The organism is Bacillus sp. ABA4_010 (assembly GCF_056159105.1).
In genome coordinates this window covers 1-115,343 of record NZ_JBSWUN010000003.1, presented here as the reverse complement: position 1 = coordinate 115,343, position 115,343 = coordinate 1, and the positions used below count along the sequence as shown (strand labels likewise).

The 115,343-nt window shown below is 41.0% G+C and carries 103 protein-coding genes, 23 tRNA genes, 3 rRNA genes, 4 pseudogenes, 2 riboswitches and 2 other annotated features; of the genes and pseudogenes, 35 read left to right on the top strand and 98 right to left on the bottom strand.

Annotation, left to right across the window (positions count from 1 at the left end):
- Positions 1–4: 4 nt before the first annotated feature.
- Positions 5–1,021 carry a signal peptide peptidase SppA gene (sppA, locus tag ACXAEO_RS01780; protein WP_474877227.1) on the bottom strand — a complete coding sequence of 339 codons (1,017 nt, stop codon included), beginning with the start codon at positions 1,019–1,021 and terminating at the stop codon, positions 5–7.
- A 146-nt stretch (positions 1,022–1,167) separates the two neighbouring features.
- Here sppA and ACXAEO_RS01775 point away from each other — a divergent pair, with 146 nt between their 5' ends.
- Positions 1,168–1,968: an NAD kinase gene (locus ACXAEO_RS01775; protein WP_474877224.1), complete on the top strand. Its 801-nt coding sequence runs from the start codon at positions 1,168–1,170 to the stop codon at positions 1,966–1,968.
- 209 nt (positions 1,969–2,177) lie between these two features.
- On the opposite strand, the gene ACXAEO_RS01770 is transcribed toward ACXAEO_RS01775, so the two are convergent.
- The 4 genes from ACXAEO_RS01770 to ezrA form a co-directional block, all read right to left on the bottom strand.
- Positions 2,178–2,381: a small, acid-soluble spore protein, alpha/beta type gene (locus ACXAEO_RS01770; protein WP_474877220.1), complete on the bottom strand. Its 204-nt coding sequence runs from the start codon at positions 2,379–2,381 to the stop codon at positions 2,178–2,180.
- Between the two features lie 80 nt (positions 2,382–2,461).
- The gene (gene thiI, locus ACXAEO_RS01765; protein ID WP_474877216.1) at positions 2,462–3,670 is read right to left on the bottom strand and encodes a tRNA uracil 4-sulfurtransferase ThiI; all 1,209 of its coding nucleotides are present in this window, start codon (positions 3,668–3,670) and stop codon (positions 2,462–2,464) included.
- Positions 3,667–4,818 carry a cysteine desulfurase family protein gene (locus tag ACXAEO_RS01760; RefSeq protein ID WP_474877214.1) on the bottom strand — a complete coding sequence of 384 codons (1,152 nt, stop codon included), beginning with the start codon at positions 4,816–4,818 and terminating at the stop codon, positions 3,667–3,669. The genes thiI and ACXAEO_RS01760 overlap by 4 nt, the downstream gene beginning before the upstream one ends.
- A gap of 156 nt (positions 4,819–4,974) precedes the next feature.
- Positions 4,975–6,663, bottom strand: a complete 1,689-nt coding sequence (gene ezrA, locus ACXAEO_RS01755; protein ID WP_474877211.1) for a septation ring formation regulator EzrA — start codon at positions 6,661–6,663, stop codon at positions 4,975–4,977.
- Between the two features lie 380 nt (positions 6,664–7,043).
- On the opposite strand from ezrA, the gene hisJ reads away from it, so the two are divergent.
- On the top strand, positions 7,044–7,838 hold the full coding sequence (hisJ, locus tag ACXAEO_RS01750) for a histidinol-phosphatase HisJ (protein WP_474877209.1): 795 nt from the start codon (positions 7,044–7,046) through the stop codon (positions 7,836–7,838).
- Here hisJ and refZ read toward each other — a convergent pair.
- Complete coding sequence (gene refZ, locus ACXAEO_RS01745; RefSeq protein ID WP_474877207.1) at positions 7,828–8,463, bottom strand: forespore capture DNA-binding protein RefZ; 636 nt, start codon at positions 8,461–8,463, stop codon at positions 7,828–7,830. The two genes, hisJ and refZ, sit on opposite strands and share 11 nt — an antisense overlap.
- A 297-nt stretch (positions 8,464–8,760) precedes the next feature.
- On the opposite strand from refZ, the gene ACXAEO_RS01740 reads away from it, so the two are divergent.
- Positions 8,761–9,240 carry a GAF domain-containing protein gene (locus tag ACXAEO_RS01740; protein WP_474877204.1) on the top strand — a complete coding sequence of 160 codons (480 nt, stop codon included), beginning with the start codon at positions 8,761–8,763 and terminating at the stop codon, positions 9,238–9,240.
- Between the two features lie 79 nt (positions 9,241–9,319).
- On the opposite strand, the gene ACXAEO_RS01735 is transcribed toward ACXAEO_RS01740, so the two are convergent.
- Positions 9,320–11,197, bottom strand: coding sequence for a sensor domain-containing diguanylate cyclase (locus ACXAEO_RS01735; protein ID WP_474877202.1), 1,878 nt, complete (start codon positions 11,195–11,197; stop codon positions 9,320–9,322).
- A gap of 350 nt (positions 11,198–11,547) precedes the next feature.
- Here ACXAEO_RS01735 and rpsD point away from each other — a divergent pair, with 350 nt between their 5' ends.
- Positions 11,548–12,150: a 30S ribosomal protein S4 gene (gene rpsD / locus ACXAEO_RS01730; protein WP_474877199.1), complete on the top strand. Its 603-nt coding sequence runs from the start codon at positions 11,548–11,550 to the stop codon at positions 12,148–12,150.
- A 209-nt stretch (positions 12,151–12,359) separates the two neighbouring features.
- On the opposite strand, the gene tyrS is transcribed toward rpsD, so the two are convergent.
- Both tyrS and acsA read right to left on the bottom strand, forming a co-directional pair.
- The gene (gene tyrS / locus ACXAEO_RS01725; protein WP_474877196.1) at positions 12,360–13,616 is read right to left on the bottom strand and encodes a tyrosine--tRNA ligase; all 1,257 of its coding nucleotides are present in this window, start codon (positions 13,614–13,616) and stop codon (positions 12,360–12,362) included.
- A gap of 43 nt (positions 13,617–13,659) precedes the next feature.
- Positions 13,660–13,887 (bottom strand) — a binding site (T-box leader).
- A 372-nt stretch (positions 13,888–14,259) separates the two neighbouring features.
- Positions 14,260–15,975: an acetate--CoA ligase gene (acsA, locus tag ACXAEO_RS01720; protein ID WP_474877194.1), complete on the bottom strand. Its 1,716-nt coding sequence runs from the start codon at positions 15,973–15,975 to the stop codon at positions 14,260–14,262.
- A 239-nt stretch (positions 15,976–16,214) separates the two neighbouring features.
- On the opposite strand from acsA, the gene ACXAEO_RS01715 reads away from it, so the two are divergent.
- Genes ACXAEO_RS01715 through ACXAEO_RS01705 form a run of 3 tightly spaced genes read left to right on the top strand, consistent with a single transcriptional unit; the run spans position 16,215 to position 18,694 of the window.
- Positions 16,215–16,847, top strand: coding sequence for a GNAT family N-acetyltransferase (locus ACXAEO_RS01715; RefSeq protein WP_474877190.1), 633 nt, complete (start codon positions 16,215–16,217; stop codon positions 16,845–16,847).
- Between the two features lie 39 nt (positions 16,848–16,886).
- Entirely contained in the window at positions 16,887–17,531 is a 645-nt protein-coding gene (locus ACXAEO_RS01710; protein ID WP_474877187.1) for an acetoin utilization AcuB family protein, read from the top strand.
- On the top strand, positions 17,528–18,694 hold the full coding sequence (locus ACXAEO_RS01705; RefSeq protein WP_474877184.1) for an acetoin utilization protein AcuC: 1,167 nt from the start codon (positions 17,528–17,530) through the stop codon (positions 18,692–18,694). Before ACXAEO_RS01710 ends, ACXAEO_RS01705 begins: the two co-directional genes overlap by 4 nt.
- Before the next feature lie 106 nt (positions 18,695–18,800).
- Here ACXAEO_RS01705 and ccpA read toward each other — a convergent pair whose 3' ends face one another.
- From ccpA to ACXAEO_RS01685, 4 genes are all read right to left on the bottom strand, one after another.
- On the bottom strand, positions 18,801–19,754 hold the full coding sequence (gene ccpA, locus ACXAEO_RS01700) for a catabolite control protein A (RefSeq protein ID WP_474883903.1): 954 nt from the start codon (positions 19,752–19,754) through the stop codon (positions 18,801–18,803).
- A 514-nt stretch (positions 19,755–20,268) separates the two neighbouring features.
- Complete coding sequence (gene ytxJ / locus ACXAEO_RS01695; protein WP_474883900.1) at positions 20,269–20,592, bottom strand: bacillithiol system redox-active protein YtxJ; 324 nt, start codon at positions 20,590–20,592, stop codon at positions 20,269–20,271.
- A 107-nt stretch (positions 20,593–20,699) separates the two neighbouring features.
- Positions 20,700–21,155: a YtxH domain-containing protein gene (locus tag ACXAEO_RS01690; protein WP_474877182.1), complete on the bottom strand. Its 456-nt coding sequence runs from the start codon at positions 21,153–21,155 to the stop codon at positions 20,700–20,702.
- 120 nt (positions 21,156–21,275) lie between these two features.
- Complete coding sequence (locus tag ACXAEO_RS01685; RefSeq protein WP_474877180.1) at positions 21,276–21,755, bottom strand: DUF948 domain-containing protein; 480 nt, start codon at positions 21,753–21,755, stop codon at positions 21,276–21,278.
- Positions 21,756–22,016: 261 nt separating this feature from the next.
- Here ACXAEO_RS01685 and ACXAEO_RS01680 point away from each other — a divergent pair, with 261 nt between their 5' ends.
- Complete coding sequence (locus tag ACXAEO_RS01680; RefSeq protein ID WP_474877178.1) at positions 22,017–23,132, top strand: aminopeptidase; 1,116 nt, start codon at positions 22,017–22,019, stop codon at positions 23,130–23,132.
- 206 nt (positions 23,133–23,338) lie between these two features.
- Here the strand turns inward: ACXAEO_RS01680 and murC are convergent, their stop codons facing one another.
- The 9 genes and pseudogenes from murC to ACXAEO_RS01635 form a co-directional block, all read right to left on the bottom strand.
- Entirely contained in the window at positions 23,339–24,637 is a 1,299-nt protein-coding gene (murC, locus tag ACXAEO_RS01675; RefSeq protein ID WP_474877176.1) for a UDP-N-acetylmuramate--L-alanine ligase, read from the bottom strand.
- A 306-nt stretch (positions 24,638–24,943) separates the two neighbouring features.
- Entirely contained in the window at positions 24,944–26,032 is a 1,089-nt protein-coding gene (locus ACXAEO_RS01670; RefSeq protein ID WP_474877173.1) for a nicotinate phosphoribosyltransferase, read from the bottom strand.
- A gap of 309 nt (positions 26,033–26,341) precedes the next feature.
- Positions 26,342–27,769 (bottom strand): annotated as a pseudogene (locus ACXAEO_RS01665) (DNA translocase FtsK); the annotation flags it as partial.
- 370 nt (positions 27,770–28,139) lie between these two features.
- The gene (locus tag ACXAEO_RS01660; RefSeq protein ID WP_474877172.1) at positions 28,140–29,408 is read right to left on the bottom strand and encodes a hypothetical protein; all 1,269 of its coding nucleotides are present in this window, start codon (positions 29,406–29,408) and stop codon (positions 28,140–28,142) included.
- 400 nt (positions 29,409–29,808) lie between these two features.
- The gene (ytpR, locus tag ACXAEO_RS01655; protein WP_474877169.1) at positions 29,809–30,417 is read right to left on the bottom strand and encodes a YtpR family tRNA-binding protein; all 609 of its coding nucleotides are present in this window, start codon (positions 30,415–30,417) and stop codon (positions 29,809–29,811) included.
- Between the two features lie 17 nt (positions 30,418–30,434).
- A complete protein-coding gene (locus tag ACXAEO_RS01650; RefSeq protein ID WP_474883898.1) occupies positions 30,435–31,229 on the bottom strand; it encodes a DUF1444 domain-containing protein in 795 nt (264 codons plus the stop codon).
- A gap of 26 nt (positions 31,230–31,255) precedes the next feature.
- Positions 31,256–31,573 carry a thioredoxin family protein gene (locus ACXAEO_RS01645; protein WP_474877166.1) on the bottom strand — a complete coding sequence of 106 codons (318 nt, stop codon included), beginning with the start codon at positions 31,571–31,573 and terminating at the stop codon, positions 31,256–31,258.
- Between the two features lie 308 nt (positions 31,574–31,881).
- Positions 31,882–32,397 (bottom strand): DUF84 family protein, encoded by a 516-nt coding sequence (locus ACXAEO_RS01640; protein ID WP_474877163.1) that lies wholly within the window; start codon positions 32,395–32,397, stop codon positions 31,882–31,884.
- Positions 32,398–32,414: 17 nt separating this feature from the next.
- Complete coding sequence (locus tag ACXAEO_RS01635) at positions 32,415–33,488, bottom strand: M42 family metallopeptidase (RefSeq protein WP_474877160.1); 1,074 nt, start codon at positions 33,486–33,488, stop codon at positions 32,415–32,417.
- 243 nt (positions 33,489–33,731) lie between these two features.
- On the opposite strand from ACXAEO_RS01635, the gene ACXAEO_RS01630 reads away from it, so the two are divergent.
- Positions 33,732–34,034, top strand: a complete 303-nt coding sequence (locus ACXAEO_RS01630; protein WP_474877157.1) for a PepSY domain-containing protein — start codon at positions 33,732–33,734, stop codon at positions 34,032–34,034.
- Positions 34,035–34,069: 35 nt separating this feature from the next.
- On the opposite strand, the gene ACXAEO_RS01625 is transcribed toward ACXAEO_RS01630, so the two are convergent.
- Positions 34,070–34,912 carry a YtnP family quorum-quenching lactonase gene (locus ACXAEO_RS01625; RefSeq protein ID WP_474877155.1) on the bottom strand — a complete coding sequence of 281 codons (843 nt, stop codon included), beginning with the start codon at positions 34,910–34,912 and terminating at the stop codon, positions 34,070–34,072.
- Between the two features lie 208 nt (positions 34,913–35,120).
- Positions 35,121–35,765 (bottom strand): tRNA (guanosine(46)-N7)-methyltransferase TrmB, encoded by a 645-nt coding sequence (gene trmB / locus ACXAEO_RS01620; protein WP_474877152.1) that lies wholly within the window; start codon positions 35,763–35,765, stop codon positions 35,121–35,123.
- 142 nt (positions 35,766–35,907) lie between these two features.
- Here trmB and ACXAEO_RS01615 point away from each other — a divergent pair, with 142 nt between their 5' ends.
- The gene (locus ACXAEO_RS01615) at positions 35,908–36,186 is read left to right on the top strand and encodes a YtzH-like family protein (protein ID WP_474877149.1); all 279 of its coding nucleotides are present in this window, start codon (positions 35,908–35,910) and stop codon (positions 36,184–36,186) included.
- A 32-nt stretch (positions 36,187–36,218) separates the two neighbouring features.
- On the opposite strand, the gene ACXAEO_RS01610 is transcribed toward ACXAEO_RS01615, so the two are convergent.
- Positions 36,219–37,007, bottom strand: a complete 789-nt coding sequence (locus tag ACXAEO_RS01610; RefSeq protein WP_474883896.1) for a phosphotransferase family protein — start codon at positions 37,005–37,007, stop codon at positions 36,219–36,221.
- Positions 37,008–37,317: 310 nt separating this feature from the next.
- The gene (gene pulA, locus ACXAEO_RS01605) at positions 37,318–39,474 is read right to left on the bottom strand and encodes a type I pullulanase (RefSeq protein WP_474877147.1); all 2,157 of its coding nucleotides are present in this window, start codon (positions 39,472–39,474) and stop codon (positions 37,318–37,320) included.
- 116 nt (positions 39,475–39,590) lie between these two features.
- Here pulA and ACXAEO_RS01600 point away from each other — a divergent pair, with 116 nt between their 5' ends.
- The gene (locus ACXAEO_RS01600) at positions 39,591–40,646 is read left to right on the top strand and encodes an EAL domain-containing protein (RefSeq protein ID WP_474877145.1); all 1,056 of its coding nucleotides are present in this window, start codon (positions 39,591–39,593) and stop codon (positions 40,644–40,646) included.
- A 68-nt stretch (positions 40,647–40,714) separates the two neighbouring features.
- Here ACXAEO_RS01600 and ACXAEO_RS01595 read toward each other — a convergent pair whose 3' ends face one another.
- The 4 genes from ACXAEO_RS01595 to pepV form a co-directional block, all read right to left on the bottom strand.
- A complete protein-coding gene (locus ACXAEO_RS01595) occupies positions 40,715–41,725 on the bottom strand; it encodes a nuclease-related domain-containing protein (RefSeq protein WP_474877143.1) in 1,011 nt (336 codons plus the stop codon).
- Positions 41,726–41,848: 123 nt separating this feature from the next.
- Entirely contained in the window at positions 41,849–42,451 is a 603-nt protein-coding gene (thpR, locus tag ACXAEO_RS01590; RefSeq protein WP_474877141.1) for an RNA 2',3'-cyclic phosphodiesterase, read from the bottom strand.
- Between the two features lie 115 nt (positions 42,452–42,566).
- Positions 42,567–43,733 (bottom strand): MFS transporter, encoded by a 1,167-nt coding sequence (locus tag ACXAEO_RS01585; protein WP_474877139.1) that lies wholly within the window; start codon positions 43,731–43,733, stop codon positions 42,567–42,569.
- A 105-nt stretch (positions 43,734–43,838) separates the two neighbouring features.
- Complete coding sequence (pepV, locus tag ACXAEO_RS01580) at positions 43,839–45,248, bottom strand: dipeptidase PepV (protein ID WP_474883894.1); 1,410 nt, start codon at positions 45,246–45,248, stop codon at positions 43,839–43,841.
- Positions 45,249–45,706: 458 nt separating this feature from the next.
- On the opposite strand from pepV, the gene ACXAEO_RS01575 reads away from it, so the two are divergent.
- Complete coding sequence (locus tag ACXAEO_RS01575) at positions 45,707–45,928, top strand: DeoR family transcriptional regulator (RefSeq protein ID WP_474877137.1); 222 nt, start codon at positions 45,707–45,709, stop codon at positions 45,926–45,928.
- 119 nt (positions 45,929–46,047) lie between these two features.
- Here the strand turns inward: ACXAEO_RS01575 and ACXAEO_RS01570 are convergent, their stop codons facing one another.
- On the bottom strand, positions 46,048–46,773 hold the full coding sequence (locus ACXAEO_RS01570; protein WP_474877135.1) for a pseudouridine synthase: 726 nt from the start codon (positions 46,771–46,773) through the stop codon (positions 46,048–46,050).
- Between the two features lie 144 nt (positions 46,774–46,917).
- On the opposite strand from ACXAEO_RS01570, the gene ACXAEO_RS01565 reads away from it, so the two are divergent.
- Positions 46,918–47,241 carry a hypothetical protein gene (locus ACXAEO_RS01565; protein ID WP_474877133.1) on the top strand — a complete coding sequence of 108 codons (324 nt, stop codon included), beginning with the start codon at positions 46,918–46,920 and terminating at the stop codon, positions 47,239–47,241.
- Positions 47,242–47,310: 69 nt separating this feature from the next.
- Here the strand turns inward: ACXAEO_RS01565 and ACXAEO_RS01560 are convergent, their stop codons facing one another.
- Entirely contained in the window at positions 47,311–48,948 is a 1,638-nt protein-coding gene (locus ACXAEO_RS01560; RefSeq protein ID WP_474877131.1) for a putative polysaccharide biosynthesis protein, read from the bottom strand.
- Positions 48,949–49,103: 155 nt separating this feature from the next.
- Between ACXAEO_RS01560 and ACXAEO_RS01555 the strand changes: the two genes are divergently transcribed.
- A complete protein-coding gene (locus tag ACXAEO_RS01555) occupies positions 49,104–50,372 on the top strand; it encodes a BaiN/RdsA family NAD(P)/FAD-dependent oxidoreductase (protein ID WP_474883892.1) in 1,269 nt (422 codons plus the stop codon).
- A 133-nt stretch (positions 50,373–50,505) separates the two neighbouring features.
- Here the strand turns inward: ACXAEO_RS01555 and ACXAEO_RS01550 are convergent, their stop codons facing one another.
- The 7 genes from ACXAEO_RS01550 to ACXAEO_RS01520 form a co-directional block, all read right to left on the bottom strand.
- The gene (locus ACXAEO_RS01550) at positions 50,506–50,739 is read right to left on the bottom strand and encodes a DUF2553 family protein (protein WP_474877129.1); all 234 of its coding nucleotides are present in this window, start codon (positions 50,737–50,739) and stop codon (positions 50,506–50,508) included.
- A gap of 290 nt (positions 50,740–51,029) precedes the next feature.
- A complete protein-coding gene (locus tag ACXAEO_RS01545) occupies positions 51,030–51,335 on the bottom strand; it encodes a rhodanese-like domain-containing protein (RefSeq protein WP_474877127.1) in 306 nt (101 codons plus the stop codon).
- Between the two features lie 114 nt (positions 51,336–51,449).
- A complete protein-coding gene (gene leuS, locus ACXAEO_RS01540) occupies positions 51,450–53,864 on the bottom strand; it encodes a leucine--tRNA ligase (RefSeq protein ID WP_474877125.1) in 2,415 nt (804 codons plus the stop codon).
- An 87-nt stretch (positions 53,865–53,951) separates the two neighbouring features.
- Positions 53,952–54,175: a binding site (T-box leader), on the bottom strand.
- 103 nt (positions 54,176–54,278) lie between these two features.
- On the bottom strand, positions 54,279–55,601 hold the full coding sequence (locus ACXAEO_RS01535) for a GntP family permease (RefSeq protein WP_474877124.1): 1,323 nt from the start codon (positions 55,599–55,601) through the stop codon (positions 54,279–54,281).
- A 210-nt stretch (positions 55,602–55,811) separates the two neighbouring features.
- Positions 55,812–57,002: an MDR family MFS transporter gene (locus ACXAEO_RS01530; RefSeq protein WP_474877122.1), complete on the bottom strand. Its 1,191-nt coding sequence runs from the start codon at positions 57,000–57,002 to the stop codon at positions 55,812–55,814.
- A 239-nt stretch (positions 57,003–57,241) separates the two neighbouring features.
- The gene (locus tag ACXAEO_RS01525; RefSeq protein ID WP_474877119.1) at positions 57,242–57,406 is read right to left on the bottom strand and encodes a glycogen biosynthesis protein GlgD; all 165 of its coding nucleotides are present in this window, start codon (positions 57,404–57,406) and stop codon (positions 57,242–57,244) included.
- Between the two features lie 16 nt (positions 57,407–57,422).
- Complete coding sequence (locus tag ACXAEO_RS01520) at positions 57,423–57,686, bottom strand: YtzC family protein (protein ID WP_474877117.1); 264 nt, start codon at positions 57,684–57,686, stop codon at positions 57,423–57,425.
- A 258-nt stretch (positions 57,687–57,944) separates the two neighbouring features.
- Here ACXAEO_RS01520 and mnmL point away from each other — a divergent pair, with 258 nt between their 5' ends.
- Both mnmL and mnmM read left to right on the top strand, forming a co-directional pair.
- Positions 57,945–58,910 (top strand): tRNA modification radical SAM protein MnmL/YtqA, encoded by a 966-nt coding sequence (mnmL, locus tag ACXAEO_RS01515; RefSeq protein ID WP_474877115.1) that lies wholly within the window; start codon positions 57,945–57,947, stop codon positions 58,908–58,910.
- Entirely contained in the window at positions 58,907–59,482 is a 576-nt protein-coding gene (gene mnmM, locus ACXAEO_RS01510; protein ID WP_474877113.1) for a tRNA 5-(aminomethyl)-2-thiouridylate-methyltransferase MnmM, read from the top strand. The genes mnmL and mnmM overlap by 4 nt, the downstream gene beginning before the upstream one ends.
- Positions 59,483–59,592: 110 nt before the next feature.
- On the opposite strand, the gene ACXAEO_RS01505 is transcribed toward mnmM, so the two are convergent.
- Positions 59,593–60,657, bottom strand: a complete 1,065-nt coding sequence (locus ACXAEO_RS01505) for a tetraprenyl-beta-curcumene synthase family protein (protein ID WP_474877111.1) — start codon at positions 60,655–60,657, stop codon at positions 59,593–59,595.
- A gap of 48 nt (positions 60,658–60,705) precedes the next feature.
- Positions 60,706–61,482: a lysophospholipase gene (locus ACXAEO_RS01500; RefSeq protein WP_474877108.1), complete on the bottom strand. Its 777-nt coding sequence runs from the start codon at positions 61,480–61,482 to the stop codon at positions 60,706–60,708.
- A 109-nt stretch (positions 61,483–61,591) separates the two neighbouring features.
- Here ACXAEO_RS01500 and ACXAEO_RS01495 point away from each other — a divergent pair, with 109 nt between their 5' ends.
- The 3 genes from ACXAEO_RS01495 (at position 61,592) to ACXAEO_RS01485 (ending at position 64,138) form a co-directional block, all read left to right on the top strand.
- The gene (locus tag ACXAEO_RS01495; protein WP_474877106.1) at positions 61,592–62,104 is read left to right on the top strand and encodes a gamma carbonic anhydrase; all 513 of its coding nucleotides are present in this window, start codon (positions 61,592–61,594) and stop codon (positions 62,102–62,104) included.
- 308 nt (positions 62,105–62,412) lie between these two features.
- Complete coding sequence (locus ACXAEO_RS01490) at positions 62,413–62,937, top strand: phosphatase PAP2 family protein (RefSeq protein ID WP_474877104.1); 525 nt, start codon at positions 62,413–62,415, stop codon at positions 62,935–62,937.
- Positions 62,938–62,992: 55 nt separating this feature from the next.
- Entirely contained in the window at positions 62,993–64,138 is a 1,146-nt protein-coding gene (locus ACXAEO_RS01485; protein ID WP_474877100.1) for a glycosyltransferase family 4 protein, read from the top strand.
- Positions 64,139–64,191: 53 nt separating this feature from the next.
- Here the strand turns inward: ACXAEO_RS01485 and metK are convergent, their stop codons facing one another.
- Positions 64,192–65,391: a methionine adenosyltransferase gene (gene metK, locus ACXAEO_RS01480; RefSeq protein ID WP_474877098.1), complete on the bottom strand. Its 1,200-nt coding sequence runs from the start codon at positions 65,389–65,391 to the stop codon at positions 64,192–64,194.
- A gap of 145 nt (positions 65,392–65,536) precedes the next feature.
- Positions 65,537–65,660: riboswitch (SAM riboswitch) on the bottom strand.
- 261 nt (positions 65,661–65,921) lie between these two features.
- On the opposite strand from metK, the gene pckA reads away from it, so the two are divergent.
- Entirely contained in the window at positions 65,922–67,508 is a 1,587-nt protein-coding gene (pckA, locus tag ACXAEO_RS01475) for a phosphoenolpyruvate carboxykinase (ATP) (protein ID WP_474877096.1), read from the top strand.
- Positions 67,509–67,581: 73 nt separating this feature from the next.
- Here pckA and ACXAEO_RS01470 read toward each other — a convergent pair whose 3' ends face one another.
- Together ACXAEO_RS01470 and ACXAEO_RS01465 are read right to left on the bottom strand one after the other, a co-directional pair.
- Positions 67,582–67,824 carry a DUF2584 domain-containing protein gene (locus tag ACXAEO_RS01470; protein ID WP_474877094.1) on the bottom strand — a complete coding sequence of 81 codons (243 nt, stop codon included), beginning with the start codon at positions 67,822–67,824 and terminating at the stop codon, positions 67,582–67,584.
- Between the two features lie 159 nt (positions 67,825–67,983).
- Entirely contained in the window at positions 67,984–68,766 is a 783-nt protein-coding gene (locus ACXAEO_RS01465) for an alpha/beta hydrolase family protein (RefSeq protein WP_474877092.1), read from the bottom strand.
- 195 nt (positions 68,767–68,961) lie between these two features.
- Between ACXAEO_RS01465 and ACXAEO_RS01460 the strand changes: the two genes are divergently transcribed.
- From ACXAEO_RS01460 to ACXAEO_RS01450, 3 genes are read left to right on the top strand one after another with little or no spacing between them, the layout of a single operon-like run.
- On the top strand, positions 68,962–69,963 hold the full coding sequence (locus tag ACXAEO_RS01460; RefSeq protein WP_474877090.1) for an ABC transporter substrate-binding protein: 1,002 nt from the start codon (positions 68,962–68,964) through the stop codon (positions 69,961–69,963).
- A 13-nt stretch (positions 69,964–69,976) separates the two neighbouring features.
- Positions 69,977–70,768: an ABC transporter ATP-binding protein gene (locus ACXAEO_RS01455; protein ID WP_474877087.1), complete on the top strand. Its 792-nt coding sequence runs from the start codon at positions 69,977–69,979 to the stop codon at positions 70,766–70,768.
- Positions 70,734–71,537 (top strand): ABC transporter permease, encoded by an 804-nt coding sequence (locus ACXAEO_RS01450; protein WP_474877085.1) that lies wholly within the window; start codon positions 70,734–70,736, stop codon positions 71,535–71,537. Before ACXAEO_RS01455 ends, ACXAEO_RS01450 begins: the two co-directional genes overlap by 35 nt.
- Positions 71,538–71,651: 114 nt before the next feature.
- Here the strand turns inward: ACXAEO_RS01450 and ytkD are convergent, their stop codons facing one another.
- The 3 genes from ytkD to ACXAEO_RS01435 form a co-directional block, all read right to left on the bottom strand.
- On the bottom strand, positions 71,652–72,128 hold the full coding sequence (gene ytkD / locus ACXAEO_RS01445; RefSeq protein WP_474877083.1) for an RNA deprotection pyrophosphohydrolase: 477 nt from the start codon (positions 72,126–72,128) through the stop codon (positions 71,652–71,654).
- Positions 72,129–72,373: 245 nt separating this feature from the next.
- Positions 72,374–72,706, bottom strand: a complete 333-nt coding sequence (locus ACXAEO_RS01440; protein WP_474877081.1) for a hydrolase — start codon at positions 72,704–72,706, stop codon at positions 72,374–72,376.
- A 118-nt stretch (positions 72,707–72,824) separates the two neighbouring features.
- Complete coding sequence (locus ACXAEO_RS01435; RefSeq protein WP_474877078.1) at positions 72,825–73,214, bottom strand: phage holin family protein; 390 nt, start codon at positions 73,212–73,214, stop codon at positions 72,825–72,827.
- 127 nt (positions 73,215–73,341) lie between these two features.
- Here ACXAEO_RS01435 and ACXAEO_RS01430 point away from each other — a divergent pair, with 127 nt between their 5' ends.
- The gene (locus tag ACXAEO_RS01430; RefSeq protein ID WP_474877074.1) at positions 73,342–73,545 is read left to right on the top strand and encodes a DUF6154 family protein; all 204 of its coding nucleotides are present in this window, start codon (positions 73,342–73,344) and stop codon (positions 73,543–73,545) included.
- 90 nt (positions 73,546–73,635) lie between these two features.
- On the opposite strand, the gene ACXAEO_RS01425 is transcribed toward ACXAEO_RS01430, so the two are convergent.
- On the bottom strand, positions 73,636–74,076 hold the full coding sequence (locus ACXAEO_RS01425) for a Dps family protein (protein ID WP_474877072.1): 441 nt from the start codon (positions 74,074–74,076) through the stop codon (positions 73,636–73,638).
- A gap of 103 nt (positions 74,077–74,179) precedes the next feature.
- Here ACXAEO_RS01425 and ytzI point away from each other — a divergent pair, with 103 nt between their 5' ends.
- Positions 74,180–74,356: a YtzI protein gene (gene ytzI / locus ACXAEO_RS01420; RefSeq protein ID WP_474877070.1), complete on the top strand. Its 177-nt coding sequence runs from the start codon at positions 74,180–74,182 to the stop codon at positions 74,354–74,356.
- A 52-nt stretch (positions 74,357–74,408) separates the two neighbouring features.
- On the opposite strand, the gene ACXAEO_RS01415 is transcribed toward ytzI, so the two are convergent.
- Positions 74,409–74,882 carry an S-ribosylhomocysteine lyase gene (locus tag ACXAEO_RS01415; protein ID WP_474877068.1) on the bottom strand — a complete coding sequence of 158 codons (474 nt, stop codon included), beginning with the start codon at positions 74,880–74,882 and terminating at the stop codon, positions 74,409–74,411.
- A 154-nt stretch (positions 74,883–75,036) separates the two neighbouring features.
- On the opposite strand from ACXAEO_RS01415, the gene yidD reads away from it, so the two are divergent.
- Entirely contained in the window at positions 75,037–75,273 is a 237-nt protein-coding gene (gene yidD / locus ACXAEO_RS01410) for a membrane protein insertion efficiency factor YidD (protein WP_474877066.1), read from the top strand.
- Positions 75,274–75,279: 6 nt separating this feature from the next.
- Here yidD and ACXAEO_RS01405 read toward each other — a convergent pair whose 3' ends face one another.
- The gene (locus ACXAEO_RS01405; protein WP_474877064.1) at positions 75,280–75,849 is read right to left on the bottom strand and encodes a beta-class carbonic anhydrase; all 570 of its coding nucleotides are present in this window, start codon (positions 75,847–75,849) and stop codon (positions 75,280–75,282) included.
- A gap of 131 nt (positions 75,850–75,980) precedes the next feature.
- On the opposite strand from ACXAEO_RS01405, the gene ACXAEO_RS01400 reads away from it, so the two are divergent.
- Together ACXAEO_RS01400 and ACXAEO_RS01395 are read left to right on the top strand one after the other, a co-directional pair.
- Positions 75,981–77,165: a GTP-binding protein gene (locus ACXAEO_RS01400; protein WP_474877062.1), complete on the top strand. Its 1,185-nt coding sequence runs from the start codon at positions 75,981–75,983 to the stop codon at positions 77,163–77,165.
- A gap of 82 nt (positions 77,166–77,247) precedes the next feature.
- Complete coding sequence (locus tag ACXAEO_RS01395; protein ID WP_474877060.1) at positions 77,248–78,414, top strand: metal ABC transporter solute-binding protein, Zn/Mn family; 1,167 nt, start codon at positions 77,248–77,250, stop codon at positions 78,412–78,414.
- A 37-nt stretch (positions 78,415–78,451) separates the two neighbouring features.
- On the opposite strand, the gene ACXAEO_RS01390 is transcribed toward ACXAEO_RS01395, so the two are convergent.
- On the bottom strand, positions 78,452–78,697 hold the full coding sequence (locus ACXAEO_RS01390) for a type B 50S ribosomal protein L31 (RefSeq protein ID WP_474877057.1): 246 nt from the start codon (positions 78,695–78,697) through the stop codon (positions 78,452–78,454).
- A 148-nt stretch (positions 78,698–78,845) separates the two neighbouring features.
- Here ACXAEO_RS01390 and ACXAEO_RS01385 point away from each other — a divergent pair, with 148 nt between their 5' ends.
- Both ACXAEO_RS01385 and ACXAEO_RS01380 read left to right on the top strand, forming a co-directional pair.
- A complete protein-coding gene (locus ACXAEO_RS01385; RefSeq protein WP_474877055.1) occupies positions 78,846–80,180 on the top strand; it encodes a cytochrome ubiquinol oxidase subunit I in 1,335 nt (444 codons plus the stop codon).
- Between the two features lie 20 nt (positions 80,181–80,200).
- On the top strand, positions 80,201–81,226 hold the full coding sequence (locus ACXAEO_RS01380; RefSeq protein WP_474883890.1) for a cytochrome d ubiquinol oxidase subunit II: 1,026 nt from the start codon (positions 80,201–80,203) through the stop codon (positions 81,224–81,226).
- Between the two features lie 84 nt (positions 81,227–81,310).
- Here the strand turns inward: ACXAEO_RS01380 and ACXAEO_RS01375 are convergent, their stop codons facing one another.
- The 4 genes from ACXAEO_RS01375 to ACXAEO_RS01360 all read right to left on the bottom strand — a co-directional run bounded on the left by ACXAEO_RS01375 (position 81,311) and on the right by ACXAEO_RS01360 (position 82,965).
- A complete protein-coding gene (locus ACXAEO_RS01375) occupies positions 81,311–81,763 on the bottom strand; it encodes a flavodoxin (protein WP_474877053.1) in 453 nt (150 codons plus the stop codon).
- Between the two features lie 174 nt (positions 81,764–81,937).
- Positions 81,938–82,231, bottom strand: coding sequence for a hypothetical protein (locus ACXAEO_RS01370; protein WP_474877051.1), 294 nt, complete (start codon positions 82,229–82,231; stop codon positions 81,938–81,940).
- A gap of 34 nt (positions 82,232–82,265) precedes the next feature.
- The gene (locus tag ACXAEO_RS01365) at positions 82,266–82,625 is read right to left on the bottom strand and encodes a hypothetical protein (RefSeq protein ID WP_474877049.1); all 360 of its coding nucleotides are present in this window, start codon (positions 82,623–82,625) and stop codon (positions 82,266–82,268) included.
- 58 nt (positions 82,626–82,683) lie between these two features.
- Positions 82,684–82,965, bottom strand: a complete 282-nt coding sequence (locus tag ACXAEO_RS01360) for a DUF2325 domain-containing protein (RefSeq protein ID WP_474877047.1) — start codon at positions 82,963–82,965, stop codon at positions 82,684–82,686.
- A 360-nt stretch (positions 82,966–83,325) separates the two neighbouring features.
- On the opposite strand from ACXAEO_RS01360, the gene ACXAEO_RS01355 reads away from it, so the two are divergent.
- The gene (locus ACXAEO_RS01355) at positions 83,326–83,520 is read left to right on the top strand and encodes a hypothetical protein (RefSeq protein ID WP_474877045.1); all 195 of its coding nucleotides are present in this window, start codon (positions 83,326–83,328) and stop codon (positions 83,518–83,520) included.
- 33 nt (positions 83,521–83,553) lie between these two features.
- On the opposite strand, the gene ACXAEO_RS01350 is transcribed toward ACXAEO_RS01355, so the two are convergent.
- The 12 genes and pseudogenes from ACXAEO_RS01350 to ACXAEO_RS01295 all read right to left on the bottom strand — a co-directional run bounded on the left by ACXAEO_RS01350 (position 83,554) and on the right by ACXAEO_RS01295 (position 96,436).
- Positions 83,554–83,994 (bottom strand): acyl-CoA thioesterase, encoded by a 441-nt coding sequence (locus tag ACXAEO_RS01350; RefSeq protein ID WP_474883887.1) that lies wholly within the window; start codon positions 83,992–83,994, stop codon positions 83,554–83,556.
- 34 nt (positions 83,995–84,028) lie between these two features.
- Positions 84,029–85,075 carry a ribonucleotide-diphosphate reductase subunit beta gene (locus ACXAEO_RS01345; RefSeq protein ID WP_474877043.1) on the bottom strand — a complete coding sequence of 349 codons (1,047 nt, stop codon included), beginning with the start codon at positions 85,073–85,075 and terminating at the stop codon, positions 84,029–84,031.
- An 11-nt stretch (positions 85,076–85,086) separates the two neighbouring features.
- Positions 85,087–85,746 (bottom strand): annotated as a pseudogene (locus ACXAEO_RS01340) (ribonucleoside-diphosphate reductase subunit alpha); the annotation flags it as partial.
- 180 nt (positions 85,747–85,926) lie between these two features.
- Positions 85,927–86,244, bottom strand: a complete 318-nt coding sequence (locus ACXAEO_RS01335) for a hypothetical protein (protein ID WP_474877041.1) — start codon at positions 86,242–86,244, stop codon at positions 85,927–85,929.
- Positions 86,245–86,374: 130 nt separating this feature from the next.
- Positions 86,375–87,157, bottom strand: a pseudogene (locus ACXAEO_RS01330) (ribonucleoside-diphosphate reductase subunit alpha); the annotation flags it as partial.
- Positions 87,158–87,483: 326 nt separating this feature from the next.
- Positions 87,484–88,308: pseudogene (locus ACXAEO_RS01325) on the bottom strand (ribonucleotide reductase N-terminal alpha domain-containing protein); the annotation flags it as partial.
- Between the two features lie 127 nt (positions 88,309–88,435).
- A riboswitch (cobalamin riboswitch) is annotated at positions 88,436–88,619 on the bottom strand.
- A 253-nt stretch (positions 88,620–88,872) separates the two neighbouring features.
- Entirely contained in the window at positions 88,873–89,982 is a 1,110-nt protein-coding gene (gene menC, locus ACXAEO_RS01320) for an o-succinylbenzoate synthase (protein ID WP_474877038.1), read from the bottom strand.
- A complete protein-coding gene (locus tag ACXAEO_RS01315; protein ID WP_474877035.1) occupies positions 89,983–91,473 on the bottom strand; it encodes an o-succinylbenzoate--CoA ligase in 1,491 nt (496 codons plus the stop codon).
- Between the two features lie 116 nt (positions 91,474–91,589).
- On the bottom strand, positions 91,590–92,408 hold the full coding sequence (gene menB / locus ACXAEO_RS01310; protein WP_474877033.1) for a 1,4-dihydroxy-2-naphthoyl-CoA synthase: 819 nt from the start codon (positions 92,406–92,408) through the stop codon (positions 91,590–91,592).
- A gap of 41 nt (positions 92,409–92,449) precedes the next feature.
- On the bottom strand, positions 92,450–93,274 hold the full coding sequence (gene menH, locus ACXAEO_RS01305) for a 2-succinyl-6-hydroxy-2,4-cyclohexadiene-1-carboxylate synthase (RefSeq protein ID WP_474877031.1): 825 nt from the start codon (positions 93,272–93,274) through the stop codon (positions 92,450–92,452).
- Positions 93,271–95,034: a 2-succinyl-5-enolpyruvyl-6-hydroxy-3-cyclohexene-1-carboxylic-acid synthase gene (gene menD / locus ACXAEO_RS01300; RefSeq protein WP_474877028.1), complete on the bottom strand. Its 1,764-nt coding sequence runs from the start codon at positions 95,032–95,034 to the stop codon at positions 93,271–93,273. The genes menH and menD overlap by 4 nt, the downstream gene beginning before the upstream one ends.
- Entirely contained in the window at positions 95,021–96,436 is a 1,416-nt protein-coding gene (locus ACXAEO_RS01295) for an isochorismate synthase (RefSeq protein WP_474877026.1), read from the bottom strand. The genes menD and ACXAEO_RS01295 overlap by 14 nt, the downstream gene beginning before the upstream one ends.
- Positions 96,437–96,938: 502 nt before the next feature.
- Here ACXAEO_RS01295 and ACXAEO_RS01290 point away from each other — a divergent pair.
- The 4 genes from ACXAEO_RS01290 (at position 96,939) to ACXAEO_RS01275 (ending at position 100,053) form a co-directional block, all read left to right on the top strand.
- Positions 96,939–97,688: a TraR/DksA C4-type zinc finger protein gene (locus tag ACXAEO_RS01290; RefSeq protein WP_474877024.1), complete on the top strand. Its 750-nt coding sequence runs from the start codon at positions 96,939–96,941 to the stop codon at positions 97,686–97,688.
- A gap of 113 nt (positions 97,689–97,801) precedes the next feature.
- Positions 97,802–98,266, top strand: a complete 465-nt coding sequence (locus ACXAEO_RS01285; protein WP_474877022.1) for a TspO/MBR family protein — start codon at positions 97,802–97,804, stop codon at positions 98,264–98,266.
- A 59-nt stretch (positions 98,267–98,325) separates the two neighbouring features.
- Positions 98,326–99,117, top strand: a complete 792-nt coding sequence (locus tag ACXAEO_RS01280; RefSeq protein ID WP_474877019.1) for a TIGR00266 family protein — start codon at positions 98,326–98,328, stop codon at positions 99,115–99,117.
- Between the two features lie 207 nt (positions 99,118–99,324).
- Positions 99,325–100,053, top strand: a complete 729-nt coding sequence (locus tag ACXAEO_RS01275; RefSeq protein WP_474877017.1) for a lipase family protein — start codon at positions 99,325–99,327, stop codon at positions 100,051–100,053.
- Positions 100,054–100,130: 77 nt separating this feature from the next.
- On the opposite strand, the gene ACXAEO_RS01270 is transcribed toward ACXAEO_RS01275, so the two are convergent.
- The 31 genes from ACXAEO_RS01270 to ACXAEO_RS01120 form a co-directional block, all read right to left on the bottom strand.
- Positions 100,131–102,545 carry a glycogen/starch/alpha-glucan phosphorylase gene (locus ACXAEO_RS01270; RefSeq protein ID WP_474877015.1) on the bottom strand — a complete coding sequence of 805 codons (2,415 nt, stop codon included), beginning with the start codon at positions 102,543–102,545 and terminating at the stop codon, positions 100,131–100,133.
- 16 nt (positions 102,546–102,561) lie between these two features.
- Entirely contained in the window at positions 102,562–103,986 is a 1,425-nt protein-coding gene (gene glgA, locus ACXAEO_RS01265; protein ID WP_474877013.1) for a glycogen synthase GlgA, read from the bottom strand.
- Positions 103,983–105,005 carry a GlgC family sugar phosphate nucleotidyltransferase gene (locus ACXAEO_RS01260; RefSeq protein WP_474877011.1) on the bottom strand — a complete coding sequence of 341 codons (1,023 nt, stop codon included), beginning with the start codon at positions 105,003–105,005 and terminating at the stop codon, positions 103,983–103,985. The genes glgA and ACXAEO_RS01260 overlap by 4 nt, the downstream gene beginning before the upstream one ends.
- Positions 105,006–105,021: 16 nt before the next feature.
- On the bottom strand, positions 105,022–106,179 hold the full coding sequence (locus ACXAEO_RS01255; RefSeq protein ID WP_474877009.1) for a glucose-1-phosphate adenylyltransferase: 1,158 nt from the start codon (positions 106,177–106,179) through the stop codon (positions 105,022–105,024).
- Positions 106,121–108,067 carry a 1,4-alpha-glucan branching enzyme gene (gene glgB / locus ACXAEO_RS01250; RefSeq protein ID WP_474877007.1) on the bottom strand — a complete coding sequence of 649 codons (1,947 nt, stop codon included), beginning with the start codon at positions 108,065–108,067 and terminating at the stop codon, positions 106,121–106,123. The genes ACXAEO_RS01255 and glgB overlap by 59 nt, the downstream gene beginning before the upstream one ends.
- Positions 108,068–108,300: 233 nt before the next feature.
- A tRNA-Glu gene (locus ACXAEO_RS01245) sits at positions 108,301–108,372 on the bottom strand.
- Positions 108,373–108,379: 7 nt separating this feature from the next.
- Positions 108,380–108,470 (bottom strand) — tRNA-Ser (locus ACXAEO_RS01240).
- Positions 108,471–108,474: 4 nt separating this feature from the next.
- A tRNA-Asn gene (locus ACXAEO_RS01235) sits at positions 108,475–108,549 on the bottom strand.
- Between the two features lie 3 nt (positions 108,550–108,552).
- Positions 108,553–108,629 (bottom strand) — tRNA-Ile (locus ACXAEO_RS01230).
- Between the two features lie 4 nt (positions 108,630–108,633).
- Positions 108,634–108,707: transfer RNA gene (locus ACXAEO_RS01225), tRNA-Gly, on the bottom strand.
- 11 nt (positions 108,708–108,718) lie between these two features.
- A tRNA-His gene (locus ACXAEO_RS01220) sits at positions 108,719–108,794 on the bottom strand.
- Positions 108,795–108,813: 19 nt separating this feature from the next.
- Positions 108,814–108,889, bottom strand: a tRNA-Phe gene (locus tag ACXAEO_RS01215).
- A gap of 11 nt (positions 108,890–108,900) precedes the next feature.
- Positions 108,901–108,976, bottom strand: a tRNA-Asp gene (locus tag ACXAEO_RS01210).
- A gap of 12 nt (positions 108,977–108,988) precedes the next feature.
- Positions 108,989–109,065, bottom strand: a tRNA-Met gene (locus tag ACXAEO_RS01205).
- A 28-nt stretch (positions 109,066–109,093) separates the two neighbouring features.
- Positions 109,094–109,186: transfer RNA gene (locus ACXAEO_RS01200), tRNA-Ser, on the bottom strand.
- A 15-nt stretch (positions 109,187–109,201) separates the two neighbouring features.
- Positions 109,202–109,278 (bottom strand) — tRNA-Ile (locus tag ACXAEO_RS01195).
- 21 nt (positions 109,279–109,299) lie between these two features.
- Positions 109,300–109,373 (bottom strand) — tRNA-Met (locus ACXAEO_RS01190).
- Positions 109,374–109,418: 45 nt separating this feature from the next.
- Positions 109,419–109,494 (bottom strand) — tRNA-Ala (locus ACXAEO_RS01185).
- A gap of 17 nt (positions 109,495–109,511) precedes the next feature.
- Positions 109,512–109,588, bottom strand: a tRNA-Pro gene (locus tag ACXAEO_RS01180).
- Positions 109,589–109,605: 17 nt separating this feature from the next.
- Positions 109,606–109,682: transfer RNA gene (locus ACXAEO_RS01175), tRNA-Arg, on the bottom strand.
- Positions 109,683–109,702: 20 nt separating this feature from the next.
- Positions 109,703–109,791, bottom strand: a tRNA-Leu gene (locus ACXAEO_RS01170).
- Positions 109,792–109,805: 14 nt separating this feature from the next.
- Positions 109,806–109,880, bottom strand: a tRNA-Gly gene (locus tag ACXAEO_RS01165).
- Positions 109,881–109,888: 8 nt separating this feature from the next.
- A tRNA-Leu gene (locus ACXAEO_RS01160) sits at positions 109,889–109,970 on the bottom strand.
- 10 nt (positions 109,971–109,980) lie between these two features.
- A tRNA-Lys gene (locus ACXAEO_RS01155) sits at positions 109,981–110,056 on the bottom strand.
- Between the two features lie 7 nt (positions 110,057–110,063).
- Positions 110,064–110,139: transfer RNA gene (locus ACXAEO_RS01150), tRNA-Thr, on the bottom strand.
- A 6-nt stretch (positions 110,140–110,145) separates the two neighbouring features.
- Positions 110,146–110,221: transfer RNA gene (locus tag ACXAEO_RS01145), tRNA-Val, on the bottom strand.
- Between the two features lie 14 nt (positions 110,222–110,235).
- Positions 110,236–110,351 (bottom strand): 5S ribosomal RNA (rrf, locus tag ACXAEO_RS01140).
- 109 nt (positions 110,352–110,460) lie between these two features.
- A 23S ribosomal RNA gene (locus ACXAEO_RS01135) occupies positions 110,461–113,392 on the bottom strand.
- An 89-nt stretch (positions 113,393–113,481) separates the two neighbouring features.
- Positions 113,482–113,557, bottom strand: a tRNA-Ala gene (locus ACXAEO_RS01130).
- A gap of 15 nt (positions 113,558–113,572) precedes the next feature.
- Positions 113,573–113,649: transfer RNA gene (locus ACXAEO_RS01125), tRNA-Ile, on the bottom strand.
- An 80-nt stretch (positions 113,650–113,729) separates the two neighbouring features.
- Positions 113,730–115,279, bottom strand: a 16S ribosomal RNA gene (locus tag ACXAEO_RS01120).
- Together the 16S, 23S and 5S rRNA genes with 23 tRNA genes alongside form the textbook arrangement of a ribosomal RNA operon.
- Positions 115,280–115,343: the final 64 nt, after the last annotated feature.

Below are 115,343 nucleotides of genomic sequence, written 5' to 3'. Positions count from 1 at the left end.
ACCCCTATTCTGCATATAAGTACATTAATCTGCGGGAATTTGGCTCAGACAACATTTTCATCAAACTAGCCAACTCTGCATCATCAGAAAAAAGCTGTTGTGATGCGGCTGAGAGAAAGAACGGAAGTCCAAAGTTTTGGTCATATTCAACCACTTGAGCATCCTTCAAGGACGCTGTTTTTTTAATATCCGCAATCACATCTTCAATATAGCCAAGTTCATCCACCAATCCAAGTTCCTTTGCTTGCCTTCCATCGTAAATGCGCCCATCTGCCAGTTGGCGGACTTTTTCTTCGGATAAGTTTCGCCCTTGTTTGATAACAGAAACAAACCCGTCATAAGCGTTATTAACAAGTGTTTGCATAATCTCCCGTTCTTCTGCTGTCATCTCTCGCGAAGGAGACATAATGTCTTTGTATGGTCCGCTTTTGATTGTCTCAAACTTTACCCCATACTTCTCTGCCAAACCACTGTAATTAATCCCTTGCATAATGACTCCGAGTGAACCCGTCAGCGTGTCAGGAATGGCGTAAATTTTATCAGCCGCCGTAGAGATATAATAACCGCCCGAAGCTGCCATCGTTCCCATTGAGACATACACAGGCTTCTTCGTTTTCTCTTTAAGGTCTGTTAGTTGTTTATGTATTTCAGCACTTTCCACAACTCCACCACCAGGAGAATTGACTTTTATAATTAGTGCTTTGACACTTTCATCTTTTTCCGCTTGATCAATCATCTCCAAAAAATGATCGTGATGATAACCACCTTGACTCATAAAAGGGGAAGACGCGTCTCCTGTGTCTTGGATAACTCCGTCTAATTCCAAAATAAGCACCTTCCGATTGGGATCTCCCTCTTCAATAACTGTTTCGTTAAATCCCTCACTCATCCCTAGAAAAATGCTAGATACTCCTTCTTCTCCTACATCTGAAAACATAGCATTCGAAGCAAAACTAACTAAATTGGACACGAACAACAAGCCAGCAGCAGCCACTAATGCAATCCATCTTTTTTTATTCATCTAGAGCCTCCCGATTTAATCTTCTAAATTGTTTAATAATTCTTTTAACTATCCTTAAAAGAATGATATAATTATTTTAGCAAACTTTTTCAACTTCTAGAAATGTTTTACATCTTGATTTATCGCATACACAAGGGGGAGACAACATGCCGAATCGTCGTAATGTTTATTTGTTTTACAAGAAAAGCGAAGAACTTTTAGAGAAGATTCAATCGCTTCACCAATTAGCCGAAGAATATCAGTTTAATTTAGTGGACAACGCTCAGGAAGCAAATATTATTGTAGCTGTAGGTGGAGACGGCGCGTTCCTTCAAGCGGTACGCCAATCCGGCTTCCGTGACGATTGCTTATATGCAGGAATTTCAACGTCCAATGCCCCAAGTTTTTATTGTGACTTTCATATTGATGATACCGTGAAAATGGTAGAAGCGATGACAACCGAAAGCATAGAAGTAAGACGTTTTCCTATCATGGATGTAACAGTGAATAACTCCTATTCATTCTATTGCTTAAATGAATGCTCTATACGTTCTACTCTTATTAAAACATTTGAAATGGATGTCTACATTAATGACTTGCATTTTGAAACATTCCGTGGAGATGGAATGATTGTTGCTACACCAACAGGAAGCACCGCTTACAATAAATCGGTTAACGGAGCTGTTGTTGACCCGTTACTGCCGTGTATGCAAGTAAGTGAAATCGCTTCTTTAAATAATAATACGTACCGTACGTTAGGGTCTTCTTTTATCTTAAGCAACGTCCATACACTCAAGTTAAAACTACTAAATGAAGATAATCATTATCCAACCATTGGCATGGATAACGAAGCATCAGGTGTACGCCACGTCGAAGAGCTTTCTATCCGTTTAAGCGATCGCCAAATTAAGACCGTGAAATTGAAAGACAATTCCTTTTGGCGCCGAGTTCAACGTACATTTTTATAAGCATCTCACATTTGAATCATATGTATCAGGATGGTTAAAGCTATCTTTATCGGACACGAAGGCCGTCAGCCCGTGTCCTTTTTTATGTCATTTTCTATAGTTCATTATACAAAAAATGGGTTAATTCGTATCAAAACCCAATATAAGGGTAATATAAAAGAGTGGGGACAAGCCCCACTCTTTGTAGCCATTTTATATTCTGTTGTAAATTAGTAGTCGCTGCCACCAAGTTGTTGCTCAGCCATTTGAACTAAGCGCTTTGTAATCTCACCGCCAACTGAACCGTTAGCGCGAGCTGTTGTGTCTGCACCAAGGTTTACACCAAACTCAGATGCGATTTCATATTTCATTTGGTCAATCGCTTGTTGTACGCCAGGTACTACTAATTGATTGCTGTTATTGTTGTTTGCCATGTGTTTTCACCTCCTTGTGAGTATAGAGTGTGTAAAAACACATGGCTTCATACAGAAAAAACATGGTAGTTTTTTACATTTCAAAATAAATCTTCTTCAACAGAAGCTTTCTCACGTTTTCCTGCTAGTAATTCGATCGTTTCTGTCCCCTCAACCGCTTCTTCAATAAGCGCATCAAAGTCTACAAACTCTTCATAGCGCTGGACTTTATCCAATTTCGGTCTTGTTTTAGGTGCGGCCGGAGTAAAGATTGTACAGCAGTCTTCAAAAGGACGAATGGAAATATCATGGGTGTCAATTTCTTTCGCGATGTCAATAATTTCCGTTTTATCCATCGTAATTAGTGGACGAAGAATTGGTGTAGACGTTACATCATTAATAGCAAACATACTCTCTAACGTTTGACTTGCTACTTGCCCTAAACTTTCCCCTGTAACAATAGCTAATCCTTGATGGCGATGACGCAGACGATCTGTGATTTTCAGCATCATTCTTCTCGTTGACGTCATCGTATAATTTTCCGGTACTTGCTTTTGAATGGCTTGCTGAATGGCTGTGAATGGAACGATGTGCACTTTCACCTTACCACTGTAGTTCGTTAATTTTTGAGCTAAATCAATGACTTTTTGTTTGGAGCGCTCACTTGTAAATGGTGGGCTGTAAAAATGAACAGCTTCAATTTCAAGACCGCGCTTCATCGCTAAATACCCCGCTACAGGGCTATCAATCCCCCCAGACAACATGAGCATTGCTTTACCGCCTGTCCCAACAGGCAGCCCTCCTGCCCCAGGAACATTTAAGCTTGTAATGTATGTGGCATCTTCTCTTACTTCTACCCGTAAATTAATGTGAGGATTACGGACATCTACTGTAAAGTGCGTTGTATTTTTTAAAATATGGCTTCCAACCGCATAGTTAATCTCATTCGTGTCGAGCGCAAATTGTTTATACGCTCTTTTCGCTGTTACTTTAAAAGTCGCCTGTTCTTCATCATGCTCTTTCATAATTTCTAACGCCGCTTTTTTGATTTCTTCGATATCATTGTTCACTTTCACTGCTAAGCTGAAGCTTTGAATACCAAATACTTTTTGAAGCTCTACCATAATGGGCTTATGCGGCTCTCCGTTTAAACGGATATACATACGATCGCGGGTTTGTTCAATTAAAATCTTTGGATAATGACTCAATACGTTCTGAATGTTCCGCTTTAAACGATCGACAAACTTTTTTCTATTTTGACCTTTTGTAGAAATTTCGCCATAGCGAATTAAAATATATTCATACATCATGTGGAATCCCTCATTACTTTTCTCAATTGTTGAATAGATAATAAAATAGACTGAACAATATAGTCCACATCGTCTTTTATGTTCATATACGATAGACTTAAACGAATAGCTGCGTTCGCTTCATCTTCATTTCGTCCGATAGCCAGCAATGTTTTGCTCGGTTGTTTCTTTTTAGAGGAGCAAGCAGATGTCGTGGAAACGAAAATCCCTTTCTCTTCAAGACTGTGAAGAAGCACTTCCGCTTTAATTCCCTTTACCGTGAAGTTCAGAATATGTGGTGCGGCTTGCACCTTAGGTGTGTTAATCATGATTCCGGCTTCTTGTTGCAGCCCTTTTCTTAATGCTTCTTTCATACCGGCCATTGCTTGAATATTTGTTTCATATTGGTCCATTGCCATTCTTAGCGCTTTCGCCATTGAAACGGCTCCTGCTACGTTCTCCGTACCCGACCGAAACTGAAACTCTTGTGCCCCTCCGCTTAAAAGCGGCGAAAGTGTAATGCCTTCTTTTATATAAAGTGCTCCCGTACCTTTTAAACCGTGAAATTTATGTCCAGAAATGGTACATAAATGAACATTAGCCTTTTTTATATTTAACGGGACTTTTCCTGCTCCCTGCACATGATCGACATGGAAAATAATTCTTGGGTATTCTTTTAACATCTTGCCGATTTCTTCAATCGGCTGGATTGAGCCTATTTCATTATTCACATGTATGACGGAAACTAAAACCGTATCCGCTCTAATTGCAGATTGAATAGCTGATGGATCGATAAAACCATTTTCATCAACCGGAACATACGTCACCTCAAAACCAAATTGCTCCAATTGTCGAAACGGCTCATGAACTGCATCATGCTCAATCGTGGTGGTAATTATATGCTTTCCTCTCTGTTGATACTGCAAGGCAGCTCCTTTAATGGCCAGATTATTTCCTTCCGTTCCCCCTGAAGTAAATACCACTTCCTTCGATTGAACGCCCAATAATTCTGCCACCTGCTGCCGAGCTCTCGTTAACAAATTTTCCGCTTCTATTCCAAATTGATGAAGAGAAGAGGGGTTTCCATAATAACGAGCAGACACCTTTGAAAAGGAGTCAATTACCTCTTGATAAGGTGGCGTCGTTGCACTGTTATCCAAGTATATCATTGCCTAAACCTCCTTAGTGCGCACAGCTTGGCAAATATCAACTTATGTTATCACATTTAAGTCATTTTTTAAAACTGGACACACTAGAAAAAAAGCCCCGTTATGTGAACCCTTTGCCATGAAGGATTACGTAACGAGACTTTCTTTCATTTCTTTTTATCCTTTTGCAACAAGCGAACCTAAACGTTCTACCGCTCCTGGTTCTACTTGTTCAATTGCACTAGCAGCCTGCTGCAAGGCCGCATGATAGTCATATTTTCGGAACAGTTCTTCCGCTTCTTGAAGGGATTGTGCTACAAACGGATGACGGCTACGATATCGGTTCCCATATTGAATGACTTGTTCTACAAGGAACGCTTCGTGAAGCATCTCTTCCGTTTCTTTAAAAGTGAGTTGAACCGCCTCAATCGCTTGCTCCAGTAAATTATTAACCTTACTGATATTCAGCGGTTTTTCCTCTAACTTCCCCATTACCGCTTGAAGAGCATGTTTTGCTTCCTCTACACGCTCCTTGTACTCAATCGGTACGCCAGGCAAGTTTCCTTTTTGAATAAGGCGTTTAGCTTCCACTAATTGTTTGCGTAATTCATGAATTTTTTCTTTTGCCGCCAGCTCATCTTTACGTAATGTCTGTAAGATTTCAATATACGACTGCTGTTGGTCGTGCACATGCTGAAGGTGAATGGATACTTCATTCAATTCTTCTTGAATGACCGTATATGCAAGATTGTGCTCAACAATTTTATTAGCCACACTATAATACAGATTAGATAACCGTTTTAATTCTCGGTCTGTTTTATGGTAGGCAGCTAAGTCTTGTTCATTCAACTGATAGCTTTGCTGCACAAAAAGCGTTTCTTCTTTTAATTCTTTATTCTTATCTTGAAGCTGTTTGAGAAGAGACGAAATATGGCCCGATTCTTTATGAATCTCGTGATACGCATAGACTTCTTTTTCAAGAGCATCATAGAGCTGTTCAATCATGTCATTCACTTCTACCAATCGAAACTGTGCCTCTTCCACGTTTAAATCTTCTACTTGTTCAATAATCCATTTCAAGTCATCGGCCAACGTTTCCGCTGTTTCATTCACTTGTAAATGATCCAACACATAGCCTTGTTCACACATTTCCTCATACCCATCGGTCAGTTCCTCTAGTTGTGCTGGTAACGTCGTCTGACAATCTGTTAATATTTTCGGAATGACTTCCAAGTATTCATTAATGGTCGTTAAGTCTTGTTGAATTCCGAGTACAATATCACGCGCTTGAAGATAATTCCCATTGTCTGTTGCTTCTTCAAACACTGTGAATCGCTCTTTAATCTCTGACAAAGCTTGATCTAAATTTTCCTCTGCTTTGCCGTATGTATAACGATGAGCGAGCAATTTCTTTTTCACATCACGGTAAAATTGCTCAAGCGCCTCGCTATCATGACGATTGCTTTGTTCACTGCCAATTAGATTTTGAAGTTCATCCAAAATTTTCTGGATATTCCCCTTAATCTCATCTAGGGATTCTTGAATATGAATCACCAATTGCTTCGCCTTTTTAAAGCGATACTTATCTGCTGCTTCTTCTGTTTCAAACAGAAGCTCATCAATTTTAGGCAGCTCGGCTGTTACAATGTCATCCCATTGCTCTCTCCATCGCTCAAACAACTCTTCTGTTTCCCCTGTCATGTTCAGTTCTTTCACTTTCGAAATCTCTTCTGCGACAGGCATGTGCATCAATTCCATTTTCATCGCTTCTAATCGATCTACGTCTTTATATATTTGCTTTCTGGAATAAAATCCATAAATAATCAATCCAACTACTAAAATAATAAGCGCGATTGTGAGTTCCATAGTAAGCTCCCTTACACTCCCTGTCCCATAAAACTGTTCCGTTTTTTTAGGTGATTCAAAAATTGGAAAAAGCGAGAACTTCGACAGCAGACTGTCTCTTCTTAGGCGAACACGAAAAGCATACAACCTGCTTTCTAAGACTGCGCTTTTGTGAACTTCCCAGCTCTTTTCATCCTGTTTTTTAAACACATACTTTTATGTAAAAGCGGCTATAAAAAGCCGGTTAAAAAATTTTTCGTCAATGTTTTTATGATACCATGTTCAGCAAGGTTTTTGAGAAAAATTTTCGTTTTTTTATATAAAATATTGGCAGTTTCTTGCATATTTCTTATAAAATTGGCATAACGCATTTTATTACATATTTACAGGAGGTTATAAACGTGAAAATTGACGGCCATATTCATACACCATTTTGCCCACACGGTTCCAGCGACTCACTTGAGCAATACATCGAACAAGCCATCCAATCTGGTTTCAAACAAATTTCATTTACAGAACACGCTCCGCTTCCAGCAGGATTTACCGACCCCACTCCACTGCAAGACAGCGCCATTCAACTGGCCGACCTAGAGCGATATTTATTAGCCGTTCAAACCGTAAAAGAGACCTATAAAAAGGAATTGACGATTCAGGTTGGTCTCGAAGTGGATTATATTGAAGGGTATGAAAAAGAAACCACCGCCTTTTTGAAGGAATACGGCCCTCATCTAGACGATAGTCTTTTATCCGTACACTTTATTAAAAAGGGAGAAACGTATTATTGCTTAGACTATAGTGAAGACGTATTTGCAGAAATGATTGAGGATTTTGGAACGGTTGAAGCAGTATACAAGGCTTACTTCAATACAGTTCTAGCTTCAATTGAATGCGATTTGGGATCTTATAAACCAAAAAGGATTGGTCATATTACGTTAGTCCATAAATTCCAGCGAAAATTCCCATGCTCCGTCGATTTCCGACCTGATATTATTCATCTGTTAAACCGCATGAGCCATTTTAATCTAGAGTTAGACTATAATGCGGCTGGATTATTTAAACCACTTTGTCAGGAGGTCTATCCACCGCAATGGGTAGCAGAAGAAGCGAAAAAGAAAAAAATCCCTCTCATTTATGGGTCAGATGCCCATCGTGCGACGGATTTAGGACAAGGGTTTTCGGAACTTTTTAAAGGCTGATGTATAGCGAATCAGGTGCTGTACAAATAATTTCTGTTACCCATTTTTCTACCTCTTTTGTATACTGTTTAATAAAATAAGGTTCATGGGGCAACACATACAAGACTTCTGACAAATACTGAGAGTGCAAATAAGGCGTCGTCAGCATCCCTTTTAACTGCATGATAATATATGGACTATTTAAGCGCCTAAATTCCTTTTGCCGCACCCCTTTTTCAAGAAGGTCGGTTAAAATATACTTTTCTTTAGCCAAGTAGGTTGTCATGATTTCCCGAATAAACATGGTATCAAGAGAAACTTGGCGGTATACCACTCGCGCTACATGCCTATGTTCATGCTGATACTCCATGATAGATCGAACTACATGAATTAAACATTGTTTCGGTGACTGATGTTTGAAGGTCACAGCGATTTGTTCGAGTAATTCAATATAGCCTTCAAAAAAGGAAGTCACTAAATGTTCCAGCAATCCTTCTTTACTGTCAAAATAGTAGGAGATATTCGCAACATTCACATTAGCTTTTTTGGCAATTTCTCTTACAGAAGTCCCATCAAAACCTTTTGTATTGAACAACAACACCGCAGCATCTATTACTTTTTCTTTTGTTTTTGATTTCACAGCCATTTTAGACACACCTTTCCATTGAGTTCCTCTCTGACATCAATCTATTAAGATAATGGATGACAAAGAGATCCTTCTTGCTTGGGACGGTATAAACGGAGCAACTATGACTTAGTGAAAAACAGAAAAATTGAAAAAATAGACTTAGTATGACAAAATTAGTCATTAGTCCATCAACTTACTATACAAATTCTTTTTTGACCCTTTTCTTCCCTTCTTAATTCTCTCGACAAAGTTGGGAAAGAAGTGACTTATTTTGCTAAAATTAACATTTTTCCATAAAAAACGGAGGGATTTCTTATGTTTCATGTCGAAAATTATAGCCATTCAAAAGAAAAAAATTACGAACTTGTCATTAAACAACTACAAGCATTACTTACTGGTGAAACAAACCCAATCGCTAACTTAGCGAACGCTTCTGCTTTACTTAATCAATTTTTAACGGACATTAACTGGGTAGGATTTTATACAGCAGAAGAGAATGAACTCGTATTAGGTCCATTCCAAGGGTTACCAGCTTGTGTACGAATCCCTTATGGAAAAGGCGTTTGTGGAACAGCTGCTCAAAATCGCACGACAGAACGTATAGCTGATGTTCATCAATTCCCTGGGCATATTGCTTGTGATGCAGCGTCTCAATCTGAAATTGTAATCCCGATGATTAAAGACGGCGAGCTTATCGGAGTATTGGATATCGACAGTCCGATTAAAGATCGTTTTGATGAGATTGACCAGCAATACCTTGAAAAATTTGTTGAAACACTTGTTACTTTTTTATAAGTAAAAAGGGTGGTTAATAAGGACGATTCCCGCCCTTATTAACCACCCTTTTCTTATTCGTTTTCTCTCTAAAAGAGAACTATTGTGCTTTAAATAAATCTTCACTTTGAATGACCACTTGATTTTTGCCAAAACGTTTTGCTTTATATAAAGCTTCGTCGGCACGGTTAAACAGCCGTTGAACAGAATCTTCCACATCCCTTTCCCAAAAGGAGACGCCGCATGAAATGGTCGTTTTTGGATTGGTAAACTCTTCTACTTTTTGAACAAGCCGTTCAGCAATTTGAGCTCCAATATCCAATGGAACGGAAGGCAGATAAACAGCAAGTTCTTCTCCACCCCATCTCGCTCCAATATCATTGTCTCGAATATGATTTCTCATAATCTGGGCAATTTGAATAATAATTTGGTCCCCAATTTGATGACCATACGTATCGTTGACCTTTTTAAAATTATCAATATCAATTAAAAGAAACGTACCAAACTCATCCGTATCCATCGACCGCTGAATTTGCTCATCCAAATAGTTACGGGAGTAAAGCTTTGTCAAATAATCCGTTACAACAAGCTTTTCCAACTCTTCACGAAGCATAGAGTTCGTAAATGCGAGAGTCGAATGATGCACAAGTGATTGAAGTAATTTAAAATTGTCAAAGGAAAAGAAATAGGCTTTCTCATGAAGAACAATCGTTGCACCTTTAATTTCTCCTCCCTGCATCATAGGCACTGCCATAATGGATTGAAATTGAGAAAGCTCTTCCCCAAAGCTTGTAGATGCTTCATTAATAAAAAGAGAATCTTTTTCTTTCGCCATTTCTCCATATACGAGCTGGACATATTTTTCAGCATCTGAAGATGAAAAGAAGTCTGTACTCCCAGGTAATTTTTTGAAATTGTGTTCGTCGGCAAATAATACAAATCCTACTTCGCTGGCGCCAAACGATTTGCGAATTTGCTTGGACATAAATCCGATAGTATCAGCTAAGCGCAAACTGGAATTAAGGCGGTGTGATGTTTCGTTAATGAGCTTTAAGTCTTCAATCAACTTTCTTGATTGATGATATAACTGAGCATTTTCTAAAGCACTGCCTGCCGTATTGGCCAATAATGAAATAAACTTCACTTCTTCTTTTCGAAGAAACACCGTATCACGCGCAATCACTTGTAAAATTCCATATATCCCTTGCTTTCCATTCAATGGAGCGTATAGCACGAAGCGATCTTCCGCTTCATTTTTATCGATTTGAACAGACCCTGTCACGTAAGACTCCATGGCTGTCATACTGACATTGTCCCCATCGTATTTTAAATACTTAATCGGTAAATGCTCATGACTTCCATAATCATGTGAAAGCAACAAATAATACTCAAACGTAGGATATACTTCTTTCAGCGTCTGAATGACTTCCACCAATACGTCATTCATGTCCATTGATGAATGGAATTTAGTTGTCACACGATACAGTTGTTCATATCGTTTTTGCTGGATGGAATTTTGTTCATAGCCATAAGCAAAATTCAATAAACGCACACATTCAATTCCCAATGCTGAAAAGAAGGAAAGCGTTTTTTCTTCCCCATCATTTACCTTTATATACAAACACCCCGTCCTTTCCTCATCCATGATTAAAGGAACGGCTGTAATATCTTTATCCTGCTTCGGTTCTTGGTTCAGACAACTACATGTTTCTGTGTGGCTGCACCCTAAAATATTTAAAAAATCGGAAAAATCCTGTTTGTCTCCTTCGGTTGTACATGAAAAAAACTCTTGTTGCTTCTGATCGCTATTCCAGCCTTTAAGAAGAAAGGCAACTTCCTTCACGTGTAAAAGACTGCAAATGACCTGAGCCATCTCTCCTGCCACCTTTTTCACAGGAAAGCTTGTATTATTTTTAGTTAAAAGATTAAAAAATTCAGCTTTTATCAGGTCTAACTGGTGTTTTTCTACACTAATCATTTAAAATCACCCACGATATTTAATAACCGTACTTTATTGCCTAATATTTCTATTATATATGAATTCTCCACCATTTTCCTATTAAAAAATTATTAAAATTATATTTAGCCAAAATGAAGGGTTGTTAAAACATTCTTGACATGAGGTTATAAAAATCATATAATGTTTTTTGTGTGAAATATGCAGCTTATACAAACTTCTTTATGTTCTCATTTTATTCCTCTTATTTGAGAGGTGTATCGTGTAACTCTCTGCTGCTAGAGCGAGGATACATGAAAATAAAATGACCATATCGTAAGAGTGTGTCTGTTTTTGTTTCATACGAAATAAAAACATAAGGAGGAGTCATAATGGCTCGTTATACTGGTCCAAGTTGGAAATTATCTCGTCGTCTAGGCATTTCATTAAGCGGTACAGGTAAGGAATTAGAAAAGCGTCCTTACGCTCCAGGCCCACACGGTCCTGGTCAACGCAAAAAATTATCTGAGTACGGTTTACAATTACAAGAGAAGCAAAAATTACGCCACATGTATGGTGTAAATGAGCGTCAATTCCGTACAATCTTCGCTGCTGCTGGTAAAATGACTGGTAAGCACGGTGAAAACTTCATGATTCTTTTAGAAGCTCGCCTTGATAACTTAGTATACCGTATGGGTCTTGCTCGCACTCGTCGTGGAGCTCGCCAATTAGTTAACCACGGTCATATTTTAGTTGATGGCAAGCGCGTAGATATCGCATCTTACCGCGTAAAACCAGGTCAAGTAATCTCTGTTCGCGAAAAATCTCGCAACATCGCTTCAATTAAAGAAGCTATCGAAGTAAACAACTTCGTACCTGACTATTTAACATTTGATGCTGAGAAATTAGAAGCTACATTCACTCGTTTACCTGAGCGTTCTGAATTAGCTGCTGAGATCAACGAAGCATTAATCGTAGAGTTCTACTCTCGTTAATAAAAAAAATCCTGCTCTTTGGCGCAGGATTTTTTTTTATTATGGACGAAGTTTTTCTGTTATATTGAAATTTCCCCATATGACTTAAACAGTTAATAATAAAGAAAAAGGCCTTTCTATCAAAGCTCGTCATAAAACAATTTTTGATAAAAGGACCTTTTCAAAAATAGAATTGTGGGGCCTGCCCTTTAGGCCCCACAATTCTATTTTTAATATTTGATTAAGTAGTATTTCTTCTTCCCTCGTCTAATCACCGTAAATTGACCTTCAATGCGATCTTCTGCTGTGATCATTTTATCTAGCTCTTGGACGCGTTCACCATTAATATAAATTGCCCCACTCGAAATATCTTCGCGAGCTTGGCGCTTAGACGGAGAAATTTTGCTGTTTACGAGAAGATCGATTAATGCGATTTCTTCTCCTTTATGCTCATAAGAAGGAACATCTTTAAATCCTTGCTTAATTTCTTCGGCTGTTAGTTCAGCAATGCTACCGCTAAATAATGCTGCTGAAATTTTAATCGCTTGGTTTAATGACTCTTCTCCATGCACAAGCTTTGTCATTTCTGCTGCTAGCGCTTTTTGAGCTGCGCGTTTCTCAGGTGCTTCGACCGTTTGTTTTTCCAGCTCGATAATTTCTTCATGAGATAAGAAAGTAAAGTATTTTAAGTATTTCACAACATCTCGGTCATCTGTGTTAATCCAGAACTGGTAAAACTCATATGGTGATGTTTTTTCCGGATCCAGCCAAATTGCTCCGCCTTCTGTTTTACCGAATTTTGTTCCATCAGCTTTTGTCACAAGTGGGACTGTTAAACCGAAAGCTTTTGCGTTTTCTTCAGTTTTGCGAATTAATTCCATTCCGGCTGTAATATTTCCCCATTGGTCACTACCACCAATTTGAAGTTTGCAATCATAGTTTTGGTATAGATTCAAAAAGTCATATGATTGTAAGATCATGTAGCTGAACTCTGTGAATGAAATACCAGTGTCAATACGGGATTGAACCGAATCTTTCGCCAGCATGTAGTTAATACCGAAATTTTTTCCGATATCACGTAAAAACGTAATGACGTCTAAAGATCCAATCCAATCATAGTTGTTCGCAATTGTTGCTGGATTCTCGTCACGCTCAAAGTCTAAGAAACGGGAAAGCTGGTCTTTAATACGCTGACTGAAGAACGCGACCGTTTCTTTTTCATTTAACGTACGCTCTGCTTTCTTTCCGCTCGGATCACCAATTAAACCCGTGCCTCCACCAACAAGAGCAATCGGTTGGTGGCCTGCTTGTTGAAAACGACGTAAAATTAAAACTGGAAGCATATGACCAATATGAAGACTGTCTGCAGTCGGGTCAAATCCACAATAAAGTTTGACACTTTCCTTTTGCAGCAGTTCTCGTAATCCCTCTTCATCCGTTTGTTGATTAATTAACCCTCTAAATTGCAAATCCTGTAAAATATCCATAAAACCTACTCCTTTTTAGACAAAATAAAAAATCGCCCCTAAAACAAGGGACGATGAGTATCGCGGTACCACCCTAGTTGAAGTTTCCATGAAACTCCCGCTCAAAAAGACATAACGGTCAAACCGTCTTTTGCTACTGAACCGTTTTTTCGATTGTTCACAAAAGATGCTCACGGATGTACTTCGTCCATTATTTATGTACTGGTTCTCACCACCACCAGCTCTCTATAACAGTGAAATAACGACTACTTATTCCGATCAATGCGCTTATCATATTTAGTATTTATTATGGTCCGTAAATAAAGAGTCCATACAGTATGTATTATGAAACATTTTGCATTCAAATTCAAGTAGTACAATCGATATAAATGATTTGAATATACAAAAAGTGGTGATACCCATCTATTCAAGGTTGGATATCACCTGATACGAAAAGCTTATTCCCCCATGAGCCATTCACTTTCCCACCTAAAAGAACTCGACCGAAAACATCCTCCCATTGAATGAGTGGTTTTCTTGCCAAGTTCTTTTAAACTAAGAAAGATTAACGTAACTATATGCGTCAGTCTAACACTTCACCATAACCAAAGAGCGGTCGTACCGAAGAATTAAAACAAACCTTATCAATTACTTCATTTTATCTTTAATCTTCCATTGTTGATAAGTCGCCTGCCGGTAAGTTAAGTTCCCAAGCTTTTAATACACGTCGCATAATTTTACCGCTTCTTGTTTTCGGTAATTTATCACGAAACTCGATTTCTCTTGGTGCTGCATGTGCAGCCAAACCTTTTTTAACAAATTGTCGAATCTCTTCAATTAACTCGTCTGACGGAGAATATCCATCGCGAAGCGCCACGAACGCTTTAATAATTTCTCCACGAACTGGGTCAGGCTTTCCAATTACCCCTGCTTCAGCTACCGCCGGATGCTCCACAAGCTTACTTTCCACTTCAAACGGCCCTACCCGTTCCCCCGATGTCATAATAACATCATCAATACGTCCTTGGAACCAAACATATCCATCTTCGTCCATATAAGCAGAATCCCCTGATACATACCAATCACCAGCAAGGAAATACGATTGATACTTTTCTTCATTGTTCCAAATCGCTCTCATCATGGAAGGCCACCCTTTTTTAATCGCTAAGTTCCCCATCCGGTAAGGAGGCAACTCATTGCCTTGATCATCGACAATGGCGGCTTGTACACCTGGAATTGGTTTCCCCATCGAACCAGGCTTAATCTCCATACAAGGATAGTTGCAAATGAGCTGCCCTCCTGTTTCTGTCATCCACCACGTATCATGAATGCGATTGTTGAACACTTTCATCCCCCATCTGACCACTTCAGGATTTAACGGTTCACCTACGCTTAATACGTGACGAAGGGCACTTAAATCATATTTTTTGACCAATTCATCACCAGCACCCATTAACATACGAAAAGCAGTCGGAGCACTGTACCATACGCTTATACCGTAATCTTCTAAAGCTTGATACCAAGACTCAGGACTAAACCGTCCTCCAATAATCACATTAGATGCGCCCACTAACCAAGGACCAAAAATTCCATAAGAAGTGCCTGTTACCCAACCCGGATCAGCTGTACACCAATAGATGTCTTCCTCTTTCAAATCCAGCACCCATTTTGCTGTTTGATAATGCTGTACCATCGCATTATGGACATGAAGAACACCTTTCGGTTTGCCGGTTGACCCTGACGTATAGTGAAGAATCAGTCCATCTTCGCGATCTACCCATTCAATCTCCAACTCTTTACTCGCTGAGGCCAACCGCTTGTTAAAATCAAGATAAACTCCTTCTTCTTTCACATCGTCACTAACCAGTAAAATATGCTTTAAAGCAGGCAACTCATCGACTGGAACACGGTGAAGCAATTCTGGTGTCGTCACAAGTACTTTTGCTGAACTATCCTCAAGACGGTCTTTTACCGCTCCTTCCATAAAAGCTTCAAACAAAGGCCCTACAATTGCTCCTAACTTAATCGCGCCGAGCACGGTAAAATATAATTCTGGTGAACGAGGCATGAAGATAAATACTCGATCACCTTTTTCGACCTCGGCATCTTTTAATACATTGGCTGCTTTATTCGAAAAATCTTTCATTTCTTTATACGTGTATTTTTCATCACGATAACCATCACGATAGTAGAGGGCCACCTTATTTTTACGGTAAGATGCAGCATGACGATCAATCGCTTCATACGCTACATTCACTTTCCCTGTTTCGTACCATGAAAATTGTTTTTCAGTTTCCTCCCAATTGAAGGATTGATATGTTGTTGTATAGTTCTCTAAGTTGTTATCCCCTTTAGTTACAGCAAGCGCTTCCAGTTTCATCCCAAAATCCCCCTTGCTTATGTATATTTTTTACAAACTTTATTATAATATAGTTTGTGTTTTTTCTCAATTTTTAAAATATTCTTTTAAATTATTTTACATTTCATGCTAAAGATATTCTCTCTCACCTATAAATTTCCTGTTATCTGTTATTATTTTTTAGAAAATACTTTATTTTCCGTCTTTTATTGTATAATACAATTGGATACGGTGTTTGACTAACCAGGGTGGTGAATAAATTGAATCACAAAAAAACTTACCATTGCAAAGAGCTGACAACCTCTATCGGAACGATTGTCATTGAAGGGCCTGTCTCTTCTACTGCAATCGAACAACTTCAGTTTCATGAGCAGCTAGTCGCATTTCGACCCCCTCCTGAACAAAAAAAAGCATTAATTGAAATTGCACGCTTACCTGAAGGGCGTATCATTATTGCGCGTCATGATGATATGATTGTAGGTTATACGACCTATCTTTATCCTGACCCGCTCGAACGATGGTCTGAAGGAAACATGGATAATTTAATCGAATTAGGTGCTATAGAAGTTGCTCCACCATTCCGAAGCTTTTCCATTGGAAAGAATCTATTAGAACTTTCCATGATGGATGATGCCATGGAAGACTATATCATTATTACAACCGAGTATTATTGGCATTGGGACTTAAAAGGAACGGGACTTAACGTTTGGGAATATCGAAAAATCATGGAAAAAATGATGAACTCAGGTGGACTTATTTGGCTTGCGACTGATGACCCAGAAATTTGCTCACATCCTGCCAATTGTTTAATGGCTCGCATTGGCAAAAGGGTCGATACGGATTCGATTCAGCAATTTGATCAGCTACGCTTCCAAAACCGTTTTATGTATTAATAGTCTATGATGATTTTACGAACAAGGGAGTCGTTTAAAATGATTGTGGAAGAAATGATGACAAGAGACATTATCACACTGAATCAGTACGATTCTATCGCTAAAGCTATGGAAGTGCTGCACCGCTTTAATATTCGTCATATCCCTATTCTCGATGATGAATTACAGCTAGTAGGCATTATATCAGACCGGGACGTGCGAGATGCAAGCCCCTCCATCTTCCATCGGAATACTCATTTGGAAGATTTAGAAAAACCTATTAAAGAAATTATGAAGACAAATGTTATTACTGCTCATCCGCTTGATTTTGTGGAAGATATCGCGGCTGTATTTTACGACTACCGAATTGGATGTCTTCCAATTGTAAAAGGGAATGAACTTGTTGGAATTGTTACTGAAAAAGACATCTTGCACACGCTCATTCAGCTAACAGGTGTTCATCAGCCTGGATCACAAATTGAGGTCAAAGTGGAAAATAAAGCAGGTGTTTTAAGCGAGGTCACGTCTCTTTTCCGAGAATCGAATATCAACATTTTAAGTGTGCTCGTATATCCTAACAAAGATGAACAATATAAAGTGATTGTCTTTCGTATTCAAACGTTAAACCCAACCGTGATTATTACTAAATTAAAAGACCATGGATATACCGTACTATGGCCTAATATACCGGGGATTACACCATGAAAAAAGAGGCTGTTTTCATTTACTCTGATTCGTTTTTAAATTATAAATTTAGTAATAATCATCCTTTCAATCAATTACGGGTTAAATTGACATACGAATTACTGCGCGAAGCACACGCGTTGTCTGAACCGCTCATCATCCCTCCCCGCATTGCTCTTCAGGAAGAGCTAGAGCTTGTCCATGACCCCAGCTATATTCGAGCTGTTCAATTAGCCAGTGCAGGAAAGCTGCCACAAGAAGAGGCCGGCGACTATGGTCTAGGAACAGAGGACACTCCTATCTTTCCGAATATGCATGAAGCGAGCAGTTGGCTCGTCGGAGGAACTTTGACAGCCGTCGATTACGTAATGAACGGGAAAGCCCAGCATGCCTTGAGCTTAGGAGGGGGACTTCACCACGGGTTTCGAGGGAAAGCCTCTGGGTTTTGTATATACAATGACAGCTCTGTTGCGATTAAATACATTCAAAAAAACTACGGAGCAAGAGTGCTGTACATAGATACAGATGCCCATCATGGAGATGGAGTGCAGTGGACCTTTTACGACGACGACCAAGTCTGTACCTACTCTATCCACGAAACAGGACGTTACTTATTCCCAGGAACAGGGGGGATTAATGAAAGAGGACACGGAAAAGGTTATGGCTATTCTTTTAACATTCCACTTGATGCCTATACAGAAGACGAGTCGTGGATTGATGCTTACACAACTTCCTTAAAAGCTGTTACGGAATTTTTCCGTCCGGATGTCATTTTGACTCAGAATGGGACAGACTCCCATTACTATGACCCGCTCACTCACCTTTGTGCCACCACAAAGATTTACCGCCATATCCCGAAAATTGCCCATGAGCTTGCTCATCAATATTGTGATGGACGGTGGATTGCCGTTGGAGGAGGTGGATATGATATTTGGCGCGTTGTGCCGAGAGCATGGGCATTTATTTGGCTAGAAATGACAGGACAGCAAGATATACGAGGACCACTTCCACCTTCGTGGCTGGAAAAATGGAAACCCTTCGCGCCAGTCCCGCTTGCTATCCACTGGGATGATGGCGAGCACTTATACGAACCCATCCCACGCAAACAAGAAATTACAGAAAAAAATGCCCAGACAGTACAAAAATTGTTATACCCTTTACATGGACAAGTGAAAAAACATTGAAAAATTCCTAGCATATCTACTCTAACTAGGAACCTCTTCAAAGAAAAAGACCCGTCACCAAATCCTCTATTACAGGATTTTCATGACAGGTCTTTTTCATACTTGTTTATTTCGTTGATTTTCGGAACTCAATTCGATGAGGAAGCTGGACAATGTGGCTGTCCACTTCTTCTTTGTTCATATATTTCGTTAACAATCGCATTGCAACTGCTCCAATGTCATACATTGGCTGGACGACTGTTGATAGTTGCGGGCGGACCATTGTCGCTAATTTTGTATTATCAAAACCGATGATTTCAATATCATCTGGCACTGTGTATCCTTGATCTTGGGCACCATGAATAACACCTAGAGCCATTTCATCTGTACCAACAAACACCGCAGTTGGCTTTTCATCTTCTTGGAGAAGCTTTTCAATTGCCTCGACCCCAGAATCATACGTATAATCTCCTGTAACAACATACTCTTCGTTATATTCAATATTTGCTTCCGCCAACGCCTTACGGTATCCATACATATGCTTTTGCTGATTGATTGGCTCTTCAAGAGGGCCTGTGACAAACGCAATATTACGATGCCCTTTTTCAATCAAATGCTGGACCGCATCATAAGAAGCTTGGCCGTAATCTATGTTTACAGAAGGAATTTGTCCTGATCCTTCAATCGAAGCCGCTAATACAATCGGCACTGGAGATTTCTTCAATTCTTCTACATGCTCTTCGGTTACATTCCCGCTCATGAACACAATTCCGTCCACTTGTTTGCCTAACATTGTGTTCAATAAATGCAATTCTTTATCTTTATTTTGGTCAGAGTTGCTTAAAATAATATTGTACTTATACATCGTGGCAATATCTTCAATACCACGCGCCAGCTCGGCATGAAAAATACTTGAAATATCTGGAATGATAACCCCTACAGTTGTCGTCTTCTTGCTTGCTAATCCCCGTGCTACCGCATTCGGACGATACCCTAAGCGCTCAATCGTTTCCATGACTTTCTTTCTTGTGGAAGGTTTCACATTCGGATTGCCGTTTACAACCCGAGAAACCGTTGCCATCGATACATTCGCTTCTCTTGCTACATCATATATTGTTACGTTCACAACACAACACTCCTTGTATCAAACACATTTTATATTAGTTTGTCCTTAAATTGCCTATTGTAATTATGTATAAAAGCTCTGATGCCTTGTTATTACTATACGATACTCTTTATACCGACCGCAATTACTTTACAAGCAATTTACATGAACTCTCGCCTTTCGTCAAAAACACTGAGTCCTTTCTGCCGCCATCTTGAACCGAACCGCAGCAGTCAGCCCTTTTAAGAGACATTTGGAAATGGAGAAAAGTCTTCTACACCTTTGCAGAAGACTTTCCACACAGTTTCTCTACGAGAGAACGTTTTTATCTATCGTACCTCACTAAGGGAATAGCTCTAGTTGGTCCTGCAATGATTAGGTCATATTATAACCAACTTCTCGTTGCTTGTCACCCTTTAAATCATCTTTTACTCCATGAGCCAAAACGATGTTCACATACTATTCCGCCGCTCTTCCAATCCAATTGCGTTTAGATCTGTTCTTGTAAGGCCTTTGCTGTGATATTCCAATGAGAAGCATGCCATTTCACGTCTTGACCTTTAATGACAAAGGCTTGAGGAGATTCATGCTTAATCCCAAATTTTTCTGCAATGTAATTAGATAGCTCTCTTGCTTCTTGAACATGTAAGAAATAGGCAGTAATGCTCGAATGCTCATCTGCATACTTAGCAAACTCATCATACCCCGCTTTGCTTATTGGGCAGGTAATGCTATGTTTAAGAAATAAAAATTCCTCTTTCTCTTTTAAAATGCTATTAAATTGCTCAACTGTCGTGATTTTTTCCACCTTTATCGCTCCTTATGAAAAATGATTGTGTAGTTATCATATCACCTTTTTCCTTCTCCCCACAAATTGAAAGCCTCATATCCAAAAAGGATATGAGGCATAAGAACAAGCCATTACAATTTTGCACTTTGCTCTTGCTCTACTTTATCGAAAGTTTGTTTCGCTTCCTCTAGTTTTTCTTGCACATCCTCTGTGACAGGAGAGATTGATTCGCTTTCCACCTCATCCTCGAGCACTTGCAAGCTTTCAGGTGGTAGCTCCTCTTGTTCTCCACTTGTTTTCGTCATCTCTTTTACTTTATTGACTACTTGTGAGGATTGGATGGAAATAGCATCGGATAGCTGAATTGTTTTATCCTTAGCGTTTCCTGCTAAATTTTGACCTTTTTCCCATGCAGTGTTAGTCATCTGCTCTGTTTTCAAGCGTACATACGTTGCTTGGTCATTAATGTCTGTACGAATTTCTTTTCCAGACTTAGGAGCCAGTAGCAAAGCTGTTGCGGCTCCCACTAATCCGCCGATAACAGTTCCAAGTAAAAAGTCTTTATTGCTTAACCCCTCTTTTGCCATACACAATCCCCTCTTTTCTTCATTATTGTCTATATAAATAGGTTGTTGCTTATGGAATTCCTTAGGAACAATAACTAGGTTGACCTAAGAAGATGAACATACTAGAAAAGGAATCTATAATCACCCATACATTCGGGAGCGTCTTTTCTTCTCTGGTGTATGCAAAGGATCATGCTCATTTGTCGTTTGCTGCTTTCTTGCCTTCACACGGTCCCAAATGTCTAAAGCAACATTACTCCATTGTACAACTTGTGCTACACTCTCTTTGTTCGACTCGACTTGTTTGGAAACCGTCTTCGAAACGCTTTGAATCGAATGATTTAATCCTTGAATGGATTCTCCTACCCCTTTGACAGAATCCACTACCGTATTAAGCGATTCAGATTTCTTTTGAATATCATCAGCCAACAAGTTCGTTTTATGCAGTAAAGCTGTCGTTTCAGTCGTAATCCCAATCATTTGCTTTTCAACCCCTTCGAGTGTTCCAGCTACTGAATGTAACGTGCGTTGAACAGATTGAAGGGTTTTGGAAATAGAAATGACGAGATAAAGAAAGGCAACGGCGATAACCGCCACACTTATGTAAAGAATCATGCTCATAATAAACCTCCTGAATAATTGTTACAAAAAAATACCCTTTCTTCACTTCCACTAAACATATTTGTCAATAGGACCAATGCCACTCTTAAATGTTCTTAACTGTTTCGGCATGCTACAGTAGAAATCCTGCTTTCTTTTATTTTGGTCTTCAAATCTCTCACAGTCAAGTGCCAAGAGCATTTCGGTCTAGAAAATAAACAAAAGGATAAGAATGGGTTACAATAAAGAAGAATGGTTTTGCTGAAACTAGGAGGTATCAACATGAAAGATTCGCGCATTGAAACATTAGCAAAAAATTTAATTAATTATTCTGTTCGTTTACAAAAAGGGGAAAAAGTCCTGATTGAAAACTTTGGTTTGCAGCGTCCCCTTGTAACAGCGCTTGTAAAAGAAGCATATGCGGCGGGAGGATACCCGTTTGTATTATTGAAAGACCATGCTGTTGACCGCGCTTTATTAATGGGTGCACAGGAAGAACAGTTCAACATGATGGCAGACTTTGAAGCCAATGTTATGAAACAAATGGATGCTTACATTGGCCTTCGTTCTGGCGACAACATCTTCGAACATTCAGATGTACCAGATGACAAAATGAAAATTCATGGAAGCACAGTCGGCAAGAAGGTTCACCGAGATATTCGCGTTCCCAAAACAAAGTGGGTCGTGCTCCGCTATCCAAATCATTCTATGGCACAACTAGCCAAAATGAGCACAGAAGCCTTTGAAGACTTCTATTTTGATGTATGTAACTTAGATTACGGGAAAATGGACAAAGCGATGGATGCGCTTGTTGAATTGATGAACAAGACAGACAAAGTTCGATTAACAGGGACCGGCACAGACTTAACCTTCTCCATTAAAGATATTCCAGCAGTTAAATGTGCGGGTCAAATGAACATCCCAGATGGCGAAGTGTACACGGCGCCTGTTAAAGAGTCCGTTAACGGCACCATTACATATAACACGCCTTCTCCTTATCATGGCTTTACCTTTGAAAATGTACAATTAACGTTTGAAAACGGCAAAATTATTGAAGCGACTGCCAATGATACGGAGCGCATCAACCAAATTTTTGATACAGATGAAGGAGCACGCTATATCGGAGAATTTGCCATTGGTGTCAATCCATACATTCAACACCCGATGCAAGATATTTTATTTGATGAAAAAATCGACGGAAGTTTCCATTTCACACCAGGCGAATGCTATGAAGATGCTTACAATGGCAATCATTCAAATATCCATTGGGATATGGTCATGATCCAACGCCCAGAATATGGTGGAGGCGAAATTTATTTTGATGATGTATTAATTCGAAAAGATGGACGTTTCGTGATTCCCGAACTACAAGGACTCAATCCAGAAAACTTAAAATAAGACGGGGGTGTCTGAAAAGAGAAAACCATCTCTTTTCAGACACCCCCGCAAAATGGACCGTTACAAAAGCCCAGGAATATTATAGGTTTTCATAAACGGTCCATTTTGCATAAACAGAAAAACAATCATTTTCCTAAATATTTTGAGATTTATTGGACTGTCCCCAAAAAAAGAAGCTCCTTCTCTTCGAAAAAGGAGCTTCTTTTTTATGCAAATGTGTTTTGGTACAATTCTTCGAATTTCTGAATATCTCCGGCACCCATGAAGACTAAAACTGCACCTGCATGATTTTTTAACAAATCAGTCGTTTCTTCCGTAATTAATTGTGCCCCATCAATTCTTTGAATTAAATCATTAATCGACAATTTCCCATGGTTTTCACGTGCTGAGCCAAAAATGTCACACAAATAAACTTTATCAGCTTCTCTTAAGCTTTCCGCAAAATCTTCTAAGAAAGTTTGCGTACGGGTAAATGTATGAGGCTGAAAAACTGCCACAATTTCACGATCAGGATATTTTTGTCTTGCAGCTGAAATCGTCGCCTTAATCTCTGTAGGATGATGAGCATAATCATCAATCAACACTTGGTCTCCTACAGTCTTTTCACTAAAGCGTCGCTTCACACCTTGATATGTCTTTAAACGTGCTTGAATAATCTCCACATCAATTTCTTCATAGTGGCATAAAGCAATCACAGCTAAAGCATTTAAAATATTATGGTCGCCGTACCCTGGAATTTCAAAAGATGCAAAGAAAGCATTGCGTACAAACACATCAAAAGTCGTACCTGTTGTACTCTTAACAATATTTCTTGCTTGAAAGTCGTTCTCTTCATTAAACCCGTAATAAAGAACCGGTACTTTCGCCTGGATTTTTTGCAGATGTTCATCGTCGCCACAAGCAATAATCCCTTTCTTTACTTGAAGGGCCATTTCTTGAAAAGCACTAAAAACATCATCAATATTCGCGAAATAATCCGGATGATCAAAGTCTACATTGGTCATGATGGCGTAATCAGGAGTATAAGCCAAAAAGTGACGGCGATATTCACATGCTTCAAACACAAAATATTTGCTGTCTTCGACTCCTTTTCCTGTTCCGTCCCCAATTAAATACGAGGTTGGCTTTGCGCCTTGCATGACATGAGAAAGCATCCCTGTCGTCGACGTTTTTCCATGCGCTCCCGTTACAGCAATGCTTGTAAACTTCTCCATGAATTTTCCGAGGAAGCGATGATACCGAACAACCGGCATATCTTGTTCAATGGCTTCTTGAATTTCTTCATGCGTATCAGGGAAGGCATTTCCTGCGATTACCGTCATCCCTTGCTGAATATTTTCTTTATCAAATGGTAAGATGCGAATTCCACGTTCTTCTAATAACTTTTGAGTGAAAATCGTTTTTTCAATGTCTGAACCTTGGACATGGTAGTTCATATCATGCAGGATTTGGGCAAGAGAACTCATTCCCGTTCCTTTAATTCCTACAAAATGGTAAACTGTCATAGAAAGAACCTCCAACATTCGTCTATCTGTAAGACAGTATATGACGTTTATCTAAAATTGCTCATTTCTTCTAAACCTACGCTTATGTAAGTTACTACACAACATTTGAGCATCACATTTTTTCATTATATCATTCTTTAAGTAATTGTACCACGGAATTTAAAGTCAGCCTCTTTCTTTTGTTAGGCTCCCCTTATACGTCTTCCTCTATTGCGTTTATAAAAAAATTATGGGACACCGCATTAAAATGCGAAGAAAGCAATGTATAAGCGATTTGCAATCCATTCCTTTCTACAAAACCATACTTCAAATTTCCACTTTTTCCAGACGAGGATTCGGGCGATATTTTCTGCCTGCTTTCGCCTGATGCTCACCATTCAACAATACATTATCTCCGGTAAATCCGATATGCATTTTCAGCAGACTGCTTCCTACACCATAAATATCGACAGGTGCCTGTTCTGCTTCAAATTCCAAAATACGTTGTTCATTGAAGCCGCCTGTTACCACAATTTTCACATGTTCAAACCCTTCTTGGTCAAGGGCTTGACGAAGGGCAAAAATTAAATGCGTGTTAACCCCGCGAGGATCAAACGTTCCAAGTACTTCAGGATGACGAACGAAATATTGGTCAATCATTGTACGCGATGTATCAACCCGAACTGCTTTTAATGTTTCGCCAAATTCACGCGCGACCTTTAAGGCATCTGTAATAACATCATTATTATAATCAACAAGCACCATCAGTTCATCATTTGGAAATTTCGTATGATACGCACGAGCCGCCTCTACAACATCTCCATTGAATAACTGAATGAGGGCATGCGGCATTGTCCCCATTCCTGATTTCCCCCACCATTCGTTCATCGCATGAGTAGCTTGTCCTGTCGATCCCCCGATATACGCAGCATAGCCGTCACCAGCCTGTTGGGTAAAATGATCGTCACGGTCTCCCATGAAAATAACCGGCTTTTTGCCCGCTGCCTTTACCACGTTATATACATTTGTCGCGACAGACGTCCTTCTTGCCAAAATACCATCAATTACGCCTTCTAAATACCCGAAGCTTTGGTATGGGCCTTTAATCGTCAACACTGTTTCAAACGGCTTTATTTTATCTCCATCCTTTAAAGAATGGATTTCTAGTTTCTCTGGCTCTTCCGCAAACGTTTGAATCAACGCAATCACTTCATCAGTTCCACAAAGAACGGCATGCTCTTTTTGGAAAAATTGCATCGTCACAATATTATCCGACTTAAAGTCTTTGACAATTTCTCTTGTCTTTAAAAAATAAACGGCTGAAAACCAACCATCCTTTACCCGCTCATCAAATTTAAACGTGCGATTTGTTAAACGCTTTATTTTACCTTGTAACTTGAGTTCAATTTCTTTCATTGCTGAAACTCCTTATTTACGAGACTAAAATTTTTACATTATCTTTACATATAGTAAATCATTTTAGGATAGATGACAAACTTCTTTTCTCAAGAAGGAGACGCTTAAACCGCTTCTCCCCCTTCCTCGTAAAAGTTGAACGCCCATATTTTAAACTGATAAATTTCCTTCTCTCTTCTAACTAACTACCCGACTAATGCACTAAATAGGATTTCACAAGAAAAGGACCTGTCCTAAAATCCTTAGTAATGGTGGATTTTGATGACAGGTCCTCTTCAAATCTTCGTTTACTAAAATCGTATCAAGAACTTATTTGAAGGAGCTCGCATTTTGAAGCTCCATCAATTCTTCTTCTGTAATTAACACATCTCTAGGTTTACTGCCCTTTGCTTCTGAAATGATTCCTTGCCCTTCCATCATATCAATCAGTCGTGCAGCACGATTATAGCCAATCCGGAAATGGCGTTGCACACTTGAGGTAGAAGCGCCGCCTTGACTTAACACAAACTCACAAGCTTCATGAAACAATTCATCTTCTTCTGAAGAAAACTGCTGATGTTTTTGAATTAAATCATTTTGTTCAAATAAATAGTTTGGTGCCATTTGCCCTTTAACATGATCGACTACGGCATCAATTTCTTCATCTGAGACGAAATTCCCTTGAACACGTACAGTCTTTGAAGAGCCGTTTTCTAACAGGAGCATATCGCCTCTTCCTAAAAGCTTCTCTGCTCCAGCCGTATCAATAATAGTACGCGAATCCACTTGAGAGGAAACAGAAAACGCCACACGAGTCGGAACGTTTGCTTTAATTAAACCTGTAATAACATCAACAGATGGACGCTGAGTTGCTAGCAATAAGTGAATACCGCAAGCTCTCGCCTTTTGCGCAATACGACAAATCGCTTCTTCTACCTCTCCTGGTGATACCATCATCAAATCCGCTAATTCATCAATGATAATAACTAGGTAAGGAAGCTCTCCGCTCTTTTCCTCATGTTGCTGAACTTTTTCATTGTACTTCGTAATATCCCTTACCCCTGTATGGGCAAACAGCTCATATCGGCGTTCCATCTCTTCTACCGCCCATTTTAAGGCAGCTGTCGCAGCTTTAGCATCCGTAATAACGGGACTAACAAGATGCGGAATACCGTTATAAGGAGCTAGCTCAACCATTTTGGGGTCAATGAGCATGAGCTTCACTTGATGCGGGGAGGCCTTGTATAACAAGCTGACGATAATTGTATTAATGCATACACTTTTTCCGGAACCTGTCGCCCCTGCAATGAGTCCATGCGGCATTTTTTTCAAATCTGTCACAATAGGGGTGCCTGAAATATCAAGCCCTAAGGCAACAGACAGCGGAGACGGATGTTCATAAAAAGCAGGCTCACTCAAAATCTCTTGAAGAAGAACCGCCTTGCTTTCACGATTAGGTACCTCAATCCCAATTGTGTTTTTCCCCGGAATCGGTGCTTCAATTCGAATATCTTTTGCCGCCAGACTTAATTTAATATCATCCGTTAAATTTGTAATTTTGTTTACCTTCACACCTGGCTCTGGATGAACTTCAAAACGCGTAACAGTCGGTCCTTGTGTGACATTGACAACTTTCGCCCGTACATTGAAGTTTTTCAATGTCGTATCAAGCAACTCCCTTTGTTCTTCAAGCCATTGATGGTCGTCTTCTTTTTCTTGTTTTGGAACGTTTAAGAGCTTCATAGATGGAAACTCGTAAACTCCCTCTTTTCTCTCAGTTAAGAGCGGGGAAGAAGGAACAGACGGCTTCGACGAAAAAGCTTCTGCTGCGTTTGGCTGTTCTTCTACGCTTGAAAGCGTATCTTTCCGCTCTTCTGTTTGATATGTTTTTTCGTTTATATTTTCGGAATGTTGGGCCGTCGATGCAGGTGATTGTTGGACAGCTGTCCGCTCTGTCAAACGCTCTCGATCTTTTTTCAACATCATTACATTAAACGGAACTGCACGACGGGACGGACGTCTGACTCGTTCGGTTTGTACAGAAGAGGACTCCTGACGAATAGGTTCTCTGCCTTCCTCAATATTTGGTGCCTTATGAACTACATGTGCCTCCGTTTCCACCTCGGAGTCAAGAGAAGCTCGCGCTTTGAATGGAAGGTATGCTAATTGTCTCTGATGTTTCTTCCTGCTTTTCTCGCTGAATTGCTTCCTCCTCTTCAACGACGACGGACTCTTCCTGACGCACGCTCTTAAAAAGTTCTTCTTCCTTTGGTCCCTCCGTTTGGTGTTCTTCTTGTAAAGAGGACTGCAACCCTACTCCATTCTCTTCTTTTAACTGTTCAATATTCGCTTTGTCCTTCATCGGAAATGGCGATTCCGCTTGTTTAATATCCTGCTGTATCTCCACTTGCTCTATCTCGGTACGAAGCGGTTCGGACAGCCGTTCTTCCATTAACTCCGTTTTTGAAGCATCCAGCTCTTCTGCCCCGTTCATTTCCTGCCAAACAGACTTTTCTATTTCCTCTTGCTCCTGTTTTACAGCAGAAGCTGTGCGGACGAATGTGGCTGGACGTAAAGACGGCTCTCGTTGTATGTATTCTTCTTGCCGTTCTTCGTGCGTTTCATGTTCGAAGCGCTCCTCTTGGCGAGACTGATTCAGCGACATTTTTGGTCTAAGAGGTGACATCAATTCCTCGTATTTGTCCGCCGCTTCTTTCGTCGCTGCTAGCTCCTGTTGAACAGACATCGAGCGATAACTTCGTTGAACATCATTGCGAATATTCACGGAAGCAGTAGGGAGTTCAAATTCAATCGACTCATGCATTTGATCTTCGCGTTCAGCAATCGGACGCTGTCCAAATCCATAAATAGGAGAAGGAACGTCTGTCGGTCGAAAAGGTTTGGTTCTCATCGGTTCTTCCCGCTCTTCTGTTGGCGCAACTCTTACTGGTCGTGAAGGTTGTGGTTGTACTTCTTTTTCCTCCCAATAAACCGGTTGTTTCTCCTCCTTTATGGCGCTAGAACTTTGTCGAATATAGCGCTCCTCTTCCATTGACTGAGATGTCCGAGCTCTTGAAAAACTCTCTGCCTCTCCGTTATCATACCTTTCCTGCCTTCTCTTTCTTCGCTCTTCCGCCAACTCCTCATCTGTTATCAGAGGAAAACGGAATTTCCCTTGAGGATACTGATAGGAAACCCTTGTTTGAATCTCCCCTCTCTCTTTTTCTTGAGAAGTCGGGTACGTCTGCACGGCTGCTATATTCCTTTGTTTGTTCTGCTTGACATCTTCTGACTTAATGTCTCTCTCTAATACCTTTTTGCCGTCTTTTACTACAATTTCCTTCTCTTCATACCCAAGAACATAGTCCATCACTTTACGAAACCAACCCAATTTCAATCACTCACTTCTCTTTAAACTTAATATTTATATTCAATTTGGTTCCTTCTCTTCTTTTCACACTCATGATACAACTCCTCCTACTAAAGCCGATCAATCATATTTCACCTATATTGTAGCACGATACAGAGAAAGCAAAACCAAAGGGGACGAACTAATCAGTCTCTTTTTATCACATCAATAACCTTTGCAGAAAAGCCCCGTTATGTAAATCCTTCATTTCACTGGATTTATATAACGGGGCTTTTCCTAAGGATGACTAAAAAGGGAGATTTTAGCCCCTTTTTCACCCAGTTGTTATTTTACCAAAATAGCAACTATTTGTTAATCCATTTTGTTGATTTGTAAAGGTTGCAATGTCCTTGTAAAGAAAACATGAGCTACATGCACGTTTTGGCGATTATTTTTGAAAAAAAGACTGACCAATTTCGTACTCATCTGTTAAAACTAAAATACCTTTCTCTTGCGGAGCGTCAGGCAAGTCAAGTTCTTTAGCCGAACAAATCATCCCGGAAGATGCCACTCCACGCAGTTCTGCATCCTTAATGACAAGACCGCTCGGCATTACTGCCCCAACTTTTGCTACGACTACTTTTTGGCCCGCTTCCACATTAGGCGCGCCACATACGATTTGCAACACTTCTTCACCGGTGTTCACTTTACAAACACTTAGCTTGTCCGCATTCGGATGTTTTTCTTTCTCCTCCACATACCCGACGACGAATTTTGGTGAGAAATCCGCCTCTAGACGTTGATCAAAACCATTTTGTTCAAGTGCTTTGTTCAACGCTTCTACCACTTCTTCTGTCAGGTCTACTGAACCTGTTGCCGTCACTTCAATGTACTTCGATGCATCAAACAGATTGTACCCTGCCGTTTCATTCGTTTCTGCATCAAACACACGAGCGATATCTCCTTTTCGCTCAAACGTACGATTCTCTCTGTCAATGTCTTTTAATGTAACGATTAATGTATCGCCAATTCCGGCTTTATTATAGAAAATGTTCATCTACATATCCTTCCTTTTTATATTCTGCGATTTTTACCAAGAATAAAGATTGGTTCCAGTTCCCCATTTTCATATAAAAATGAAAGAGCGGTAATGGGAATACGTCCATTTGTAAAGAAGCTCATCGTCATTTGAGCAAGAACATCGTATCCAACGTCATTTTGAATATCGGCTAAAATCAGCACATCTTGATGAGGCACCGCTACGGCCATTGCTCCTTGCAACTTCTCTGAAAACTGTTTTAAGAAAGCATCATTCAAAATGCGGCTTGCATCATATCCATCATTCGTATTAATAAAATAAAAAGTATTTCCTGCCACCGTATCTTCCTTCAGTGGAAGGGATAAAGACCGTAAGTTAAAAGCAGCAACCTCACGGATTTGCGCTTTCGTCCATCCTTCTTGCTTTAACATGTTTTCATCAATTAAACGGTACGTCTTCCCTAAGTCTAGGGCATAATAAATTCTCGTTTCAGCTGTATGCTCATCGTAGACAAGCTCAATCTCTTCCTCAGTTTTCGTCGGAAAAGACGTCGAACGAATTACCGGATAAATGTGCTTTTGCTTCCCTTGCAGATTTTGTTCTTCATGCATGACCTGCAAAGCTTCTCGTATATAATAAACCATCTCATCGAGAGCCGCGTCTTTCTCTTGTTCCCACTTCGCAATAAGTCCCGGCAACGAGACGGTCGTTCCTTTTTTTGTTTCCTGATGTTCAATTCTTAATGTATCTTGTTTTTGGTCATAAGAAAACGTCCACTGCTCGTTCGCCAAGCGTTCTTCTAACAGTTTTCTCATCTTTTGACTGGTCATTTTCAACAATCATTCCCCCAAATTGGTCAGGCTGGAAGGTTTGCGATAAACTCTTCGATTTGTTCTTTCGTTTTGCGTTCTTTATTAACATAACGTCCTGTTTCTTCACCGTTGTTGTAAGCAACAAAACTTGGGATACCAAAAATATTTAGCTCTATACATAAATCAATGAATTGATCACGATCTACATAATAAAACTTATAGTCTTGATGGTTTTCCATAATTTCCGGAAGAACCGGATCAATTACACGGCAATCCGGACACCAGTCAGCAGAAAACATCATAATATGCTTACCAGATTGAATCACTTCGTTATATTGTTCAACAGATTGAATTTTTTCCATGTCTTTCTCTCCTTTAATCAGTTCATCATTTCTATCTAAAGGAAACTTCCATCGGTGGGGGTTTTCCTTCATTCCTCACTTCAACAAAGAACAACAACTAAAAACGCAACGTCTTCGCTTGTACATCGGAAGTGAGAGCCTCACTGCCCGTTTATGCGGGATAAATCATTTAATAAGTTTTCGGTCTATGAAAACAGCAACACCCTGCATAACATGGTGATTTACACAACCTATGCAGGGAAGTTTCCTTTATGAAATCATACTCCTGCAGTCAATGCAAGTCTCATCTACTATCATGTCTATCACTCTTACTGATTCAATCGTTGCCGATATTGACCAATGAGCATGTTGACGATGTGGGAGAACATCTCCGCGCGTGTTACTTGACCGTTTGTCAACACACCCATTGCCCCTTCTTGTTGACGAATATTTTTTTTATTCGTATATTCTTCCATGATGACCCCAAGTTCTGTTCCTTGTTTCAGTGAATCGGCAATGTCTTCTGGCAATAAAATTCGGGCACCACCGGCTAAAATGTGCTCTCCACTCGGCAAAGCTAAAGCTCCCCAGTTGCAAAGAAACATTCCATATTCTGTCTCTGTGACGCCTCCTTCTAATCCGAAACCGATATCAGCCCCTGTCTCCTTCAACGCTTTGACAGCTCGATTAATCGCCCCTTGTATCGTTTCTTCATCGGAGAAAGGCTGCGCAGAAACGTCAGAAGACACATCAACGGCCACAACATGGAACGATTCGTTGTGTAACACCATTTCAACCGCCTGTACTTTTGCAGGATTGACCGTTCCTACTGCTGCTCGCAACATTTGTCCATCGCTCCTTGTTATGACTGGCTTTTAATTGTTTCGACCGTTGTTTTATCGGTTGCTTTCACAAGCCGAATAAGCAATTCTTTCGCCGCTGCATAATCATCAACATGAATCATGGATGCATGTGTATGAATATAGCGTGAGCAAATGCCGATGACCGCTGACGGTACACCACTATTTGAAACATGGACCCGTCCAGCGTCTGTTCCTCCTTGAGAAATGAAGTATTGATACGGGATGTTGTGAGTTTCTGCCATATCTAAAATAAATTCCCGTATTCCTCGATGCGTAACCATCGTTCGGTCAAAAATCCGCAGCAAAGCCCCTTTTCCAAGTTGTCCGAATGCCTGCTTATCGCCCGACATATCATTAGCAGGACTGGCATCAAGTGCGTAAAAAACATCTGGATTAATCATATTAGCTGCCGACTGAGCCCCACGCAAGCCGACTTCTTCCTGGACCGTAGCACCCGAGTATAAAATGTTTGGAAGTGTCTCATCTTTTGTTTCCTTTAACAATTCGATGGCTAATCCGCAACCGTAACGATTGTCCCATGCTTTCGCTAAAATTTTCTTTTCATTGGCCATTGGGGTAAATGGGCAAATTGGAACGATTTGCTGCCCTGGTTTAATCCCCATCCGCTTGACATCTTCTTTATTGTCCGCCCCTACATCAATTAACATATTTTTAATGTCCATTGGTCTATTTCGCTGAGCGTCTTCCAGTAAGTGCGGAGGAATGGACGCAATGACTCCGATGATCGGACCACTATTTGTAATGATTTGAACTCGCTGGGCAAGCAGGACCTGACTCCACCAACCCCCTAACGGTTGAAAACGAAGAAGACCACTGTCTGTCACAGCCGTTACCATAAAGCCCACTTCGTCCATATGTCCCGCTACCATCACCCGAGGACCCGTTGCATCACCTGTCTTCACACCAAAAATACTGCCAAGTCCGTCTTGAATAACTTCATCTGTATATTTAGAGAGTTCGCTTCGCATAAACGAACGAACGGCATGCTCATTTCCCGGCGCCCCCGGAAGTTCGGTTAACGTTTGAAACAGATTCATTGTTTCTTGATTCATTCTAATTCTCCTTCCTTTTCATTGACGCTCTTTTCGTTATCCTTTAACTACCACATAGTTCATTCTCATTTATATGTACTTGATACTGTAACTCTCATTAATTTTACAAAAAACGATACACACTTTCCACTTTCCCATTTGACTTCTTTTACTTTCCTTAACAAAAGAAAACAAATTTTGTATACTTTTCATATGATTTGATCGCACATTTTGAACTATACATGGAAAGGAAGGTGAAGACAGATGAACTGGAAAAATGTAATAGCTGGCTTTGCAGCAGGTTTTACAGCAGCATATGTTCTTCAACAAAATCGCGCTTCTTTATCTTCAGATGAAGCCTTGGAAATTGTTAAACAAGCGTTTAAGCAGAATGGACCCATCGACGGTTCATGGATTCATACTACAACAAAAATCCTCCAAAAACATGGACTCGTTTTTGAAGGATTTAATGGCGGCATTAGTCGGACTGTGAATCAGCAACAGGAACAGTATGAATTTTTCATCGATCAAAAAAGCGGGACCATTCTTGAACTAAAAAAACTCTAAACACCTTCAGTCGTGAGTACAAACAGAATATAGCGCTAGCGCGTGCGTTCCAGCTTTTTTATGATGTCACCTTGTTCATTCCACTTCAACGCCCGGTAATAAGCGTCATGATAAAAGCTAAACCATGCCTTGTTCGCTACACCGTACTGAAGCCATTTCTGTTTTTGCTCAATGGATGTCATCGGATAATCATCATAGGCCATGACCCATAGCGGATTTTGATGGGCATGTGTCGGCAAAAGGTCCGCGAGATGAAGCAACGTTTCTCCTTGGCTTTCTATGACGATGATAGAATGCCCATTGCTGTGTCCGCCTGTATGAACCATCTGAATATCTTCAGTTACATAATATTGGGAAGAAAACGTGATGACCTGTTGTTCAATCGCCTGCCAATTTTCTTTCCAATATGTATGTTTCGACCGAATATTGGGCTCCTTCATCTCTTCCCACTCGATTTGGGAGACTATGATGTGGGCATTTGGAAAAGCAGAATGCAAGTGCTCCCCCTTACGTGTCGTCAACCCGAGTACATGATCAAAGTGTAAGTGCGTCATCAGCACCGTATCGATATCCTCACAACATAATCCAAGCCTTTTTAAATTAGACTCTACCGAAGATTCTTCAGTGACGCCAAAATTGCGCTTTTGTTTTTCAGACAACCGTCCGTTTCCCATTCCTGCTTCCACTAAAATATTGCGCCCTTCTTTCTGTAAGAGAAGTGGGTCGGCTCTTAATTCAATTTGGTTATGTTCGTTTACATCATATTTTCTTGACCATAACGCTTTTGGCACGACCCCAAACATTGCTCCACCGTCGAGATAATTGTTTCCTCCCGCTAACCAAGTGACCTTCCATTCTCCTATTGTTACCGTTTCCATTTTTACACCTCCAGTTTTATTTTCCACATCCCATTATCATTAAACTATTCGCAAGAAAACCAACAAACTCCTTCTTTTGATCATGTGAACCATCTCTTCGAAATGCAAAAGACCCGTCAGGAAAATTGAGCGAACTCGATTTTCCTGACGGGTTACTGGACGTGTTCAGATGTTCTTACTGCTCATGCCTAGCTTCCATATTCTCTAATTATTTACGAGGATATTTTACTTCACAACGGTAGATACGCTGACCTTTTTGCGAAAACTTTTCTTCATACTCTGTCATGATGTTTCCTTCAAAATCACTTTTATGCAAGTCTAAGCTCAAAAACGTCAACAACAAACCGTATGCTGAAAAGCTCATTAAAGAATATTCAAATAAGCCTTGATTATCAGTTTTGAAATGAATTTCCCCTTCATCTACAAGAATGTTTTCGTAAGCTTGAAGGAAGTCTTTATAGGTTAAGCGGCGCTTTTCATGGCGCTTTTTCGGCCACGGGTCAGAAAAGTTCAAATACACCCGTTCAACCTCATTATTTTCAAAATACTTTTCTAACTCGCCTGCATCGACATTTAATAGCTTGAAGTTCGGGACCTCCGCTTCAATTAAACGGTCTAATGCGCTGACAATTACACTTTCGTATAGCTCAATTCCAATATAATTAATGTGCGGGTTTTGCTTAGCCATCCCAAGCAAAAATTGACCTTTCCCCGTACCTACTTCAATGTGTACAGGATTTTCATTCCCAAATACTTCATTCCATTTCCCTTTCTGTTCTTCAGGGTTCGGAATAATATATTGAGGATGTTGGTCAATTCTCTCTCTTGCCCACGGTTTATTTCTTAATCTCATGATGACACCTCGTTTAGTATGATTACAAAAAAACAGACGAAAAAGGGAGAGCGGCTACTCCTTTTTCTTCCTTTTTCCGAATGAATAATTATATCGTTCGTGATAAAACTAATAGCATCTATTTGCAAAGGATGTGACATGAATGCCTTTAGGTTATAATGATCAAATGTCTGTTCTAAAAGATATTTTATCGAACCATCAAAGTGATTGTTGTGGAACAGTATCAGAATGCCAGCAGATTGAAAGACTCATTAAATCCATGCTTGGGAATGACGCTGCAAACGAACAAGTAAAAAACACGCTCTATAACATTTATGATTACAGCCAGAATGCTAAAAATACGCAACATCTAGACGAACATATTCAAACACACCAGCAAGACCTGTCCCAGTGGGTCAGTGAATTGAATAGTTTATCGTAAAACAGCGGAAAAAGATGTATTGGCTTTATTATTTACATTAAGTCGTTTAAATAATTTTGCCAATACTTCATCTCCGCTTCTTCTTTTTTATTCGTATGCCATTGCAATGCTAAAATCGTTTGCGCAATGACGTACCATTTCATACGTTTTTCCAATTCTTTCGATAAATTTACCCCATAGATTTCGAGCCAGTCATTCCAATTGTTCCGCGGGATATACGAATACAAAAGCAACCCTAAGTCAATGGCAGGGTCTGCGATCATCGCCCCGTCCCAATCAATTAAATACAACTGATTCTCCTCGCTTAACAGCCAGTTGTTATGGTTAACATCACAATGACAGACAACATATTGGTCTGTTTCAATGTTTTTAAGCTCCCTTTCTAAATAAGCGAGACCCTTTTGGACAACTGGATTTCCTTTAAGAGACTCATCAATGCTTGTCTGGATTTGCTGCAATAGCTCCTCAGGGAGTAACGGTGTTTTCCCTAAGCGCTTCAACATATCCAGCAGCTCTTTTGAGTGATGGATTTTACTAAGCAAAGACGCCACCTTCGCTGAAGCCATGTCACCAGCTTTCAACTCCCGCCCCATCATCCAGTGCTGGGCCGTAATGACATCTCCATTTTCCATCCTTCTTGTCCACACAAGTTTCGGTACAATCCCTTCAGCAGACAAAACGGCTAAAAAGGGAGAAGAATTCCGCTTCAAAAACAGCCTGCGATCCTCAAACTTGGCAAAATAGGCTTCTCCTGTTGCACCACCAGCAGGAGTAATCTCCCACCCGCTTCCTAATATATGTTCCAACCAATTCACCTTCAATTTCAACACACACATTTCATCTCAAAGTTTATCCCGTTCGGACGGGCCGTACATTTTTCTTATTCGAAAGCATTATAAACCATCTATATGATTCGGCATTCTTTTCTTAACATTTGCTATTGATTATGACTCAATTCAAGCTTTTTATTCTTTTATTAATCAAATAAAAAGAACATCTCCTCTAACAATCAGACGATGCTGTCAGAGTATGTAGAAATAAAAAAGACAGCCATTGAACCTTTTTATCAACAGCTATCCTTTATAAATTTTAGCTCTAAGTCCGTTTTTTAGTCAAGTAGAAGCGTTAATATTATTCGACTTGAAATAGAACAAGGGCACTAATAGGAGGAATCTCGATCTCTCTCCCTTTTATCATACCATTTGAGCACGTACTAGCATATTGGTCATTTGCAGCTATGTGCCATCTTTCCTCATGACCAATGGAGAACGATTGTGCTCGAATATCTTGATTAAACGCTACCGTAATGCCTGACCATGGTCCATAATCTTGTACGTTCATTAATTGATAGGCTACAATATGATCATTTGTCTCCAAAAACGAAAAATGCCTGCGAATGGATGGCGCATCTGGAAAGCGAAAAGCCTTATGGTGCTTTCGAATGGAAATAATGCCTTTTATATAATCGATATCATGCTTAAACATATATTGCCTGTTCCAATCGAGCCTGTTAATAGCATCTGGAGAACGATAACTGTTTTCGACTCCTTGCTTCGTTCGATAAAATTCCTGGCCGCTATGCAGGAATGGAATGCCTTGGGAGAGCAACACGATCGTTGTCGCAAGGCGCTGACGACGGCGCAACAATGCTTCCTCTTCAAAATCATTGCATTTGCACAGTTTATCCCACAGCGTATGATTATCGTGCGATTCCACATAATTAATAGTTTGATTCGGATGACAAAACAACCCTTTTTCCCCTTTACTTAAGGCGATACTGCCAGCAATAGATTGTTTTACTTCTTCCTTTCTGTGAGTATGCCCAAGTGCAAATCCCCGGTCGTATAAATTGAACGTACTTCCCTTAATGCTATCGCGAAAGCGGTCATTAAAGTGGGCGATTCTCGGCATGGAAACTGCATTTTGAATAGCCGCTTTTTTCTGAGGCAATAAAGGTGTATTCAAATCCCACCCTTCCCCAAAAAGCATAATGGACGGATCGATTGCATCAATAACCCTTCGTATTTCGTTCATCGTTTGCACATCTAAAATGCCCATTAAATCAAACCTGAATCCATCTACATCGAATTCCTTTACCCAAAAAAGAACAGAGTCTACAATAAATTTTCTTGCCATCGATCGTTCAGATGCAAAATCATTTCCTACTCCTGTACCGTTAGAGGGCATTCCATGCTCATCATGACGGAAAAAATAGCCGGGAACAAGTTGTTCAAAGGACGATTCTTCACGAATGAAAACATGATTGAACACTACATCAAGAATGACCCGAAATCCATTTTCATGAAGCGCACTCACAACCTGTTTTAACTCTTGAATCCGTGTGTACGGATTATTCGGGTTTGAAGCATAGCTACCCTCTGGCACTTGAAAATAAAGCGGGTTATATCCCCAGTTATAGCTTTTTTCAGGGTGCAGTTCATCCACTCCAGCAAAATCATTCACCGGTAGAAGTTCCACATGAGTAATACCAAGCTCTTTCAAATAGCTCAGACCTGTTGTTTGACCGTGCTTCCCTCGTGTCTCTTTCTCAATGAGCCCTAAATATTGACCTTTTTGAGTAATGCCACTTCCTGAATGGATGGAGAAATCTCGTATATGCATTTCGTAAATGATGGCATCCGTTTCATGCCGCAATGCCGGCCTCGGTATTTTGGGGACAGCAGCCTTTGCCAGGTTAACCACGACTCCGTATCCACTGTTCGCTGTCATCGCTTTTGCATAAGGATCGTTCGCTTCTCGCCATACACCGTTGACCTGAACGAGAAAAGAATAAAGAAGACCTTCTGCATCCCCCATCATTTCATATGTCCAGACTCCTTTAGCTCCCCGATGCATACCAGTTCTTGTCTCTTTTCCCGTTTGAGGATCGATTATTTTAATCGATGCTTTCACCGCGGTAGGCGCCCAAACTTTAAAGAGACTCTTTTCAGATGTATAAGTAACACCCAGATCATGCCCGGTATAATGAAACATCGCATCAAACTCTTCCGTTCTAATCACAGCACCAATTTGCAAATCGGTTGTCGTCCCGCATTCATCCACCACTTGATACTCGTTTCCAATCTGAACGTGAGCACTAACAGAACACTCATATTTAATATGGTCAGGCAAGTGAACGGTTCGCTCGAGAATAAGCAATTGTCTTTGACCATTTCCGACAAGTTGAAAGGATTTGCTGCACTCGCCTGCATTTGTGTTCGGCACCAATATGACGACTAAATTCATTTGGTCCAAATAAGCTTCAAATAAACGATGAACGTTGGCCAATCACTCCTCCTCCTTACATTAAGACAAATTTTCCCACTCAATAAAAACTATTATCCCCTCAAACGAACATCGTGTACACTAAGAACGTGCACTATTCGCATAAGACTAATATTTTTGTGATAAAAAGCGGAGAGGACGGAACCATTGCAGTGCTAACTTGTAAAAAATGCGATATCATTCTCACAATACCAAAAAAAGGTTATTTATTTATTAAAACAGATTATGAGGTCGCTGCCGCTCATTTAAAGCGTTTGCAAATACCTTATATAAAAGATACTCGTTTCATGATTCCTTATCTCTCAAAAACGCATCTTCTGTCTACAATCCGCACTCTTATGGATCTATTTGGTGAACAATTTCCTGTCCAAATTGCGGAGAGCCCCGATATATGGAGCCATTATTATTTCCCTATCACTTATTTATATGAACAGATGGAGCATGAGGAAATTGTCCAGCTTATGGAAAATGAATCCTTTGTCAGCTTCCTCCAACCAATCGTTCACGTCAAAGATGGGAAAACTTTCGGATTTGAATCCTTACTTCGTTCAAGCGATGAAGCGATTCAAGTTCCTCCCTCCATCTTATTTGAAACGGCACTGAAAACAGGACTCCACTCCTTACTCGACCAACAAGCGAGAAAAGCAGCAGTGAAAGCGAGAATAGGAAAGATTCCACCGGGGATTAAAAGCTTCGTGAACTTTCTGCCTTCTACGATCTATAATCCTGATTTTTGTTTAAAGCATACGTTTATGCTCATGGATAAGTATGGCACGTCCCCGAATGATTTTGTGTTTGAAGTTGTCGAAACAGAAAAAATTGAAGACCTTGATCATCTAAAAAAAATTTTTGCTGCATACAAAAAGGAAGGAATTAAAGTAGCTTTGGATGATGTTGGAGCAGGCTTCTCTACACTTGATGTACTGCAAAAGCTACAGCCTGATTTCGTGAAAATTGATCGTCATTATATCTCCCATTGCGATACGGATGTCAATAAACAACAGTTTCTCTCTGAAGTCATTAACGTAGCAAACACGCTAAACATTCAAATAGTAGGTGAAGGAATTGAAAGACAGGAAGAATTAGAATTTTGCCGAGAAATTGGACTGCAGTACGCCCAAGGTTATTACATCGGAAAACCTTCTTTAAATACTCATTCCTACCTCTCTTTCTAACAAACACTATTGCCAAAAAGGACTGGCCAAAAAGGAAACAAATCCCCTTTTAGGCCAGCCCATGAACACTAGTTTTCGTTATGAAAAAGAGGTTTGTCGGATGAATCCTCTTCTTCTGCTGTTTCTTCATTCGTTACAGAAGCAGCGATAGTTTGACTATTCGCAAGCAATACTTGTGCAGCTTTTAATTGCCCGTGCTTTAAAGGTGAAGATAATTGTCTCAGCTGGGTAAACCATTGAGAATAGTTGCGCTTATCTACCATTTGAACACCGTAAGGCGGACTAGGGCAATCAATAAACCCTTGGCGGTTTAAGACCACTTTATGAATCGGAAAGTCTAACCCGTTCTTATCATAAACTTGGCGGACAATTTGCTCCATTCGGTTCAACCCAATGATTGGATTTAATATTTTCCGGTTGGACTGCCCTATCAATTCATTCCAAAAACGTTCTTTAGAATACTGAAATACACTCCCATCTTTTCCTTCCAAAATAGAAATGCACCACGTTTCCGTAGGGCTTACTAAAATAATATCCGCTTCTACAGGAGCCTTTTTCACTAAGAAAACAGGTTTATAAAGCACTAAATACGTATCGGGAAATCGCTGAAGAAAATATTTTAAAGTATCATCATAGTAGAATTGTCGATTAAGAGAAGACTGCTCCCATAAAGTGGAGGTCGCCCATTTTAACTGAAAATCAAATAAATTGTCCAAAAACAGCACTTTTAAATCATCAATGGTTTTCGGCTCAGTCGTAAAGGCATTTTGAAAAGTCTCTTCCTCAGAAGACGGAAGAAATTCATCGAATTTTTCCTCTTCGAAAGAGCCTTCCTTTGATCTTCCTTTTCGTAATAAGCCCTTCATCCTTTGAAGGAATGGCTTTCTTTCAGAAGAAGACTTTTCTTCCATAAACGCCGGTTCGTTTAACCCAAACTCTTGAAGAAGCTGGCCATTTTCAAATGCCGATTTTACACCTTGCCAATTTTTCTTTTTCAGGCGAATGTATTGGGCTGGATAATGGTAAATATCCTGTTCATAGCGAGAAATGTAGTCTTGCAGTTTAATCAATTGCGCCATAAATCACCAATCTCCTAATTAGAATGACAGCAGCTGTCTAATATTCCTATAATCAATATTAAACATTAATGAAAAAATAACAAGACTAAATATGAGAATAGTACAGAGCCAAGAAGGAAGTTTTCATTCACTCTCTGCTTCATACAATTCCTTCTTCAACTCAAATGTTTGAACTCGTTCATAGCGAGGCTGACGGTCTAAATGAATTTGAAATAGATGAAAGGTACTAACAAAGAAAGAGAAAGGTTGTTCATACACACAATGGTCAGCTTTATAGAGCTCCTCTGGAAAATCAGTCATCCCCCTCCACTGTTTAGCAATCGTAATATGTGGACAATAAGAGCGTTGATCACGCCGAAACCCAATGGCTTCACAGGAAGAAGACACCTCTGCCTGTAAGGATTTTAAAGGAGCGCTTTCTTCGACACCGAGCCACAATATCCGTGGCTGTTCTGCTCTTCCAAACCATTGAAGCGAAGAGGGCTGGAGTTCAAACGCCGAATGTGTCTCTGACACTGCTGCAAGGCGCTCTTCCAATTCCATTTTTTGTTGTTCATCAACACGACCTAAAAAAGAAAGCGTAAGATGATAGTCTTCGTTCCCTGTCCACGTTTTGAAGGGAAGTGCTGCTTCTGAACGACTTTTCCAAGCTGCTAAGAAATTGCGAAGTTCTTTCGGTATACGTATTCCAATAAAGTAATGTGTACTTTCCGCCAATTTGCTCACCTACTTTCTCCATTGTCTCTCATGAAGATATCCATTACCATTTCTCACATTTTCATACACTTTACTTCTAGACTGTTTGCTGCAAATAGGTTCAAAAGCCACCATTCTTTCATTTTTAACCTTTTGCCGCTTTTGCAATAAAGAAAAGTAAGATGCATCCAAAAGATGTTAAAAGCCCAAAGAAACCGTATACATAGGAGATTGCGTATCGTTCCAAAATGAATCCACCTAAAAACGTACAAAACCAAGTACCAATTCCATTTCCAACAGCGGAATAAAGCGAAACAGCGGTTGCTCTCATATGTACTGGCGCTAAATCTCTTACATACTGAAGCGCCGACGGAATAAAGAGTCCGATTGAAAACCCTTGAAGAATAGTCGTTGCATAAACAACCCACAAAGGCGGTTCTAGAAAATAAAGAACCCAACGTACTAAAGCAATAGCTGAAGATAAAAGCAAAATATGCAACACACTTGTTTTTTGAATCCAGCTTCCAGCAAATTTCATAAACGGCGCTTCACTTCCTGCCGCTAATAAAAACGCAATGCCAATTCCCGTCAAGGTCCCGCCCATATCAGAGATATAAAGACTAAAATAAAAATTATTTGCAAAAATAGGTCCAAAAATGAGAAAGGTTGACAATAAAAACAGCACAAACTTAGGCATCTTTAACAAGGCAGCGATGCCTTCCCGCAAATTGACCTTCATCGTCTGACTCTCGCGCGGCAACTGCCAGGCAAAGATAGCAGCTAGCAACAAAACGACTGCAAACACATAGAAAATCACTTGCAGGCCAAATGCTTCAGCAAGTCTTCCTACGACTAAAACAGAAACGGCAAAACCGATCGCTCCCCATAAGCGAATGGAACCGTAATTTCCGTTGATTTTTTGGACATAATTTAATGCGATACTATCTGAAATTGGGATGATAGAACTTTGAAAAAAAGCTAGCAAGGCAGCCATCACAATGAGGGTCCCATAGTATTCAACAAAGGAAAAAAAGTAACCAATAATAGCTGTACCAATCAGGGTCAACGTTAAAACAAGACGTGGCTTTTGAGTATAATCGGCGATCATCCCCCATAATGGCTGTATAAAAATCATCATCACAGGGCTGACGGACATGATGACTCCGACTTTTCCTCCTGACAACCCAATGACTTCGCTTAAATAAACTGAGAGAAGAGGGAACAATCCTCCGATTCCAAAGAAGACAAGGAAATAAAAGCCGATAAACATTGTTTTAAAGGAATGATTTTCTTTGCTCAGTGCTATCTGCATCTAAACGACACCACCTTTTAAAAATAAGAGGATGGCAAAACAGACATGAATCACCCTGCTAATGAGCCATCCTCATAAAAAATATGTTCGGTTTCCATTAACTGTTTACTGAACTAATTCATAAATGGCTTGCGCATAAATAGCTGTTGCCTTTAGCAAATCTTCGATAATGATATGTTCATCCTTTTGGTGGGCAAGCTCTTCTCTTCCTGGAAACAATGGGCCAAACGCTACACCTGCTTGCAGCGCCCGAGCATAAGTTCCACCTCCGATTGACAGCAAGGTCGCTTCTTCTCCTGTTTGGTCCGTATACACCTTTTGTAACACTTTAATTAATTCATGGTCCTTGGCTACATAATGCGGTTTAGAGTTCGAAAAGTCCCCAAGCTCCATTTGGTGAGAAGTACTCATATGGCGAATATTATCAATCGTTTTCTCCAAATTTGCTGTCACTGGATAACGCATATTAACCCCAAGCTTCCCACCGTTTTTCTCATCGTATTCCACAATGCCAATATTCATCGTCAATGGTCCAGTAATGTCATCACGATAGCTTACCTTTAACTTTTCACCTGTTGTATCATCGGCAAAATATTGGACAGTATATTCGATAAATTGAGCAGACTTCTCATCTAACGGCAGTGTGTTTAAAAACTGTGCCAAGATGACACCTGCGTTTTTCCCTTTTTCCGGTAAACTTCCATGTGCGGAAACCCCTTCTAGCTGCAACGTTGCCTTATCTCCTTCAATCGTGACACGACCTATCATCCCTTTCTCCTCAAGGAAGGTATGATATAGAGATGTCATCTCCATAGAAGAATCATGGACTGTTAAAATAGCTTCAGCAAAATCAGGAACCATATTATACCTTCTTCCTGACTGCAATTGAGTTAACACCATTTTTCCATGTGCAGGTAAATCACTTTTTTGCACTAAGTCAAAATCAGAAATCCCTTTCTCTGCATAAATAATTGGAAAGTCAGCATCTGGCGCAAATCCCATTGTTGGCATTTCTTCATGTTTAAAATAGTGATCTACACATTGCCAAGAGCTTTCTTCGTCTGTCCCCAGAATAAGGCGTACACGTCTATGTAGAGGTATATTTAACTCCTTCACTAACTTCATAGCATAATAAGCAGCTATTGTCGGACCCTTATCATCAATAGCTCCTCGTGCATAAATTTTCCCTTCCCGAATTTCTGCTCCATAAGGATTGGATGACCAGCCGTCTCCTTCTGGGACGACGTCCACGTGACAAAGAATGCCGACAAGCTCTTCGCCACTGCCCATTTCAATATGACCAGCATATCCATCTACATTCTTTGTTGTAAATCCGTCTTTTTCTCCTAACTGTAGTAAATGCAGCAATGCCTGATGAATCCCTTCTCCAAATGGCATCTCTTTTGTCTCAGTGGATGGATCTAAGACACTTTTAATTTGAAGAAATTGCTGTGTTTCTTGAATAATCTGCTCTTTCCTCTTCTCTACTTCGTTCATCCAATTTATCTTTTCCATCATGTCACTACTCCTTTAATTATGTACTTCCTTACTTTATCACATTTTTTCCAAATAAGTGGGGAAAGACTCCCCCATCTTCGACAGTTTTTCATAAAGGTAACTCCCCGCGCAAGAGTTTGACTATCAGCTCATACGAGAGAATTTTTCTCTTCTTATGGATACAACATTGAAGTCTCCTAAAAAACATTAAAGATTTAGCTAGAAAATTATTCTAAATTTTCAGTTATTTTAATATACTATAACAAAAATTCCTGTTGTAAGGGGTGGTATTACGAAAACGTTACATAGTTATCTCATTTTTTTGTAAATATTGTGTTAATTTGTGCATTTGTCTTTTAATTTCCAACCATTTTTGTGTACAATATAATTGTAGAAATTTTTACTTAAATAGTGCTTGACATCTCAGAACAGGTAGTAATCATTGCCATGCGAAAAAACGATAAGGAAGTGGTTGTTTGAAGCCTTCAACTAACCGGATGCTGACTCGTATCAAAGCAGTCTACATGTTTATCCGCAAAAACGGAACGGTGACTACACAGGAACTGGTAGACGAATTTGGCATTACACCAAGAACCATTCAGCGTGACCTTAATGTGTTAGCATATAACGACCTGGTCCACAGCCCAAGCCGTGGCAAATGGGCAACTACAAGCAAAAAGGTTAAGATGTCGTCATAGTAAAAGGCATTCAAGTAAAAATCATATCATATATAGACAATTAACTGATTACAGAACAAGTGTATAATTCAAGACATGTAGAAAAGAACCTTTCATTGTAAAAGGTTCCTTTTTTCTGGCTAGTTACTGTCCGGTGTATAGGTTTGCAGCAACTCCACTTCTTCATCTGTCAGTTCTCTATACTCTCCAAGCTCCAAGTTGTCGTCTAATTTCAGTGGTCCCATAGAGATCCGCTTTAAATAGATAACTTTTTTTCCAACCGCCTCAAACATGCGCTTCACTTGATGAAATTTCCCTTCCACGATGGTCAATTCAATTTCCGATGTTTCTCCGCTTGCTAAAATAGTTAAGGCAGCCGGTTTGGTCATATATCCATCATCCAATTCAACCCCCTCTTTGAAAGCTTGAACGTCCGTTTCGTCCACAGGAGCATTAATGCGGGCAAAATACGTTTTCGGTACATGCTTTTTAGGTGATAGCAGTTTATGGGAGAGCTGACCGTCATTGGTTAACAGTAAAAACCCTTCTGTATCTTTATCTAATCTTCCGACTGGAAATGGCTCATATGCAGCGTCCTCTAACTCCAGTAAGTCCACGACTGTTTTTTGATAAGAATCCTCTGTTGCTGAAATGACACCTTGTGGTTTATTCATCAGCAAATAAACAAACTCCCGGTAAGATACAACTTCTCCATGTACTGTCACTTCCTGTTCTTCCGGATTAATTTGAGTCTTTGCGTCTTTTACGACTTGTTCATCGACCTTCACTGCGCCGGATTTTAATAGCCCCTTTACTTCTTTTCTGCTCCCATATCCTACATTTGCCAATAATTTATCAATTCTCATCTTTGCACCTCTACTATGTATATATTTCATTTTACTAATTTGCTTGCCTATTCGTTTCTTTCAGCAAATAGGCGTTTTCTTCATGCCATACCGCCCTCTTTTTCATACACTATCATGTGCAACCGATAAAAAGGAGGAAACCAAATGAATTTTCGTTATCACGATTACGTTTATGATGTACCTTTAGAAGGCAATCATCCTATGTCTTCACTTCCATATCATCAACCTGCTGACCGGCAGCAACCAACAGGAGGATTCTTTTTTCCCATTCCAGGTGGCGGGTATGGTCCAGACGGAGGATACGGTCAAGGCGGCGATTTCTTTCCAGGACCTGACCAGACCGATCGTCGTTTAAATCGACTTGAACGCGTAGTAAACCGGCAGCAACGACAAATTGAACGTCTGCAACGGCAAGTGAATCGCCTCGACAACCGCGTGGATCGAATTGAACGTCGATTAGGGTATTAAAAAGAAAGAGGAGCTTAGCTTCTCTTTCTTTTCTTTTCCCAACCATATAGCGTTGAATACATTCTTCCTTTATACACCTTTTTGTCTCAATATTTTTCGGCGGATGGTGTTCTCCAACCGTTTTCCCATCACTTTCTCCAAAAGACCGGAGCGATAGGCAACGTACAAGTACACGACTCCTCCTACTACCGCCCCAAGCATCGCGATAAGACCGGAAGCTGCCTTGCCCTCTTCATATGTGATCAAGAAGGATAGACTATACTGAACCACAAATACACTCATCGCCATTAACATGACAAAAAGAAGCATTAACAACGTGCGTTTTAAAAGCAAGGTGAATTGATAGTTTGCATGCTTGCCAATCATATAAAACGTATAAGCAACAGAAACTGTATACCCAAGCGCAGTAGCCACAATCGAGCCAATCTCGTGAAGCAAGAAGATTAATGGAGCATTCAACACCATTTTAACGATCAAACCTAACACGAGGCTGATAACTGCATATTTTTGCTTATTGATTCCTTGTAGAATGGCTGCATTCACGGTAAAAAAGGAAAACCATAAAGCAAGAGGTGCGTACATGCGTAAGATGTATCCTCCAACTTCCGCATCTTTCACATCATATAAGAAACCGTAAATCGGATATGAAAGAACCATGAGTCCAACGACCGCTGGCAATACTAATAACACAATCGTTTGATATGTCTGGTCAATTTGGCGTTTTAACACATCTTGATGACCGTCTGTATAAGACTTCGTAATTGCCGGCACAAGCGTTAATCCAAACGCCGTGGCAATTGAAAGAGGAATCATCACAAGCTTTGGCACCCATGTTTGTACCATTCCAAACATATACTCCGTTGTCTCTTTTTCCCCAGCAGCAATCATCGCTTTATTGAACGTATATTGATCGATGTATTGAAAAAGAGGAATTGCCAACCCTACAAATACGAACGGCCCTGCATATGTAAACAGTTCTTTAAACATTTGACCTGTTGTAATATTAGCAGGTGCTGTACTCGTTTCCAACAGCTGATCTAAATGCGGTTTTCTCTTTTTCCAATACCATAGCAGAACGCCTAAGCCGCCAAGGGCACCAATGAACGCAGCAAAGGTCGCAAAACCGACCGCTGTTGCCACTGTCCCTTCATACACTCTAATGACTATATAACTTGCTGCCAGCAAAAAGGCGATGCGCACAAGCTGCTCAACTACTTGCGAAACAGCTGTTGGCCCCATGGATTGATGGCCTTGAAAAAAGCCGCGGATAATACTCATCATTGGAACAATAATGAGGGCCACGCTGACCATGCGAATGACCATTGTGACATCTTCAACCGAATTCGTCAGCCCCTCACTCCCCAGCGTTGCTTCAGCAATTAAGGGAGCGGCCGCATACAGAGCAGCAAATGCCAAAAACCCGGTCAACAACATCAGTTTCATACCGGCCCGAAACAACCTTCGACTCGTATAGTAATCGCCCATTGCGTTATACTTAGATACAAATTTTGACACAGCCATCGGGACACCCATTGTAGCCAGGCTTAAATAAATGGTATATTGAGCATATCCATAACCGAATAAAGTGCCTCCAAGGGGACCGACAAGTGCGTAAAACGGAAATAAATAAATCATCCCTAATATTCGGGACGCGTACGTTCCTAATGTGAGGACAAACGTTCCTCGTAAAAGTTTAGAATCAGACATGAGTGTGCCTCCAATATCGCAACTTACATAATGATAATAGTGATATGTTAAAAAATAAGCAAGTGAACATAGTGCATACCGAATAATTGTAACGAAACTTTTAATTTTTGTCAGGTATGGAAAGAAAGTTTTCAAAAGAATAGGCTGGTGACATGATGATATACGATGTAATCGTAATAGGCGGAGGACCATCAGGATTGATGGCTTCCATTGCAGCAGGGGAAACAGGCGCAAAAGTACTCCTGCTCGATAAAGGAAACAAACTTGGCAGAAAGCTTGCTATTTCAGGGGGCGGGCGCTGCAATGTAACAAACCGCCTTCCTGTGGAAGAAATTATTAAGCACATTCCCGGAAACGGGCGCTTTTTATACAGTGCCTTCTCTGTTTTCAATAATGAAGACATTATCTCTTTCTTTGAAAATCTCGGGATTCAATTAAAAGAGGAAGACCATGGAAGAATGTTCCCCGTTACTGATAAAGCTCAATCAGTTGTCGATGCTTTAATTAGTGAACTAAGTCGTCTAAAAGTAGAGGTCAAAACAAATACTCCCGTGGAAAAAGTAGAATATGAAAATGGGGCAGTAAAAGGCGTATTACTACGGGACGGACGTTTTATTGAAACGAAAAGTGTCATTTTGGCAGCAGGAGGCAAATCAGTCCCACACACCGGTTCAACCGGTGACGGTTACGCATGGGCAGAAGCAGCAGGACATACGGTGACAGAATTGTACCCAACAGAAGTGCCTATCACGTCCAATGAACCTTTTATTCGAGATAAAGCTCTTCAAGGGCTTTCTCTTCGAAATATCGCCCTTAGCGTATTAAATAAAAAAGAAAAGCCTGTCATTACGCATCAAATGGACATGATTTTTACCCATTTCGGTTTATCGGGCCCGGCCGTTTTACGTTGCAGCCAATATGTCGTAAAAGAGTTAAAAAAACAAAAAACGAACACCGTGACGATGAGCCTCGATGCCATTCCAGACCAAAATGGTGAACAGTTATTCCAAACCATTCTCAACTTAGCGAAAGAAGAACCAAAAAAAGCGATTAAAAACGTATGGAAAGGATTGCTTCCTGAACGGTATTTGTTATTTTTGCTAGAACAAGCTGAAATTGGCGAACAAGCCACAGCAGGGCAAATTCCCCATGAAAAAATTAGGCTGTTCAGTAAGCTATGCAAGCAATTTCCTATTAAAGTAAACGGGACACTTTCTTTAGAAAAAGCGTTCGTCACAGGCGGAGGGATTTCTGTCAAAGAAGTTCACCCGAAGGAAATGGCCTCTAAACTAATGCCAGGCTTATATTTTTGCGGAGAAATTTTAGATATTCACGGCTATACAGGCGGTTACAACATTACCTCTGCTCTTGTCACAGGCAGATTGGCTGGAACAAATGCCGGCAAGTATGCCCGTTCCCTTTAAAACAAGACAAGTCCTTCATAAAAAACTTGAGCCTGTGAATATTCACAGGCTCAAAACTTTCTTTTAGAGACGTTACACTAATATTGATAGCGCTTTCGTATATAAAGGTGCGTTTCCTTTTTAAAGCCCCCTCTTAACACCAACCTAAATCACATCCTTCTACATATGGACCCCCGATCGTTGATGATAGCTCAATAACTTTTAAAATCTGTCCTTCTTCATACACATACCCTTCGTGTAAATCATACTCCTTTCCTTCATCCGAAAATACAATCCGTCCAATCAGTTCTTTATGAAAATAGAGCTCCATATGCTCATTTTTTAACTTAGCATTTACCCTTTCCGTTATGTTCATAATATGAAGCATCTCCATTCCTCCTTTCTTCATATTTACGACAAATTCTTCAACTTATGAATAATGCGGATAAATTTTTACCTCTCCCTAGCTCCCCTTATTTTTCCAATCGTATATGGGCGAATCCCTTAGTTTTTCATATGCCGTTCATCATGTTTTCGTTCTTTCTTTTTTCATAATAAAGGAAACTTCATCCCTCACTGATAGTTAGTTGATTTATCAAGCTTTTACAGGACAAAAAAAGAGTGAAAAGATCGGCACACGACAACCTTTTCACTCTTCCTACTTATAAGATCACTCTTTTATTGGACATCTCCAGACCATTCAATCATACCGCCAACCATGTTGCGAACTTTGTACCCTTGGTCTTGCAAATATTCACAAACACGCTCACTGCGGTAGCCAGAACGGCAAATAAAGATATACTCTTTTTCTTTATCAAAATGGTTCAAGCTTTCAGGAATATCACTCATTTTAATGTGCGTTGCTGTTGGAATCTTCCCAGAAGCGACTTCTTCATCTTCACGAACATCCACTAACAGGACATCTTCGCCTGCTTCTAATTTCTTCTTCAATTCTTCTGTTGTAATCGTTTGAATTTCACTCATCTTTCCTCATCCTTTCCATTTACTACTCTCCATTATAGCAATGAAGCAGCCTGCTATCCATTCGGACGAACAAGCTGCTTCATTTTTACTTTTTATCGTCCTAGATGATGAAACTTAGTTTGCGACAATGTTAACAAGTTTGCCTGGAACAGCGATCACTTTGCGGACCGTTTTTCCTTCAATTTGCTCCTGAACACTTTCATCTGCCATTGCCATTTCTTCCATTTGCTCTTTTGAAGCTTGAGCTGAAATGCTTAATTTCGCACGTACTTTTCCATTCACTTGAACCACGATTTCCACTTCGTCCTCTACAAGCTTCGCTTCATCGTAAGCAGGCCATGCTTCGTAAGAAATGGACTCGCTATGGCCAAGTTTTGACCAAAGTTCTTCCGCAATGTGCGGACAAATTGGGGATAATAGTTTGACAAAACCTTCTACAAACGTTTTTGGCAATACTTCCGCTTTGTATGCATCATTGATGAAGACCATTAATTGTGAAATACCTGTATTAAAACGAAGACCCTCATAATCTTCCGTCACTTTTTTCACTGTTTGGTGATACACACGCTCTAAAGTTGTGTCACTGCTTTCTTGAATCTTGTCGCTCAATGTGCCATCTTCATTGACAAATAAACGCCAAATGCGATCTAAGAAGCGACGAGAACCGTCTAATCCTTTTGTCGACCAAGCAATGGATGCATCAAGAGGGCCCATGAACATTTCATATAAACGGAGTGTATCCGCACCGTGGCTTTCAACAATGTCGTCTGGATTCACAACGTTGCCTTTAGACTTACTCATTTTCTCGTTGTTCTCACCAAGAATCATTCCTTGGTTAAATAATTTTTGGAATGGTTCTTTAGTCGGTACAACTCCAATATCATATAAAAACTTATGCCAGAAACGAGCATACAATAAGTGAAGAACAGCATGTTCTGCTCCACCGATATAAATATCAACAGGCAGCCATTGCTGCAACTTTTCAGGATCCGCAAGTTTTTCATTATTGTGTGGGTCAATGTAGCGCAAGTAGTACCAGCAGCTTCCACCCCATTGCGGCATTGTATTTGTTTCACGGCGTCCTTTTTTACCAGTTACCGGATCCACAACGTTGACCCACTCTTCAAGGTTTGCAAGAGGAGATTCTCCTGTGCCTGACGGACGGATATCATCTGTTACCGGAAGTACTAATGGAAGTTCTTCTTCCGGCACAGCTGTCATTGTACCATCTTCCCAATGAATAACAGGAATCGGCTCACCCCAATAACGCTGACGGCTGAATAACCAATCACGGAGGCGGTATGTGACTTTTTTCTCGCCTGCTTTATTTTCCTCAAGCCATTCCAGCATTTTTGCAATAGCGTCTTCTTTATTTAAGCCGTTTAAGAAATCTGAGTTTACATGCTCACCGTCGCCTGTATAAGCTGCTGTCGAAACGTCGCCGCCCGCCACAACTTCTTTAATTGGCAAATCAAATTTCTTCGCAAATTCGTAATCGCGCTCATCGTGCCCTGGTACTGCCATAATGGCACCAGTTCCGTAGCTTGCCAGTACATAATCCGCAATCCAAATCGGCATTTTTTCGCCGTTTACAGGATTGATGGCATACGCACCTGTGAATACGCCTGTTTTATCTTTTGCCAAATCTGTACGCTCTAGATCACTCTTCGTTTTCACTTGATCTAAGTACGCTTCAACAGCCTCTTTTTGCTCTGGCGTTGTAATTTTCTCTACAAGAGCATGCTCAGGTGCTAATACAGAATACGTTGCCCCAAACAACGTATCGGGACGTGTTGTAAATACTGTGTATGTTTCATCTGTTCCTTCAACCTTAAAGTGCACCTCTGCCCCTTCGGAACGCCCAATCCAGTTACGCTGCATTTCTTTCAAACTTTCAGGCCAATCAAGCTCTTCTAAATCTTCTAGTAAGCGATCAGCGTACGCTGTGATTTTTAATACCCATTGCTTCATTGGACGGCGTTCAACTGGATGACCACCGCGCTCACTTTTGCCATCGATGACTTCTTCGTTTGCCAATACTGTGCCAAGTGCTGGACACCAGTTCACCGCTACCTCATCAACATAAGCAAGACCTTTTTCATATAATTTTAAGAAAATCCATTGTGTCCACTTATAATAACTCGGATCTGTTGTATTCACTTCACGATCCCAATCATAAGAGAAACCTAATGCTTTAATTTGATTACGGAACGTATTGATGTTCTTTTCTGTAAATTCCGCTGGGTCATTCCCTGTATCAAGCGCATATTGCTCAGCAGGTAAACCGAATGCATCCCATCCCATTGGATGTAGAACATTGTATCCTTGCATACGTTTCATACGAGCTAAAATATCCGTCGCCGTGTACCCTTCCGGATGTCCTACATGCAGACCTGCACCTGATGGATACGGAAACATATCTAACGCATAAAACTTTCGTTTCCCTTCATCTTCAGTCGTTTGAAACGTTTTATGATTTTCCCAATATTTTTGCCATTTTTTCTCAATCTCTTGATGAGTAAAAGCCATGAATTGTCCTCCTCGATTCATTTTCACTATAAAGTCATATACTATCATTCTAGACAGTTTGACCAAAATAAAAAACCTCTCATCCCAAAAAGGGACGAGAGGATTCTTTCATCTTCCCGCGGTACCACCCACATTAGCGCTCATAATAAGCACTCGCTCAAAACCTTTAACGCAGGCACTACGGCAAACATTACTTCGTTTCACATTTGCAACTCCAAGGTGAGTTCATGAACGCCCGTTTGTTGACTCGCACCAACCGTCAACTCTCTTAGCTCGCTTCGTTCATTACTAATCCTTTTCAACGTTATTGAATCATTCCTTATCATTCTAAATAATATGACAAAAAACTTCAAGTCGCCGATTCAAATTTTTCCTTCAGCAAAATAATTCGTCTTCACCATATGCTCTACTCCATTAAAGACCGAGGCCGAATGAAAATAGTACAATGGCTAAAATCACTCCCATGAGCGGTACAATGACCGTCATCGCTCCTACCGCTCCGTATGCATCTTGATGCGCTTCGCCACAAATAGCCCGAATCGTTGTGACCACATAGCCATTGTGAGGAAGAGAATCTAAGCACCCAGACGAAATAGAAACCACTCGATGCAGCGCTTCTGGATTCACGCCTAAATCGATATAATGAGGCGCAAGAATTGGTAACGCAATTGCTTGCCCTCCGGATGCTGACCCCGTCAAACCTGCAATGGCACTAACGGCAATCGCTCCTCCGATTAGCGGACTTCCAGGAATGCTCGTCATGGCATCTACTGCCGTTTGAAAAGCAGGCACGCCTTTCGCCACTCCCCCAAATCCAACGACCGCTGCTGTATTCCCAATGGCAATTAATGCACCAAGAGTTCCTTCAGAAACGGCATTCCAATAGTTTCGGAAGTACTTCCAGTTAATAATGGTTGTCGCAAGAACCCCGCCTAACAAGGCGATAATAAGCGCAGATTGTTTTAGGGAATCGTGAAATATAAAAGAAATTACTAAGACGACCAATAAAGGAACTAAGCTTAAAATTGGGTTTGGAAGGCGAGTGTAGTCAACAGCTTGCGGATCTGAATCACGTGCAACAAATCGCTCGCCCTTTTCAATCGCTTTGCCAATCATTCGCTTTAGCCACCAATATCCAAACACCGCCATGAGAACTGCTACAATGACACTGACTTCCCAACCAGCGTAAGGTGTGGTACCTAAATATTCAATAGGAATCCAGTTTTGAATTTCCGGTGAACCTGCAGACGTCATCGTAAACGTAACAGACCCAAAGGCCAAAGCCGCCGGGATAAATCGCCTCGGTAAATCAGCTTGTTTAAACAAACTAACAGCCATCGGATAAACGGAAAAGGCGACGACAAATAAACTTACCCCACCGTATGTTAACACTGCACAAGCCAATACAACCGCAAGTACAGCTCTCTTCATTCCGATTTTATCCACAATCCATTTGGATACAGAGTCAGCCGCACCACTGTCCTCCATTACCTTTCCAAAAATGGCTCCCAGTAAGAACATTAAATACCATGCTGTCACAAAACTTGAAAATCCCCCCATGTAGTTCCCAACAAAATTGGCTTCTCCTTCTCCTACAAGCTGTGGAAATAGCGGCATTCCCCCTAAAACCGCTACGACGAGTGCACATAATGGTCCTGCCACTAACAAATTCATACCTCTCATTGTTAAAATAATAAGCAGCGCAAGACCACCAATCAATCCAATCATACTGACCATTTTTTCTCCCCCTTTGTGTCTACATCAGAGAAAACGCTTTCAATAAAATAGAAAATGGCTCTTTCCTTAACGTTTGTCTCCCCTGTCTATGATTATAGTATTTTATTACATGTCAGTAAATTCTATTTTTTCTAAAAAATACTTTTTTTACTTTGTCACTAAAAGATTTTGCTCCTCGACATGCTTGAATCAAAAAACGCAGTGACTCCTTCACAAAGAAGTTACTGCGTTCAATTGTTTCACTTTATTCAGTTTACGATTATATGCAATCGTCGTCACAAGCGAAAGGACAAGCAAACCAATCAGCACATAAAATAATATATCCATATTGTAATAATCTGCCAATAATCCACCGACTAACGGTCCAAGCATTCTTCCACCTGTCGCTGTACTATTTACGACTCCTTGGTAAAATCCTTCTCTCCCTTTAGGCGCCAGCATACTAGCAATTGTCGGCACTGCCGGCCATACAAACATTTCTCCAATAGTCAAAATAACCATGGCAAACAAAAAGTGGGAAAATTGCTCAGCCCCAGATAAAATGAAAAAGGACACGATAAAAATAGCAATACCCGACATGATTTGTGCCTTTAATGTTTTGGTTACCACTTTAATTAAACCATTGATAGCGGGTTGACCAAAGACAATGAGCAAGCCATTAATGGTCCAAAGAAAACTGTATTGCTTCAACGAAATTCCGAGATCTTGTGTGTATGTAGAAATCGTTGACGCCCATTGAGAGTATGCTAACCAACATAATAAATAACCGACACATAAAATAAGCAAGGCTTCAAATTTCGCCTTGTTTTGGATAGGAGACATTTCGTCCAATACACTCACTTGCTTCGTTTTCTCAGCCGACATGTTCCGGTATGACAAGACCGCAATTAAGAAAAAAATGGCATACATCACCGCATTAGCGATGAATACGTAGGAGAATGAATAAGAAGCAACAAGCCCTCCAAGCGCTGATCCAATCGCCACCCCTGCGTTTTGGGCAACATATAGGGCATTAAACGCTTTTCGTCCTCCTTCAGGCCACACTGTTCCTCCCATTGCATACATTGCAGGAAACACAATTCCGGCACCAAATCCAATAACAATAAGAAGCAAAATATAGAATGGCCATTCATGAAAAAATACTAAAGTGACTAAAGCGGATAGTGTAATCGAAATTCCAACCAAAATCGACTTATACCCACCTATTCGATCAAACAATACACCCCCAAGCAAATTCCCTACAACACTTGCGCCGGCATTGAGCATTAATACAATTCCAGCAACTGATAACGATTTGCCTAAATGGTCATGAATGTAAATCGTATTTAAAGGCCATAAAAAAGAAGCTCCTGTTACGTTAATCAGCATTCCGATTACTAAGAGCCACAGTGCACGAGGCATAAAGCAGGCACCTCCCTTGATATTTGAACTTTATAAGCAGCACTCAAACGTGATATACGACACGCCTATACTTTAAAATCATATATTTCGATTCCCAAAGCAAATTGTATGATGTTCTTCTCTATTTGGCAACTAAAAGGAAAAACTTTATTTTTTCAGACAACAATCTTTTTCCCTGGATGAAACGAAACGTATTTACTCTCTATAAAAGGCAAAAAAGCAGCCTGCTGGCTGCTTTTTTAACGGTCTGGACGCTGTTTCGCACGAATAGGCTGAGCTTTTCGACTGTTTTTCTTTTTTAGCTCTTTGACAGGATCAATATCTCTTCCAAGCTCGATATCGTTGTTGTTTACACCGTCTTTTGTTTTTTGTTCTGGATTATTTTGCTTCGACTTTGTTTTCATAAGTTAACTTCTCCCCTCAATGATCCGTTAATACCATTTCGTTTTGCATCTGCTGTATTTGTAGTCTCATGCGATAGAGCTGTTCTCTTTGCTGCGCATTTGCACTATGAGAAAATTCTTCTAATTCTTTGTACGCATTTTCTAGTTTCTGTTGCGCATTTGTAAATTCTGTATCATTATAATGTTCTTGCTTTTTGCCCTCAGACAGCTGATTTCGGGCATAATCAAGCGAGTCTTCACAATGCTCCAAAAGTTTATCCATAGATTGACGTGTTGTCATATGATTCCCTCCAAATAATTGGTACAAAATCATCCCGCTTTAACGGGAAATAAGCCCCCGTGATGGAAGTTTCCTTGTTAGTTTGTCTCATGCAGACAAAAACATGCTCATCCAGTTTTTCACTTTTTATTTTCGTTTGGATGGATTCGTAATTTTTGATAAAATAATTGGATATTGTATGCTTTGAACCAGTACGAGCAAATAAAGAACATTGACTCAAGGCTTAAAAACAGCCTTACTTTAAAGGAGGATGGCTGCGTGAATCAACGTAATCCATTTCCGTATGCAGCAGATAATAAACGCTATCATACATGGAATTATCATTTACGAAATACATTTGGACATAAAGTATTTAAGGTGGCATTGGATGGGGGATTTGATTGTCCAAACCGTGATGGTACGGTCGCTTACGGAGGCTGCACCTTCTGCAGCGCGGCAGGTTCTGGAGACTTTGCTGGCAATCGTGCAGATGACCTTGTCACACAGTTTCATGCTATTAAAGATAAAATGCACACCAAATGGAAAGACGGGAAATACCTTGCTTATTTCCAAGCGTTCACGAACACGCACGCTCCTGTTGAAGTCCTTCGCGAAAAATATGAAACCGTTCTGAACTTAGATGGGGTCGTCGGCCTTTCCATTGCAACACGTCCCGATTGTCTCCCTGATGATGTCGTTGAATATTTGGCCGAACTTAACGAGAGGACTTATCTATGGGTAGAACTTGGCCTTCAAACGGTCCATGAGCGCACAGCTCTTCTCATTAATCGTGCCCACGATTATGAATGTTATGTAGAAGGAGTTCAAAAACTAAGAAAACACGGCATACGTGTATGCTCCCACTTAATTAACGGCTTGCCACTGGAAACACCTGATATGATGATGGACACCGCAAAAGCCATAGCCGATTTAGATGTCCAAGGAGTAAAGCTACACCTTCTCCATTTATTGAAAGGCACACCAATGGTAAAGCAATATGAAAAAGGGCTGCTTGATTTTCTTTCTTTTGATGATTACGTTCAACTTGTATGCGATCAATTAGAAATTCTACCTCCTGAAATGGTTGTGCATCGTATTACAGGAGATGGACCTATTGATTTAATGATTGGTCCAATGTGGAGCGTGAAAAAGTGGGATGTACTCAATGCCATTGATGCAGAAATGAACAAACGGAACAGTTATCAAGGAAAATATTACAAGAAAAAGGATGTTCAATTTGTATGAAGCTAGAACGTATTTTACCCTTTGCTCGAACACTTTTGAAAAGAGCGGTGAAAGAAGGTGACATCGCCGTTGATGCCACGATGGGCAACGGCCATGACACCGTCTTGTTAGCGAAGTTGGTCGGAGAAAAAGGACATGTATACGCATTTGATATTCAGTCACAAGCACTCATGAAAACAAAAGAACAACTGCAGCAGCAACAATTGGAACATCGCGTCACATTGTTCCATAAAAGCCACAGTGCCCTAAACGAGATGCTGCCAGCCGCTACCCCTCCGTTAACTGGGGCCATCTTTAATTTAGGATATTTGCCAGGTGGGGATAAAAGCATCGTGACAACAGCTGAATCGACCATTTCAGCTATTGAACAATTGCTGGAACGGATGGAGCCAGAAGGCATTATTGTGTTAGTCATTTATCACGGACACCCAGAAGGTGCATTAGAACGAGACGCTTTATTGGAATATGTAACAGGGCTTGATCAACAAAAGGCACACGTTTTGCAATATCAATTTATGAATCAACAAAACAATCCGCCCTTTATTATCGCCATTGAGAAACGAATGGTATAAGCTTCGTTCCCTTATGAAGAACCCGTCACTCCAATCCTATGAAAAGGAGGATTCAGTGACGGGTTCTTTCTGCAACAATCATCGTTAACATCACCGGGCAAGCGCCTTCGTTACTTTGCCTTGCTGAATGTACGATACAATCTTCCATTAATATAAAAAAAGTAACTTAACGCTCCACCTGCCTTCATCAGCTTTTTAGCGAGACGGTTGACATTTTTTTGCTTGGCGACCTTTTCATCTGATAAGTAAATTCCGAGAAGACCTCGATTAATAAGGCGGTGGAACTGTTCATCAGGCAGTCCTTCTGTATGCCTGTCCGCTTCCTTAACAAAATGATAAAACCTTCTAATCATCTCGTCATCGTGAGGGTAGTAAAAACAAAAATTCAAATCTCCCCCTTCCCGATCCTCTTCTTGATCAATAAAATAATCCAATAAAATATGAAGACCTTGAATATAAGGGAAGTAGCCGTTTCTAATTTTGTTTGCTTGCGCCTCCGTAAAAGTATCTTGAAACGCGTAAGCAACTAAACAAAACACACCCAGTGTCGACCCTGAACAAGCAGAAAACTCATACCATTCCATATTGGGGAAGTTTGGCTTATGAGCATCAAACCATTCTTCCAGCCTTGGAACTCTTTCATCTTTTGTTACATGCTTATGTACTTGCAAATCACAGTAGTAACGAGCTAACTCCAACACATGCTCCGCAATGTATGGATAATGCTTTAGCTGTGCAAGTACGTCTTGGCACACTTGCACGAGTGCATGTAAGTAGCCACCATCATCACGATCCTCCCTCATGCGGTAATAATCTTCAAGAGGCATACCTGGCTGAAGTGCATGCTGCATCGCTTCATGCAAAGCTGTAAAATCAGCGGGGTCCAACGATGTACTTCTGTCACATAAATTATCAAGATAGTCACTAATGGTTTGATACGCAACAATAAAGCGAATGCATTCTTTCCTCCTTGATTTTGCAAGGATTGACAAAATGGCACCACCTTCACAATGGAATGTTTTCGTTTGAAGGCTTGCTAATGCTTGTTTACGAAGCTCTTCGTTCGGAATATCTTTTGCGTATATTCGCCAGTTATTCAGTTCTTCATGCACCATCGGCAACACTTCTCGGTAAATCATTTTCATCAATGACAGTGGATGCGAAGGGATTCTCATGTTTCCACCACCTTTTCCAGCTTTTTATACCGCTTACTGTCCAGAGGATTATAAATGCAGTTCAACGAAATTTCTCGCATAACGGAAAACGTCTTCTTTTTCGGGCTCATTAAAAATCTCATGATAGAGTTCAGGCCACTCTTTATAACTTTTCTCACTTGCCTGCAGTTCATCAAACCACTGTCTTACATATTGTTTGTCGACAACTTTATCTTCCCCCGCTTGCATGACTAATATTGGAACATCCGGCATTTTTTCCATATTTTTAAACGCTAAACTCATCGCATGCATAAACTCTCGATACCACCGTACAGAAACCTTTGTCACATACAGGGAGTCATTCTCATCCTGCTCTCGCATTTCTTTATTGCGTGTCACCTTATCTGCAGCTAGATGAGAATCAAACAGCATCCCTGGCATGAATTTGTTCAATCCTTTTGATAATACATCCATGTAAGCTGGAGGATATTCAATAAGTCCAAATGCTGGAGAAGACAAGATTACTCCCCACACAGGAAGCTGCTTTTCCTGAAGCGTGCGAACAACAGACAAGCCGCCCATACTATGACCGAACAAAAAGATAGGAAGATCATATTTTTGTGCTTCTTTTACCCACGTTTCGACGGCTTCAATATATTCATCGAACGAACCAATATGTCCCCGTCTTCTCGTTGTTAATCCTTGCCCAGGAAGGTCACCCATCACAACGTTCAATCCGATGGATCGCCACATTTCAATGAGCCATCGATATCGTCCATGATGTTCAGCCGCTCCATGAACCATGACGACAACTCCTCTTGGGTACTCAGCTTCCCATTTCCACATATTCCGTTCTTCCTTTCCTTTTCCGTATTTACGCCTTAGAAAAAAGTTTGTACACTTACATTAGAATATTTACGCTCTTTTTTCAACTTACATGAAGGGATGAGAGAAAATGATTTATGAATACAAAGGAAAAAAACCAGCCATTTCTACAACCGCTTTCATTGGAGACTATGTCACGATTAGTGGGGATGTGAAAATTGGAGAGGAAAGCAGCATTTGGTTCAATACAGTCATTCGTGGAGATGTCGCTCCGACTGTTATCGGAAAACGGGTTAACATCCAAGATCAATGTACGCTCCATCAAAGTCCAAACCGTCCATTGATTATTGAAGACGATGTGTCTGTTGGACATCAAGTGATTTTACATAGTTCCATCATCAGAAAAAATGCGTTAATCGGCATGGGATCCATCATTTTAGATGGGGCAGAAATCGGTGAAGGAGCGTTCATTGGGGCAGGAAGCCTTGTGCCTCCCGGAAAGAAAATCCCCCCGCACACCCTTGCTCTCGGACGCCCGGCAAAGGTCGTTAGAGACTTGACCGACATCGACCGACAAGACATGGACCGAATACGCCGAAGTTACGTCGAAAAGGGACAATATTACAAATCTCTTCAACAATAAAAGAAACGTCCATGACCTGATTTCAATTCTTCATATCATCGTATAGACATTTCATTTAATAATTCAGCACATCTTTATTCCATTGAAAAGCATCAAAGTCATTGGTTCAGACCACTTGAATTTCCCCTCAAATTTTCTAGATTGATCTATATAGAAGTAAATTTAGCCTGCCCTTCCAAAAGCGGGTTAAATTTGCTTTAATCTTTTGTAAATTTCTCCTTTTATATATTTACAATATTTTATTACTACCTCCACATTCTCCCTTTACAATAATGATAAAGACAGCTGAAAAGGAGTTTACTGCGCATATGACAAAAATTGTCCGCTGCCTTTATGATTTCGAATGTCATCTATTTAAAACGGTTAATCAACAGTTTGACCGCAAATGGTTGAACTTCTACTTCCGATATATTACCCATATTGGCGGGGCACGCTTCACCATTTGTTTTGTGCTGTTGTTTACCCTTTTGGCGACAAAGCAGCTGCAACAGGCTGCTTTAGCAAGCGCTGTTGCTCTCGCACTCAGCCACATCCCTGTAGCCATTATGAAAAAAGTGTATCCTCGCAAGCGTCCTTATCTGCAATTAACAGGAACAAAAGTATTAAATAACCCGCTTCAGGATCACTCTTTTCCTTCAGGACATACAACGGCTGCATTTTCAGTGTTTATGCCATTTATCTGCTATTATCCCGCAGGAGCCGTTTTTTTATTGCCGCTCGCATTCAGCGTAGGAATCTCAAGGATTTACCTTGGGCTTCATTATCCTACAGACGTATTAGTTGGAATGATTCTCGGGACCTCTGCTGGGTATTTATCCTTTATTTTTCTTTAAATCTTGCACCAACCTTTAATCCGTTAAATCAAATTGACAGTATAGGGGGGGCACAATGAAAATCGCTTTATTTACCGATACTTTTGCACCTGATGTCAATGGTGTTGCCAATACACTGAAACGCTTTACCGATTATTTAAAGAATAAAAATATCCCTTTTCGTGTATTTGCACCAGAAGGAACGAACCATGATTTGTTTTCTGCTCACATTCACCGCTTTACGAGCTTACCTTTTTTCTTATATCCGGAATGCCGTTTAGCATTGCCTAATATGCTGAAAATGAAAGCAAACTTGCAAGCTTTTCAACCTGATATCATTCATGTCGCTACTCCTTTTAACATCGGGCTTTGCGGCTTGCATTATGCAAAAAAGATGGATATTCCAATTGTCGGTTCTTACCATACCGACTTTGATCAATACTTAAAATACTATGAGTTGGAATTTCTCTCTCCTTTCCTTTGGAAATACATGGATTGGTTCCACCGTCCGTTGCGAAATATTTTTGTACCTTCTCCAGCCACTAAAGAACATTTGCATCGGCACGGTTTTACGAATGTCTCCATTTGGTCCAGAGGGGTAGATGCGACTCTCTTCCACCCCCACTATGATCGTTTTGACGTCCGAATTAAATACAACATTAAGCGTCCGTACATTTTGACATATGTAGGCCGGCTCGCTCCAGAGAAAAATCTTGACCTATTAATGAACATCGCTAAGTCCTTACCGGATCATCTTAAACATCAGACTCACTGGCTCATCGTTGGCGATGGCCCTTCCAAAGAAAAACTGCAAAAAGAATCATTGGAACATATGACTTTTACCGGTTTTCTTCAGGAAGAACAGCTAGCGAAAGTGTATGCCGCTTCCGACTTATTTGTTTTCCCATCGGCTACTGAAACGTTCGGGAACGTCGTACTGGAATCTTTAGCCGCTGGGACTCCTGTTATAGGTGCGAGTGCTGGCGGTGTGAAACATATTGTTCAGCACGATCGAACAGGTTTTTTATGTGACCCTGAATCCGTTTCACAGTTTATTCATTACATCACGTTTTGCCTCGACAATCTCCATAAGCGCATACAGCTTGGACATCAAGCAAGACAATATGCTCTTACACAAACATGGGATAATATTTTTGATGGCTTGCTGCTCCAGTATGAAGCAGCACTTTCACAGCCAGCAGACTCCATCCAACTAGCGTAACATGCTTCTTTTTCCAATAAAAAAATCCGGTCTATGCAGACCGGATTTTTTTATTATTTTGTAGCTTGTGTTTTTAATGCTTCTGCTTTGTCTGTACGCTCCCATGGAAGGTCCAAATCGTTGCGGCCGAAGTGACCATAAGCAGCTGTTTGCTTGTAAATCGGGCGACGTAAATCAAGCATTTTAATGATTCCTGCTGGACGTAAGTCAAAGTTTTCACGAACTAATTCTACTAATACCTCTTCAGAAACTGTACCAGTTCCGAACGTATCAACAGCGATAGAAACAGGTTTTGCTACACCAATTGCGTATGCAAGCTGAACTTCACATTTGTCCGCTAATCCTGCTGCTACGATGTTTTTAGCCACGTAACGTGCCGCATATGCCGCAGAACGGTCTACTTTTGTCGCATCCTTACCAGAGAATGCTCCACCACCGTGACGTGCATATCCACCGTAAGTGTCAACGATGATTTTACGACCTGTTAGACCTGCATCACCTTGAGGACCACCAATTACGAAACGGCCTGTCGGGTTGATGAAGTATTTTGTTTCTTCGTCAATTAACTCAGCTGGAACAACTGGGTTGATGACATGCTCTTTAAGGTTACGTTGAATTTGCTCCAATGTAATTTCTGGGTGATGTTGTGTAGAAATTACGATTGTATCAATGCGTACCGGTTGTCCGTTTTCATCATATTCTACTGTTACTTGCGTTTTACCATCTGGACGAAGGTATGGTAAAATTTCTTCTTTGCGCACTTCTGTTAAACGGCGTGCAAGCTTATGTGCCAATGAGATTGGAAGAGGCATTAATTCTTTCGTTTCGTTACAAGCATAACCAAACATTAATCCTTGGTCCCCTGCTCCGATTGCTTCGATTTCCTCTTCTGTCATTTGACCTTCACGAGCTTCTAACGCTTGGTCAACACCCATCGCGATATCCGCTGATTGCTCATCGATTGACGTTAAAACTGCACAAGTTTCAGCATCAAAACCATATTTTGCACGAGTATAACCAATTTCGCGAATTGTTTCACGAACGATTTTCGGAATGTCTACATATGTAGAAGTTGTGATTTCACCACTCACTAATACTAAACCCGTTGTAACGGATGTTTCGCAAGCAACACGCGCATTAGCGTCTTTCGCTAAAATCGCATCAAGAATGGAGTCGGAGATTTGGTCACAAATCTTATCCGGATGGCCTTCTGTTACTGACTCAGATGTAAATAAACGACGTTTTGTTGACATCAGTATTTCCTCCTTTTAAATGAAAACAACAAAGATACGGTACTCATTCCCTTATTATTCATAAAACTAGTTCATTTTATTGAAAAAATATAAAAAACCTTCCCTATATATGAGGAAAGGTTTGTACGTTCACTAGCGCCTTTCACTCTTATCGATCAAGGGCAAGAAGCCTTGCGTCAGGTTAGCACCTTATCGCCTTTTTATGATAATACATGGCGATGGTTGCTGGGTTTCATAGGGCCTGTCCCTCCACCAGCTCGGGATAAGAGAGTATCCGTTCAAGGACATATCATACCGTAAAACGTCGAAACATGTCAACAATTTATCCAATAAAAAAAGAACGCACAACATATATTTTTTCTTCTGTTATTGTGTTCTTCGTCAATCAACTCTATTTTGTCCATTTTTGTATTACATACGAACATTTATCTCTAAATAGTATAGACTATTGTTATAAATGTGTTATACTATTTTATGAGTTTACTAATCGTATATAAAATAAACTTTAAAATAAAAGGATGGTATTCAATATGAGTATAGTGGATGTTTCAAATGAATTAAATGAACTTCTTCAATTACCGACCGTTCATCATAATCTATCAGTCCCTCAACTGGTGGAAAAGGTGCTATCTCGTGGAGAAGGACAATTGACAGCTTCAGGTGCAGTTCGTGCGGAAACCGGGAAATATACCGGACGCTCTCCAGAAGATAAGTTTATTGTAGAAGAAACATCAACTAAGGATAAAATTGATTGGGGAAAAGTCAATCAACCTTTTGCCGCTGACAAATTTGATGCCCTATATAAAAAGGTATTAACATACTTAAAAGAACAGGGAGAACTCTTTTTATTCAATGGTTTTGCCGGTGCGGACTTAAAACAACGTTTACCGATTCGTGTCATTAACGAATATGCTTGGCACAACTTGTTTGCCCACCAATTATTCATCCGTCCGACAAATCAAGAAATGGAGACGCATGAAGCAGCCTTTACAGTGATTTCTGCTCCTAATTTTAAAGCTGATCCTGCTGTAGACGGTACGCACTCTGAAACATTCATCATTATTTCTTTTGAGCGTAAAGTAGTATTAATTGGTGGAACTGAATACGCTGGAGAAATGAAGAAATCCATCTTCTCTGTAATGAACTATCTACTACCTGAAAAGAACGTCTTGTCTATGCATTGTTCTGCCAATGTTGGTCAAGAAGGCGATGTTGCTTTGTTTTTTGGGCTTTCAGGAACAGGAAAAACAACGCTTTCAGCAGATACGAATCGCCGCTTAATTGGCGATGATGAGCACGGATGGTCTAACGCTGGCGTGTTCAATATTGAAGGCGGTTGCTATGCGAAATGCATCAATTTATCCAAGGAAAAAGAACCACAAATTTATAACGCCATCCGCTTTGGCGCGGTATTAGAAAACGTCGTTCTCGATGATGCTTCCCGCCTTCCGGATTATAATGATAACTCGTTAACTGAAAATACACGTGCAGCCTACCCGCTGCAAGCTATGCATAACATTGTCGACCCAAGTGTCGCAGGTCATCCGACTACCATCGTCTTTTTAACAGCAGATGCGTTTGGGGTTCTTCCTCCGATCAGTAAGCTAACAAAAGAACAAGCGATGTATCACTTTTTAAGCGGATACACCAGCAAGCTTGCTGGTACTGAGCGTGGAGTCACTTCACCGCAAGCTACATTCTCTACATGCTTTGGATCTCCATTCCTTCCACTTCCTGCTACAACATATGCAGAAATGCTCGGAGAGAAAATCGACGAACACGATGTAAACGTATACCTTGTCAATACGGGATGGACCGGTGGAGGCTATGGAGTAGGACAACGGATGAAATTAGCTTATACACGAGCTATGGTTCAAGCAGCCTTAGAGGGCGATTTAACGAATGTGGAAACCATTCAAGACCCTATCTTTGGTCTAGCCATCCCCGCACATGTACCAGGAGTTCCTGATGAAGTGCTTCAGCCATCTAGAACGTGGGATAACCAGGAAGAATTTGAACAAAAAGCAAAAGAGCTTGCGTACCAATTTAAAGAGAATTTCCGTAAGTTCACTACTATCTCAGACGACATTAAAAATCTCGGCGGCCCATTAGTGTAACACGTCGTTTAGCACAAAGCCCCAATCATGAAAGTCGGTCATTCACTGAACCTTCATGATTGGGGCTTCTTCGTTAGTTAATGGAATTCAATGAAATCAATTCGTAATAAATAGTCGTTTGCTCGTTAGTGAGCTCCACTTTTCGGATAATTGCCGTACCTGCACATTCACCTTTTTTTGTTTTACGAACTTCAATAGGTACATCAAGCGGGTAAAGACGGTACCCTTCCTTCTCCAGTACAAATACATTTTCCTCGACACGTTTTTCTTTCCCTTTTGTTACAATCATCGTGTTTAATTCAAGCGGCATACCCATTTATTTTCGTTCATTCCTTCCTTACGTATATATTATTTATCGCAGATAAACTTCTTCCTTCTTTGCTTCAGAGCAGTGAGGAAGAGATTTAGTGATTTGTACATAGTGTACCATGGATATTGGCAGCCATGATATATATTTAGGTAAACTACTAGTCCATCAATGATGTTTCATCCATTCCGTAAGCTTTCTGACCACTTCTCGGTTTGTAGCCGGCGGAAAATAGTGAGTAAACTCATCAAAATACCATGTGGTCACTTCTTTCCCTAACGCCTTTAATTCTTTCTCGGCTTTATAGGCATGCTCTACTGATACATTGTCATCCTTTTTTCCATGAATAAGCAACACAGGCGCTTTCACCTTGTCCAATTCATATAAAGGCGTTCGCCATTTATATCGTTCCGGATACTTTTGCGGGGTTCCGCCAATTACTCGTTTCATCATACGGCGTAAATCTTTTCGTTCTTCGTATGTTAATGCCATATCCGTTACTCCTCCCCATAAGACAAGTGAACGGATAAAAGGAGTTAAAATTGCTGTAAAAAGAGCCATCACTCCACCACGCGAAAACCCAAAAACATGAATTCTTTCTTTCTCCACTTTCGGATGCTGGCGAAGTACTTCTAAAGCCGCAATAGCATCTTGCCGATCCTCACCAGCAAAGTCTTCATTCCCTTCTCCCCCTTGATTTCCCCGATAAAAAGGAGCCATGACGACAAATCCTTCCGAAGCAAACTGAACGATTCTGCCGACCCGAACCATTCCGACATTTTTAATTCCTCCACGCAAGTACAAAAAGCCGTCATAACACCCATTTCCCTTTGGTTCTGCTAATAGCCCTTTAATTTTCAAACCATCGCACATGTAGGTGACAATATGTAACTCAATATTTGGATTGGGTGATGGAAAGCGCTGTTTATGTATCATTAATTCATTTTTCATCGTTTGTTCTCCCTTACTTATGACTGCAGCGTGTGCATAGTTCTTTCTCCTTTATTATCCGCTTTCGGTCCCTTTTCAAACAACCAATATGACTGATCAATTGCTTGATTAATTTTTTGTTTTGGGCATTCACATAAGTTTTCTCCGTTTCATATTTTATTTGTAGGCAACACACATAAAGGAGGCACGTTCTACATGAAAAGAAAAGGAAAATGGCTACTGTCAGCTTTCATTATCTTTACACTTCTCTTTCCCCTTGCCGCATGTGGTAAAAAAGAGACCGTTCAAACCATCCGTATCGGTGAGGTCACGAGGTCCTTATTTTACGCTCCGCAATATATCGCCATTTCAGAAGGTTTTTTTGAAGAGGAAGGACTACAAGTTGATTTAAAAACAACATGGGGCGGTGATAAGACCATGACCGCTTTACTATCAGACGGAATTGATGTCGCCTTAGTCGGCTCTGAAACATCCATTTACGTTTATGCCCAAGGTGCCAATGACCCCATTATCAATTTTGCGCAACTGACCCAAACAGATGGAACGTTTTTAGTATCACGTACTCAAGTTGACAACTTTACGTGGAATCAGCTAAAAGGTACAACTTTTCTCGGTCAGCGAAAAGGCGGGATGCCGCAAATGGCAGGGGAATTTGTCCTAAAAAAACACGGCATTAATCCGCAACAAGATTTAACACTCATCCAAAACGTCGATTTTGCTAATATTGCTAATGCCTTTGCCTCTGGAACAGGCGATTATGTACAGTTATTCGAACCGACCGCTAGTATTTTTGAAAAAGAAGGAAAAGGTCACATCGTCGCTTCATTCGGAGAGGAATCTGGTCATATCCCTTATACTACGTTCATGTCTAAGCAAAGCTTTTTGAAAGAGAACCCAGAAGCTGCAGAGAAATTTACGCGAGCTATTTATAAAGCTCAGCAATGGGTCGATTCCCACAGCGCAGCAGAAATCGCTCAATCGATTCAAAGTCAATTTCAAGATACACCGATGGACATTATAGAAACCGTCATTAACCGCTACAAAGCACAAGGCTCCTATGCCATAAATCCCATTTTAGATGAGAACGAATGGAACAACCTTCAAAACATTATGAATGAAGCTGGGGAGCTGCCAAAAGAAGTCACTCATGACACACTCGTCAACACAGCGATTGCCGAAAAAGTAATGGGTGAATAAGGAGGAGGAAAACATGGCAACATTGCGGATTCATCGGGTGAATCATACGTATTTTACAAAAAAATCCGCGACTACTGCCTTAGAGGACATTAGCTTAACAATTGAAGAGGGAGAATTTATTTCGTTTCTCGGTCCAAGCGGCTGCGGAAAAACGACATTGCTCTCGATTATTGCCGGGCTCATCACACCAACAAAAGGCACTGTCACGCTGGACGGACAAAACATTCATCGCATGAAGCCAAGAATCGGCTATATGCTGCAGCAAGACTACTTATTTCCATGGAAGACGATTAAAGAAAACGTGATTATCGGTTTAAAAATGAGAAAAGAATGGTCGAAAGAAAAAGAAAAAAAGGCGCTTGAGCTGTTGGAGCATATCGGCTTAACAGGCGTTGATACTGCTTATCCGCGCCAGCTTTCAGGCGGCATGCGCCAGCGCGTGGCTCTCGCTCGCACACTCGCGATTGATCCTCACATTTTACTGTTAGACGAACCGTTTTCTGCCCTCGACTTTCAAACAAAACTGAAGTTAGAGGAACTAGTTCCCCGCACTTTACGTTCGTTCGGAAAAACAGCATTATTGGTGACACATGATATTGGGGAGGCTATTGCAATGAGCGATCGTATTTTTCTCTTTTCCGCCAAACCCGGAAAAATTGCTCAAACCTTTACTGTCCCAAAAGAATTAAAAACATTGTCACCGTTAGAGGTTCGACAGCATCCGTCTTACCACACGTTATTTCAGCGTATATGGAAGGAGCTGGATACCCTTGAAGCCAAAACACTCCCAAACCCTCCTTCATAAACAATATTTAAAAGGCATACAACGAGAAAAGCGAATCGTTCTGGCCTGGCAATTACTGCTGTTCCTTTCGTTTTTTATCGGATGGGAAACCGCTTCTCAAAAAAATTGGATTGACCCGCTCATTTTTAGTTCCCCCTCTAAAATTTGGACTCTTTTTCTTCAAAAAGCTGGGGACGGTTCCCTCTTTGAACATGTACAAATTACATTATTTGAAACACTTTTAGGCTTTTTATTAGGGACAGTTGCCGGAATTGCCCTTGCTGCCATGCTATGGTGGTCACCGCGCCTTGCCAATATTTTAGACCCATACCTTGTTATTTTAAATGCTATGCCAAAGGTGGCCTTAGGCCCTATCCTCATCGTCGCCATCGGTCCAGGATTTTTCTCGATTTTAACAATGGGCGCCATTATTTCAGTCATTATCACAACCATTGTTGTCTATACGGCTTTTAAAGAAGTAGACCCCAACTATTTAAAACTGCTACAAACATTTGGCGCCTCGAGAAATCAAACTTTTAAAGACGCCGTGCTCCCAGCGTCCTTCCCCGCCATTATTTCCACTTTTAAAGTAAACGTCGGGTTATCATGGGTAGGAGTAATCGTCGGCGAATTTCTCGTATCCGGCAAAGGGCTTGGTTATATGATTATTTATGGCTTCCAAGTATTCAATTTTACGCTTGTCCTTTTAAGCCTTATGCTAATTGCTGTCTTAGCCACCATTATGTATCAATTTGTCGCCTATGTCGAAAGAAAGCTAATTAAGAGTTAAACTTCTTCAAACAAGGGACTTCTACTACGACTGAAAAGACTAAAAATAGACCGCTTATGAGAACTCCAGTTATTACCGAGTTTTCATAACGGTCCATTTTCTATGGTCTTCTCTTTAATTGATCATCTGACGGGACTTAATGTACTTGAGGACATGTTGCAACACATTGTCTTTCATAATAAAACTAAAGGACTCATTTTCTCTCACATCACGAGGTAACTCATTCAATAAGACAGGCCCTTTCGTTTCTAAATACGTATGCCGTTCCACAAGTTCTTTTATATGTGCAAAATAAATGCTTTTAATAATAGTCTTATCGCGACTAGCGACTTTGTATTGGCCAATATACGTTAAACCTTCTACGATTCCACCCGTTTCCTCTAGCACTTCTCGAACGGCTGCTTCTTTCGTTGTTTCCCCATCTTCTACCTTTCCTCCGGGAAATTCCCATCCTCTCGTTGAATGATTTGTTAATAACCATTGCTGCTTATATCGACAAACGACCCAAACGTGACGGGGAGTTTTGGAGAACGGCTCACTATCAAGAGAGAGAAACACTTGATTGTTGTAGGCGTCTTTAAAAGTATACATATCGTCTTCAAACTCCCATTTATTTTTATCCCGCTCTAATGTTTAGAGCTCCCCTCCTCCATTAATAAGGGATGTATACACTAGGTATGAACGGGGCATCCCTTTAAAAGTTCCGCTTCATCTCTATCTTTATTTTAAAGTCCTTTACACGAAAAGCAACAATGTTTATGAAAACTATCGTATGAAAAAAGATGAAAAGGACCTGAACAGCCATTTTAAGCTATTCAGATCACCATAACGCTCCCTTATTCTTCTGTTGAACTTTGCGACAAAATCCCCATACTATGAATATGCGCTTTTACTTCATCATCGCCCAATTTGTACAGCACCTCATAAATTTTGACCATCGTTGCATCATAACCGTCATTTGGACGGTCATAGTGGTATTGGACATACGGAACGTGCGCACGCCAAAAGCTTTGCCAATCACTCGAATACCCTTGATCAAAGTACTCTCTTAACTGCGTAATTTCATCATCTGTCGCTTCAATCTTAAAATTCCATTCAGACACCGATTGAAGTTGAGATATCTCACCCGTTCCTACCGTCACATAGTACGTTTTTTTACCATTATCCATAAAACCAGCTCCCCACTCAAGATGTTTTACCTTTCTTATCCCTCTCATCTAGAAATTTATTCATGGGAAGCCTTTTCCGAATCTTTACTTCATCGTGGAAACCTTTCCAACGTTTCACTCACTTAATACGATTTTTTAAGGACTCAATTGCCTTGAGAAGGAAAGCTGGAATAGGTAAACCAATCATTCCTGCATTTTCTGTGATCGAAATAATTTCATTCACAATGTAAAATAAAATCGTTGTATCTCTAATAAATGTTGGTTCCCATAAAAGTGTGTCTAAAAAATTGGCCACCGCGACAATCATAAACATCGCTACCTTTTGGGCAATTCCTTTAAAACCGACTTGGCTGGCAAGATTTTTCTCCACAAAAGCCGCCATAATGCCTGTTATATAATCGATCACCGTCAGCGCCACTAAAACCATTAGTAAATAATCCCATTCTCCAAAAAGAAAAGGAGTAAAAGATCCTAGACCGGCTACACTAAACAGGAGGTACTTATTCACATAAAACCTCTCCTTCATTAAAGTATCGCAGGTTCACACAGCTTAATACATTGTATGATGCCGTTGTACAATGTGTTTGTATCCTTTACTAAATTCCGACACTTTTCCCTATGGAAAGGAGAAACTAATGGATTGGATTCATGTGCTTTCTCACCAATTTTCTGGAAAATTTTCAAGAGATGACGAAGATATTGATGCTTTTTCCTTCTCTTATTTAAACGAAATGAACGAAACAGAGCTATTTCAACTCATTGAAGGCATGGAACATGAAGCACTCATTCGTATGGTTCATTTATATATTCAAAAGCAGTTAACCGAACAACTATCATGAAAGTGATAGTTCCCTTTCATGCGCTGCTTGCTATCATATTCCAAACAGCATAAAACAGCCCGCCACAGTTGGGCAGGCTGTTCTTTTTATTTATTTTCCCAAAAATGAATTTAACATCCAAAGGTGTTTTTCTAAACTTTTATGAATAGCCAGCAACATGTCTCCCGTTGTTTCATCGCCGGCTTGTTCAGCCGCTTCCATTCCTTCTTTTAATTCATGAGTTAACGATGTGAAATCTTCGACTAGAACACCAACCATGTCTCTTGCTTCTTCTTGTCCTCTCGCTTCTTGAACAGAAGACATCTCCAAACAATCTTTCATTGTTGCAACCGGCTGCCCCCCAAGTGCAAGAAGTCGTTCTGCTAAGTCATCAATGTATAAAGCAGCCTCGTTGTACAACTCTTCAAACTTTTCATGTAACGTAAAGAATTGCTCACCTTTTACATACCAATGGTAATTATGCAACTTTATGTACAAAACACTCCAGTTAGCAATCTGTTTATTGATGATATTTGTTAAATTTGTAGACATTTTCACTCGCTCCTTTCATGTTAATTAATACCCCTTTTCCGCGTTTCAAAACCATTTTGTCGCAAAGCTCATGCTATACTATAACCAACAAAGGGGGCACAGTATGTATACGGTCTTAGTCATCTGTATTGTCATTGTTATCGTTATTTTATTATTGAGTGTACTGACCACCTCTAAAGCTTACAATTATAAGCATTCGGTCGATTCACTTGAGGATAACCCTCATCTTCCTTCTGACAAGCAACACAACCAATCTGATCTTTCTAGAACAAAAGGATAATGTTGCTGACAGAGCAAAAAAAGACGGGCGGCTTATAAAAGCCGTCCCGTTCTTATCCAAATACTTTTGCTAAATCTTCTTTATCTTGCTCAAGCCAAAAACGCATTAAGCGCTTTGCCCCTTCTAAGTCATGAAGCTTCGCTTGACCACATTGTGTTTCATTAGCTGCAGGAATTTCTGTAATTTCAACAGCATCTTTTAACGTATCATCTAATAAATCAATAATTTCCCGTACAGTCGGCTCTCCGCTCACAACTAAATAATAACCTGTTTGGCAGCCCATTGGGGAAACATCGATAATATCAAAATGATCATATTTTTCTACATGCTTACGAATGTTGAACGCAAGTAAATGCTCTAATGTATGAATAACATCAGGCTTCATCGCCTGTTTGTTTGGCTGGCAAAAGCGAATATCAAATTTATTAACGACTCCGTCGCTCCCTACTTTATGAACACCGCAATGTCTAACATAAGGGGCTTTTACCGCCGTATGATCCAATTCAAAACTTTCAACTGATGGCATAAAATCCACTCCTTTTTCTTATCTCCTTCTATCATACACTTAATTCCGATTTATTTCATCTACTTTGTATGAATTAAATTTTTCCTTTTTGTTTGAATAATCGTATCCAATCTTTTATAGTGTACTTACTAACTAGACGAAGGAAGGTTGCCTTATGCTGTTATCGAAATTACTGACAGGATCCATTCGGTTTTATCAAAAGTTTATTTCGCCGTTAAAACCTCCTACTTGCCGGTTTTATCCGACCTGTTCCCATTACGGACTGGAAGCCGTCCAACGGTTCGGTCCGCTTAAAGGAAGCTGGCTAACCATCAAACGGATTTTAAAGTGTCACCCATTCCATCCAGGAGGAATTGATCCTGTACCAGAAAAAAAGTCAAATCATGATTAATACGCTTTACGATTGTTTTTTATACCCATCAACGACTAAATCCAACTTCCCGTTTTCCGGATTAATAATCAGTCCATGAACCGGTACACGCTTCGGAAGAAGGGGATGATTTTGGATGGTATCAACACTATGTTTAACACTCTCTTCTACACTACTAAAACCGCGCAACCAATTCTTTAAATCAATTCCTGAATATTTTAATGTAGAGAGCACCTCTTCGGTCACATCTTCTTCCAACATCTTACGTATAATTTCATCTGCTTCAATTTTCCCCATTCCGCAGTCATAGTGACCGATTACGCATACTTCATCCGCATTTAACTCATACACAGCAACTAAAATGCTTCGAATAATACTTCCAAACGGATGCGCTACAATCGCTCCGGCATTTTTAACGATTTTCACATCCCCATTTCGTAAATTCATGGAATGTGGCAATAATTCTACCAGTCTTGTATCCATACAAGATAGAATGACAAGCTTCTTATCCGGAAATTTTGTCGTTTGATACTTTTCATATTCTTTCCCGCTTACAAATTGTTCATTAAATGATAAAATCTCCTGCAATATAGACATCCATCTCCATCCCCTTTTCATAAAAATTAACAAATATTGATACTATTATATAAACTACTTGCTATTTTCACAATTTTTTTATATTATGTAACAGTTAAATCGTAATGATTCTTATTTATTGGAGGTAAACTATGAAACAAGTGCCTGTTACAGTGTTAAGCGGCTATTTAGGTGCCGGGAAAACCACTTTATTAAACCATATTCTACATAACCGAGAAGGCTTAAAAATTGCTGTCATTGTCAATGATATGAGCGAAATTAATATTGATGCCGACTTAGTGAAACGAGATGGTTTTTCAAGAACAAATGAAAAACTCGTTGAAATGCAAAACGGCTGTATTTGCTGTACATTAAGAGAAGATTTAATGCAAGAAGTAGAACGACTCGTCGATGCTGGAGATATTGACTATATTATCATTGAATCGTCCGGTATTAGTGAACCAATTCCAGTTGCTCAAACGTTCACTTATATGGATGAAGAGCTAGGAATTGACTTGACGAAAAAATGCCGATTGGACACGATGGTGACGGTTGTGGACGGCAATCGTTTTTGGAATGACTTCGCTTCAGGAGAAAGTCTCCTTGATCGAAAGCAAGGAACAGATGAACAAGATACGCGTGAAGTCGTCGATTTGTTAATCGATCAAATCGAATTTGCCAATGTCCTCTTACTGAACAAAGTAGACTTATTGACAAAAGAAGATGTCACAGAGCTTGAACAGTTGTTGAAGAAGCTCAATCCAGACGCCCATGTCATTATGACATCCCATAGTAAAGTACCTCTTAATCGAATTTTAAATACTGGCTTGTTTGATTTCGATAAAGCGAGCCAAGGGGCTGGCTGGATTAAAGAACTGAATGAAGAACATACTCCTGAAACAGAAGAATACGGCATTTCTTCTTTCGTTTACCGAAGACAGCGGCCGTTCCATCCTGAACGTCTAATGAACTGGCTTGAACAATGGCCTGTTGATGTTGTCAGGGCAAAAGGATTTTTCTGGCTGGCATCACGAAATGACATGGCTGGTCTTCTTTCGCAAGCTGGCACATCGATTATGATCCAAGGAGCAGGCGAGTGGGTAGCCGCTTATCCCGAAGCAGAACGCATCCAGACGCTACAGGAAGAACCGGAACTGAGGAAGAAATGGCATGAAGTTTTTGGCGATCGCATGAATGAGCTCGTATTAATTGGTGTCGATATGAATAAGCATGAAGTGGAAAATTCACTCGATGAATGTTTACTAACCGACGAAGAAATGACACAGGATTGGTCTACTTTCTCCGACCCACTCCCTCCTTTTTCCATTTCTTCTTAATTTTTTAGTTTTCAAATCGTAACAATTACGATATAATTGCATGTGGATTTAATAGATATAGAGAAAGACAGGAGGAGAAAACATGAACATAAAAGCAGGTTTCATGGCAGCCACGTTGATTCTCACTTCTTTTCTTGCCGCATGCGGAAGCGAAAGTGCAAGTGGGACAGACAGCAAAGAAGCTAACGATGGTACTTTACAAATATATACAACTATCTTTCCTTTACAGGATTTCACAACGAAAATTGGGGGAGAACATGTGCAAGTTGAAAGTGTCCTTCCACCAGGAGTAGATGCTCATACGTTTGAACCTACTCCGAAAACAATGGTGAACTTAGCACAAGCAGATGCTTTTATTTATTCTGGTGTAGGTATGGAAGGGTTTGTCGAGTCCGCAACAGACACACTGAAAACAGAAGACGTCAAGCTCGTCGCAGCTGGAAACGGCATTGAACTTGCTGAACATGCTCATGAAGAAGGAGCAACTGAGCATGAGGAACACGCTCATGAAGAGGAAGCCGCTGAACATGAGGAACACGCTCATGAAGAGGAAGCCGCTGAACATGACGAGCACGCTCATGAAGAAGAAGCCGCTGGACATGACGAGCACGCTCATGAAGAAGAAGCCGCTGGACATGACGAGCACGCTCATGAAGAAGAAGCCGCTGGACATGACGAGCACGCTCATGAAGAAGAAGCCGCTGGACATGAGGAACATAACCATGGAGACACAGATCCTCATATTTGGTTAGACCCTATTTTAGCGGTGACTTTGGCAGAAAACATTAAAAATGTGCTAGTAGAACTAAAGCCAGAAGCAGCAGAAGAGTTTGAAGAAAATTTTCAGGTATTGAAAAAGAGCTTAGAAGAATTGGATCAAGAGTTCACTCAAATTATTGATGCAGCACCTAAAAAAGAAATTTTAGTGGCACATGCCGCTTACGGTTACTGGGAAAAACGCTATGGCATTGAACAGCTAAGCATAACTGGTATATCACCAACAAATGAGCCTTCCCAAAAAGAATTGCAAAACCTTGTATCTACGGCAAAAGAACACGATATTAAATACGTCATCTTTGAACAGAACGTGCAGCCAAAAGTTGCAGAGATTATAAAGAGCGAAATTGGGGCTGATTCATTAACATTACACAACCTTGAAGCAGCAACAGAAGAAGATCTTCAAAATAACGAAGACTACTTTTCTCTTATGAAGAAGAATCTCGAAACACTTAAAACCGCTTTACAGTAAAACATAAAAAAACAGCTTGCCTGCGCAAGCTGTTTTTTTATTTCATCTTATATTTTTTCATGAAGCGTTCCGCACGTCCGTCACGATCCGCAAATTTTTGTCTTCCTGTATAGAAAGGATGAGTATCAGAGCTTACCTCCACTTTCAAAAGCGGATACGTATTGCCATCTTCCCATTCAATGGTCTCTTGCGAAGTTTTCGTCGAACCTGTTAAAAATTTATAGCCGCTGTTTACGTCCATGAAGACAACTTTTTGGTAATTTGGATGGATTCCTGGTTTCAATGCAATCTCTCCTTTTTAATATGATAGAACTATTATAAAACGTAATGATTACTATTATCAAATTTTACGTTCGTCATTTCCATGCATAATATGTGGTAAAAAGTGGACAATAAGGAACAACAGTACTTTATTGGAAAGGTGAATCTCAATGGATCATTTAGTCCTTGCACGTTCAATGTTTGGCATGACCATGGCATTTCATATCATTTTCGCCACATTAGGAGTAGGTATTCCCCTCATGGTTTTATTTGCCGAATTGCTTTACTACAAAACGAAAGATAAAGATTATGCCATCATGGCAAAGCGCTGGACGAAAGGATTTGCCGTCTTGCTTGGAGTAGCAATTCCTACTGGGACCATCGCCGGTGTTCAGCTTAATCTTCTTTGGCCTGGCTTCATGGAAGTCATCGGAAAAGTTATGGCTCTTGCCTTTCAAATTGAAATTTATGCTTTTTTTATTGAAGCGTTGTTTATGTCCATTTACATTTATGCAGCCGATCGTATTTCCCCTCTTATGAGAATTGTCAGTGTCACGATGGTCGCCATTGGAGGCGCTGCTTCCGCCATCCTTATTACAAATGTTCATGCATTTGAAGGGACGCCTGCCGGTTTTCGAATTGAAAACGGAGAAATTGTCGATGTGGACCCATGGGCCGCATTTTTTAATCCAAGCTTCGCTGTTTCAGCGGGACATGTAGTCGTGTCAGCGTTTATGACGGGAGCGTTCGTTCTTGCGTCCATTTCGGCTTATAAAATGCTTCGCTCCAAAGCAGAAACAAAAGTGTATAACTTTTATAAAAAAGCCCTTTTGTTAACATTAACAGCAGGCTTTGTCTTCTCCCTTCTGACCGCACTAAACGGGCATGAATCCGCTCAGTTGCTACATGAGTATCAGCCTGAAAAATTGGCAGCTGCGGAAGGATTGTTTGAAACGACAGATTATGCGCCCCTCGCGATCGGCGGTTTCACAGACCTTGAAACAAAAGAAGTGAAGTTTGGTATTGAAATTCCATGGGCGCTCAGCTTCCTGGCCGGAAATCGTTTTGATACGGTCGTCGTCGGACTCGATGACTTTCCAGAAGAATATTGGCCTCCCTTATTTGTCCATACACTATTCAATGGGATGGTATTGATTGGATCTGCTCTCATTGCTTTAGCGATGTTCGGACTGTTCTGGTACAAAATTTTAAAGCGAAACGTCTTTCCAAAATGGCTCATGTGGCTGTATGTTGCATCAGGCCCTCTTTCTGTGCTGGCAATTGAATTTGGTTGGGTTTTTGCTTGTACCGGAAGACAGCCTTGGGTTATTTATCGCATCATGAAAACGTCTGAAGCAGTGACGACCTCATCCGATCTAGGTTTATTGTTTACCCTGTTTTTAATCATTTACATCATTTTAGGGGTAGCCGTCATACTCGTTTTAAAATATTACTTTAAACGCCACCCTGTTTCTAAAGAATTAGAAATGAAAACTAGTTCATAAGGAGGTGTCATTGTAAGATGATGACTGAAGCATTACTCGCCATCTCAGTATTATGGGGCTTCATCTTCATTTATGCTGTAATGGCAACAATGGATTTTGGAGCCGGATTTTGGTCTATGGTCTACATTAATCGTGAAAAAACAAATGCCACTACCATTGCTAATCGCTATTTATCCCCTACATGGGAAGTCACTAATGTATTCATTGTCGCTATTGTCGTAGCGTTGTTTACTTTTTTTCCTGGGGCAACCTTTACATTAGGGACCGTGCTGCTCATCCCGGGGAGTATCATTTTATTATTGCTGTCGATTCGAAGTGCTTTTTTAGTATTCTCTCACATCGCAAAAGATTACGAAAAAGCCCTTACTTACATTTCCGGAATATCCGGTATTCTCATTCCAGCTTTTTTAATTTGTGTGCTTCCCATCACGCACGGAAACTACATTGATAACATTGAAGGCACCGAAAAGCTAAACTTAATCACGTTATTTACAAGTCCTAACGTCTATGCCTTTATCGGGTTTGCCATCAGCTCCACATTGTTTTTATCTTCGCTTCTTTTAGCGGATTATTCGAAAGTATCCGATGAGTTTGAAGCCTATCACATCTACCGGCGGGATGCCATCATTTTAGGCCCAATCGCTTTGCTCATGGCCTTCTTGATTATGCTCACTATGCGCCGAGAAGCTTCCTGGCTTTATGATAACATGATGGACATGAAAGGCTGGCTTATTGCTTCTGCCCTCATGTTTATCGTAACAGGAGGCGCCTTATTCATTCGTACCTCCAAAGCGATTGGAATGCCAAGGTTAGCGGTCATTTCGACCGTGATTCAATACTTTCTGGCAAGCTATGCATACGGAAAGTCGCATCTTCCGTTCGTTGTCTTCCCTAATGTGACAATTGAGTCTGGCTTTACGCACCCCGCCACGTTTCGTGCTTTGTTCATTTCGTACATCGTTGGCTTCGTCATCTTATTTCCAGGGTTCATCTACTTTTGGAAGCTATTTATGAAAGATCGGAACTATTTGAAAAATAAAATATAAAACAACATAAAAAAGGCAACTCAAGCGAGAGTTGCCTTTTTTCCTATCCATTTTTCACCACTAAGGCTACAAATAGCCACATTTTCAAAAAGTTTGAACCGTCATCTTTTCAATAAACTCTTTTGCAAATTGACGGCATTGTTCAATATCTTCACCGTAAGGGGCATTTTCAATTTTGAGCCCCTCCATTACTAGCTCGCCGCCTTTTTCTACAATTCGCTCTTCTAATAAATCAACCGCTGCACAAAAATGCTCATATGCTTGATCACCAGATCCAAAGACCGCCATTTTTTTCCCGCTTAAATCCATTTGTTCCATCTCATCGTAAATATCTAGAAATTCATCTGGAAGTTCTCCGTCTCCCCATGTATAAGCTCCGAGTAAAATCGTATCATAAGTCAGCATGTCTGATGCATCTGCATCTAAGGCTTCCAAGCGATCTACTTGTATTCCTTCACTTTTGAAGCTTTCTTCAATTAAATCGGCGATTGCTTCTGTATTGCCCGACATACTCGCATATAATATTAATGTTTTCATAATTCGTTCTCTCCTTCTCTATATACATTTCACTTAATAATTCGACACAGCTTCATTTGATTCAGGAACATTTTCAATGGTTATTCAGACCACTTGACTGGGCCCTCAAAGGTTCACCTAAGCGGATGGCACCACCCCCCGCAAGAGGGGTGTCATCCGCTTAAATCTAGAAAATTAAATTAATCTTGTCTTTTTATAGCCCATTGATTGCTCAAATGTGTTTTTGATTAAGCTTAGAAATTGAAGTGATTCCTCATATTGAAACGATTCGGTGTGAACTTCATGCTTCTCTCCTGTCATAAGACAGCAAAATTCAATGGAATCAGGGGTTTGCTGAAACGCTTCCTTGCAAAACACCATGACAAGATGAATGAACGCATTTCGAACTTCTTCGCTATCATCCAGCATAAACTTTTTAATCTTATAAGACGTATCTGTCCATTCTCCGATATCAATTTCAACCGACAAATCAATTCCAAGTCCTGGTACAGCTACTTTGTATTTATCGTATAAAAAGAGGCGGCGTCACAGATGAACACGTTCCCAACTCTTGCAGCAAATAGTCCGTCACTTTCGCCAACACTAAATAATAATGGGCTTTAGACTGAAACCAAGAAACCTGAATCCTGCTCCACTGATTCTCAATCAATCTCAAAATTGATAACGCAGTTCGTTGCGGTACCGGAAGTCCATAATAGCCTTTAAGAATTTGTTTGATTGCTATCTTCACTGCCATATCCCACGTCATGCTGTTTTGTCTTTTATGTAGAAATTGTTCAAAGAACGTGTTAGGTGAATGAATGAATTGTTCTAAATGTTCGTTTGAAATGGTTTTTACATGAACTTTAACGGGTTCCAACATTTTTATCACAACCTATAACGATAATCATTATCAATGAATAATAAAAAGAAAAGAGCTTTCAGGCATCTTTTTTAATGATTTTGTGAATGGCGCTCCAGGAATGTTTTACAAAATAGATGGGCTTTTCTTGTTTTTTCGCTTTTTCTTTAATGACTTTCGCCATGTTATGGTTAATAAAGTCTGTAATGACTAAAATAAACTCTGTATGTTCAGGGATTTCTCGCTTCACCATGCTTGATTTTCTTCCATCCAGATGAATAATATCTTTATACCCTTCATTCTCTAAACGATCTGTAATATGCTTCAACCGATCTCCGCCTACTACCATTATTGAAGACATTGTCTTCCTCCTCGTTCATCTTATTTTGGTTTTTTATATGAACATGATGTGTATTCAATTATTATGACTATACTTATAAGATAATTGAGAATGATTCTCTTTGTCAACATTTAATTGATAAAAATTCTCATTATCAATTATTTATTCCCTTCTCCAGCTAGGCACAACGCCGCTATTTTACCTATACTCTTCTCAATTCGCAGGATAACGTACACTTTCATCATAGGGATTTCCCTTCATTCGCCCCTTATGACTCATCAGTTGGAAGTTGTAGGTTCACTGCTCGTTAATACGGCATAAATAAATGAAAAAAGGTGAGACTAAACAAGGCAACATACATAAAGGGGGATTGATGAATCCATGAACCGTGATAGTTTAGTGAATTCATTTAAAAGCGAAGTCGAAAAATCGGATCAGTTTACCTTTCCAATTTGTGTTGATTCTTTCACAAATCTATGGCAATACGAATTTGGATCACTAGATGATTTACCAAGTGAAATTGACGATATGATTGCTCACCGTGCCGTCGAACTTGGGTTAATGGAAATGGAGTAATGAAAAAGGAGACCAGCTCGGTCTCCTTTTTCGTCATTTCATTCGTCTTTCGCGTCGTTCTTTAGAAGAAGCATAAAGAGCTTTTTCTTCTTCTGTTTCTGGTACAACCTTTGGCACCGGATGAGCATTTCCTGCTTCATCCACCGCTACCATTGTTACAAATGAAGTCGTAGTTAATGTTTTCTCTTCTGTTTTCCAATTTTCCCTATGAACACGTACATACACTTCCATAGAGGTAGTACCCGTTCCCGTTACAAATGATTCAAGTGTTAAAATATCTCCAGCTTTGACCGGCGACAAAAAATCAACTGAATCAATAGAAGCGGTCACCACCGTCGAACGTGAATGCTTCATCGCTGAGATCGCAGCAATCTCATCCACATAAGCAAGCACCTTCCCGCCAAATATAGTACCTAAATGATTCGTATCAGGCGGTAGCACCAATCGCGTTTGAACCACTTTAGATTCACTCATCGGTTTTTCTAGCTGCACCTTCGTCCATCCTTCCTTACAAATCATCAAACCCGTTTACGTCTGATGCTTTTGTGTACTGTCTGGATTTTTGCTCGAAAAAGTCCGTTTTCCCCATATCTACTTCCTGATACGCGATAATCCAGCGGAGCGGATTATGAATCGGAGCGTCTGGAAAGACCATTCGGCCAAATCCTAACTGATTGCAACGTTTATTCGCCATATACTGAATATACTGCGTTAACTCTGGCATTGTTATTCCGTCGAACTTTTCACCAATGACTTCTCCAGCCCATTCAATCTCTAAACGTGCCGCTTCTTTGAATGTATCAATAACAAACTCTTCTAATTCAGAAGTGTTATATTGAGGATGCTCATTTAATACTTCCTTAAAGATTTTCTCAAACAACCCTACATGAATTTGCTCATCGCGATTAATGTAGTTAATCATTGTAGAACTGGCAAGCATCTTTTGATTTCGGGCCAAATTGTAAAAGAACGCAAAACCGCTGTAGAAAAACAATCCCTCTAAAATAATATCAAATACGATCGACTTTAAGAAGCTTTCGACTGTTGGTTCCTCTGCAAATTGTTCATAACCACTCGTCACAAAATCATTTCGTTCCTGCAAGCTTTTCTCTGTTCGCCAATATTCAAATACTTCATCCTGCTTCGTCTTTGAAACAAGACTTGATAAAACGTACGAATAACTGTGATTGTGAATAATCTCCTGCTGAGCCAACATAATCATGAGGGCATTAATGGATGAGTCGGTAATGTAATCAGCCGCTTTTTTCGCATAATCGGACTGAACGCTATCCAATAATGCTAATAATCCAATAATCTTTAAAAAGCTTTCTTGTTCCTCTTCTGTCAGCAATTGAAATTGCTTAATATCTTGCCCCATATTAATCTCAAACGGAGTCCAAAAATTTGATAGCATCCGTTTATATTTAGGATACGCCCATGAGTAGCGAACATCATCCCAGTTTAAAATATTGGAGCTTCGTCCATTAATAATACTTGTCGAACGATTGGGCGCCTGTTTATCCATTAAAGTTCGTTTCATTAACGTCGTCATCATTTTTCTCTCCTTTAACTATGGCAGCTTTCACATTCTTCAATAATCTCGCTTGACGTTGATCGCACATAATACGTCGTTTTCAGCTTATTTTTCCAAGCTGTCATATGCAAATCCAACAGTTCTTTCGCCTTAATATCATTCCGGACATATAAGTTAAACGAAATTGCTTGGTCAATATGGCGCTGACGTTTTGCATTTTGCAAAATGCTCCATTTTTGATCGATATGATAAGTTGATTTATAGTACCAATTCGTTTCGGCATTCAAATCGGGAGCCGTCACTGGGATTTTATAATTTTTCTTTTCCTCCGAATAAGATTTACGGAAAATCGGATCAATGCTCGCTGTTGAACCCGCAATAATTGAGGTAGACGAATTTGGAGCGACCGCCATCAAATAACCGTTACGGATGCCATGCTCCTTCAAGGCTGTTTGCAGTTCTTTCCATCGCTCTGATACATAGCCTCTTTTCTCAAAATAAGCGCCAGTCTCCCATTCAGAACCTATAAATAAAGGATAGGAACCTTTTTCTTTTGCTAAATCACAACTAGCTGCAATGGTTAAAAATGCAATTTCCTCATATAGTTCATCTGCATACTGAACTGCTTCATCACTTTCCCACTGAATACCTTTTAACGCTAAAAGGTGATGCCATCCAAACGTCCCAAGTCCTCACTATATTCAAATAAGGCCGCTACTCCTTATCCCGTTCTTTTATGAACTGCTGCATGTCACCATACAGATTAGACCATATCACGATCTCTTTCCTAAGAGATCCCCTGCGTTTCGAACACCAATCGCTTGTGTTCTACTCTACTCCCTTCCATCTTAAAGATGTGGTTTCGATGGTCGTTAGGCATTTATTCTCTCGATTGATTTGTATTGATAATTGGGGAATTTATCATCTTTAATACGCTTTCTGATAGTCGCTCTTGATAGCCCTATACACGTAAAACAATTAGAAATACTCATGTATTCTATTCCGTCCACAATAATTTCACAACGGTTGGGCATATTTTTTTTCATAGTTTCTACCGCTTCCTTTGGCTTGGGCTTTCCTTTATTAGGACAAATCCATCCCTCTACTTTTTTCTGTTCATACAACGCTTGCCTCTTTTCTTTCCAATCAGCAGCATGAGTTTTACCGTAAATTGCATATATTCCCCGCATACTTTCACCTCCTTTATATTATTTTGTCTTCAATCGAGAAAAATTTAGCACGGGATTGTCTTCTTTCGAAGAGTTTCCCCGTTTAACAGGGTTTTCTTAATGAATTGCTTCATTAAGCCGCTAGACTATTAACGGCACGGTATTTCTGATTAGTTATCTGTGCCTGTAAGACAGGAATACTATTTAAATCAATCACATTATCCAGCATGCGAATTTCAATTGGGATTAAGCGTTCCAACACATCTGCTGGAACAGCACGTCCTAGATTAATAGATGAAAGGTTGCATGTCACAAAGTCTCCCGGTTCGCGCACAATAACCACTTTACCATCTTCTGTAATATACTCCTCTGTCACTGATGTTGCCGATGTATTTTGACAAATCTCTGTACATAAGTTTGATGCATAAATCATACCCTTATGCTTGTTTGGATTTTGGCGATTCACTTCATCACGGTACATCATATAGGGTGTTCCTGTTTCAAGTTGGGAAATCATGATTCGTTTCATAATTTCTATAGCTGGTACAACATCCCATAATAATCCCTTTTCTCCAAATTTCCCTTCTTCAGCTGCATGCACACACTCCATATATTTAGTTCGGAAGTTTCCTCTTCCTTCTTCCTCATCATAGTAATCTTCCAAACTAAACCCCATCACGTTGCGAATCGTGTGAGGATCAAATATATACCACTCTTCGCGCGCCTCTACTTTTTCCATAAATAAATCTGGAATGCATACTCCTGTGAATAGATCGTGAGTCCGCTGACGTTCATCGCCATTATTTAATCTTGTATCTAAAAACGAGAAAATATCTTTATGCATCACGTCAAGAAAAACAGCAATCGCTCCCTGTCTTTGACCTAACTGATCAACACTAACCGCAGTATTGTTAAGCTGCTTCATCCATGGAATTCAAAATTGTTACTCTTCATTTTAAAAATGAAGGGATAGGTCATTTCTGCCTATCTCTCTATGTCGCCATAGAGTTCAGACTATATCATTATCCATTATTTAAATGGATAGGCGGATCGGATTATAAAATTACTTTCATAACCACCTAGTCGTTGAACCTTCTTCCCAAATCAACTTAGGAAGCTTGGCTGCTGATTAACCGCAATCTCGGATTTTTAGGGGTCAATACGTCATTACTGCGTATCATCCTACCTTGATATACTCGGTCTTTCCAGCAATTGACCGCCTTTTTATACAAACATTACTGCCTGCAGGCGCTATTCCTTAACGCCACTTGAAACCCCTTTAAACCCTTTAATATCACTTCCTCGGCTTCTTACCTTGCCTAGATATGCGCCGATACCTCCACCGTTTTTACTAACAGTCGCAATATCTGTATTGCTATCATAAATTCCTCTCAAACTATCATCAACTGTATCGATAAAGCAGCTTGATAGTTGCCCGTAGCTTTTTCCTGCATTCGCCAATGTCGGTGTGGCCACAGTCATGTATAAATTAGAAAGAGCCCAGTAAGCTTCTTTAATCAGTTCAATTCGCTTATCTTTGGACTCCTTCATCATTAACGCCATCGCAATGATTAAAAAACGTTCTTGCGGCAGTTCGTAAATTTCTCCGCTATGCGATTTAGCCAAGTAACGGTCCGCTAACGTTAACACCCCGATGTATGTAAACAAAAGATCCCGCTCCGGCACGATAATTCGTTCAAGCTCTTCCATCTCTTCCTTCGAGTATTCCTGCAACAGCTTTTCACTGTAAATGCCTGTATTCGTCAATGTTTGAATCAAGCTGTAGAGTGAACCGTATTTTTGTTGAACATCATAGCCTCTCGAAACAGAAGCTTTTTTATAAAGCTGATCTAAATAAATTTTTGCTGCGGCATATGTCCATTTCGGCTCATCCATCGAGATTCGTTCTAAAGCAGATAATATAAGTAAATTGCTAACTTGTTCTTCTGTCATTTCTTGGCGATGTGCTACAGCCTGTCCAATCTTTTCGTTGTATAAAGAAAAATCTAATTCAGGAAATGATTGTGCCAATTCCTCTAAGTAGATTGTTAGATGTTCGCTGTGCGGTGCATATGTGTTTTCCAAAACATTCCCTCCCTATTAATAAAAAAACGCCCATCGGATTTCGATGAGCGGATAGAATGAAAGGACAAAATGATGCACGCGGCACCTTTTGTACTCGCATTCTATCCTCTCAATTCCCGAAGAAGATAGTACGATATGAAAATAGGCAGGTCTCCTGACTTATGCATCATCTTACTTTAAGGCCTTCCCATGAAGCTGCTTCACAGTGGTTTCCTTATTTCATCAGCAATTACAGTTGCGGGGACAGTTCTGGATTCTCACCAGATTCCCTTTTCAGTTGCGGTCGCAACACCTATTTCACCGAGTAACACAATATGTTGTATTTTTTATTTTTAAAAACAACTATATCTTGTTGTCTTGTTTATTATAAAGGCAATTTTTACATCTGACAACCATTTTCTCACTTTCCCTACTTTAAATTAAAATGCAATTTTCGACAAGAGGGGAGCACAAAACGACCATTTATTCTGTATGAGTAGGCAGTAAAACCTTCACTCCAACGTCCTGAGTAATCAAAAGCATCGAAGTAAAAGAGGACGAAATCCCCGCCAATGGACGTTTCCTTTAGTAGCGCTTATATTGTTTTTGATTATATGTAACACGCGTCAAAACATCTCGATTTATGTCTACACCGATTCCCCTTCCTGATGGAACGACGATACTTCCGTCTTGCACCGTCACTTCTGGAAGGATTACATCTTTCTCCCAATAGCGGGATGATGCAGAAATATCGCCAGGAATTGTAAAACCCGGCAGAGAGGCAAGCGCAATATTATGAGCACGTGAAACGCCTGATTCAAGCATTCCCCCCACCCATAAATCGACCCCCTCATTCCAGCACATATCATGAATACGCTTCGCTTCCGTTAACCCTCCGACTCGCCCCACTTTCACATTGATAACGCGGCAGCTCCCTAGCTCAATCGCTTTACGCGCATCATCATACGAAACAATGCTCTCATCTAAGCAAACAGGTGTTTCAAGCTGCTTTTGCAGTTTGGCATGATCAACAACATCATCAGACCCGAGCGGCTGTTCAATCATCATAAGGCCAAATTCATCTAAACGCTTTAGTTGTTCAATATCTTTTAATGTGTAAGCCGAATTGGCATCCGCCATCAAAGGAAGAGAAGGGTATTCCTTACGAATTTGTTTAATCAATTCATAATCATAGCCCGGTTTAATTTTCACTTTAAACCGCTTATAGCCATCTTGTAAGTGCTGTTCAATCTTTTGAAGCATAGCTGAAATGGTATCCATTCCAATGACGACTCCTGCTTCAATTTTATCTCTTGTTCCGCCCATCATGTGCGCAAGAGATATCCCTTTTTGTTTCGAAAACAGGTCCCACATTGCACTATCAATCGAAGCTTTTGCCATATGATTTCGTTTCACAGGTGCAACTATCGTCTGAATCTCTTCGGGGCTTATAATCGGCTGACGAAACAAAGCGGGAATTAAGAACTGATCAAGCATATGAAAACATGTCTCAATCGTTTCCTCCGTATACCACGGAGTCGAAAAGGCGACAACTTCTCCCCATCCGGTCAGGCCATTTTCATTCTCTACTTCCACTAACATCATATCCCGCTGTTGAACCGTTCCATAACTTGTTACAAAAGGTGTCAATAAATCCATAGAAATAAAATGCAGCGTCACGCTTTGAATGTTCATTTACTTCTCCTCCTTTTGGATGAAGGAAGACAATTGACGGCGCACAAGCTTGTTTGAAGCGTTGCGCGGCAGTTCATCGACAAAGAAGATCGCATACGGGACTTTATATTTCGCCAGCCGCGCCTCACAATATTGTTTGAGTTCCTTCTCTGTTATCGTTTCATTCTTCTGCCTTACCACGAATGCGTACGGAACTTGTCCCCATGCTTCATGTTTTACTCCCGTCACCCCCGCCTCCATCACGAGAGGATGAGTAAGAAGAACCGATTCAATCTCTGCAGGGTAAATGTTTTCTCCCCCTGAAATGATTAAATCAGAACGGCGGTCCAATACATATAAAAAGCCGTCTTCATCTATATATCCGATATCACCTGTATGAAACCATTCACCGTGAAAAACTTGTTCAGAAGCCTCCGGACGATTCCAATAACCTTTCGTCACATTGGGTCCTTTCACAACAATTTCTCCAGGCTCCTTCGCTTTTGCTGTTTTCCCGCTCTCTGTTTGGATTTGCACTTCACAAGGAAATAACGGCTTGCCGGCAGACCCTAGCTTGGAGAGACTGTATTCTGGCGGAAGGGTTACCACTTGAGAAGCGGTTTCTGTCATACCATACGTTTGATAGACAGGAATATTGAAATCCGCACATGACTGAAGAAGTGACAATGGTGCTGGTCCCCCTCCTAGCAGCATACAACGAAAAGACGGAGGATACTTCTTTCCTTCCATCTCATCGACCATTCGAGAAAGCATCGCCGTCACGACAGAAGCAATGGTCACCCCTTCATGGTAAATCGCACGATTAGCCAGAGCTGGGGCAAATTTTTCGTGCAGGACCACTTTTATTCCATAAATAACGCTTCTCATCAAAATGGAAAGGCCGCTAATATGAAACAGCGGCACAGCACAAAGCCATGCATCTTTTTCATGCAGTCCTATGTTCAACGCTGATCCCATCGCACTCCACCAATGATTTCCGTATGTTTGCATAACTCCTTTCGGATACCCTGTTGTACCTGATGTATACATGATGGTATCAACGTCATCCAATTCAAATATCTGCATCCAATCAAACGTTTGTTTAGATGCTTTTTTCACCTGACTGAAGGTATACACTGTCGTTTTTCCCTCAATTGAAAGAACTTCAGCCATAGCATTAAACTCTTCGCTTACGAGTAACACTTTCACATTCGCATCTTGAAGCTGAAATTGAATTTCACGAGAAGTAAGACGTGTATTGAGTAGCACTGTCCGAACCCCTATGTATTTCATCGCATGAATGAATATAACCATCTCAAGACTGTTTGAAGCTAAAATGGCAACAGTCTCTTCCTTTTTCATTCCTAAAGAAACACAACGCTCGGCTAATGAAAGGGCTTGTTGATGAAGTTGCCGAAACGTGACGTCACCTTCTGAAGACGAAACAGCGACCCGATCCGGCGTTAAATACGCACGTTGCATTAGCCAATTTGGAATGGTTTGATGATTCATCTACTGTCATTCCTTTCACTCATCGGTTATAGTTGATCGCGAATCCATCTCGCTCACACTTCGATTTCCTTCTAAAAAAACAGCTTGATGAATGACTCATCAAGCTGTTTTTTTAATCAAGGGAAACGAGGGAATTGTCCGAAATCCGGTTTGCGTTTCTCTTTGAACGCATCGCGTCCTTCTTTCGCTTCATCTGTTGTGTAGTAAAGAAGTGTCGCATCTCCTGCTAATTGCTGTAGACCAGCTAATCCGTCGGAATCCGCATTGAATGCTGCTTTTAAGAAGCGAAGGGCTGTTGGACTTTTCTCTAACATTTCTTCGCACCATTGAATGGTTTCCGCTTCTAATTGCTCTAATGGCACCACTGTGTTAACTAATCCCATATCTAACGCTTGCTGTGCATCGTACTGGCGGCATAGATACCAAATTTCACGGGCCTTTTTATGACCGACAATACGTGCTAAGTAACCAGCGCCATATCCCGCATCAAAGCTACCTACTTTTGGTCCAGTTTGTCCAAAAATAGCGTTATCCGCAGCGATTGTTAAATCACAAACAAGGTGCAGTACGTGACCGCCTCCAATTGCATAACCTGCTACCATCGCCACAACTGGCTTTGGAATCACTCGGATTAAACGTTGTAAGTCCAGCACATTCAAGCGTGGAATTTCATCTTCCCCTACATAACCGCCATGGCCGCGTACTTTTTGGTCGCCGCCTGAACAGAACGCTTTATCTCCAGCACCTGTTAATACAATGACTCCGATTGCAGAATCATCACGAGCATAAGCAAAAGCATCGATTAATTCCGTAACGGTTTTCGGGCGAAATGCATTGCGCACTTCTGGACGGTTAATGGTAATTTTAGCAATCCCATTATATGTTTCATATAAAATATCTTCATATTGACGTTCTGCTACCCATTCTACTGTCATCACTATTCCTCCTTATATGTATGTTACTAGTGGTCATTCATTTACATATAGAACCCTTTTTCTTCATGAATGAAACCACTTACTATTTTACCAAAAATCTCCCGCTGTTCCACATGGATTGCATGTCCAGCAGCGAAAATTCTTTTGTAAACAGCATTTGGCATCCGAATCTCCATCTCTTCGGCAATGTGACAAAACTTCGAATCCTTCTCTCCTGCTAGAAGCAAAGTTGGCATGGAGAGTGTAACAAGATGCTCCCACCATGATGGCTGCACCCCTGTTCCCATCCCTCGCAAGCTGTTCGCTAACCCTAAAGGATGATTCGTCAGTCTTTGTTGTCTTATGCTTTCTTGGACGTCGGAGGGGAGTTGTTTTTGGCTTTCAAATAACGGAATGTTTTCCCAATGATCGACAAACCAAGGTATTCCCTTTTCAATAATTTGATTCGCTAATGCTTCATCTTGCTGTTGGCGCACATGTCGCTCCTGTTTAGTTTTCAAACCAGGAGAAGCACTTTCTAAAATTAATTTTCCGACCATCTCGGGAAACATCGCAGCAAACGAAAGAGCAAGACGCCCTCCCATGGAATACCCTAAAACACTCACCTGCGTAAGCTCAAGCTCCTTCAGTAATATAGATAAATCAGCCACAGCTGATTCCATTGTATACTTATTTACGTCTGTTGGGGAATCCGTTTGACCATGACCAATCAAATCAATTGAGATAAGCTGTTGATTAACTTGCCACTCTTCATAAAAAGGCACCCACGTTTCTTTTGAGCCAGTAAAGCCATGAAGCAATAAGAGCGGTGAACCTGTCCCGATAATATCGACTTCATACGAAACACCATTTATCGTGTAATTCATTCTTTTTTCCCCATGTGGAGAATGTCCTTCATTTCCTGGGAAACAGATTTCCTGATTTCTCGATGAAGTATGACATTTTCTTCACGCGTTGTTTTCAGTTCAATCACCTTTACTCCTTTTTTTGTAAAGGATTGTGTCACAACTTGTCTGAACTGCTCCCATGTTTCCATCGTTTGGAATTCCCCGCCGTACATTTCAACCACTTTATCAAACTCAAGTCCAGTAGGAGTGCCAAATAAAAATTCGAAATGTTTTTCTTCTTTTGATTGAGGCAAGAAGGAAAAAATGCCGCCACCATCATTGTTGATTAAGATAATTGTTAAGTCGAGCTGATTCATTTTAGCTGCTAGCAACCCATTCAAATCGTGGTAAAAAGACAAGTCCCCGATAAGGAGTGCTGTCGGATTACCGAGTGTACTGACACCTAACGCACTTGATACTACACCATCTATTCCATTTGCACCGCGATTCGCTAAAATTTTAATGGTTTTTTCACTAGCTGAAGCAAAAGTGTCAACATCACGAATAGGCATCGAGTTTCCGACAAATAAAACGGAATTGTCAGGCATGCATTGAATCAGCTCATGTGCTGCCTTTCCCTCGAACGAAGAAGCTTGATGTAATGATTTGTTCAGCAACTCGGTTGTTGTTTGATTCAAAAGTTGCCACGTATCCATCCATTTCGAGGACGTTCGCCCAGGTTCCCCTGCTAACCGCCCAAGTTCACGGCAGAAGTAGGTTTCTTCACATTGAATCATCTCTGTAGCGTTCAATGTCGGATTTCGCCAACCATTTCCCCCATCAATGACTAACATTTCTTGCGGTTCATGCTCCTGTAAAAAAAGAAGCACTGCTTTCGAAACAGGCATAGCTCCAAATCGAATGACCAATTCTGGCTTCAGTTCTGCCACCAACTCTTTATCCTTCAAAAACGTATCATAAGCGGTCATCACATGTTCTTTCGCATGCTTGCCGTTTCGAAGTTGTGAAAGGGGATCGGCTATAATCGGATAATTTAGCTTTTGAGCCAACTCTGTCACAGCCTCAGCAAATCCCTCTTCGTCATGATCGCCACAAATGATGAGCCCGCGTTCATATTTTTTGACCGTTAATGCAGCCTCTTCCAATACAACTGGAGAACAGCGAAGTTCACCAGTATGTACCTCGATACGCTTTCGTTCTTCTCTTCCTCCTGACCATAAATTTTCTTGAGAGAGATTAGGAACTAAAGGTTCTCTTACAGGAAAATTAAGATGGACAGGGCCAGCAGGAGCCGCTATTGCCGTACCGGCAGCTCTTGCCGCAGCTGTACGAATATAACGAAGCATATGCGAAGTATCCTCTGGAAGGGCCAGCTCTGCAAACCACTTTGAATAATAACCGAACAATTCAAGCTGATTAATCGTTTGAGGAGCGCCTACATCTCGTAGCTCATGCGGACGATCGGCCGTAATGACGATGAGTGGGACACGAGATTGATAAGCCTCAACGACAGCAGGATAATAATTAGCCGCTGCCGTGCCAGATGTACATAAAAGAACGACAGGACGTTTTTTGGCTTTTGCCATTCCTAAAGCAAAAAAGCCTGCAGAACGTTCATCAATATTTAAGTGAACGTGCATATCCGGATGCTCTGCCATAAGCATCGCAATGGGTGTTGAGCGCGACCCTGGGCTGATGACCGCATCCGTTACACGCGCGCAAACTAATTCGTCCACAAAAGCAGCAGCATAGGACGTAAGAACTTTAGTTGATTGCATCCATTTTACCTCCTAAAGCTGACAACATTGGATTGAACTTAATGTTCGTTTCTTTATATTCGCTTTCCGGATCAGAATGGGCAACAATGCCGCAGCCAGCAAACAAGGAAGCCTCTTGTCCTTGAAGAAGGGCGGAGCGGATACCAACAATAAACTCCCCGCTTCCATGTTGATCCATCCAACCTAACGGTGCACCGTACCAGCCGCGGTCTAAATGCTCGAGCTCTCGAATGACTTCCTTTGCTTTTTGTTGAGGGTACCCTCCTAACGCTGGTGTGGGGTGCAACTTTTCCACAAAAGAAAACAAGCTCATTCCTTTTTTAACAATTCCTTTTACCGGTGTATAGAGATGCTGAATATGCTTTGTTTTGTAAAGTTGTGGAGACGAACTAGCATGAATACTTTCACATGATTCCATCATCGCCTCTTTAATCATATGCACGACCACTTCATGCTCCAGCAAGTTTTTCTCGTCACACAATAGTTCTTGTCCTAAACGTTCATCCGCCTCTCTTGTTCTTCCACGGGCAATTGAACCTGCTAAGCAAGTAGAAAACACTTCATGTCCTTCTTGCTTTACTAAACGCTCGGGAGAAGCACCGATGAAACAATCTTCACCGTTTTCAAACGCAAATATATAGCTTTCTGGCTGTTCTGCTACAAGCCGTTGCAAAATATATTCATTCGGCACATCCTCAGAAAAAGCGGCTCTTAATTCCCGTGCCAACACCACCTTTTCAATGTCTCCTGCTTGAATCCGCCGTGTAGCTGACTGTACCGACTCTTTCCATTGGTCAGGCTCTACTTCCTTGAGCTGAATCATGTGACTGCTTAAATCTTGTATAGATGCCTGTTCTTCACTAAAAAGTGCTTCTTCTGCTTGATTTAGCCAATCCAACGTTCGAATAGGGCAATCTTGTGGTGTTATTAACACATTTATAGTCAAATATGCTTTATTTTCTATTTCAGTATATAAAAATTGTGGAACAATAAATTTACCGCTCGGAAATTTATCCCAAAGGATTGTTTGTTCCTTTTTTGGATCAAAGGAAAAACCCCCAAATAATACCGGACCGGTTCCCATTGGAAGTTCACTTATATCTTGAACGGATTGTTCTATAAAACGCTTCCATTGCTCTTCAATGGCCTGATATCGTCCTTCACCTTGTTCTGTTGCCATGACCGCTAAATGGTTAAACCCAATCAATGTTTGACAACGCGCTGCATCCATCCAAATGAAGCGTTCGCCAACAAACATATTTCTACCATTATAAAAAAGGGCTAGGGGATTATATGGATTTATTTCTTTGACAAGGCTGACTAATTGCGGATTTCCTTCATTTTTTGCTTTTTCATAAGCTTCTTGCAAAACTTGTAATGGATGTTCGGTTATTGCAATCACAATACGTCCCCCCACTTTATTTCAAAACTGATCTTTAACCTATTTATTATAAAGCGTAGCCCGGAAAAAATCTACCAACAGCCCTTTCTCTCCCTTTTCTAATTATGGATTAATTGGAAGTGACCAGGCGCATTTTTTCTTGAAATCTTGAAAACCGTTAACAGTTTATTACCCGTTTCTACACTTAACCATGCAGGATTTTGTGTTCATCTGTCAGGAAACTATTTCGTGATGGAAGTTTCCTTATATAATGTGTGCTGTTTTATCGGTTTCTTCCCATGTATTTGTTACTAAACTCCATTCTGTTGGTGTCCATTAGCCATGAATCATATCTGCATTCCTATTATCAAGTTGGCGGACTGCTTGCACCTTACCTTCCCATTTTGATCTCAAGTTTTTGATTGCACTTTCCTGTTGCCCAAGTTTTGCTAAAGTTTTTTTGTGTCCTTTAACTAATACTATTGAAAGACAACCTTTATTTTTTTACATTAGGGGGATTTACATGCTATCGAAGTCTCAACTTCACGCCTTACGCAGTCATCTTGAAGAGCGTCAAAGCGAAATTGAACATCAACTTGAACAAAATGACTATTTTGGCATGCAACGAAGTGACCAGCATGACTCGGTAGGTGAATTATCAAGTTATGACAATCATCCTGCCGATACAGCCACTGAATTATATGAGCGGGAAAAAGACTTAGCTTTAAATGAACATGCAGAACAGGAGCTAAAAGAAGTCAAGCACGCTTTACACGCAATGAAAGAAGGCTTCTACGGCACATGTCAAACATGCGGAAAAGATATTGCCTTTGAGCGACTTGAAGCGATTCCAACAACGATGTTCTGCAAAGAGCATTCGCCAGAACAAAACATATCAAAAGATCGACCAATTGAAGAACAAGTATTAAATCATCCCTTTGGTCAGTACGAATATGATGAAAAATATGCCGAGTCGTTCGATTCGGAAGATTCATGGCAAGAAGTAGCACGTTATGGAACATCTGAATCTCCGTCAGACTTTATCGAAGATACAGAACAGTACAGCCAAACATATATTGAAGCAGATGAACGTGTCGGATACGTAGAAGACTATGAGAATTTTGCCGCGACAGATTTATATGGCAAACCTTTACCAATTTATCCAACGAAAAAGCATGATATGTATGAACAAGCGTTAGATGAAGAAGGAGTTATGACGGTCTTTGGCGATTTGCATCCTTTTGAAAAAGAGCCCTATGTGGAAGAAGAATGATTAGTTCTATGATGAGATGGGTATTTGGTAAATAAACGAACCATATATATGATAAAGAAGGAACTATTCCTTCTTTATCTTCTTTTCACAACTAATAAACGAGGTGAAAAAATATGAACAAAAAAACCATACTCATCTTTTTAGCAGTCTATGCGTTATTTTCCATCAGCGGCTTTCTCTTTCCGGTCGATCAGCAGTGGTACGATGCGTTGCAAAAGCCTGAATGGACACCGGCCGGCTCTTTTATTGGGATTGTTTGGGCTGTTTTATTCGCACTTATCTCTTTAGCTGTTTCCATCATTTATAAAAAACAAGGATTTTCATCTAGTAGCCGATGGTTCTTTATCTTTTTACTGCTAAACTATGTGTTCAATCAAGCGTTTAGCTTTTTTCAGTTTGAGTTGAAAGACTTATGGCTCGCCACCATTGATTGTGCACTCGTTGCCATAACAACCTTTCTTCTCGCCTTGGCAGCTAAACGGATTTCTAATGTTTCGTTTTGGCTTCTTATTCCTTATCTATTATGGTCATGCTTTGCAACTTACTTATCCTATACGATTTATTCACTAAATGTTTAGCAAAAAAGGCGCGATTTCCAACAAGCCGTTAGGCGATATTATCGATTGAGGTGAACAGAATGAACGCTCATGAAATTGATTTTTTTCTACACGGAGATGACATGCAGTTTGTCGAAATTGAATTAGATCCTCAAGAAAGTGTCATTGCCGAAGCAGGCGGCATGATGATGATGGAAGAAGGCATTGAAATGGAAACCATTTTTGGGGATGGTGCCCATTCAGGACCAAGAGGACTTTTCGGAAAATTAGTGGGAGCCGGAAAACGGGTTCTAACAGGAGAAAGCTTGTTCATGACAGTCTTTACAAATCAAGGAAATGGAAAACGGCGTGTGTCTTTTGCCTCTCCTTATCCTGGAAAAATTATCCCTATTGATTTAAGCGAGCTGAACGGAAAAATTATTTGCCAAAAAGATGCTTTTTTATGTGCTGCAAAAGGAGTCTCTGTAGGCATTGATTTCCAGCGCAAACTCGGCACCGGTTTTTTTGGCGGTGAAGGATTTATTATGCAAAAACTAGAAGGGGACGGACTTGCCTTTTTACATGCAGGAGGGACTATTTATAAGCGGGAACTGCAACCTGGCGAGCTACTGCGCATTGATACAGGTTGTCTTGTCGCGATGACAAAAGATATTGATTACAACATTGAATATGTTGGAAAAGTCAAAACAGCGTTATTTAGCGGAGAAGGACTCTTTTTCGCTACGTTAAGAGGGCCCGGAACAGTCTGGGTACAGTCGCTTCCATTCAGCAGACTGGCTGACCGCATATTTGCCAACGCCCCTGGTGGAAAGTCTACTGGAGAAGGAAGTATGTTTGGGGCAATTGGAGATTTATTAAACGGGGATGATTAAAAAGTACACATAAATTCAATCTTATTTTTACTAAAAAGTTCTATTATGTAATCCTTCACCATGCTGGGTTATATGATAGAATTTTTTTTGCTGTTTTAGACGAATATAATTCACACTTTGCCCTATGCTTTCATAAGCTATGTTGCAGACGGTAATCAACCGAACGAACTTGTTCTAGTAACATCAGGGGAAAGAAGGTGCGAAAAAATGGTGCGTAAAGCTTTTATTTCGGACGAGACAGCTCTGTTTTTAGCTCAATGCTCTAAGCTCGCTTACGATCAATATGAACAAAACGGTTTTTTTAAAGTGCCGGACTCCTTTAAATTAATATACTCTTTCAAAGCCCGCTCTATTTATGAAGAAGAATGGTTCGGTTTTATTATCGAATCTTCAGATGCTGTCATTGTCGCTTTCAGAGGAACCCAATCTGACACCGACTGGATTAGTGACTTGCGCTACGGGCAAGTTCCGTATCCATATGTTCAAAACGCGGGAAGTATCCATGCTGGTTTTATGGGAATTTATCAATCATGCCGAGATGGCATTATCAAAGCCCTGTCCTCAGTCTCTTCGGCCAAACCTATCTTTGTCACCGGTCATAGTCTTGGAGGAGCTTTAGCAACATTACATGCATTAGACATCTCTGTTAACTTGGATGAACGAACCATTGCAATGGTGAATTTCGGGAGCCCGCGTGTAGGTGATCCTGCTTTTGCTTATCAATATAAACAATATATTAAGTACAGCATTCGATATGTAAACTCTGTTGATCTTATTCCATTTGTCCCTCCAAGAAAAATTTACTCTCCCCTTCATAAGACTGATTTTATGTATCAGCATGTTCCTCGAGGTATCATGTTTTATTCTCCTCAACATTCCATTGAGGCTAATCATAGTATTGACACTTATATTGCCTTTTTAAGAGATCGTTTATGAACGAAACCAGCAAAAAAGTGGCTCTTCTTAGGAAGAGACAAAACGCTCGCCTAAAAAGAGCCATTCAATAAATCATTCTATAAAAGAGTCCCTTGTTCGATTCGCTTCAAACCCCAAATGTCATCTGCATACTCTCGAATTGTGCGATCACTTGAAAAGTATCCTGATTTAGCAATGTTTATAATACTTTTTTCAAGCCAACTGTCTTGTGATTGATAAGCAGTGTTGATCTTTTCATGAGCGGATGCATAAGAGCTGAAGTCTCGCAATACATAGTACTGGTCATTTTGCATCAATAACGAATCATAAATAGATTCAAACAAATCAAACGAATTCGGGAAAAAGCCATTCACCAGTTGTTCTAACACTTTTTGAATACGTTTATCATAATGATAATAATCACTCGAACGATAGCCACCATTTTGTTCATAATGCAACACTTCTTCTGCCGTCAAACCAAATATGAACATATTCTCGGCTCCCACTCTTTCAAATATTTCAACATTAGCCCCGTCCAACGTCCCGACCGTTAATGCTCCGTTCATCATGAACTTCATATTTCCTGTTCCAGACGCTTCTTTACTCGCTGTTGAAATTTGTTCGCTCACATCAGCCGCAGGAAACACATGCTCTGCCAGTGACACACGGTAATTTTCAAGGAAGATAACCTTCAAAAACGGCGACGTTTGCGGATCATTATTCACTTTATCTGCAAGAGAATTAATCAATTTAATCACTTTTTTTGCGTAATAATAACCAGGCGAAGCTTTTGCGCCAAAAATAAAAGTACGCGGATAAATCTCAAACGATTTCTCCTCTTTTAGTCGATTATATAAGTACATAATATGCAATACGTTCAGCAATTGCCGCTTATACGCATGCAACCGTTTTACCTGAACATCAAAAATGGACGTATCATCAATAACAATCCCTGTCCGTTGTCGAATAATATCTGCAAGAATGGTTTTTCTTTCCTGTTTTACTTTCTTCATCGTATCTTTGAAGCTGCTATCAAAGGCATACGCCTCCACATTCTCTAACTCTTCTGGAGAATGAATCCAAGACGGACCAATGGCATCCGTTATCGCATTAGCAAGCTGTGGGTTGGCCTTTAACAACCAGCGGCGGTGGGTAATTCCATTTGTTTTATTATTGAATTTTTCAGGGTACACTTCGTAAAAATTACTCATTTCTCTGTTTTTCAATATTTCTGTATGGAGCTTCGCCACACCGTTTACTCGGTAACTTCCAACGAGCGCTAAATGAGCCATCTTCACCATACCGTGAGCGATAATGGCCATTTCTTCAATTTTGCTCCAATTCCCAGGGTACTTTTCCCATAACTGCTTGCAAAACCGTTCATTAATTTCCGATACGATCATGTAAATACGCGGTAATAACGGTTGGAATAAATGAATGGACCATTTTTCCAATGCTTCCGATAAAGTAGTATGGTTCGTGTAGGAAATCGTATTTGTTGTAATATTCCATGCCTCGTCCCAGTCCAACTGTTCTTCGTCAAGTAAAATTCTCATCAATTCGGGAATAGCAAGGACCGGATGGGTGTCATTAATATGAATGGCGACTTTTTCATGGAAGTTTTTTAACGTTCCATACAATTTACGGTGTGAGGCTACGATGCTTTGCAAACTTGCCGATACAAGAAAATATTGTTGCTTCAAACGTAATATTTTCCCATCTTCATGTGTGTCATCTGGGTAGAGAAATTCGGACACAGACTCTGTTTCACGCTTGTATTCCATCACGTCTTTATGAATGGGAAATCGAGAAGGTTCTGCATTCCACAGTCTTAACGTGTTAACAACAGACGTATCATATCCTATTACAGGGATGTCGTAAGGAACAGCTGTGATGGTTTCTGAACGAATGAGACGAAAGGTTAAGCGGCCTTCATGATCATAAAGTGTTTCCACTTCACCCCAAAAGTCGATTTCTACTGCGTCATCTGCCTTTCGAACTTCCCACGCATTCCCATGCCGCAACCATTGTTCAGGTAGTTCTACTTGAAACCCATCCACAATTTTTTGATCAAATAAGCCATGTTTATAACGAATTCCGCAGCCATGACCAGGAAGATTGGAAGAGGCAAGGGAATCTAGGAAACAGGCGGCAAGGCGTCCAAGCCCTCCGTTTCCAAGACCTGCATCTTCCTCTATTTCTTCCATTTCTTCTAAATCAATCCCAAGCTCACTTAAGCCTTCCTTTACAACTTCTTGAATACCAAGATTCGTTAAGTTTTGCCCAAGAAGCTTTCCTAATAAAAATTCAATTGAAAAATAATATACTTGCTTTGTGTGAGAAGATCGCTGCTGTTCATTTGTGGCAATCCAATTTGAGCTAATATACTCTCTGACCATATTTCCCAACGTATGATATTGGTCATAAATTGTGGATTCCTTAAAGCTTTTCCCATAAGTCATCTCAAGCTTTTTTAGAAATGCCTGCTGGAAGCATTCTTTATTCGAGAACATGCCGCTTTCACTCCTTCTACTTTGCCGTTAAGTTTGCATACAGCTGATTATATGTAAACGCAGACCTTGTCCAGCTGTAATCTCGGCTCATTGCTTCTTTCATCAACTTTCTCCATACTTCTTCGTCTTCATAAAATGTAAGTGCGCGGCGAATCGTATACAACATATCGTGAGCATTGAAGTTGGCGAATGTAAAACCATTTCCTTCTTCCCTCTGCTCATTGTAAGATTGGACCGTATCATTTAGTCCGCCTGTTTCCCGAACAATAGGAATCGCTCCGTATTTTAAAGCAATCAGTTGCCCTAAACCACACGGTTCAAATTTAGAAGGCATTAAAAATAAATCTGTTCCTGCATAAATCAAATGAGCTAATTCTTCATCAAATCCAATAATGGTTCTCACTTGATCATTGTACACACGACTCATGTCAGAAAAGAATGCTTCAAATTTCGGATCGCCGCTACCCAATACAACAAATTGTATGTTCTCATTCATCATTTCATGAAAAACATGCTCCACTAATTCTAAACCTTTCTGTGAAGTCAAACGGGTCACCATAGCAATCATCGGAATGCCCTCATCCTGAGGCAAACCAAGTTTTTGTTGAAGCACCAGCTTATTTTTCTTTTTTACAGGCAGCGTTTTAATCGAGTAAGGATATGCAATAGACGAATCAGATGCTGGACAGTAAAGCTTATCATCAATGCCGTTCACAATCCCTACTAAATCATCCGCACGCTTTCTCAATAACCCGTCTAATTTTTCTCCGTAATAAGGGGTTTGAATTTCATTACGGTAACTTGGACTGACCGTTGTAATTTTGTCTGCTGATACAAGAGCCGCTTTCATAAAATTTACATTCCCATAAAACTCCAACTGAGTGGAAGTAAAATAATAATCACTTAGATTAAGCAATTCATATAAAATATTGCGAGGGAAGATTCCTTGAAATTGAAGGTTGTGAATTGTAAATACCGTTTGAATGGAAGCAAACACGTCGTACTCTGACCTTAATAAAAATGGAATCATTCCTGTATGCCAGTCATGACAATGAATAATATCCGGATCAAATCCTAAGTAAGGAATGCTTTCAATAACGGCCCGACAGAAAAAGGAAAACCTTTCTCCATCATCATAATGGCCGTACAGCGAATCTCGCTTAAAATAATATTCGTTATCTAAAAATACATACTGGATTCCTTCTAACTCCAATATTTCAATGCCGCAGTATTGGCGTCTCCATCCAATTTGTACATAAAATACTTTTTTTAATGTCATCTGGGCTTTATATTCTTCTCGAATGTGACTATATTTTGGCATAATGACACAAACCTCTGTGCCAAGCGCAGCTAATTCTTTTGGTAAAGCCCCTGCTACGTCTGCTAATCCTCCTGTTTTGACAAATGGAACACATTCAGAGACGGCAAATAATACTTTCACGAGTTCATCAACGCTCCTTGTACAGTACCCTTCTCAACTACATAAGGAAGTGCAGGACTGCCTTTAAGTTCTGTATCTCTTTCTATTCTTACATCTTTGTCAAGAATGACATGATCTAGTAAACAATTTTCTTTTATGATACTTTTTTGCATAACGATGCTGTTTTTGATCACTGTCCCTTTTTCAATCTTAACCCCTCTAAAAATAATGCTGTTTTCTACATGTCCTTCAATTACACAACCATTTGCAATCATTGAATTTTGTACAACAGCCGTACTTGTGTAGCGAGTTGGAGGCTCATCTTTTACTTTCGTAAAAATTGGATGATCTTTCTCGAATACTTGTTTCCATATTTCAGGCTGCAAAATTTCCATGCTCTTGCTAAAGTATGAAGCAACATCTGAAATAATAGCTGTATACCCGGTATGTTCATAGTGAGATACACTATATTTTGAAGCATGGTATTGAACAAATTCGCTAATCGTATTAGCTGAAAAACTCCCTTGGTAAATTAAATCCACTAACAATGCCGTTTCCATTACATAAATTTGAAGTGGTTGTCCTTGATGATGCACCTCTGTAATATGAGCCTTCGAGCGAATATGATGATCTAGTACATCTTGAAAATTCAGATTACAAATGGTAGAACTATTAGCAATCACAGTATATTTTTGAGTGCTTCTTAAAAAATAATCAATATGATAGCGAAGTTGTGTCACCATGGACGCTTGCCCGTTCACACCTTCTGTTTTAGGTGGAAATACAAACAATCCATCTCTTTTCCGATCTAAATCCCACTCTTTTCCAGACCCGAGATGATCTAATAACGAGCGATAATTTTTTCTAGGGAACAATGCTACGCTATGAATATCAGAGCGTACTAAATTTGACAACATGAAGTCAACTAAACGATATCTACCTGCAAATGGTAGAGCAGCAAATGTTCTAAAATTTGTTAAAGGCTTTAAATTAGCCGTATATGGTGATGCATCTATAATTCCTAACATTTGTTTGTTCATCAAAGCCTTCCTCCTTTTATTTGACTACTTTATCTTCTAATGTGTCGATAAAATCTTGTGTCACTAAAATTACTTCTTCGCTGCTTTCATCCATTCGAATAATCGTTCCATCCGGAATATTGATATTCCCCGCTACAATTGCATTCTCAATGTAAACATTGGCTCCAACTTTCGTTTCCGGCATTACAACAGACCGCTTAATTAACGAGTTTTCACCAATATGCACCCCTTGGAATAAAACAGAGTGATCTACGTTCCCTTCTACCATGCAACCTTCGTTAATAAGCGAGTCGACTACATTGGCTGCAGGAGACACGTATTGAGGCGGTTGATTTGGATTAACCGAATAAATTCGCCAAGAATGCTCAAACAAGTTCAAGGTAGACTCTTCCGAAAGCAAATCCATATTGGCTTCCCATAAACTCTTTACCGTACCTACATCTTTCCAATATCCTTGGAATGGGTAAGCAAATAATTTCTTGTTTTCTTCTAAAAGCAAAGGAATAACATCTTTACCAAAATCATGACTTGAATCCGGGTTACGTGCATCCATCTCCAAATATTCTTTCAGCAAAGACCACTTGAAAATATAAATCCCCATAGAAGCTAAATTATTTTTAGGTTGGGCAGGCTTTTCGTCAAATTCAAGTACTTCTAACTGTTCATTCGTATTCAAAATGCCAAAGCGACTTGCTTCATCCCACGGCACCTCAATCACTGAAATGGTAACATCTGAATTTTTCTCAATGTGATAATCAAGCATTTCACTATAATCCATTTTATAAATATGGTCACCCGATAAAATCAAGACATATTCAGGCTCATGTTGCTTTAAATAATTTAAATTCTCATAAATCGCACTTGCTGTTCCTTTATACCACCTAACTCCTGAAGATTCTGAATAAGGAGGAAGCACCGTTACTCCTCCTCCTCTGCGATCTAAATCCCAGGCACTTCCGATTCCGATGTAAGAGTGAAGAACAAGCGGCTGATATTGTGTCAGTACACCTACTGTTTCAATTCCTGAATTTGTGCAATTACTTAATGTAAAATCGATGATGCGGTATTTTCCTCCGAATGGAACAGCCGGTTTTGCTAGATTTTGAGTTAAGGAACTAAGTCTGCTTCCTTTTCCTCCTGCCAGTAACATTGCTACGCACTTTTTTTTGCCCATCTTGTTTTTTCTCCCCTCTTGATTTTCTAGCTCGCATTATACTAATTCCGAATGGCGGGATATTCATTTCAATATGATATGGTTTCCCATGATACTCTTCTTCCACTGCTTTTAGTGCCTTTTTATTCGTAACACCTGACCCTCCAAAGCTAGGATCATCACTGTTTATAACTTCAATATAGGAAGTTGGAAGAAGGACTCCAATTTTATAGTTTTCATACACATCCTCTGAAAAGTTACATACTATGACATATTGGTCTTGTTCATTCTTTCCTTTACGGATAAATGAGAAAATACGTTGTTCATAGTTATTAACATCAATCCACTCAAACCCTTCGGCATTGTGATCTCGCTCGAATAGCGGTTTGCTGCGTCGATAGATAGCTAGTAACTCTTTCATATAAAGATTAACTTTTCGATGCATCTCAAAATCAAGCAGCATCCAATCTAGCTCAGTGGCATCCTTCCACTCATCAAACTGTCCAAATTCCCCTCCCATAAATAAAAGCTTTTTACCAGGATGAGAGATTAAGAAACCGTAGAGGAGTCGAAGCTGAGCAAACTTACGCCAGTAATCGCCAGGCATTTTATTTAACAAAGATTTTTTTCCATGAACTACTTCATCATGAGAAAAAGGCAGGATAAAATTTTCGTTAAAGGCATATAGAAGTGAAAAGGTGATTTTTTCATGGAGATGCTTTCTTTCATGAGGTGCTGCTTCCATGTAAGTTAACACATCATTCATCCAACCCATATTCCACTTATAATTAAATCCTAACCCATCCATAAATACTGGAGCCGTTACTAAAGGCCAATCTGTAGAATCTTCCGCAATCATTAAAATGTTAGGATCATATGAAAAAAGTGCTTCATTCAATTTTCTTAAAAATTGCACTGCATAATCATTGACTCTCATTTCATCTGAGTTAGCCCAATAAAGAAGATTAGCAACTGCATCGACACGAAAACCATCTATACGAAAATGTTCTAGCCAATAAATAGCATTGGAAATAAGAAAGCTTTGGACTTCGGGCTTTGATAAATCAAAATTAGCTGTTCCCCATACGTAATTTTCCCGATCAGCTTCAGTTGTATATTCATATAGAAAGGTTCCATCAAATTTATACAAACCATGTTGATCTTTACAAAAATGACCAGGTACCCAATCTAAAATAACTCCGATGCTATGTTGATGGCATAAATCAATAAATTGTTTAAGCTGTTCTGGATTTCCATACCTGCTTGTAGGAGAGTAATATCCTGTTCCTTGATAGCCCCAGGATCCATCAAATGGATGTTCCACTAAAGGCATCAGTTCAATGTGTGTGAAACCATGCTCCACGACATAAGGAACAAGTTCTTCCGCAAGCTCTCTATAATTATAGAATTCCCCATCATCATGTGTTTTCCAAGAGCCCGTATGCACTTCATATATAAATAGCGGCTTTTCATACAAAGCAGTTTGCCTTCTTTTACGTTGCCATGATTTATCGTTCCATTCATAAGGCTCTAACTTATGGACAATCGATGCATTATTCGGCCGCTTCTCACTAAAAAAAGCGTAAGGATCAGCTTTTAATAATCTTTCTCCATTTTCGGTATGAATTTCGTATTTATAATTATTTCCTTCTCCTAGCGAAGACACAAAAAGCATCCAAACCCCTTGGTCGTTAAGCTTATTCATTTGATGGGATATTCCATTCCATCCATTAAAATCTCCTACCACTCGAACTTCTATAGCATTAGGTGCCCATAAACAAAAACGAGTACCTGTGATTCCTTGCTCATTTGTTATAATATGTGCTCCAAAAAGTTCATAAGCTTTGAACAAACTTCCCTCATGAAACAAGTGCAGCTGATAATCTGTAGGTTGAACTGTTGATATCATTTTTGCCTCCCTTTCAACCTAATAAATAGGTTTATCTTTAACAATATTCGAGTTATTTTTCTGTTTACCTCCTAGAAAAATTCTCATTTTTCCGACAAAAATCGCTATTTAGATGATTGTTTTGTCGTTTTATCCATAAAAAAAGACATCTTGCGTTTTGCAAGATGTCTTTTTTCGTATTACATTTATGACAAATAAAAAAGCAGTTTACAATTGTAAACTGCTTTTTATTATGACCCGTACGGGATTCGAACCCGTGTTACCGCCGTGAAAGGGCGGTGTCTTAACCGCTTGACCAACGGGCCAAAGTACTGGCAGAGAAGAAGGGATTCGAACCCTCGCGCCGCGTTAGCGACCTACTCCCTTAGCAGGGGAGCCCCTTGAGCCACTTGGGTACTTCTCTATTTTGGCTCCACAGGCAGGACTCGAACCTGCGACCAATCGGTTAACAGCCGATTGCTCTACCACTGAGCTACTGTGGAATATGGTGGGCCTAAATGGACTCGAACCATCGACCTCACGCTTATCAGGCGTGCGCTCTAACCAGCTGAGCTATAGGCCCTTCATGGAGCGGGTGATGAGAATCGAACTCACGACATCAGCTTGGAAGGCTGAGGTTTTACCATTAAACTACACCCGCATCGTGTTATATGGGGCGATTGATGGGAATCGAACCCACGAGTGCCAGAGCCACAATCTGGTGCGTTAACCACTTCGCCACAACCGCCATTAAATGAAATTATAGATGGTGGCTCGGGACGGAATCGAACCGCCGACACAAGGATTTTCAGTCCTTTGCTCTACCAACTGAGCTACCGAGCCTTTTTTGAAAATGGCGGTCCCGACGGGACTCGAACCCGCGATCTCCTGCGTGACAGGCAGGCATGTTAACCACTACACCACGGGACCACCCTTATAAATTGGTTGCGGGGACAGGATTTGAACCTGCGACCTTCGGGTTATGAGCCCGACGAGCTACCAGACTGCTCCACCCCGCGATAATATTGAAACAAATAAAATAATAAATGGCGGAGGAAGAGGGATTCGAACCCCCGCGGGCTGTTACACCCCTGTCGGTTTTCAAGACCGATCCCTTCAGCCGGACTTGGGTATTCCTCCGTATTTCACATTCAATGGTGGACCTTGTAGGACTCGAACCTACGACCGGACGGTTATGAGCCGTCTGCTCTAACCAGCTGAGCTAAAGGTCCTCTCATTTTTGATATAGTAAGTAGCGGCGGAGGGAATCGAACCCACGACCTCACGGGTATGAACCGTACGCTCTAGCCAGCTGAGCTACGCCGCCATATTCTAAAGAAATCTATTTGTTAGATTCTTATATTATCAAAAATGGTGGAGCCTAGCGGGATCGAACCGCTGACCTCCTGCGTGCAAGGCAGGCGCTCTCCCAGCTGAGCTAAGGCCCCATTTTTCAAGGATTTCATGGTCGGGAAGACAGGATTCGAACCTGCGACCCCTTGGTCCCAAACCAAGTGCTCTACCAAGCTGAGCTACTCCCCGTTAACTTCATAATAATATGGCGCGCCCGACAGGAGTCGAACCCATAACCTTCTGATCCGTAGTCAGACGCTCTATCCAATTGAGCTACGGGCGCATATTTCTTTTTTTGTATAGTGGTGCCGAGGACCGGAATCGAACCGGTACGGTAGTCACCTACCGCAGGATTTTAAGTCCTGTGCGTCTGCCAGTTCCGCCACCCCGGCACTATACGTTCTACTGGAGCGGAAGACGGGATTCGAACCCGCGACCCCCACCTTGGCAAGGTGGTGTTCTACCACTGAACTACTTCCGCGTTAAAAGTGCGGGTGAAGGGACTCGAACCCCCACGCCTCGCGGCGCCAGATCCTAAGTCTGGTGCGTCTGCCAATTCCGCCACACCCGCATATTAAAAATGGTGAGCCATGAAGGACTCGAACCTTCGACCCTCTGATTAAAAGTCAGATGCTCTACCGACTGAGCTAATGGCTCGGATAAATGGTGCCGGCGAGAGGACTTGAACCCCCAACCTACTGATTACAAGTCAGTTGCTCTACCAATTGAGCTACACCGGCTAAGAATGGTGGAGGATGACGGGATCGAACCGCCGACCCCCTGCTTGTAAGGCAGGTGCTCTCCCAGCTGAGCTAATCCTCCATTTTTGTAATACTGCCTGGCAATGTCCTACTCTCGCAGGGGGAAACCCCCAACTACCATCGGCGCTGAAGAACTTAACTTCCGTGTTCGGCATGGGAACGGGTGTGACCTCTTCGCCATCATCACCAGACATATTACATTATACACTATTCAGAAGAAATTTCAATACTTTTTTAAAAAAAGTTATTCCTTCAAAACTAGATAACTGCAGCTGAGAAAAGCACGTTGTGCTTTAAAATTTGGTTAAGTCCTCGATCGATTAGTATCAGTCAGCTCCACACGTCGCCATGCTTCCACCTCTGACCTATCAACCTGATCATCTTTCAGGGATCTTACTAGCTTGACGCTATGGGAAATCTCATCTTGAGGGGGGCTTCATGCTTAGATGCTTTCAGCACTTATCCCGTCCGCACATAGCTACCCAGCGATGCCTTTGGCAAGACAACTGGTACACCAGCGGTGCGTCCATCCCGGTCCTCTCGTACTAAGGACAGCTCCTCTCAAATTTCCTGCGCCCGCGACGGATAGGGACCGAACTGTCTCACGACGTTCTGAACCCAGCTCGCGTACCGCTTTAATGGGCGAACAGCCCAACCCTTGGGACCGACTACAGCCCCAGGATGCGATGAGCCGACATCGAGGTGCCAAACCTCCCCGTCGATGTGGACTCTTGGGGGAGATAAGCCTGTTATCCCCGGGGTAGCTTTTATCCGTTGAGCGATGGCCCTTCCATGCGGAACCACCGGATCACTAAGCCCGACTTTCGTCCCTGCTCGACTTGTAGGTCTCGCAGTCAAGCTCCCTTGTGCCTTTACACTCTACGAATGATTTCCAACCATTCTGAGGGAACCTTTGGGCGCCTCCGTTACATTTTAGGAGGCGACCGCCCCAGTCAAACTGCCCACCTGACACTGTCTCCCACCCCGATGAGGGGTGCGGGTTAGAATTTCAATACAGCCAGGGTAGTATCCCACCGATGCCTCCACCGAAGCTGGCGCTCCGGCTTCCAAGGCTCCTACCTATCCTGTACAAGCTGTACCAAAATGCAATATCAGGCTACAGTAAAGCTCCACGGGGTCTTTCCGTCCTGTCGCGGGTAACCTGCATCTTCACAGGTACTATAATTTCACCGAGTCTCTCGTTGAGACAGTGCCCAGATCGTTACACCTTTCGTGCGGGTCGGAACTTACCCGACAAGGAATTTCGCTACCTTAGGACCGTTATAGTTACGGCCGCCGTTTACTGGGGCTTCGGTTCAAAGCTTCGCTTGCGCTAACCTCTCCCCTTAACCTTCCAGCACCGGGCAGGTGTCAGCCCCTATACTTCGCCTTACGGCTTCGCAGAGACCTGTGTTTTTGCTAAACAGTCGCCTGGGCCTATTCACTGCGGCTCTCTCGGGCTTGCACCCTATCAGAGCACCCCTTCTCCCGAAGTTACGGGGTCATTTTGCCGAGTTCCTTAACGAGAGTTCTCTCGAACACCTTAGGATTCTCTCCTCGCCTACCTGTGTCGGTTTGCGGTACGGGTACCTCCCACCTCGCTAGAGGCTTTTCTTGGCAGCGTGAAATCAGGAACTTCGGTACTTTATTTCCCTCGCCATCACAGCTCAACCTTACGAGAAGCGGATTTGCCTACTTCTCAGCCTTACTGCTTGGACGCGCATATCCAACAGCGCGCTTACCCTATCCTTCTGCGTCCCCCCATTGCTCAAACGGTGGGGAGGTAGTACAGGAATATCAACCTGTTATCCATCGCCTACGCCTTTCGGCCTCGGCTTAGGTCCCGACTAACCCTGAGCGGACGAGCCTTCCTCAGGAAACCTTAGGCATACGGTGGATGGGATTCTCACCCATCTTTCGCTACTCATACCGGCATTCTCACTTCTAAGCGCTCCACCAGTCCTTCCGGTCTGACTTCACCGCCCTTAGAACGCTCTCCTACCACGGACATCGTAGATGTCCATCCACAGCTTCGGTGATACGTTTAGCCCCGGTACATTTTCGGCGCAGAGTCACTCGACCAGTGAGCTATTACGCACTCTTTAAATGGTGGCTGCTTCTAAGCCAACATCCTGGTTGTCTAAGCAACTCCACATCCTTTTCCACTTAACGTATACTTTGGGACCTTAGCTGGTGGTCTGGGCTGTTTCCCTCTTGACTACGGATCTTATCACTCGCAGTCTGACTCCCAAGAATAAGTCTTCGGCATTCGGAGTTTGACTGAATTCGGTAACCCGTTGGGGGCCCCTAGTCCAATCAGTGCTCTACCTCCGAGACTCTTATCTTGAGGCTAGCCCTAAAGCTATTTCGGAGAGAACCAGCTATCTCCAGGTTCGATTGGAATTTCTCCGCTACCCACACCTCATCCCCGCACTTTTCAACGTGCGTGGGTTCGGGCCTCCATTCAGTGTTACCTGAACTTCACCCTGGACATGGGTAGATCACCTGGTTTCGGGTCTACGACCACATACTCATTCGCCCTATTCAGACTCGCTTTCGCTGCGGCTCCGTCTCTTCAACTTAACCTTGCATGGGATCGTAACTCGCCGGTTCATTCTACAAAAGGCACGCCATCACCCGTTAACGGGCTCTGACTACTTGTAGGCACACGGTTTCAGGATCTCTTTCACTCCCCTTCCGGGGTGCTTTTCACCTTTCCCTCACGGTACTGGTTCACTATCGGTCACTAGGGAGTATTTAGCCTTGGGAGATGGTCCTCCCAGCTTCCGACGGGATTTCTCGTGTCCCGCCGTACTCAGGATCCACTCAAGAGAGAACGAAGTTTCAACTACAGGGTTGTTACCTTCTTCGACGGGCCTTTCCAGGCCTCTTCATCTACTTCGTTCCTTTGTAACTCCGTATAGAGTGTCCTACAACCCCAAGAGGCAAGCCTCTTGGTTTGGGCTAATTCCGTTTCGCTCGCCGCTACTCAGGAAATCGCAATTGCTTTCTCTTCCTCCGGGTACTTAGATGTTTCAGTTCCCCGGGTCTGCCTTCCATACCCTATGTATTCAGGTAAAGATACTGTTCCATTACGAACAGTGGGTTTCCCCATTCGGAAATCTCCGGATCAAAGCTCACTTACAGCTCCCCGAAGCATATCGGTGTTAGTCCCGTCCTTCATCGGCTCCTAGTGCCAAGGCATTCACCGTGCGCCCTTTCTAACTTAACCATTCGCCTTACGGCTACATGTTTCTTACATTAGAAAAGCTTTCACTTTCCTCAGCTATTACTGTTATCTAGTTTTCAAAGAACAATCATTGGTGGAGCCTAGCGGGATCGAACCGCTGACCTCCTGCGTGCAAGGCAGGCGCTCTCCCAGCTGAGCTAAGGCCCCAATATAAAAGTGGTATGGTGGGCCTAAATGGACTCGAACCATCGACCTCACGCTTATCAGGCGTGCGCTCTAACCAGCTGAGCTATAGGCCCATACCATAAGAAAAGAGAATGAAATTCTCTCAAAACTGAACAAAACGTTTTTCGTCAACGATTCTTGTAAAAATCCTTAGAAAGGAGGTGATCCAGCCGCACCTTCCGATACGGCTACCTTGTTACGACTTCACCCCAATCATCTACCCCACCTTAGGCGGCTGGCTCCTTACGGTTACCTCACCGACTTCGGGTGTTGCAAACTCTCGTGGTGTGACGGGCGGTGTGTACAAGGCCCGGGAACGTATTCACCGCGGCATGCTGATCCGCGATTACTAGCGATTCCGGCTTCATGCAGGCGAGTTGCAGCCTGCAATCCGAACTGAGAACGGTTTTATGAGATTAGCTCCACCTCGCGGTCTCGCGACTCTTTGTACCGTCCATTGTAGCACGTGTGTAGCCCAGGTCATAAGGGGCATGATGATTTGACGTCATCCCCACCTTCCTCCGGTTTGTCACCGGCAGTCACCTTAGAGTGCCCAACTGAATGCTGGCAACTAAGATCAAGGGTTGCGCTCGTTGCGGGACTTAACCCAACATCTCACGACACGAGCTGACGACAACCATGCACCACCTGTCACTCTGTCCCCCGAAGGGGAACGCTCTATCTCTAGAGTTGTCAGAGGATGTCAAGACCTGGTAAGGTTCTTCGCGTTGCTTCGAATTAAACCACATGCTCCACCGCTTGTGCGGGCCCCCGTCAATTCCTTTGAGTTTCAGCCTTGCGGCCGTACTCCCCAGGCGGAGTGCTTAATGCGTTAGCTGCAGCACTAAGGGGCGGAAACCCCCTAACACTTAGCACTCATCGTTTACGGCGTGGACTACCAGGGTATCTAATCCTGTTTGCTCCCCACGCTTTCGCGCCTCAGCGTCAGTTACAGACCAGAAAGCCGCCTTCGCCACTGGTGTTCCTCCACATCTCTACGCATTTCACCGCTACACGTGGAATTCCGCTTTCCTCTTCTGCACTCAAGTTCCCCAGTTTCCAATGACCCTCCACGGTTGAGCCGTGGGCTTTCACATCAGACTTAAGGAACCGCCTGCGCGCGCTTTACGCCCAATAATTCCGGACAACGCTTGCCACCTACGTATTACCGCGGCTGCTGGCACGTAGTTAGCCGTGGCTTTCTGGTTAGGTACCGTCAAGGTACCAGCAGTTACTCTGGTACTTGTTCTTCCCTAACAACAGAGCTTTACGACCCGAAGGCCTTCATCGCTCACGCGGCGTTGCTCCGTCAGACTTTCGTCCATTGCGGAAGATTCCCTACTGCTGCCTCCCGTAGGAGTCTGGGCCGTGTCTCAGTCCCAGTGTGGCCGATCACCCTCTCAGGTCGGCTACGCATCGTCGCCTTGGTGAGCCGTTACCTCACCAACTAGCTAATGCGCCGCGGGCCCATCTGTAAGTGATAGCCGAAACCATCTTTCAACCAAGGACCATGTGGTCCTCGGTGTTATCCGGTATTAGCTCCGGTTTCCCGAAGTTATCCCAGTCTTACAGGCAGGTTGCCCACGTGTTACTCACCCGTCCGCCGCTGACTTCAGGGAGCAAGCTCCCATCTGTCCGCTCGACTTGCATGTATTAGGCACGCCGCCAGCGTTCGTCCTGAGCCAGGATCAAACTCTCCGAAGAAATGTTTGACTTGCTCATAAAATAAAAATTAAACGTTGACGTTTTGTTGTTTTGTTCAGTTTTC

What these genes read in the sequence shown, in the direction of transcription:
- sppA (WP_474877227.1), bottom strand. Translation starts at nt 1,021, where the DNA reads ATGAATAAAAAAAGATGGATTGCATTAGTGGCTGCTGCTGGCTTGTTG.
- ACXAEO_RS01775 (WP_474877224.1), top strand. Translation starts at nt 1,168, where the DNA reads ATGCCGAATCGTCGTAATGTTTATTTGTTTTACAAGAAAAGCGAAGAA.
- ACXAEO_RS01770 (WP_474877220.1), bottom strand. Translation starts at nt 2,381, where the DNA reads ATGGCAAACAACAATAACAGCAATCAATTAGTAGTACCTGGCGTACAA.
- thiI (WP_474877216.1), bottom strand. Translation starts at nt 3,670, where the DNA reads ATGATGTATGAATATATTTTAATTCGCTATGGCGAAATTTCTACAAAA.
- ACXAEO_RS01760 (WP_474877214.1), bottom strand. Translation starts at nt 4,818, where the DNA reads ATGATATACTTGGATAACAGTGCAACGACGCCACCTTATCAAGAGGTA.
- ezrA (WP_474877211.1), bottom strand. Translation starts at nt 6,663, where the DNA reads ATGGAACTCACAATCGCGCTTATTATTTTAGTAGTTGGATTGATTATT.
- refZ (WP_474877207.1), bottom strand. Translation starts at nt 8,463, where the DNA reads ATGGCTGTGAAATCAAAAACAAAAGAAAAAGTAATAGATGCTGCGGTG.
- ACXAEO_RS01740 (WP_474877204.1), top strand. Translation starts at nt 8,761, where the DNA reads ATGTTTCATGTCGAAAATTATAGCCATTCAAAAGAAAAAAATTACGAA.
- ACXAEO_RS01735 (WP_474877202.1), bottom strand. Translation starts at nt 11,197, where the DNA reads ATGATTAGTGTAGAAAAACACCAGTTAGACCTGATAAAAGCTGAATTT.
- rpsD (WP_474877199.1), top strand. Translation starts at nt 11,548, where the DNA reads ATGGCTCGTTATACTGGTCCAAGTTGGAAATTATCTCGTCGTCTAGGC.
- tyrS (WP_474877196.1), bottom strand. Translation starts at nt 13,616, where the DNA reads ATGGATATTTTACAGGATTTGCAATTTAGAGGGTTAATTAATCAACAA.
- acsA (WP_474877194.1), bottom strand. Translation starts at nt 15,975, where the DNA reads ATGAAACTGGAAGCGCTTGCTGTAACTAAAGGGGATAACAACTTAGAG.
- ACXAEO_RS01710 (WP_474877187.1), top strand. Translation starts at nt 16,887, where the DNA reads ATGATTGTGGAAGAAATGATGACAAGAGACATTATCACACTGAATCAG.
- ACXAEO_RS01705 (WP_474877184.1), top strand. Translation starts at nt 17,528, where the DNA reads ATGAAAAAAGAGGCTGTTTTCATTTACTCTGATTCGTTTTTAAATTAT.
- ccpA (WP_474883903.1), bottom strand. Translation starts at nt 19,754, where the DNA reads ATGGCAACGGTTTCTCGGGTTGTAAACGGCAATCCGAATGTGAAACCT.
- ACXAEO_RS01690 (WP_474877182.1), bottom strand. Translation starts at nt 21,155, where the DNA reads ATGGCAAAAGAGGGGTTAAGCAATAAAGACTTTTTACTTGGAACTGTT.
- ACXAEO_RS01685 (WP_474877180.1), bottom strand. Translation starts at nt 21,755, where the DNA reads ATGAGCATGATTCTTTACATAAGTGTGGCGGTTATCGCCGTTGCCTTT.
- ACXAEO_RS01680 (WP_474877178.1), top strand. Translation starts at nt 22,017, where the DNA reads ATGAAAGATTCGCGCATTGAAACATTAGCAAAAAATTTAATTAATTAT.
- murC (WP_474877176.1), bottom strand. Translation starts at nt 24,637, where the DNA reads ATGACAGTTTACCATTTTGTAGGAATTAAAGGAACGGGAATGAGTTCT.
- ACXAEO_RS01670 (WP_474877173.1), bottom strand. Translation starts at nt 26,032, where the DNA reads ATGAAAGAAATTGAACTCAAGTTACAAGGTAAAATAAAGCGTTTAACA.
- ytpR (WP_474877169.1), bottom strand. Translation starts at nt 30,417, where the DNA reads ATGAACATTTTCTATAATAAAGCCGGAATTGGCGATACATTAATCGTT.
- ACXAEO_RS01650 (WP_474883898.1), bottom strand. Translation starts at nt 31,229, where the DNA reads ATGACCAGTCAAAAGATGAGAAAACTGTTAGAAGAACGCTTGGCGAAC.
- ACXAEO_RS01645 (WP_474877166.1), bottom strand. Translation starts at nt 31,573, where the DNA reads ATGGAAAAAATTCAATCTGTTGAACAATATAACGAAGTGATTCAATCT.
- ACXAEO_RS01640 (WP_474877163.1), bottom strand. Translation starts at nt 32,397, where the DNA reads ATGTTGCGAGCAGCAGTAGGAACGGTCAATCCTGCAAAAGTACAGGCG.
- ACXAEO_RS01635 (WP_474877160.1), bottom strand. Translation starts at nt 33,488, where the DNA reads ATGAATCAAGAAACAATGAATCTGTTTCAAACGTTAACCGAACTTCCG.
- ACXAEO_RS01630 (WP_474877157.1), top strand. Translation starts at nt 33,732, where the DNA reads ATGAACTGGAAAAATGTAATAGCTGGCTTTGCAGCAGGTTTTACAGCA.
- ACXAEO_RS01625 (WP_474877155.1), bottom strand. Translation starts at nt 34,912, where the DNA reads ATGGAAACGGTAACAATAGGAGAATGGAAGGTCACTTGGTTAGCGGGA.
- trmB (WP_474877152.1), bottom strand. Translation starts at nt 35,765, where the DNA reads ATGAGATTAAGAAATAAACCGTGGGCAAGAGAGAGAATTGACCAACAT.
- ACXAEO_RS01615 (WP_474877149.1), top strand. Translation starts at nt 35,908, where the DNA reads ATGCCTTTAGGTTATAATGATCAAATGTCTGTTCTAAAAGATATTTTA.
- ACXAEO_RS01595 (WP_474877143.1), bottom strand. Translation starts at nt 41,725, where the DNA reads ATGGCGCAATTGATTAAACTGCAAGACTACATTTCTCGCTATGAACAG.
- ACXAEO_RS01585 (WP_474877139.1), bottom strand. Translation starts at nt 43,733, where the DNA reads ATGCAGATAGCACTGAGCAAAGAAAATCATTCCTTTAAAACAATGTTT.
- pepV (WP_474883894.1), bottom strand. Translation starts at nt 45,248, where the DNA reads ATGGAAAAGATAAATTGGATGAACGAAGTAGAGAAGAGGAAAGAGCAG.
- ACXAEO_RS01570 (WP_474877135.1), bottom strand. Translation starts at nt 46,773, where the DNA reads ATGAGAATTGATAAATTATTGGCAAATGTAGGATATGGGAGCAGAAAA.
- ACXAEO_RS01565 (WP_474877133.1), top strand. Translation starts at nt 46,918, where the DNA reads ATGAATTTTCGTTATCACGATTACGTTTATGATGTACCTTTAGAAGGC.
- ACXAEO_RS01560 (WP_474877131.1), bottom strand. Translation starts at nt 48,948, where the DNA reads ATGTCTGATTCTAAACTTTTACGAGGAACGTTTGTCCTCACATTAGGA.
- ACXAEO_RS01555 (WP_474883892.1), top strand. Translation starts at nt 49,104, where the DNA reads ATGATATACGATGTAATCGTAATAGGCGGAGGACCATCAGGATTGATG.
- ACXAEO_RS01550 (WP_474877129.1), bottom strand. Translation starts at nt 50,739, where the DNA reads ATGCTTCATATTATGAACATAACGGAAAGGGTAAATGCTAAGTTAAAA.
- ACXAEO_RS01545 (WP_474877127.1), bottom strand. Translation starts at nt 51,335, where the DNA reads ATGAGTGAAATTCAAACGATTACAACAGAAGAATTGAAGAAGAAATTA.
- leuS (WP_474877125.1), bottom strand. Translation starts at nt 53,864, where the DNA reads ATGGCTTTTACTCATCAAGAGATTGAGAAAAAATGGCAAAAATATTGG.
- ACXAEO_RS01535 (WP_474877124.1), bottom strand. Translation starts at nt 55,601, where the DNA reads ATGGTCAGTATGATTGGATTGATTGGTGGTCTTGCGCTGCTTATTATT.
- ACXAEO_RS01530 (WP_474877122.1), bottom strand. Translation starts at nt 57,002, where the DNA reads ATGCCTCGTGCACTGTGGCTCTTAGTAATCGGAATGCTGATTAACGTA.
- ACXAEO_RS01525 (WP_474877119.1), bottom strand. Translation starts at nt 57,406, where the DNA reads ATGAAAACAAAGTCGAAGCAAAATAATCCAGAACAAAAAACAAAAGAC.
- ACXAEO_RS01520 (WP_474877117.1), bottom strand. Translation starts at nt 57,686, where the DNA reads ATGACAACACGTCAATCTATGGATAAACTTTTGGAGCATTGTGAAGAC.
- mnmM (WP_474877113.1), top strand. Translation starts at nt 58,907, where the DNA reads ATGAAGCTAGAACGTATTTTACCCTTTGCTCGAACACTTTTGAAAAGA.
- ACXAEO_RS01505 (WP_474877111.1), bottom strand. Translation starts at nt 60,657, where the DNA reads ATGAGAATCCCTTCGCATCCACTGTCATTGATGAAAATGATTTACCGA.
- ACXAEO_RS01500 (WP_474877108.1), bottom strand. Translation starts at nt 61,482, where the DNA reads ATGTGGAAATGGGAAGCTGAGTACCCAAGAGGAGTTGTCGTCATGGTT.
- ACXAEO_RS01495 (WP_474877106.1), top strand. Translation starts at nt 61,592, where the DNA reads ATGATTTATGAATACAAAGGAAAAAAACCAGCCATTTCTACAACCGCT.
- ACXAEO_RS01490 (WP_474877104.1), top strand. Translation starts at nt 62,413, where the DNA reads ATGACAAAAATTGTCCGCTGCCTTTATGATTTCGAATGTCATCTATTT.
- ACXAEO_RS01485 (WP_474877100.1), top strand. Translation starts at nt 62,993, where the DNA reads ATGAAAATCGCTTTATTTACCGATACTTTTGCACCTGATGTCAATGGT.
- metK (WP_474877098.1), bottom strand. Translation starts at nt 65,391, where the DNA reads ATGTCAACAAAACGTCGTTTATTTACATCTGAGTCAGTAACAGAAGGC.
- pckA (WP_474877096.1), top strand. Translation starts at nt 65,922, where the DNA reads ATGAGTATAGTGGATGTTTCAAATGAATTAAATGAACTTCTTCAATTA.
- ACXAEO_RS01470 (WP_474877094.1), bottom strand. Translation starts at nt 67,824, where the DNA reads ATGGGTATGCCGCTTGAATTAAACACGATGATTGTAACAAAAGGGAAA.
- ACXAEO_RS01465 (WP_474877092.1), bottom strand. Translation starts at nt 68,766, where the DNA reads ATGAAAAATGAATTAATGATACATAAACAGCGCTTTCCATCACCCAAT.
- ACXAEO_RS01460 (WP_474877090.1), top strand. Translation starts at nt 68,962, where the DNA reads ATGAAAAGAAAAGGAAAATGGCTACTGTCAGCTTTCATTATCTTTACA.
- ACXAEO_RS01455 (WP_474877087.1), top strand. Translation starts at nt 69,977, where the DNA reads ATGGCAACATTGCGGATTCATCGGGTGAATCATACGTATTTTACAAAA.
- ytkD (WP_474877083.1), bottom strand. Translation starts at nt 72,128, where the DNA reads ATGTATACTTTTAAAGACGCCTACAACAATCAAGTGTTTCTCTCTCTT.
- ACXAEO_RS01440 (WP_474877081.1), bottom strand. Translation starts at nt 72,706, where the DNA reads ATGGATAATGGTAAAAAAACGTACTATGTGACGGTAGGAACGGGTGAG.
- ACXAEO_RS01430 (WP_474877074.1), top strand. Translation starts at nt 73,342, where the DNA reads ATGGATTGGATTCATGTGCTTTCTCACCAATTTTCTGGAAAATTTTCA.
- ACXAEO_RS01425 (WP_474877072.1), bottom strand. Translation starts at nt 74,076, where the DNA reads ATGTCTACAAATTTAACAAATATCATCAATAAACAGATTGCTAACTGG.
- ytzI (WP_474877070.1), top strand. Translation starts at nt 74,180, where the DNA reads ATGTATACGGTCTTAGTCATCTGTATTGTCATTGTTATCGTTATTTTA.
- ACXAEO_RS01415 (WP_474877068.1), bottom strand. Translation starts at nt 74,882, where the DNA reads ATGCCATCAGTTGAAAGTTTTGAATTGGATCATACGGCGGTAAAAGCC.
- yidD (WP_474877066.1), top strand. Translation starts at nt 75,037, where the DNA reads ATGCTGTTATCGAAATTACTGACAGGATCCATTCGGTTTTATCAAAAG.
- ACXAEO_RS01405 (WP_474877064.1), bottom strand. Translation starts at nt 75,849, where the DNA reads ATGTCTATATTGCAGGAGATTTTATCATTTAATGAACAATTTGTAAGC.
- ACXAEO_RS01400 (WP_474877062.1), top strand. Translation starts at nt 75,981, where the DNA reads ATGAAACAAGTGCCTGTTACAGTGTTAAGCGGCTATTTAGGTGCCGGG.
- ACXAEO_RS01395 (WP_474877060.1), top strand. Translation starts at nt 77,248, where the DNA reads ATGAACATAAAAGCAGGTTTCATGGCAGCCACGTTGATTCTCACTTCT.
- ACXAEO_RS01385 (WP_474877055.1), top strand. Translation starts at nt 78,846, where the DNA reads ATGGATCATTTAGTCCTTGCACGTTCAATGTTTGGCATGACCATGGCA.
- ACXAEO_RS01380 (WP_474883890.1), top strand. Translation starts at nt 80,201, where the DNA reads ATGACTGAAGCATTACTCGCCATCTCAGTATTATGGGGCTTCATCTTC.
- ACXAEO_RS01375 (WP_474877053.1), bottom strand. Translation starts at nt 81,763, where the DNA reads ATGAAAACATTAATATTATATGCGAGTATGTCGGGCAATACAGAAGCA.
- ACXAEO_RS01365 (WP_474877049.1), bottom strand. Translation starts at nt 82,625, where the DNA reads ATGTTGGAACCCGTTAAAGTTCATGTAAAAACCATTTCAAACGAACAT.
- ACXAEO_RS01360 (WP_474877047.1), bottom strand. Translation starts at nt 82,965, where the DNA reads ATGTCTTCAATAATGGTAGTAGGCGGAGATCGGTTGAAGCATATTACA.
- ACXAEO_RS01355 (WP_474877045.1), top strand. Translation starts at nt 83,326, where the DNA reads ATGAACCGTGATAGTTTAGTGAATTCATTTAAAAGCGAAGTCGAAAAA.
- ACXAEO_RS01350 (WP_474883887.1), bottom strand. Translation starts at nt 83,994, where the DNA reads ATGAGTGAATCTAAAGTGGTTCAAACGCGATTGGTGCTACCGCCTGAT.
- ACXAEO_RS01345 (WP_474877043.1), bottom strand. Translation starts at nt 85,075, where the DNA reads ATGATGACGACGTTAATGAAACGAACTTTAATGGATAAACAGGCGCCC.
- ACXAEO_RS01335 (WP_474877041.1), bottom strand. Translation starts at nt 86,244, where the DNA reads ATGCGGGGAATATATGCAATTTACGGTAAAACTCATGCTGCTGATTGG.
- menC (WP_474877038.1), bottom strand. Translation starts at nt 89,982, where the DNA reads ATGAACATTCAAAGCGTGACGCTGCATTTTATTTCTATGGATTTATTG.
- ACXAEO_RS01315 (WP_474877035.1), bottom strand. Translation starts at nt 91,473, where the DNA reads ATGAATCATCAAACCATTCCAAATTGGCTAATGCAACGTGCGTATTTA.
- menB (WP_474877033.1), bottom strand. Translation starts at nt 92,408, where the DNA reads ATGACAGTAGAATGGGTAGCAGAACGTCAATATGAAGATATTTTATAT.
- menH (WP_474877031.1), bottom strand. Translation starts at nt 93,274, where the DNA reads ATGAATTACACGATAAATGGTGTTTCGTATGAAGTCGATATTATCGGG.
- menD (WP_474877028.1), bottom strand. Translation starts at nt 95,034, where the DNA reads ATGCAATCAACTAAAGTTCTTACGTCCTATGCTGCTGCTTTTGTGGAC.
- ACXAEO_RS01290 (WP_474877024.1), top strand. Translation starts at nt 96,939, where the DNA reads ATGCTATCGAAGTCTCAACTTCACGCCTTACGCAGTCATCTTGAAGAG.
- ACXAEO_RS01285 (WP_474877022.1), top strand. Translation starts at nt 97,802, where the DNA reads ATGAACAAAAAAACCATACTCATCTTTTTAGCAGTCTATGCGTTATTT.
- ACXAEO_RS01280 (WP_474877019.1), top strand. Translation starts at nt 98,326, where the DNA reads ATGAACGCTCATGAAATTGATTTTTTTCTACACGGAGATGACATGCAG.
- ACXAEO_RS01275 (WP_474877017.1), top strand. Translation starts at nt 99,325, where the DNA reads ATGGTGCGTAAAGCTTTTATTTCGGACGAGACAGCTCTGTTTTTAGCT.
- ACXAEO_RS01270 (WP_474877015.1), bottom strand. Translation starts at nt 102,545, where the DNA reads ATGTTCTCGAATAAAGAATGCTTCCAGCAGGCATTTCTAAAAAAGCTT.
- ACXAEO_RS01260 (WP_474877011.1), bottom strand. Translation starts at nt 105,005, where the DNA reads ATGAACAAACAAATGTTAGGAATTATAGATGCATCACCATATACGGCT.
- ACXAEO_RS01255 (WP_474877009.1), bottom strand. Translation starts at nt 106,179, where the DNA reads ATGGGCAAAAAAAAGTGCGTAGCAATGTTACTGGCAGGAGGAAAAGGA.
- glgB (WP_474877007.1), bottom strand. Translation starts at nt 108,067, where the DNA reads ATGATATCAACAGTTCAACCTACAGATTATCAGCTGCACTTGTTTCAT.